This window comes from Aquirufa sp. ROCK2-A2, from assembly GCF_054558485.1.
The window spans coordinates 288,356-403,698 of record NZ_JBPXKA010000002.1 but is presented as its reverse complement, the minus strand read 5'-3'; the positions used below and the strand labels follow the sequence as shown (position 1 = coordinate 403,698).

Here is a 115,343-nt window from a genome sequence, read left to right as displayed (position 1 = left end):
GGGTGCTTCAGCAAAGGAATTGGGCTTATTTTGGGGTGGCGACTTTGTGGGTTTCCCGGATCCTGGACATATTCAAGCCTTCCCAAACAGCGCCTCCCTTGTAGCTAAATATCCAATTTTGGGTTTTGAATTTGAAAAATATGAAGGTCAATATGAGAATACTTTCCAGAAACAATCGGCTTTAGGGAAAGAATATTTGGTGGAAGACACCAAAGCCTTATTGACGCAATTGAACAATATTCGATTAAATCAGAATTGTGCTTGTTCCAAAGCCATAATGCCATCCAATGATGATGAAATAGTGAATTTGTTGAAGCAATTTTTATCCCAAAATCAAGCAGTCGTTTTTGCTAATTTGAAAGAAAACTGGGTGTATGTTCAAAAAGGACAATCGGGTTATGTTTATTCTTTGGGTAAATGGACTTTAGAATGAAAAAGAATATCCTCTGAGGAAATCTTCTATTTTTAAACGCTTTTTGCCCTCCATTTGCCACTCCAAAATATTGACATATCCATCTGCACAACCTACTCGTAGAAAGGATTTTTGGTCTGTATCCCAAATGCCTATTCCTAGACTAGGAATGCTTTGGGCATGAAATGTCACTTGAAATACTTTGCAATTTTTACCCTGAAAAACGGTGTGAGCAGCAGGAAATGGATTCATTCCTCGGATTAAATTGTAAATTTCTTTTCCTGTTTTGTTCCAATGAATTTGACCCGTTTCTCGATGTAACTTAGGCGCGATTCTTGCATTCGATAATTCTTCTTGTGGTGTTGGGTTTGTTTCCTTTTTTTCAATGGCCTTTACTGTTTTCACGACCAAATGAGCACCTTTTATCATTAATCGTTCATACAATTCGCCAGTAGTATCTGATTCTGAAATCGATTCTTTTTCCTGAAATAATAAATCTCCCGTATCGATTTCATGTTGCAAGAAAAAAGTAGTAACGCCTGTCTCTGTTTCACCATTGATGATAGCCCAATGAATAGGCGCCGCTCCACGGTAGTTGGGCAATAAAGATGCATGTAAATTAAAACTTCCCAACGGAGGCATATTCCAAACTTGTTCAGGTAACATTCGGAAGGCTACTATGATTTGTAAATCGGCTTGATAGGATTTTAATTCCTCCAAAAATGCTGGATTTTTCAGTTTTTCAGGTTGTAAAACAGGCAAGCCTTGACTCTCGGCATATATTTTAACGGGGGATGATTGCAATTGTTGGCCTCTACCCGCTGGTTTGTCAGGTGCTGTTACCACCGCAACTACCTGTAAATTGGCCTCAACCAAAGCTTGTAGACTAGCAACGGCAAATTCAGGAGTTCCGAAAAATATGATACGCATAATTCTTTTTTCTTAAAGTGAAATTCCTCCGAGTCAGATGTTTTATTTGGTAATATATTGGGTTTTTGATTACCTTTGCACTTGTAAAAAACAAAATAGTGCTAAAAACAAGATATTTACTATAGTCCCGGATCCGAAACAAAACTACAAATAAAATAAGTAGAACGGTCGGAAGCCGTTCTATTTTGTTTTTTATAACCCTATAAATTCATCGAGTAAACAAATCAATTATGGCAAATTTTCAATATTACACGGCAGAAGCGTTGGATAAGTTAAAGGCTGAACTTCATCATTTGAAAATTCAAGGTCGATCTGATATGGCCAAACAAATTGCCGAAGCTCGTGATAAAGGAGATTTAAGTGAAAATGCTGAATATGATGCTGCAAAAGATGCCCAGGGTTTATTGGAATTGAAAATTTCTAAAATGGAACAAATTGTAGCGAATGCTCGTGTTTTAGATGAATCAACCATCGATACATCCAAGGTTTCCATTTATTCCATTGTACAAATAAAGAACACCAAATCGGGGGCATCGGTCACTTATACGATTGTCTCTGAAGAAGAAGCGGATTTACGCGCGGGTAAAATTTCATCTTCTTCTCCATTCGGTAAAGGTTTATTAGGCAAAAAAGTAGGCGACCTAGCAGAAATTCAAGCACCAGCTGGAAAATTGGAATTTGAAATTATGTCGATCACCCGATAAAATTTTTAACTATTATTGATCAAAATCCCAATCGAAAGGTTGGGATTTTGTATTTTTAGGCATGATGAATTCATTGTTTGAAAATCCAGCCGCTTTATGGGCATTATTGGGAATTGCTGTTCCCATTTGGCTTCATTTCTATGAAAAAAAATCAAAAGTAAAGCGATATTTTTCTGATTTACGTGCCTTTGATGCGCTGCAAAGTCAAGACAAGGGTAAACGAAATTGGGAAAAACTATTATTGCTTCTTCTGCGAATACTTTTGTTGCTTTCTTTGATTTTGGCATTCGCAAAACCTAAGCATACTTTTTTCTATCCTTCCATTTCTTCATCCAAACAGTCTGTTCTTTTTCTGGACAATCATCCTGCCTTTGTTTTAGGAAATCGGAAATCCTTTCTTGATGTAGGCAAAGAAATACCCAATTCGGCCAATGATTTACGTTTTTTTACGAACAATTTTCAATCGACTGATTACCATACAATCCCTTTGGATCAATTGAAAAATGATTGGTCCCAACATATACCATCTCATCGGAATCAAAGCTCTGAATCCATTCTGTACCATTTTGATGAAGTTTCTGTTCGAAATTCGGTATCCACTCCGATGACATTACATTGGATGTCCGATTTTCCTAAAAATAAACCATTGCCGAAATTTGACGCCAATCATCCAATTCATTTATGGCCTATACTTTCAAAAAACCTTGATAATGTTGTGATTGACAGTGTTTGGCTCAGCGATGGATTTGTTAAACCCAAAGAAAAATTCACCATCAAAATCAGATTAAAACAAGCGTTTAATCAAATGTCTACTAAAAAACATCAAATTGGGTTTTACCTCAACGGTTTTTTGGTCAATAATCAATCATGGAACTTCGAGAATAAATGGGAAAAGGAATTAAGTTTTCAAGCCTCTCTTCCGACAATGGGTGAATTTAAGGCCCATTTTATGATAGATGACAAAGTGAATTTTGACAATAAATATCATTTCATTGTAAGGACTAGTGCTGCACAGAAAGTAGTTTTTGTGGGAGATCAAGCATCATCTGTTTTATTGAAAAAAGTCTTTCAATCTGAAACATCCTTTGATTTCAAAGCAATAAGTAAAGCCGAATTTTTGGCATCATCGTTCAAAGGAGAGGCATTTTTTATCTTCCAAGGTATTGAGAATTTCACTTCCACAGAATTTCAATCCATCCAAAATCAATTCAAATTAGGTAATTCTTGTGTGTTCATACCAGAGTCCAATTCAACTACCCAAGCTATTTCTTTTTTGAACCAAATGGGTGTGAAAGCACGATTAAATCCAACGGGTAAAGAATTTGCCATCGCTCAGCCTGATTTTACCAAGAAATTTTTTCAGAAAATTATGCTTTCAAGTGCTTTGAGGCATCGGGTGCAATTATGGAAATCCAATCTAGTTTGGGAAATGTATGGCCATCCAGATGCATTGCTTGAATTTGAGAATCGTGCTTCTTTTCTTTATCCATGGAGGGTTGAAAAAGCACAAGTATTTATTTTTTCTTCTAATATTTTAAGAAGGAATCATTCTTTTCAAAGTCATGGTTTATTTTTGCCCGTTTTACAGGAGCTTGTTTTGCAGCATTCGTCTCCTAGACGTTTGAGTATTGAAGTAAGTGATCCTAAATTTTCAATTCTAGCTCCCCCTAATTTTATCTTTACCAATGCTGAAAAGCAGCTTGTGAAATTGAAAAATTCTCAAATAGAACTTATTCCGATTCAGCGGTGGGTAGGAAATCATTGGGAATGTAACCTGCCAAGTTCAAATGAAACAGGAGGGGTTATTAATGGATTTTTTGATGTGTTTGTTGGTAAACAAAAAATCGGAATCGTTGCTTTTAATTATCCCAAATCTGAAAGTTGGCTTGAATCCTATACGGCGGCTGAGTTAAAAGATTTTTATGGAAAAAATCCCAATGTTCAAGTGAAAGATGTGTCGAATATTGGGAATGAATTCTCCCAAGGAGCTCATTTTTTTGATTCATCTATTACACTTTGGTTGTTAGCCTTTGTTTTCTTTTGCTTGGAATTTTTGTTTTTGGTCTATCACCGCTATGTACGGGATTAGCTTCTAGCCCCATAAATAGCCGATCCGACACGGACCAAGGTGGAGCCTAATTTGGCGGCAATAAGATAATCGGATGACATACCCATGGAAAGTTCCGTCCATTCAATTAAACCAGATTCTATTCCTATTTGCTGATGTTTGAATTCTTGGAACATGGATTGTAAATAGGAGAATTCTTTTTCAATTTGTTCCACAGATTCGGTAAAACTAGCCATTCCCATCAATCCTACAATTCGGATGTGTTGAAGTTCTAGAAATTGAGGATCTTGAATGATTTGCTTAAGTTCTTCCGAATCTAAACCAAACTTACTTTCTTCTTTGGCAATGTAAATTTGAAATAAGCACGGAATGATTCGATTATTTTTTTGCGCTTGTAGATTGATTTCTTTCAAAAGTTTGAATGAATCGACGGAGTGAATCAGATGCACAAAAGGGGCTATGTATTTGACTTTATTGGTTTGTAAATGTCCGATTTGATGCCAACGGATGTCATTGGGCAATAATGGCTGTTTTTCGACCATTTCTTGAACTCGATTTTCACCAAAATCCAAAATTCCAGCATCATAGGTTTGTTGCAATTCTGAAATGCTTCGTGTTTTGGTTACTGCAATTAACTTTGCCGAACTAGAACTTAGTTCATGGGTAATGAATTGGATGTTTTGGGAAATAGACATTTGTGAGTTTGACAAAAGATTAATTTGAAATCAAAATTAATTTATTATTTTTGAATCGATTAAATTAATCAAGCAATTATTTATTTGCACAAACTATGGAGAATGAATCAAACAACATTGAAAGCAAAAAGACCAACAGTCTGGTTCTTTTATTGTCAATATTGGTTATTTTATTTGCAGGAATGTGGGCGAATGAAAAGTGGGATTTAAATATTCCTTTTTTACCTAAATCGAAAGATGAGTTTGTCGACAATGCCAACAATCAATTGGATTCTATTGCCAATCAATTGAATATAAAATTAGTTGAAATCAAAAAATTAGGTGGGAGGGTAAACGAGTTGGAAATTGCTAAGCAAAAGATTTTAGGCGATCAGAAAGAACTTGCGGAAAATCCTTCCATGAATGAAGAAGATTTTAAGAAAAAACTTTCTTATTATTTGCGATTATTAGGTCAAAAAGATTTAGAAATCAAGCGATTAAAGAAAGAAAATGTTGATTTAATTGCTCGTAATGATTCTTTGAGTCGGGAAGCAAAAATGTTACAAGACGGGTTGACGAATGTTCAAAAAGCATTAAAGGATTCTAGTGTAACATTTGGAGAAAAGCAAAAAGAGTTGAGTGAACGTTCTCGAATTTTGGAGGTTAAAAATCAAGAGTTGGTTGAGAAGGTGAGCGTAGCAGCAGCGTTACGAGCAGAAGGAGTGAACGTTTATGCTATTTCTTCTAGAGGTAAAGAAGTAGGAGTTCAAAATCAAAAAGCGAGGAAGATTGAAAAAATTCGGGTAATGTTTCATTTGCAGGATAACAGTTTAGCTACCAAGGAAATAAAAACCATCTATTTAAGAATCATTGAGCCAACGGGTAATACTTTGTCGGATTATGCATTGGGTTCTGGTATTTTCACTTTCAAAGGAAAGGACATCGCCTACACCGCCAAACAAAGAATTTTTTACGAAAATAATCACCAATCGGTTGAATTTATTTACGCAAGGCCTAACGCCTATCGAGAAGGGAAACATGAAATTGAGCTCTATTCGGAAGGTTTTTTAATTGGCTTAGGAACCTTTGAGGTTCGTTAATTCAAAATTTTTAATAAGAATTTGATTTAGAAGTATTTATTTGTACTTTTGCAGTCCAATTTTTTATTTTTTACAAACAACAATTTTTATGGAATTAAAAAACTATGAGACGGTGTTCATTTTAACTCCCGTTTTGTCTGAACAACAGACGAAGGACGCCGTTGAAAAATTCAAAAAGCTGTTGGTAGATAACGGTGCACAAATTGTACATGAAGATGCATGGGGCTTACGTAAGTTAGCTTATCCAATTCAAAACAAGCACACGGGATACTATCAAATATTTGAATTTTTAGCGGAGCCTACTTTGATAGCAAAGTTAGAATTAGAATACAAACGTGATGAGCGTGTAATTCGTTTCTTATCGACTTCATTAGACAAGCACGCAGTTGCTTATAATGAGAAAAAAAGAAAAGGTTTAGTAGGTAGAAAACCAGAAAAAACAGAAGCATAATATGACACTTGTAAACGAACCTGTAGATAAAAATAGTAATCGTAAGAAGTATTGCCGATTTAAGAAATCTGGTATCAAATACATCGATTATAAGAATCCAGACTACTTATTAAAGTTAGTTAACGAACAAGGTAAAATTTTGCCTCGTCGTATCACTGGTACTTCTTTGAAATTTCAACGTAAAGTATCACAAGCAATCAAGAGAGCACGTCATTTGGCTTTAATGCCATATGTAGCTGATGGCTTAAAATAGATCTGGTTAATCCAATAAACATTTGATTATAACATAAAATGGAAATAATATTAAAAACGGATATTGCTGGATTAGGATATAAAAACGATGTTGTGGCTGTTAAGCCAGGATATGGTCGTAATTATTTGATTCCACAAGGATTTGCTATCATGGCAACTCAGTCCAATCGCAAAGTATTAGCTGAAAATATCAAACAAGCTGCTCACAAAGTTGAAAAGATTCGTCAAGATGCCTTAGACTTAGCTGCTTCTATTGGTGAATTAGCTTTAACTATCCCTGCTAAAACGGGTGATAGTGGTAAAATCTTTGGTCGTGTAACTAGCTTACAAATTTCAGATTTATTAAAAGAAAAAGGATTCGATGTAGATCGTAAGAAAATTTCAATTGATTCTGAAGTTAAAATGGTGGGCGATTACTCTGCTACTTTAGATTTGCATAAGGAAGTGAAACATAAAATTTCTTTTTCAGTAGTAGCTGAATAATTAGTTTATTTTTCGAAATTAAAAGGTCAAATCGTTTTTCGATTTGACCTTTTTTGCATTATGGTTTAATTATTAGAATAATAATGATAATTTTATATTCTGATAAATAATTTAGACATTTAAATGCGTAGATTTTTTCTTTTTTTACTCCTTTTTCTGCCCAATATTGTATTTTCGCAATTGTCGATTAATTATCCATATAATCGACAAATCTTTCAAAGAAATAACAACAATGAGGCCCAATTTTCGATATTAGGGTCTTGTCCAATTACCGCTAAAACCATCTTGTATAAATTAACACCCGTTCAAGAAGGTCAAGGTGTGGCAGTAGATTGGACGGATTTGCAAGCAAATCCTTTGGGCGGTATTTTCCAAGGCCAAATAACAGCTAAAGGGGGTTGGTATACCTTACATATTAAAGCATTAGCGGACGGAATGGCTTTGGATTCAAGTACCATTTCTCGTGTAGGAGTCGGTGAGAATTTTATCATTGCTGGGCAATCCAATGCCCAAGGTACTAGAAAGGTTGAGGATGATGTTGCTGCGTTAGATGACCGTGTCAATGTGGCAAGTTTCAGTAATATGATCAGTTCCGTAAATCCAGCCAAAGATGATTTTCAAGCGATAAGTCAAAATAGCCTTGAATACCCAGAAAATGCTTTTAAACAATTAAGTTCAGGTGCCATCATTGGACCCACTGGTGGAACTAGTTATTATTGGGCGAATTTAGGAGATTCACTCGCTCAGAAATTAAATGTCCCCATTTGTTTTTTCAATGTAGCATGGGGAGGTACTTCCATTCGTAATTGGACTGAGTCGGCGCGGGGTGGGCGATCTGAAAACCCTTGGGCTTCAGGTTTATATTATCCAACAGGTTTCCCTTACAACAATTTAAAAAAAGTAGCAGAAATTTACGGTAAAAAAAATGGCGTTCGTGCAGTATTATGGCACAATGGAGAAACAGATTCTTTCCAACGAATGTTACCAAGTGTTTATAAAGATTACCTTAAAGAACTCATTGCCATTTTTAGAAAAGACATAGGTGAAGATATTCCGTGGGTGATTGCTCAATCTGCTTTTTATGCCACAAGGTATGAAAATGGGACATGCGAGGTTAATTATACAAATAGCATTGCAGAAGCGCAGTTAGAATTTTTGACAGATTCCAATTTACCTCAATTGTTCGAAGGGCCTAATACAGACTCCATTGAAATCCCTCGAAATAGTGATGAAATAGCCTATTGCGTCCATTTTTCTCGAAATTATTTTAATCAGGTGGCCAATGTGTGGTTCAATAAATTAACAAATCAGTTTTTCTCTGATTCAAAACCTACTTACGCTAACCAACTTCCAATGTTAGAAAAACAATGTGGTACTGATAATTCGAACCATATTGTGATTAATTCCCCTTATAAAAAAATTAATTTATACGATGCAAATCAAAATCTAGTAGGTTCTACAAAGGAATACAAAAATTTAAGTGCTGGGAAATACAACTTGGAATTAGAAGATTCATTCGGATTAAAATTTAAAGTGCCCAGTTTTACTTTACAGAATTTCACCATTAATGAACCTTTGAAAATGAGTCTTAGCAAAGATTCTACTTATTGCGAAGGAAGCTTATCCAACTTATCTGTGTTAAGTAATCATTTGTCTTACCAATGGAATTCAGGAGATACGACCAGCTCCATCAAATTGACTAAATCGGGTACGTTTCAGGTTCTTGTGAAAGATGCCAATAATTGTACCGCTAGTTCTAATCCCATTGTTTTGACTCGAATTTCTAAACCTGCCAAACCCATCATTATCCCCAATTCATCTACCACTTTTTGTGAAGGCGATAAGGTAGATTTAACAGCTACCAATAGTTTGGGTAAATATGAATGGAATTCAGGAGAAAAAACTCAAAAGATAAGTGTCAAAAATTCCGGTTACATTAAAGTACTTGCTGTGGGTGAATTTAATTGTCAATCAGAATTTTCGGATTCACTCAAAATTACTGCCCTTCCATTACCTAATACTCCAGAAATTTCTGCCTTGAGTGATACATTATTTTGTGACGGTAAATCAGTTGATTTGCTAGCCTCTAACGGTGCGAAAAGTTACCTTTGGTCAAATGGAGAGAAATTAGATAAACTGACTATTGTGAAATCTGGTAATTTTCATGTTGCAACCATTGATTCGAATAATTGCCTTTCCAAACCATCCAGTAAAATATATGTGACCGTTTGGCCTAATCCTGTCAGTCCTTCTATCAAAGCCTTAAGTGATACGGTTTTCTGTGATGGTGGTTTAGTTAAATTGATGGGTGTCAATGGTGCTGGAAAATATGAATGGAGTTCAGGACAAAAATCCGATTCCATCACGATTAAGAAATCAGGTTCTTTTCAATTGAAAACCATTGATAAAAACCTATGCATTTCTCCATTTTCATCTACGGTTTATGTGAAGGTAAATCCAAATCCAAGTAAACCTATTATTAAAACAGTTGGAGATACATTGATTTGTAGTGGTAATTCGGTTGAACTGATTGCTACCTTTGGCTCCAATAAATTTGTTTGGAAATCAGGTGAGACAGGACCTTCTATTGTTGTTAACAAAGCCGGGATATTTAGCGTCGCCACAATCGATGGAAATAACTGCAAATCCGAGTATTCCAATGCCGTGCAAACCAAATTGTTTGCTACACCAGCACCTACCAGCATCAGTCAATCTTCCCCTTACTTTTTATATGGGGGATTAAAAGTCATTGATACCGAATACAATTGGTCGTTTAATAAAATGGCTTTAACGGAAAAAGGAGTTTATTTACGCGTGCAAGAACCTGGGAGTTATGGGATTTTCGTGTCTAAAAAATTCGCAAATGGTCCGACTTGTGTTTCGGCTCTCAATGAATTTACTTATAAAATTCCAGAAGATGGTGGTTTAACCATTTACCCGAATCCAGCTCGTCCCAATGAATTAGTGAATATCCAGTCGATTTCTAGTCTAAAAAATGCTACCTATTCATTGTATGCATTTGATGGTCGATTAATGGCAAGTGGTAAAATTAATGAAGATGGACTGTATGGATTCAATGTAAGTGAGCTTGGAGAAGGGAAATATTTTTTAATTGTAAATACCATTGATCATGTTTATGAAAAAGCTTTGATTGTTGCTAAGTAAGTTTTCAATTGTATGAAGTATAAAAAAAAGCCCAGGAAATTTAATTCCTGGGCTTTTTGATTGGTTGTCAGTTCTTATTTTGACAAAGCAGCTTGTAGATTTTCATCCAATGCAGCTAAGAATTCTTCAGTGTATAAATAATGTTCACCATGGGTAACTTTATTTCCATGGATACATACAGCTAAATCTTTTGTCATTTTGCCTGATTCAACCGTTTCGACACAAACCTTTTCTAGGGTTTGGCAGAAATGAATTAAGGCATTGTTGTTATCTAATTTACCTCTAAATTCCAAACCTCTTGTCCATGCAAAAATAGAAGCAATTGGATTGGTAGAAGTAGGTTTTCCAGCTTGGTGATCACGGTAGTGACGTGTTACTGTTCCATGAGCAGCCTCAGCTTCCATTACTTTTCCATCTGGTGTAATCAATACGGAAGTCATTAAACCCAAAGATCCAAATCCTTGTGCCACTGTATCCGATTGAACGTCACCATCGTAATTTTTACAAGCCCAAACGAAATTACCATTCCATTTTAACGCCGAAGCCACCATGTCATCAATTAAACGATGCTCATAAACGATACCTGCTGCATCAAATTTAGCTTTGTAATCACTTTGGAAGATTTCTTCGAAGATATCTTTGAAACGACCATCATATTTTTTCAAGATGGTGTTTTTAGTTGATAAATATAAAGGCCATCCTTTGCTTAATGCCATGTTGAAACATGAATGAGCAAAACCTTTGATGGATTCATCCGTATTGTACATGGTTAATGCTACACCATCTCCTTTAAAGTTGTAAACCTCAAAAGTTTGAGCTTCTCCACCTTCTTCTGGCGTAAATGTAACGGTTAACTTTCCTTTTCCTTTGGTAACAAAATCAGTTGCACGGTATTGATCACCAAATGCGTGACGACCAATCATGATAGGCGCCGTCCAGTTAGGTACTAATCTTGGTACATTTGAACAAACGATTGGCTCTCTGAAAACGGTACCGTCTAAGATGTTACGAATAGTTCCATTGGGAGATTTCCACATTTGTTTCAAATCAAATTCAACTACACGTGCTTCATCTGGAGTAATGGTAGCGCATTTAATGCCGACACCATATTTCTTGATTGCCTCTGCTGCTTCAATCGTTACTTGGTCATTGGTCTCATCACGATATTCTACCCCTAAATCATAATATTTGATATCTAGATCTAAATAAGGTAAGATTAATTTGTCCTTGATGAACTTCCAAATAATACGGGTCATTTCATCACCATCAAGTTCTACTACTGGATTGGCTACTTTAATTTTTTCCATTTTACGTTTCAGAAATTTAATTGTTAGTGAATATCAAAGGCTTCGGCTTTCGATAATCCTGCAAAGGTAGGTACTAAATCTTTTTTACTCCATTTTTTTGCGGTAAATTTGAAAAATTTATCAATATTTTTTAATGGAGACTGTCATAAAGATCACGTGTAAAGATGAAAAAGGTTTAGTTCATAACATAACAGGTGTGCTTTTTAATAAATTATTAAATGTAACTCGGACGGATGAATTCGTGGATGAGGTTAGTAATAGTTTCTTTATGCGGATTTCTTTCACAGGGACTTGCGATGTGGGAAGTTTGAAAAACGAAATATTGGAACTTTTGCCCACAGATGCCAAAGTGGAGGTCATTCCTCCTTCATTAAAAAAGGTAGTTGTGTTGGTGACCAAGGAGCATCATTGTTTAGGCGATTTATTGATTAAAAACCAATTCAAGGATTTGCCCTTTCAAATTCAAGCGGTTATTGGAAACCATCAAACACTTGAGCCCATTAGTCAACAATTTGGAATACCTTTTCATTTTATTTCGGCAGATGGGATAGACAGAGAGGTACATGAAGACTTGATTGGACAAGCAATTGATGCGTATCAACCAGATTTAATTATTTTGGCAAAATACATGCGGATTTTATCTACATCATTTTCTGTCAAATATTTGGGCAAAATGGTCAATATTCATCATTCATTTTTACCTGCTTTTATCGGCGCCAATCCTTATCAGCAAGCATTCCAAAGAGGAGTGAAGATCATTGGTGCGACCGCGCATTTTGTCACAGATGATTTAGATGAAGGTCCCATCATTTGTCAGGATGTAGTCTCCGTCAACCATACGCAATCAGCTAAAGATATGTCGAAAGCGGGAAAAGAAGTAGAAAAAATTGTTTTAGCCAAAGCTTTAAAAATGGTTTTGGAAGACCGAGTTTTTATTCACCAGAATAAGACCATTTTATTTGAATAATATTTGTTTTAAAAAGCGTAAATTGCAGTCCTTTTTCAATTAATTAAGTATTATGTTTGAAAGTTTAAGTTCCAAATTGACCACCGCGATGCGAACCCTTAAAGGGAATGGTCGTATTACTGATGTAAATGTTGCAGCTACCGTGAAGGAAATTCGTCGTGCTTTAATGGACGCCGATGTTAACTATAAGGTAGCTAAAGAGATTACAGATCGTATTAAAGAACAAGCTTTAGGGCAAAAAATTCTTATTTCAGTTGAACCAGGCCAGTTGCTTGTCAAGATTGTTCATGAAGAATTGACCAACCTAATGGGCGGTCAAAAACAAGAAATTAATTTAAAAGGAGATCCTTCAGTGGTCTTAATCGCTGGTTTACAAGGTTCAGGTAAAACAACCTTTTCCGGAAAGCTAGCGCAATACATCAAAAAATCAGGTCGACAAGTTTTGTTAGTTGCTTGTGATATTTATCGCCCTGCGGCTATTGACCAATTAAAGGTGTTAGGAGAACAAGTTGGCGTAGAGGTTTATGCAGAACCTGAAAATAAAAACGCTGTTTCAATTGCTGAAAACGCCCTTTCATATGCCCGTAAAATGGGTAAAAAGGTAGTCATTGTCGATACCGCCGGTCGTTTGGCTGTCGATGAGGCGATGATGAATGAAATTGCTGCTGTTAAGCAAGCGATTAAACCTACAGAAATTTTGTTTGTGGTGGATTCCATGACTGGACAAGATGCAGTTAATACCGCAAAAACATTTAATGAACGTTTGAATTTTGATGGGGTTGTCTTAACCAAATTGGATGGTGATTCCAGAGGGGGAGCTGCCTTGTCGATTCGTCAAGTAGTCGAAAAGCCTATTAAATTTATCTCCACCGGAGAAAAAATGGAAGCCCTGGATCAGTTTTATCCTGATCGTATGGCCAACCGTATTTTGGGCATGGGTGATGTGCTTTCGTTGGTAGAAAGAGCTCAACAAGCTTTTGATGAAGATGAAGCGGCTCGATTGAACAAGAAAATCCGTCAAAATAATTTCTCTTTTGAAGATTTCTATGCTCAGTTGCAACAAATCAAGAAAATGGGTAATATCAAAGATTTGATGGGAATGGTGCCTGGCATGGGACAAGCCATCAAAGATGTGGATGTATCCAATGATTCGTTTAAACCTATTGAGGCTATTATTCAATCCATGACGATTAAAGAGCGTCAAAACCCTGATATTTTAAACCCTTCCCGCAAAAATCGAATTGTGAAAGGCTCTGGGACATCTATACAGCAAGTCAATAATTTATTGAAGCAATTTGAAGATATGCGAAAAATGATGAAGATGATGAACAAGGTACAAGATGGTAAAATGAAAATGCCAAACCTTGGGAATATGTTTAAGAGATAGTTTACTTTAACTTCATCAAATGCATTCCATAAATAAGTTCTACATCTGTCTGATAGTAGCTTAATTGGTCTGTTTTTTGAACAAAATAAACATCGTAATGACCTTCTGGTATTTGAAGATTCCATATCGAAGTAGTTCCTTCATTTGAAAAATAGTCAAATTTTAAAACCAAATTTTTCTTTGACCCCCTTTTAAAAACGAGGGGAGTGAAAAATTCAAAATTTGTTTTTTTAGATTTGAAACAAACATACCATTCTGAAAAACGCTGGTAATTAGGTAAGGAAAGCTTGCCGAATTCTAAATAAATGTAATTGTTATTCTGACTTTTATTTATGACATCTTTGGATAAATCTAAATGATTAATTCGCAGGTTATTTTTTATTTTTATATCGCCCGAATAAATTTGTTTTCCTGGTTTGTTATTTCGTAGGTCTATTTCAGTTTCACAAATCCCATTTTGATAGCTATTTTTTAACTCGTCTTGAATATTTGCATACATTCTTGGAGAAATGGATATCGTGCTAAAGTTATGTTTCCAATTATCACTATCCGCAATTGTATTTTTCTTTCTGTTGAATAATAATTCCGTATTGAAATAAAATGAGCTAATACTTATGAAAACAGTTATAACTACAATCAGAAGGTAGATTGGTAATGATTTTAAATGAACAAAAACAGTTGATCGGATTAATTGAATATATAATCCTGTAAAAATCAATGGAGAATAAAAAAGATATCTGCTGCTTCTAAAAATGAATATTCCCGAACCACTTCTAGCCACAGCGATTAAAAAAAGACTTATTAGACAAAAGTAAAGAAGTAAATTAGTCGGGGTAAAGTGCTTTGAAAATTCCGAAAATACCCCTTTGTAAAAATACCATAAGGTGGATAAGAAAGCTATAAGTCCAGCCATGATAGTAATGGGAAATCCATACTCTTGACTTACATTTATAAATATCCCGCCCGTCAATGAAAGAAATATACCAACGAAACGATTGACATCAAATGAAGTTAATGTTTCCGCCCCTTTTTCGTAGAAAAATACATAATTTAAGATGAATGGGAGAAAAAATAATAGGATTACCCCTGTTTTTTTATATTCTTTTTGAATGAGTAAAACGAATATATTTAAACCAAAAGCTATAAAACCATTGCCAAAGGAATAAGCTGCCAATAAACTAAATATTCCTACTAGATATATAGCATATTTTTTAGTGGAATGGATGAATGTAAAAGATAAAAACGCAAATAATACCATTGCGAATTGTGTTATTCCAGTACAAGCCCAATTGAATAATTCGTGGTATTGGGGTTGAAATAAAAGAAAAACGACCGGAAGGATCGTCCAATTTGCCAGGTGTAATTTTTGAAATTCAAGATAAATGAAATAACAAAAGAGGAAAAAATAATATCCTAATAACAATTATATGTCGAAAATTGAGAATTCCGAAAATTCCATCATCCAATAGAATCAATAACTTAGGGACAACGGTTAAATGGTCATTTTCAAATTGTAAGAGATGAACTCTCCTGAAAAAAAAGAATACTTTTTTAACATAGAGGTCAACATAATGTAATTTACATCATCCTGAATTGGGAAATTAACGATAAATGAATAATTATAGAAAAAAAATAAGAAAGCCGAGAATAGTAAAAAGCAAGGGAAGATAAACTTCTTTTCTTTTATTTCAGCCATTCGAAAATTCCGGAGAATATTCATTATTTTCTTATCAGTGCACCCAATTCTTTCTCAAAACTTTTGATTAATCGTTCCATCGTGGAATCAATTACCTTGTCCGTTAAGGTTTGATTTTCATCTTGAAGGATAAAGGCAACTGAATAGGATTTTTTACCTTCTCCTAAGTTTTTGCCTTCATAGACATCAAAAATACTGATCGACTTTAAGATGGATTTTTCGGTTTGTTGTGCAACTTTTTTAATTTCTTGCAAGGTAACCGTTTGATCAATCACCAAAGATAAATCACGTCGCACTTCTGGGAACTTCGATATTTCTTGATAACTGAAATCTTTCTTCTCTTGTTTTAACCAATAATCCCAATCAAAATCTGCCATGAAAACATCTTGTTTGATGTCAAATTTCTGAGCTAAATTGGGATGGATCATTCCTAATTCGATACAGACTTTCTTCTGGATGGAAATTTTTAGTCCATAAGCAAAAACACTGGATTTTTCGATGACCTCCGTATCAAAAGCCTTTCCTCCCAAGCTACTCATCAATGCCTGGCAAACTTGAAATAAATGATGTAATTGAACTTTCTGAGCTTGTGTATCCCATGTTTCTCCATTCAATAAACCTGTCATGTACACCGCTAAATGTCTTTTTTCAATGTATTTAGGCGATTTTTTATGATACGTTTTTCCAAATTCGAAAAACTTCAAATCTTTTTGTCTTCTATTAATATTATGCGCCAAGGCTTCTAAGCCATTGAAAACCATGCTTTGTCTTAGGACTCCTAAGTCTTCCGATAACTTATTCAGTATTTCTACATCTTCAAATGCCAAATCATTTTTGATCAATTGATGATAGTTCGCCTTGGTCAATGAATTGGAAATGATTTCATTGAATCCTTTTGCGGCTAAGCTTAAAGAAGCATTTTGTTGTATTTTTTCTTTATCTAAAGCTGGAAATTCAGATACAAAAGCTGCACTTAAATGGTCTGATAAGGGGATATTATCCAAACCGTGAATTCGTAATATTTCTTCAATTAAATCTGCTTCTCGGGTTACATCTACTCGATATGCAGGTGCAATGGCAGTGAAACCTTCAGCTGTGACATTGATTAATTCAAAATCCAAAGCAACCAAAATAGATTGGATTTTCTCTTTGGGTAATTCGATGCCCATCCAATCGTTGATCCGCTGAAAGGTCGTATCAATGCTCGCTAATTCAGCTTTAATTGGATAATAATCGACCACTTCGGAGGATACTTTTCCACCCGCTAATTCTTGAATTAAGATGCTTGCGTATTGTAGGGCTAATAATTTTGCCTCTACATCTGTGCCTCTTTCAAATCGGAAAGATGCATCTGTTTTCAAACTATGTTGCTGAGAAGCTTTTCGGATTCTTTCCGGTTTAAAATGGGCTACTTCTAAATAGATTCTTGTGGTTTCTTCTTGAATTCCAGAATCTTCACCACCCATAACACCCGCTAAACCTATGGGGCCCTCGGCATCACAAATCATGATTTCTTCACCGGATAGTTTTCTTTCTACTCCATCCAAGGTTTTGAAAATGGTTCCTGCTGGTAATTGGTCCACCACTAATTTTCCTCCTCGAATTTTGTTCCAATCATAGGCATGCATGGGTTGTCCTAGGCCATGACAAATAAAATTGGTGATATCAACAACATTATTGATGGGTCTTAAACCAATGGCCTTTAATCTTTCTTGCAACCATTCTGGAGAAGGACCTACTTTTACTTGATCTATACTAAGACCACAAAAACGGGTACAGCCTTCATCCTTGATATCGATTTGAATCGGAAATTGTTGATTGTCTACTGAGAATTTATCCACATTGGGTAGTTGGATATTTATTCCACTGACTGCTTTAATATCTCTCGCTACTCCCCAATGGGATGCTGCATCTGCACGATTGGGCGTAAGTCCAATTTCCAACACTAAATCGGAACGTAATTGGAAAAAATCAGCAGCAGGAGTACCGTTCGCCACTTGCGTATCCAAAACCAAAATACCATCATGCGAATCACCTAAGCCAATTTCATCTTCCGCACAAATCATCCCCTCGGATGGTTGACCGTAAACCTTTCTTTTTTCGATTTTAAAAAGTTCTTTCCCTTCTTTGTCGTATAAGGTAGTGCCAGGAGTAGCCACAATCACTTTTTGTCCTTGTGCTACATTTGCTGCCCCACAAACAATGGTCAATATTTCTTCTAAGCCTGCATCAACCGTTGTTAAACTTAAGGTTTTTTCTTTTACTTGAAATTTTTCACAAGTTAGGACTTCACCTACCACAAATCCTTTTAACCCACCTGGGATGGTTTCATGTGGCTCAATGCCCTCTACCTCCAAACCTGTATTGGTCAAAAGGACATCTAATTCTTCTGAACTACCTTTTTGAGGCAGTTTTGAAACATCAATAAAATCTGTTAACCAGTTAAGGGAAATCTTCATCTTGCTAAATTATCGGGTAAATTTCATTTTATAATCGACGGAAACTTTACCTTTAGTAATGTCTGTTAATTTATTTTTTATCAATCTTTTTTTCACGACACTTAAATGATCCGTGAATAAAATCCCTTCTATGTGGTCATATTCGTGTTGGATAATTCTAGCAGCCAAACCCTCAAAAACCTCTTCTTTTTCTTCTCCTTTTTCCGTCCAATAATGAATTTTCACATATTCAGGTCTGAAAACTTCCCCTCTTATTCCTGGAATCGATAAACAGCCTTCTTCAAAGCCCCATTCTTCACCTGTCTCATCCAAGATGGTCGGATTTACAAAAACCTTTTTAAAGTCGATCAAGGATGGGTCAATGTCTTCGTCTTCTTCGCCTTCATTCATCGGTCTTCCATCCACCACAAACACTCGAATATCTTTTCCGATTTGAGGCGCAGCTAAACCTACACCACTTGCGGCGTACATTGTTTCAAACATGTCTTCAGAAAGTTTATTCAGATCAATACTTCCAAATTCAATATCTTGAGCAACTTTTCTTAGCACAGGGTCTCCGTAAGGAATGATAGGGTAAATCATATTTTTCAAATCAAACCGCAAATTTAATCATTTTAATGGAAAGCTTGCTAAACTTTATTTGCTCGATTTTTTGTAATTTGCCAAGATTTTAATCCTAAGTAGATAAAAAACATTTTATGAATAGAAATTTTTTCAAAGCTCATCCTTGGCACGGAATCCAAATTGGGGAGCAAATGCCCGATCAAGTAACGGCCTTTATTGAAATTGTACCTACAGATACTGTCAAATATGAAATTGATAAAGAAACGGGTTATTTGAAAATTGACCGCCCTCAAAAATTCTCCAACATTGTACCAGCTTTGTATGGTTTTTTGCCTCAAACCTATTGTGCCGAAGGAATTGCTGAATTAGCAAGGAAATATTCAGGAAAAGATATCACCCAGGGCGATGGAGATCCCTTGGATATTTTGGTTTTATCAGAGAGAGCCATTACTCATGGAGATATTTTGTGTCAAGCCATTCCTATTGGTGGAATTCGCATGATTGACAAAGGAGAGGCTGATGATAAAATTATTGCTGTATTAAAAGATGATCCAATTTATGGCAAATGGAGAGATATTTCAGATGCTCCCAAGGATATCGTTCAACGATTAAGGCATTATTTTTGGACCTATAAAATGTTACCTGGTGAAACCACTACCAATGCGGTGGATATTGATGATGTGTATGGTAGAGAAATTGCTCATGAAGTAATTCGCCAGTCGAGAGAGGATTACCGAAAAAATTTCGGATAGGTATTTGTCCATTGTTTGTAAGATTTTTCCATTCGACATTATTTTGTCTAAATTTTGTAAAATAATGTCGAAAATTGTAGCTCATTTTAAACCCTACTAATATGTGGCAATTTGTCAAATTTACTTTAGCAACGATCGTTGGATTTTTTCTATTTTCTCTTTTTGGTTTTTTTATCATTGTTGGCATTGGCTCAGCTATGAATAGCTCTGAAGCAGAGTTTGAGGTGAAAGAAAATTCGGTGTTAAAATTGGATTTGAACCGTGAAATAGTTGAAAACGCTTCCACCGAAGATAATCCTTTTGCAGATTTGGCAGGTCCTTTTTTATCTAATTCGGAGTCAGTGGGTTTAATTCAAATTATTTCAGCGTTGGAAAGAGCTCGTGTTGATAAAAATATCAAAGGAGTTTATATCGATGTAAGTTTTCCAATGGCCGGTTATGCTCAATTAACAGAGATTAGGGACGCATTGGAGAAATTCAAAAAATCAGGAAAATTTGTTTACACCTATTCAAATGCTTATTCTGAAAAAGCCTATTATTTAGCTTCTATTTCAGATAAGGTTTATTTGAATCCAGGAGGATTGCTAGATTTTAATGGAATTAGTGTGCAATACATGTTTTTCAAAAAAGCATTTGAAAAATTAGATATTGAACCATTGGTTTTTCGTGTTGGTCAATTCAAGTCGGCAGTGGAGCCATTTATCCGCGAGGATATGAGTCCAGAAAATAAAATGCAAACGCATTCATTTTTAAAATCGATCAATGATCAAGTATTTTCCAAAATTGCTGCTTCTACGAAAATCCCCGTGAATCAATTAAATCGAATAGCAGATAGTTTAAAAGCGTATAATCCCAAAGAGGCAGAAAAATTGGGTATGTTAAAATTGGGCTATTGGGATGAATTTGAAGCGATTTTGAAAAATAAATTAAAACTCAAAACATCTGATGATGTCACTTTTGTGAAACTAGGAAATTACTTAAAAGCGAAGAATCCAATTGAAAAGGTGGAAGGAACGGATAAAATAGGAATTTTGGTGGCAGAAGGGGAGATTGTTGGAACAAAAGGTGGCGATGGTAGCATTGGTTCAGATGATTTTGTCAAGGAATTAAAAAAGCTTCGTGATAATAAATCCATCAAAGCGATTGTTTTACGTATCGACTCACCGGGTGGATCATCTTTAGCTTCAGACATCATGTGGCGTGAAATTTTATTGGCTAAAAAAGTAAAGCCTGTCATTGCCTCCATGTCGAATTATGCCGCATCAGGTGGTTATTATATGGCTATGGGTACCGATGTAATTGTAGCTCAACCAACCACCGTGACAGGATCCATTGGTATTTTTGCTCAATGGTTAAACTTGGATAATTTTTTCAAAAATAAATTGGGTATTACGCATGATCAAGTCAACACGCATGCTAACTCCAACTTTATGACTTCTCTTGGCACCATGACAGAGTTCGAAAAGTCAGTTGTACAAAACATGGTGAATCAAGGATATGAGTCATTTACTTCCAAAGCGGCTGCAGGAAGAAAAATGCAGATTCAAAAATTGAAATCATTGGCCGGTGGACGAGTTTGGACGGGTATTCAAGCGAAGCAATTGGGCTTAGTAGATGAATTGGGTGGTTTAGACAAAGCCATTGAAATTGCAGCTCAAAAAGCAAAAATTAAGTCAGGAGCCTATAAAGTTGTTGTTTATCCAAAAGCTAAATCCTTTTTTGATGAAATTTTGGCTGAAGCAACTTCTGAATCATCTTTAGAGGAACGATTGACTAAATCAAAATTACCATGGGCGAAATCCATTTGGGAGCTTGATCGCATGAAAAAAAGAGAAGGCTTTTTAACAATGATGCCATTTATGATGGAATTTGAATAGTTTTTTCAGTAGAAATAAAGAATTCAGCTTTATCTTTGATGAAATTTTAAAAAATATGGTTAGAAATAATTGGACTAGAGAGGAAGTTGAGAAAATATATCATCAACCGTTTTTGGATTTAGTGTATCAAGCTGCTACGGTTCATCGCCAGCATCATGATCCTAATGAAGTTCAAATTAGTACCTTGTTGTCTATTAAAACGGGAGGCTGTCCAGAGGATTGTTCCTATTGTTCCCAAGCAGCTAGGTACCATACCAATGTAAAAGTTCAAAAATTACTACCTTATGAAGAGGTGATATCAGCTGCGGTTCGTGCCAAGGATAACGGAAGTTCTCGTTTTTGTATGGGTGCTGCGTGGAGAGAAGTTAGAGATAACAAGGATTTTGATCGGGTGTTGGAAATGGTGAAGGGTGTGAATTCTTTAGGGATGGAAGTTTGCTGTACCTTAGGTATGTTATCGGAAGAACAAGCTGAAAAATTAAAGGATGCAGGCTTGTACGCATATAATCACAATATTGACACGAGTGAAGATTATTATGAAGATGTTATTTCTACTCGTACTTATCAAGATCGCTTAGAGACTTTAGGAAATGTCCGAAAAGCAAAAATATCAGTTTGTTCAGGTGGAATTATCGGTATGGGGGAATCCTCTTCCGATCGAATTGGAATGCTTTTAACTTTGGCCAACTTGCCTGAGCATCCGGAATCTGTGCCAGTGAATAATTTGGTACCCGTGGAAGGAACGCCATTTGAAAATCAAGCAACCGCTTCTGTATGGGATTTAGTTCGTGTTATTGCTACCGCTAGAATCATGATGCCGAAATCTGCCGTTCGTTTGTCAGCAGGTCGTTTGGAGTTGAATTATGAAGGTCAAGCATTTTGTTTCATGGCAGGTGCAAATTCCATCTTCTCTGGAGATGTGTTATTAACAACTCCGAATCCAGATGCGAAATCGGATCAGGAATTATTTCAAATTTTGAGCATCAAACCAAAGGAAGCATTTAAAGATGCGAAGAAGCATGGTATTGAATTCAATCAAATTCCAAGTGCACAAGGTTTAGAACATTCACATTAATCCCGTAAAGGACTCTTTTCGTTCAAAAAGAAAAAATGGCTTTTTGATATTCCAATTCATCCTTATCAAATGGATGAATTGGATTAATTCTTGGCAGAAGAAAATTTATACGTATTTTTATCAGTTATTTATTTAGTCAAAGAATGGATCTGATAGTTTTTGGAAAAATTGCTCTTTCCATATTTTTCGTCTTATTCGAAGTTTTCATTTTTCATAAAAGAAATTTCATTCAAAGATTGGCAGAGAAATATTCTGCCTTGTTCTACTTTGGAGTTTTTTGCATCTTTCGGTTAATCCCATTTTTATTGATTTACATCGTTTTTCAGTTTGATACGACTTCCGATGTGCCTATTTTTTACGATTCAGCCAAAATGGCCATTGAGGGGAATTTTGTCTATCGAGATTTCCAAACGAGTTACTCTCCATTATTCCCTTATTTAATTGGCCTAATCGTCCCTTTTTGGCAAAGTTCCAAATCCATTGTGTTGATTTTAATTTTACTTGAAGCCATTTTCGTTTGGGCATGTACCAACTTATTTCATCTCAATAAGCCGCATTTTAAATCATTGGTGTATTATTCCTTACCGAGCACATTTATTTTTTCTATTCTTGGCGGACAAGAAGATATTTTGATGTGGGGGTTTTTATCCTTGTTGATTCTCATGTATTTGAAAAATAGAAATGTGATTTGGGTGGGAATAATTGGAGGTTTTGTGCTTTTATTGACGAAGTTTATCTTTATTTTAATTCTACCCGGAATTATCTTTTATTTCAAAGGTTTTAAAGAGCAATGTAAGGTTTTATTGGGATTAGCTATTATTGGAATTCCCACCTTTGTGATTTTATATCATTATTCGCATTGGGGATTTTTGTGGCCATTAACCGAGGCTAATGTACCTAGAAATCCCAATCTGTGGTCGTTTTTTCATACGGTTAGCGGCGGCTTAAGTCCTTATGGGCCTCGGTATTTGAATTGGTTAGGATTGGCTTTCATTGAAATTCTTTTAAGTTATATTATCCTGAAATACAGGAATACTATCTCGTTTGAGAGTTTTCTGCCCGCTGCATTTGTATTGGTGTATATCTGGTTAATGCTTGTTCAACAAAGTTCCTATGCGAATTATTCTTATGCTTATTTGCTTCCGCTGGTATTTATGTTGAATTGGGAAAGTACGAAAGAATTTTACTTTTTCTTGGCGATTAATTTCTTTTTTGCGGTTCAACCTGCCATTTGGTGGAGGAATGGTTTGGTGAATATTCAAGGCTTACATGAATTAACGGAGCCTTTAAAATTGGTATTGTTTGTAATGGAGGTATTTTTAATTGGTGGAATGATTTGGATGATGCAAAAGGTTTTTGGTCATCTGATAATGTTGAATCACTCCAAAAAGTAGATAGGATTCTTGAACTATTTGATAGCCTAAGTTTTGATAGAAAGGAACCGCATTTTCTCGAGCTTCCAAGATAATCTCGTTAACACCTATTTTCAATCCCTCGTTTTCTAAATAATCCATTAGTTTTTTCCCAAGTCCTTTGCCTTGTTGGTTGGTAGCCACTGCAACGCACCTAACTTGGCCAAGTCCGGGTTTTACCACATGTAAACGTGCAACAGCCAATACCTGATTGTCTTCAACGATCATGGCATGAATGGCCGATGCTTCGTCATTTAGTATCTCTGAACCTACGGGTTGTTTCCATGGTTCACGCAATACTTCATATCGAAGTGCATAATAATTATTCCAGTCGGTAGGGCTATTGGGTTGTCTAATTTCCATAAAAAAAGGCTGTCTCTAAGAAACAGCCTTAAATATCTAAATAGTATTTTTATTTAGCAAAATTTACCGCTCTCATTTCACGAATAACCGTTACTTTGATTTGGCCAGGGTATTGCATTTCTTTTTCTATTTTCTGAGAAATGTCAAATGATAAGTTGGATGCTTTTTCGTCGCTTACATTCTCTGAATCGACAAGTATTCTCAACTCTCTACCGGCTTGAATGGCGTAGCATTTTTGAACGCCATCAAAAGAGGTTGCTAAGTTTTCTAAATCTCTTAAACGTTTCATGTACGATTCCATCATTTCGCGTCGTGCACCAGGACGTGATCCAGAAATTGCATCACAAACTTGGATGATGGGCGATATCATAGATGTCATTTCAATTTCATCATGGTGAGCTCCGATCGCATTGCAAACTTCAGGATGCTCTTTGTATTTCTGAGCTAATTCCATCCCTAAAACTGCGTGTGGTAATTCAGGTTCTTCATGCCAAACTTTACCTATGTCATGCAATAGACCAGCACGTTTCGCTAATTTGACATTTAAGCCTAATTCTGCTGCCATAGTAGCACACAATTTGGCTACCTCTCGCGAGTGTTGTAATAAATTTTGGCCATAAGAAGAACGGAAGCGCATTCTGCCAACCATCTTGATTAACTCAGGATGAAGTCCGTGAATTCCTAAATCGATGACCGTTTTTTCTCCGATCTCAACGATTTCATCTTCAATGTTTTTCTTTGTTTTATTCACAACCTCCTCAATACGAGCTGGGTGAATACGACCATCTTGAACAAGACGATGCAATGATAATCGGGCTATTTCTCTTCTTACTGGATCGAATCCAGAAATGATGATGGCCTCCGGGGTATCATCTACAATAAACTCCACGCCTGTTGCAGCTTCTAATGCACGGATATTTCTACCTTCTCGACCAATGATTTTACCTTTTACATCATCCGATTCGATATTGAACACCGAAACACAATTTTCAATCGCATTTTCAGCGGCGGTTCTTTGAATGGTTTCAATCACTACTTTTTTAGCCTCCTTCGTTGCTGTTAATTTTGCTTCTTCGATAGCAGTTTTAACAATGGAACTAGCTTTGCTTTCCGCTTCTGCTTTCAAGGCATCCATTAATTGTTGTCTTGCTTCATCGGCGGAAAGATTAGAAATACGTTCTAATTGGCTAATTTGATTGGCCAACATCGCTTCTGCCTCTGCTTTTTTGCGTTCAACATCTTCCGATTTTTTACGATAGTTTTCTTCTTTGGATGCCAGACTTTGTTTTTGCGATTGCAAATCTTGATCAGCTTGTTTTTGAATCTCTTGTTGAGAAGCAAGTGTTCTTTCTTTTTCTCTTAATTTTTGTTCGTTTTCAATTAAGATGGCTTTTTTCGCTTGACTATCTTCTTCAAATTCAGCTCTTAGGCGTAGAAAATTTTCTTTAGCCTCCAGCATGCGATCTTTTTTGATGTTTTCTGCAGAGATTTCTGCATTTTTTAGAATATCATCTGCCTTTTTTTGAGCTTCTGATTCTAAATCTTTGTTCACTTTAGAAAAGATTACTTTTCCAGCAAATACCCCCGCAGCTAAAGCAAGAAGGGGGATTATAATAGTTATTAAGGACATAGTACATTGTTGTTTTATGTACATTAGTCACCAAAACTGACAAAGAAAAGGGTTGATTTAGATTTTATAGGAGCTAACTAATTCCAAAAGGTCATTATTTTGTTCGTTAACACTTGAACTTAATGAGTTCAACTCATTTTCAAATTTAACGCCACACATAGCTAAATCTAATGCTACTAATGCCATTACCTTGTTAGGGTCGGAACTATTTGTCTTTTTTTCATAGTATCGTACTAATTCATTAATCAAATTAGCAGCACTTCTTACACAATATTCTTCTTCTGGGCTAACTTTCAAAGCTACTGTTTGAATTCCTAATAGTAAATTACAAGGAAGTTTTTGGCTCATTTATTGCGTAATGTTTCAATACTCTGATCTATAATTGCTATATAATTATCTAACGTTTTCTTCAACTCAGCAGTTGGGACCGCTGTATTATTCGTATTAACTACAATTTTAGTAATTTTATCTGATATTTTTATGTTTTTCTCCAATTCTTTTATTTTCTCTTTGGAGCTAAAAAGATCAGCATTTTTACTTTTCAATTGTTCTTCTAAACCTTCAATTTTATTTTTAAGTTCATTTATTTCACCTGCATTTTCTTGTAGCAAATTGACCATCTGAGTGATTTTCAGTTGTAAGGTTAAATATTGCGTTCTTAATTCAGGTTTCATCATTATTTGATTTTAGCCAATACCAACTTTCCTTTTTCCCAATTAAATTCTCTCCAGATAATAATACCTACAAATAGTAATCCACCCAAATTTTCACTTATCATAGTTGGTAAATTATCTTTTGGTAAAAATTGATGCAATTCAATTGCCAAAAAACCAAGGAATAAATATCCAATGGCAGTTTTCCATCGGTAGGGTGCGGGGTCATATATTTGTCCCCCAATATAACACAAGGCTGTCATAACTACGCTAGATGCTAAAAATGACCAGGCACAAGCCATGTAACCATAGTTCGGGATAAATATCACATTCCCAATCAAGGTAATGATTAAACCAATGAGGGTGATGATGGTGCCCATATAGGTTTTATCCTTCACTTTGAACCAAACGGATTGTGTGTAATAAATTCCTAAAAATAAATTGGCTAATAACAATACTGGTACAATTCCGATGCCTTCCCAATAGATGGGTCTTCCAAGAAATAATTTTTTGATCCAAAATAAATTGTTCGAAACTCCTACCCAAAGCAAAGTACAAATAATCACAAACCAATGCGTCACCAAAGCTAGATTTTCTTTCGAATTTTCTTCTGTTTTTTTGCCCAAGAAGAATGGCTCTGCCGAGTATTTAAATGCTTGAATAGCTAAACTCATAAATACCGATAATTTGTAGCAATTGCCATAAATACCTAAAGCATCTTGACTACTTCGATTCGGGTAAAAATGGCTTGGTAGAAGTTCTTCTAAAAGTAATCGGTCGAACATCAGATTGAACATAGCTGCTAAACTCATCAGCATCAATGGATACGCATATATCCATAATTTTGAAAATTCTGGCCAATCCCATTCCCATCGATATTCTGAAAATTCCTTTCTCAGCCAATAAAACAAGGTACCATTGGAAATTAAATTGGCAAGAAAAATATATCCAACTCCGATACTTGGAGAATAAAGGTATTGGAAGAAAGTAGGTAAACTTTGTTCCCAATGTCCTTCATGAATAGGTTTGAAAACCAATAAAAAGATTAGGTTTAAACCGACATTGATAACAATAGAACTTATTTTCGCCTTCACAAAAAGTTTGGTTTTATGCTCTAGGCGCAATTTGGCAAATGGAATGGCGGTGATGGAATCAATGGCCAAAATCAATGCCATCCATTGAAGAAATATGCCTTTCCCCGGATAACCCAACTGTGCAATTAAAGGCTCTGAAAACAGGAATAATAATAATGTGAAGAGGCTTGTTGTGGCGATGATGGCACTCAGAATTAGCCGATAATACTTTAAGGGTGCCTCTTTGGCAAATCGGAAAAAGGCGGTTTCCATGCCATAGGTGTATATTATATTGGCAACAGCGATGTATCCGTATAATTTGACATTTATTCCCGATTCGGCCGGTGAAAAAGCTTTAGTATGCACGAAAACAAGCAAAAAATTAAGAGAACGCCCAAGTATGGTACTAAATCCATACGATAGTGTTTCTCCAGCTAATTTTTTTAAAATGGACATAAGCTTATTTTCTCAATTTCAAAGTTAAGCATTTTATTGAATAGTGATTGTATGGATAATTATCCATTTTTGCTCATTGACCTCTCGATATTTTATTAATAAAAACAGATTAACTATCTTGCGAGCTAAAATCAATAATCACATGCAAAAATACGTTTGGGGGATACTTTTTCTTTTATCGGTTACTTCGACAAGTCTGGCACAAAATATTAGTTATTATCCATTTAATTCTCAACTTGCGATTTCCTCCAATCCCACAAATGTTGTCTTTGTAGAGACTAGGGTTCAAATGAATTCTGCAACTTCGGCCATTACAACAGAATTTGGGCCAATGATCACCTTCCATAAAAGCTCCAATGCTTTGTATTATTTTGGTGGTGGAGTCAACATTGGCTGGGCGGCCAATATTTTAAATAACTCATCTATTTTAAAAGGATATTATGGTAGTGTGGGAGTTAGAGCTTTTCCATTTGAAAAAGCGCCCAAATTTGGTATTAATTTTGAAATTACCCCATACACCGATACCAAAGTTCAAACAGGCCTTTTGAGGGCTTGGTTAGGGGTTTCCTACCATTTTGGCAAAAATACATTCAAAGAGAAATAGTCTATTGTTTTTGGTAACCGATGGTTTGGTAAAATTGATCGGAATAATTATCGCTCAATGGAATATGGTTTTCCCCGATTTTGATTTTCTGATTTCGAATCGATTCTACCTTTTTTAAGGAAACGATATAGGATTTGTGAATTCGTAAAAATTCATTGTTGGGTAATTTTTCTTCAATTGACTTCATGGTCATCCGACAAACAACCGGGTATTTTTGGGTGCTTAAATGGATTTTGATGTAATCCTTTAAACCTTCGATGTATAATATATCTTCCAGCATGATTTTCATCAAAGAATAATCTGCATGGATGAAAATGTATTCAATTTTATTGGGATCAATGAAGTTTGCTTTGGGTTCTATTTTACTTTTGTAATAATCCAACGCTTTATTGGAAGCCTTTAAAAAACGTTCAAAAGAGATGGGTTTAAGTACATAATCAATCACATCCAAATTAAATCCTTCAATAGCATATTGCTGATAGGCGGTCACAAAGATGACCATGGGCTTCTGGGTTAATCCTTCGATAAACTGAACTCCAGTAATTCCGGGCATTTGAATATCTAGAAAAATCAAATCAACTTCATTGTTTTGCAAAAATTCCAATGCCTCAAACGCATTTCTGCATCTTGCCACTAATTTCAAAAATGGAACTTTTGCCACATTATCTTCCAATAAATCCAATGCTAAACTCTCATCATCTACAATGATGCAGGAAAGGGTATTGTTTGATTGGGGCACAAAATTCTCCCGATTTTCAGTTTCCATGTTAGCAATTTGTGATTTCTAAGCTGATAAAATAAGTGTCTTTTTCCTCTTGGATGGATAACACATAATTGTCGGGATGTAAAAGCTCCAATCTGCGTCTCACATTGGCTAAGCCAATCCCTGAACTTTCATCCTTTTTTTCCAATTTACTGGCAGGATTTGCTTTATTCTTAACCGTAAACAATAATTTTTTAGATGCATAAGACAGATGAATATCTATGCTGGGGTTTTGGACCATACCCACTCCATGTTTAAATGCATTTTCAACAAATGGAATCAATAACATGGGCTCAATGCTGCAATTGGACGAAATGTTTGCAACATCATAATTGATTTGAATATCGTTGCCAAAACGTATTTTTTGTAAATCAATGTAACTTTCTAAATAGACCGCTTCCTTTTCCAATGGCACTTTGGAATCAGTAGTTTCATAAATCATGTAACGCATCAATTCAGAAAGTTTGATAACAACAGGTTCCACCATTTCAGGTTTTCTTCTGGAAAGGGAAACAACACTGTTTAATACATTGAACATGAAATGTGGACTAATTTGTGATCTTAGAAAGGATAATTCTGATTTTAAACGTTCATTTTCGGCCTCTTTGACAATTTCTTTTTCCTTCAAATTATCAGCGAAAAAACGATAAGTAATTCCGATGGTTACCACAAAAAGTAATTGAAATGTAGTGCCCAAGGCAGGTCCTCTTCTAAATCCAGAACCTTTTCCCATTTTGGACATATTGTCATCAGAAAACACCCATTCTCTTATTTCTTCATTTAACCAAAGCATAAAAATGATGCTTACTAATAAAAGGACTAAATACAAGGCTGCACCTTTCTTTTTAAAGACCTTTTGAATCAGAATTTCGGTATTCAAATAGAAAAATGGAATGTTTGCTATGGCGTAAATGATAAAAAATAAGGTCCATTGGTTATGTCTTTGAATTTCTTCCAAAGTAGCGGAAGCATCACTTGGCCTCATCAAATAAGGTAGTGCAATAAAGCAAAGCCAAAAAATCAAATGAATCAGGAATGGCCTGAATTTTATAGAATTATTGTTCATGTTCTTTAGGGGAATAGAAGCAATTTAATTTTTGAATTTCGAAATATACGCTAAAATATACCTAGAGTTATTTTGTGCCGATGAAATTGGGAATTTTTTTTCTTCGAATTACTCAGTAAATTGGTCTAAAATTTATAAACCTTTTAATTATGTGTAGAAAAATTTTATTTTTCTTGTGTTTGCCTTTGTCTATTTGGGCACAACAAACCATTCCTTTAACCGATTTGAGTGCATTTGATCAACCCAGTAATAATTGGACAATTGAACAAATGGTGAAATCGAAATATTCAGATACTACTTTTCAAATTTCCATGGGCAAAGGTATTTTAGTAAATACCCTACGAAATGGTAAATACAAACGTACGGATGATTTGAAATTTAAATTGAATCATGGTGACATCCATTTGAAATTTGATTTTTTATTACCCAAAGGCGCTAATTCAGGTATCTATTTACAGGGCCGTTATGAAGTACAATTATTCGATTCATGGGGCAAGAAAAAGTTGAAATTTGGCGATTGCGGTGGCATATACGAACGTTGGGATGATGGAAGAGGAAAAGGGAATGAAGGTTATGAAGGTTTCGCTCCTAGGCATAACGCTAGCCGGGCACCCGGACTTTGGCAAACCATTGAAATCGATTTTCAAGCTCCTCGATTTGATGCTTCTGGGAAAAAGATTCAAAATGCTATCTTCAAAAAGGTTGTTCTTAACGATGTACTTATTCATGAAAATATCGAAGTGTCGGGCATGACCAGAGGTGCCATTTTCGATAAAGAAGCAGAAGCAGGGCCTATCATTATTCAAGGCGATCATGGACCCATCGCTTTCCGAAACTTATGGTATGAAACTTTTGATAAACCAAGTGTAAAGCTTGAAAATATTCAATATGCCTATTATGAGGGCAAATATCCGAATTTGGATATCGCTGGAAATAAGCCATTAAAGGTGGGTAGTGCACCCAAATTGACCAATAAATTAATCACGGCTAAGTCCGATTTTCTCATTCAATTTGATGGAGATTTGATCGTTCCTGAAAATGATACGTATGAATTTCAATCGTTTTGGACAGGATCTGGAAAGTTGATGATTGATGGTGAAGTCTTCAATCAGGGTGCCCATTGGTACAATCAACAAGTCAATGCTTCCAAAATATTAACAAGCGGTAAGCATCATTTAAGTTTAATTTTTGCCAAGGATTTTGGTTGGGGGAATAAGGCTTTGGGATTGTTCGTCAAACGAATTGGTGCCCATTTAGTTCCTTTACATGAAAGACTTTCCTTGCCAGAACAAGAGGCTGTTTCGTTAATTGAGGTAGAATCCAAAGCTGAACCTGTTATTCAACGTTCTTTTGCCTTTCACAAAGGTGTGAAGAAATCACATGTTGTTCATGTGGGAGATCCCTCCGGAATTCATTATTCCTATAATTTAAAGCAAGCTGGTTTACTGCAAGTTTGGAAAGGTAAATTTTTGGATGCAACCCAAATGTGGGACGGAAGAGGGGAGCCACAAACAGCTGATCCCATGGGAGTTAAAGTCGTTTTGGATGCTAAATTCCCTATTGTGAAATCTCATCAAGCTTTACCGGATTCAATGCAGACCTCTGGATTGGTGTACAAAGGTTATCGAATGGTAGAAGGACGTCCTGTGTTTTTATACGATTATTTGGACGGGAAAGTGAAATTGGAAGATTGGATTATCCCGAATGAAAAAGGAAACGGATTGAAACGAACAATTAAATTCATCGGCGCAAGTCCAGATCAGTCCTCGTTTGAAGCCCTTTTAGGAATAAGTCCAGAAGTGGTGAATTTGGACAAAGGATATTTAGCTCTTAATGGTATGTCTTATTATGTTGTTTGGAACGGCGCCAATGAAATTATTTTGACGGCAGCCCAAAATCAGAAAGAAATACGGGTGGCAGTAGAAGGAAATAGTTTTTCATATCAAATCATTTGGTAAACTTTAGAACAATGAAATTTAAATTAATTATACTTTTTGTATTCATTCAGCTTGTCGCGTTTGGTCAAAAAACGGCACAAAAATCCGAACAAGATTTCTACGAAATAAAAACCTTACCCATTCCATCTGAAATAAAATTGGAAGTAGGTGGAATTGCCACGATGCCAGACGGAAGAATTGCCGTTAGTACTCGGAGGGGTGAAATTTGGATCATTGAAAATCCTTATCAAAAGGGAAATCATCAAACCTATTATTCTCGTTTTGCTAGCGGAATGCACGAAATTCTTGGTTTAGCCTATCAAGATGGTGTGTTTTATTGTTCCCAAAGAGGCGAATTGACCAAAGTGAGTGATACCGACAGAGATGGTGTGGCGGATTTATATGAACCCGTTTATCAATTTGATTTGTCCGGCAATTACCATGAATATACCTATGGGCCTGTCATTGATAAAAATGGTGACATGCTAGTGACCTTGAATTTGGCTTGGGTAGGATTTGGGGAAGGCAAATTTTCGAAATGGAGAGGGTGGTTAGTGAAAATCACTAAAGATGGAAAATTAGAGCCTTTTGCAGCAGGTTTACGTTCGCCAGCAGGGTATAGCATCAATGAAGAGGGGGATATTTTTTATGGGGAAAATCAAGGGGATTGGGTAGGTTCTGGCCGAGTAACCCATTTAGCAAAAGGTGATTTTGCAGGAAATCCAGGTGGATTAAAATGGGCAAAAGAGCCGAACAGTCCTTTCAAATTAACACTGGAAGAAATACCAGATAATTCTGAGCCGATGTTTGAAGCCGCCAAAAAGGTGAAAAATTTAAAATTACCTGCCGTTTGGTTCCCTCATGCCATCATGGGAATTTCTACCTCGGATATTTTACAAGATACCACTCGTGGAAAATTTAGCCCATTTCCTGGGCAATATTTTGTGTCTGATCAAGGACAATCAAAAGTGATGCGCATGGGTTTAGAAAAAGTGAATGGGGTGTACCAAGGATTTTGCATCAATTACCGTGAAGGCTTTCAGTCGGGTATTTTGAGAGAACGTTTTGGCTTGGATGGAAGTATGTTTGTAGGTATGACTTCCAGGGGCTGGGGCTCGACGGGCAAGGATGATTTTGGGATTCAAAGATTGGTCTGGAATGGAGTAATGCCTTTTGAAATTAAAAATATAGAAGCTAAGTCGGATGGTTTTGAATTTAGTTTCACCCAAGCGGTAGATATTAATTCCGCGAAAAAAGCCCTTTCTTATGCTATTCGATCCTATATTTATGAATACCATCATCAGTATGGTAGTCCCATCGTAAAAGTACAAGATTTGAAAATTAAAGCGATTTCAGTTTCCTCCGATAAGAAAAAGGTTCGTTTAGTGATCGATGGAATTCGTCAATATTTTATTCATGAATTTAAGTTGACAGGCTTATTAAATGAAGCAGGCGAATCATTGTTGCATGAAACAGCCTATTACACACTTAATCAAATTCCGCAAGGGGAAAAATTAGCTGTATCTACTGAAAACCAACCGGTCATTGAAAAAGTAGAAAAAGTGATTGAAACGAAAGTGGCAAAATCTTCTGATACTAAAAAGTCGATTGTTACTGAAGAGGAGGCGATGGCGCTTTTGAAAAAACATACTTGTTTAGCTTGTCATTCGAAGGAGAAAAAAATTGTAGGTCCTTCTTACCGTGATATTGCCAAAAGAAAATATACTGATAAACAGATATTGGATTTAGTCTATCATCCAAAGCCTCAAAATTGGCCGGATTATGCCACTGAAATGGCACCCATGAGTCATGTACCTGCAAAAGATGTTTTGAAAATTGCTTCTTGGATTAATTCTTTGTCTCCGGATTTGAGAAATAGGGATTAGGGGGTGATAGGTAAAAGGTAATAGGTAATAGGTAAAAGGTGATAGGTAAAAGGTAATAGGTAAAAGGTAATAGGTAATAGGTAAAAGGTAATAGGTAAAAGGTAATAGGTAATAGGTAAAAGGTAATTGGTAATAGGTAATCATGCGAATTAAGGGTTGAAATCCTTTTGAGCAAATATTCTATCCCTAGGAGATGGATTTAATAATTTTTGTGTCCCTTGTGTTAAACCATTCATTTTTACACGGAGGGCACAAAATTTTACATATTTTCGCTCTTTATTTAACGCTTTTGGGTTAGATACTTCGGCAAGCTCAGTAAACGAGCTCTGCGAACGTTTTTTATTTTAGTTCTTATAAATGAATTTGTGGTTAATCCGACGAAAGAAACGAAATAAATAATTCATACCTCATAATTAAATTGATTCGTCTTGGATTAACTGGAAGAAAATACCTTTTTTTGTTTCCTTTTTTTCTAAAAAAAAAGAAATACCATGGATATTAAATTAACCAATAAAATGCATTGCTATATTGAATGTTGAAATAATAATGAATATTTCAACTCTTAATTCGCATTAATAGGTATTAGGTAAATTAATAACCAACAACTAATAACTAAACACTAATAACTAATCACTAAGAATGTGAAAATCTAAAATTTAGGCATAAAAAAAAGAAGAGCCAAGATGTAAAAATCTTCTCTCTTCTCTCTTCTTTTCTCTCTTCTCTTTTCTCTCTTCTCTCTTCTCTCTTATTTCTTGCCTTCTACTACTCCTTGAATAGCTAAAACAATTTGGGAAACAGCACCATTGTTAACTACAGTAATGGTTTTGTTGAAAGGTCCTGGTCTGCCTGTTGAATTATAAGAAGCGGTTACTTTACCTGATTTACCTGGCATAATTGGTTCACGTGTCCATTCTGGAGTTGTGCAACCACATGAAGGTTGAACATTTGAAATAACTACTGGAGTTGTACCTGTATTGGTAAATTCAAACGTATAAGCTGCTTGAGTTCCTTCGGATACTTTACCAAAATCGTGTTTTTCTTTTTTGAACTTAATCGTTCCGCCTTGTGCATTTGATTGAAACGCGAAACCTACAATTAGTGCCAATAAGGCTAATAATTTTTTCATGGTTATGATATAAATGGGGTTAAAAAGTTTGATTTAGAAGCAAAGCTAAAATAAAGTACAGATTAGACAAAGTAATTTCATTTATTTTTATCTTAGGTCAAGCCTGCATGTTATTTGGCACGCAAGGATTTTGTTGTATTTTTACGTTAAAATTTATTCAATACTCCTTTGTCCGATTTAAAACAAGTACAATTTTCTAAGCCCGATATTCATTTTGATCCTGAAAAGGTTCTTGAAGATTATCGTTTGGCAGCAATAAGTCGACAATGCAGCTTACTTGTTAGAAAGGAAGTATTTTCTGGGAGAGCCAAATTTGGCATATACGGAGACGGTAAAGAATTGTGCCAAATTGCTTTAGCCAATTCCATGCGAAAAGGGGATTATTTCTCTGGTTATTACCGTGATCAAACAGTCGCAGCAGCCAATGGTGACATGACTTGGCCGCAATATTTTGCCCAACTTTATGGACATCCTGATATTCAATTTGATCCCCATTCGGGTGGTCGTCAAATGAATAATCATCATGCAACGCGATTGTTGGATGCCTCAGGAGATTGGTTGGATCAAACAAATCAGTTTAATTCGATTGCCGGAGTTTCATCTACTGCCGGACAAATACCGAAAGCTTTAGGAATTGCTTATGCTTCCAAGTTGTATCAAAAAAATATTGATTTAACTCCTTACAAAGCAGGATTTTCAAAGGATGGGAAAGAAGTGTGTTTCACCACTATTGGGGATGCATCCACTTCGGAAGGAATGTTTTTAGAAGGAATTAATGCGGCAGGTGTTTTACAAATTCCTGTTGTTTTTTCAGTTTGGGATGATGGATATGGAATCTCTGTTCCAATCGAATACCAAACCACCAAGTCGTCCATTTCAGAGGCTTTGGCAGGTTATCAACGAACAGCTGAAAAGAAAGGACTCGAAATAATTCAAGTGAAGGCCTGGGATTATCCTGGTTTAATTGCAGCCTATCAACGGGCTTCCCAATTGGCTAGGGAGGAATATGTACCTTGTTTGGTGCATGTGATAGAATGTACACAACCTCAAGGTCATTCCGCCTCTGGGTCTCATGAGCGTTATAAATCTGCCGAAAGGTTAGCTTGGGAACAAGAGGTCGATTGTAATTTATTGTTCAAAACATGGATTATTGAACAAGGATTTGCTACAGAAGATGTTTTGTCGTCGATTGACGAGGAAGCTAAACTTCAAGCTCGTAAATATCAAAAAGAAGCATTTACGGCTTATATGGCTTCCGTCGATTTTGATCGTTTGGGATTTTTGCGAATCGCTCAAAATTTAATTGAATCCACGAATGAGCCGGGTATTTTGCAATCCATCATCGATGATTTAAAGCAATTGCCTTATCCTATTTTTAGCGATTTGGTTCGGGCAGGTAGAAAAACCTTGCGTGCCTTTCGTTTTTATCAAGGTCCTGCAGTTAAATTGTTGAGAAAATGGCTCAACGATTTAGAAAATAGAAATAGAAGACGATTTAGTTCTCATCAATTGAGTGAATCCGACTTTTCACCTTTGAAAATAACACCTGTTCAACCCACTTACGATAAGGAACCTGTTTTGGTGGATGGTCGTGAGATTTTGAATAAAAGTTTTTCCAAATTTTTAGAAGACCCACGCGTTTTTATTTTGGGTGAAGATGTGGGTAAAATTGGGGATGTGAACCAGACCTTAGCAGGTTTGCAAGAAAAATACGGGGAACTACAAATCACGGATACGGGTATTCGTGAAATGACCATTGTTGGACAAGGAATTGGGGCAGCGATGCGTGGATTGAAACCCATCATTGAAATTCAATATTTGGACTATATATTTTATCCTTTTCAATTGTTGTCAGATGATTTAGCTTGTTTGCATTATAGGACCGCTGGTGGCCAAAAAGCACCGATGATTCTTCGGACGAGAGGACATCGCTTAGAGGGGATTTGGCATTCGGGTAGCCCTATGGGAACCTTGATCAATGGATTGCGTGGCATGCATTTTTGTGTCCCTAGAAACATGACACAAGCGGCTGGGATGTATCGAACTTTATTGGAAGGGGATGATCCAGGAATTGTGATTGAATGTTTAAATGGTTATCGGTTGAAAGAACCGATGCCGAATAATATCGATGAAATTAAAGTTGGATTAGGAGTTCCAGAGATTCTAAGGGAGGGCAATGATATTACGGTGGTAACCTATGGTTCTATGTGTCGAATTGTGATGGAAGCTGCAGAACAATTAGCCGACATGGGTATTTCCGTGGAAGTGATTGATGTGCAAACTTTATTGCCTTTTGACCGTCCACATAGTATTTTACAATCGATTCAAAAAACACACCGAGTGCTTTTTGCGGATGAGGATATGCCTGGTGGGGCGAGCGCCTACATGATGCAAGAAGTTTTGGATAAACAAGGTGCTTTTTCTTGGTTGGATAGTCCAGCAGAATGTATAGCAGCAGCACCGCATCGTCCTGCCTATAGTTCAGATGGCGATTATTTTTCAAAACCCAATGTAGAAAATGTAGTTGATAAGGTATATGAAATTATGCGTGAATCTGATCCAACTACTTATCCTGCCATTTATTTTTAATTATGTCAACCTTCAAAGGCTATTTCCAATCCATTTTTGATGCTATTTCTAGCACTAAAAAAGGTATGGGCCTTACTTGGAAACATCTAATTGCGGCACGGAAAAGTCGTCAAATTCAACAGATTCAAGATCCTAATTATTTTACCCATTCCACAGGTATTTTTACAAGTCAATATCCGCATGTGGAGGTACCTACTCCAATCAATGGAAGGTATCAATTGCACAACGAAATGGACGATTGCATTGTCTGTGACAAATGTGTGAAAGTTTGTCCTGTGGATTGCATTGATATTGAGCCGATTAAAGCTACTGGATTAGTAGGGCATGCATCCGATGGATCTCCCATTCGTTTGTATGCAGCGAAATTTGATATTGACATGGCCAAGTGTTGTTTTTGTGGATTGTGCACAACTGTTTGTCCGACCGAATGTTTAACCATGACATCGGAATATGATTTTTCAACATTTGATATCACCTCTCATAATTTCTCTTTTGCTAATTTAAGTCCAGCGGAGGCGGAAGAAAAAAAGAAATTGTATGAACAGTTTGTTGCGGAAAAAGAAGCTTTAAAAGCGCAAACCAAGGCGGAAGTTGTTCCAGAGGCTGCTAATTCCACAGAATCTGAAGTAAAACCAAAACCTGCCTTTAAACCTAGTTTTAAAGCCAAAGAGCCAGAGGCCAAAGCGCCAGATTTAGTGCAAGAAAAAGTAGAAGAACCTATTGCGAAGCCAAAACCTGTATTTAAACCTAGTTTTAAAGCCAAAGCGCCAGAGGCAAAAGCATCAGAAGCACAAGCGCCAGAAGTAACGCAAGAAAAAGCTGAAGAACCTGTTGCGAAACCAAAACCTGTATTTAAACCTAGTTTTAAAGTCAAAAAGCCGAATACCGACTCAGAAAATATATGATGAATCCATTGACTTTATCGTTCATTTTCTTGTCCCTCTTAACAGGTGGAAGCGCCCTTTATATGCTTTTTTCCAAAAACTTACTTCATGCTGCTTTAGCCATGTTTTTAACAATGTTGGGATTGGCGGGCTTGTATGTATTGGCTTATGCCGATGTGATGGCCGTTTCCCATTTACTGATTTATGTGGGAGGGGTGATGATCTTATTGCTTTTTGGTATTATGTTAACTCAGCAGGGTAATGTTTCCAAAGGACAACAAAATGATTTATTGACCAAGCATTCTACCTTATTTTGGTCAATGACGATTGGTTTAAGCAGTTTTCTAGGATTGATTTGGATATTTTCAAAATTGAAATGGCAAGGGGGAAATGAACTATTACCTGGTTCAAAATTGAGAGCAGTAGGTATTGAGTTATTAACCACTTATTCATTTCCATTTGAATTGGTGGGGGTCTTTTTATTAATTGCCTTAGTAGGTGCCACATATATTGCCAAAAATCATGAATGACATACCATTGATTTGTTTTTTATGGGTAAGTGCTTTGTTGTTTTCGATTGGACTAGCGATCATTTTATTGAAACGCAATAGCATTTTTATTTTAATGGGAATCGAATTGATGTTAAATGCTGCCAATTTAAACTTAGTAGCCTTTTCAAGAAATGATTCAAGTCATCAAGGTTTGATGATGAGTATTTTTGTTTTGGTTGTCGGTGTTTGTGAAATGGCGATTGCCTTGGCCATGATTTTACAGATGTATCGGGTGTATAAGGGTGTTGATGTATAAGGTAATAGGTAAAAGGTAATAGGTAAAAGGTAAGAGGTAATAGGTAATAGGTAAAAGGTAATAGGTAATAGGTAATAGGTAATAGGTAGTAGTTATTAGGTAATAGTTGTTAATGCGAATTAAGAGTTAAAATATCCAATTTACACTGCTCTTCTTACCGCTTTTGGCTTCGACTCCGCTCAGCCAACGCTATTTATTCTTTTTTAGAACTTTTAAATGAACTTGCGGTTAATCCGACGAAAGATTTGAACGTAGCGGTAGGCGGAGCTTTGACAATGCGCATGGGGTATGTGCGTCAGGGTCAAAGAAAATAGCCGAGAGCGAAGTGAAAATCGGTCAGCTTGCTGATTCGTCTTGGATTAACTTGCGACTAATAAGTTTTTTTGTTTCTTTTTTTTCAAAAAAAAGAAATGCCATGGAAAATGAATTAGCCAATAAATGGCAATGCTATATGGAATGTTGAGATATTAATGAATATGTTAACCCTTAATTCGCATGATTAGGTAGAAGGTAAGAGTTAATAGGTAGGAGGTTTGTTCCACTTTATAAAACATTGGGATTTATTATTTTCAATCCAGGAATGTTATTGAAATCTGAAGTATTTTCAGAAATTAATATTAGATCATGAATTTTTGCAGTTGCTGCAATGATAGCATCAGGAAGTTTGATTTTTTTAATTTTTCGAATCCAAATGGTTTCCTCAACAATATCATTATTTAATGTCAGTATGGAGGACTGAGATATGAAGGTTTCAAACAATATTTGCTCTTCCTCTGAATCAAAATTGTAACCCAATGTTTCCATTTTTGTGATAACGGATAGCATTATTTCTTGATTTACAATTTCTTTCATTTGCTTCATTCCATGTTTACTTAATGAGGCATCTAAGAGATGTATAATAATATTAGTGTCTAGTAGGTATTCCAATTGCTAGTATATTAATCAGTTTTTTCCCATTCTTCTCTGCTTTTTGATACGTATTTAAGCATTTTATTCGCTGTTTTATGTGACAACTTGCCTGCTAATTCAAATAAATTTTTCTTTGGAGTATTTTCTGAATGCATTAATATCTTTAAGTCATTGTGTTTTTCGATTATTGTTTCCCAATCTTTCATTGGAATAAAAATGCCGGTCTTTCTTCCATACCTATCTTGAATAATTTGTAAATTCATGTTTTATTTTGATTAGGATTTTTGTGCAATTTATAAAAAGTTTATTTTTTAAAAAATTGGGTTCGTAGAATATCAAATCCTTGATATTTTTTAGTATTTCTAAATTACTCCACCCAATTTTCGAGTTGTTTTTTGAATTTCAGGGCTTTCATTTTTCCTAATATTTTTTCCAGATTTTCCACCGGAACGTCGTTCATATGTTTAATGCTTCCAAATTCCTTCATTAACTTTTGAGCAGTTAATTTGCCAATACCGTCCAATTGTTCTAGCTGACTAATCAAAAAGTTTTTACTCCGTTTATTCCTGTGAGCTGCAATGCCAAAACGGTGAGCTTCATCGCGAAGTTGTTGGATCAATTTGAGTGATTCGGATTTTTTATCAATGTATAATGGAAGGCTATCTTCTGGGTAATAGATTTCTTCCAATCTTTTTGCAATACCAATAATGGGAACTTGGCCATATAAATTGATGGCTTTTAAAGCATCACACGCGGCACTTAATTGGCCTTTTCCACCATCAACAATGATTAGGTCGGGTATTTCAGCTTCCTCTTCCAATAACCGAGTGTAACGGCGGGTGATGACTTCAAACATCGTCGCAAAGTCGTTAGGACCTTCCACGGTTTTGGGAGTAAATAGGCGGTATTCTTTTTTGGCGGGGACAGCATTCAGGAAGCAAACCATGGCAGAAACGGGATTGGTTCCTTGTAAATTTGAGTTGTCAAAACACTCGATGTGCTTGGGTAGTGTACTCAATCTCAAATCATTTTTCAGGGTCAACATAACACGCATTTTGCGGTCGCCACCACTTTCTTCTGCGGCTTTTTTATCGGCTTTTTCTTTTCTAAAATACAGCACATTTTTCAGCGACATATCCAAGAGTTTTTTCTTGTCGCCCACTTGAGGTATGGTATTTTTAATTCCTTGGAACTCAATTTCCATGGGAATATTGGTAATGATTTCACGAGCTTCGCTTTGGAATTGGTCTCTTTTTTCCCAAATGAGCATGGTTAAAAGGTCGGATTCTTCCTCGTTCAGCTTTTTTTTGACCTCCCAAGTTTGGGATTGAGTGATGGTTCCATTGATGACCTTCATGAAATTGATGTAGGCCAATTGTTCATCGGCGACCATCGTGAAAACATCCACATTGTGAATTGCGGGGTTTACGACGGTTGATTTTGATTGGTAATTTTCCAAAATTTCCCATTTTTCTTTCCATTCTTGCGCTGCTTCAAAGGCTAATTTTGAAGCAGATTGTTGCATTTGATCAAAAAAGAACTGTTTGGGTTTTTGGTAATTTCCTTTGAGTATTTGACTGACTTGTTCAATGTATTCAAGGTATTCGGATTCTTCTTGGAGACCTTCGCAGGGCCCTTTGCAATTACCGATGTGGTATTCCAGGCAAACCTTGAATTTGGCTTGTTCAATATTTTCCTTTCTAAGTGCAAGGGTGCAAGTGCGTAGGGGAAATAATTGATGCAACATTTCCAACAAGGCATTCATGGATTTTGGATTGGCAAAAGGTCCAAAAAAATAGCCGATTTTATGATCGATCCGACGCAGGGTAATTAATCTAGGGAAACGTTCTTTGGTGAGACAGATAAAAGGGTAGGTTTTATCGTCGCGTAGTAAAATATTGTACTTCGGTTGAAATTGTTTGATTAAGGTATTTTCAAGCAGCAAAGCATCAAATTCCGAATGCACCAAAGTAAATTCTACTCGGCGAATTTGTTGCACGAGTCTTCTAGTTTTGGAATCATGGTTCCGGCCATTAACGAAATAGCTGGATATTCTGTTTTTCAGATTTTTGGCTTTCCCGATGTACAGAAGCGCGTCATTTTCATCAAAATACCGGTACACCCCTGGTTCTTCAGGAAGGGAGGGTAACAGCGATTTTGGGTCAAATTGACTCATGAAAGATTCTTATTAGACAGAGGTACAAATTTGACTGATTAATAATAAAGTACAAGGGTAGGAGGGGAAAAATTTAGTAAAAAGGGTGTTAAATAAACAACATATATGAACATTATGAACACAAATATTTCAAAACCCATATTTCATACTCCTTGTTTTTTGTCGTTTTTGGTTAAACACATCCAATTGGTTCATGCTGCCATTCAACCAAATCCTTTGTCCATTTTGCGACATATATGTCGTTCCCAAAGGGAATTCTTCTTTTCTCTTCTTACCATTTTTCAAAGTGATGATGGCTGAGGTTTCAGTACGTTGGAGCGGGATATCCAAAGCTTTTTTATTCAGCACATAGGTTTTTATAGTTCCTAAATTTTGAGAATTCATTAACCATAATTTTCCCTGACTGGATTTCACTTTCACCAAAGCTTTACTGTCTCCATCTAAATTTAATCCACTTTGGCTAAGCGATGTTTCTCTGAATTTACCCTGCCCATTTCCTTTTAAAAATAATCCTTTGGAAGCATCCAACCGGCCTGTGCTGATTTCATTACCATAATCATTGCCGCTGATGACCATATCCAAATTGCCATCTTCATCAAAATCCTGAACTTGAATAGCCAATACAGGTGCCATTTGTGCCAATCTTGGTAAGGCAGCAATTTTGAATTTCCCTCCACCTAGATTTTCTATGTAACTGGAATTCATCCAATTCGCCTCTAAAACCAAAGCTTTGCTTAATTCCTCTGCTGTCAGTACATCCGAAATACCGGCCACCGCATATTTAGCAAAGGTGTCAAATCGTTTCCTTGTCTGAATAAATTGCTTCGTCAAATCATCCCGGGTATTAAAAGGGAACTCCTTTTTTGTTCCTTCCCGATCTTTGAAATAAATGGTCGGAATGGCATCATAGGTGCCATCTCCGTTGAAATCCGCGGAATAAATTTTCGCTGGAGTTTTATCGCTTGCCCGATGCAAGGTGTTTTGACCTAAATTTCCTGCCACATAATCCATGTCGCCATCATTGTCAAAGTCGCCCGCACTGATGCTATTCCACCAACCCGATTTGTGCTCAATTCCGGTGTTTTTCGTCACAGAACTTAATTTACCTCCTTTGTTTTGAAACATTTGAATGGGCATCCATTCTCCTGCCAAAATTAAATCTTGCCAACCATCGTTGTCAAAATCCGTCCAAAGTGCATCGCAAATGAGACCGATATTTTGTAGTTCTGGGGCTACTTTGGCGGTTACATCTGTAAATTTCAATTTCGGCGATTCGTTTCTTAGGATGTAACTGCTGACAGGTTTGGGATAAAATCCAGGTTCAACCCTATTGCCAATGAATAAATCCATATCACCATCCTGGTCATAGTCGGCTGCTTTTACGCAAGAACCACTTTTGGTGAAGGCTGGCAAGATGCTTTTATTTTCCGTGAAATTCCCTTTGCCATCATTCAAATAAATTCGGTCTTGATATCCAGGATCCATTAAAGGTAATTCGTTGCTTCCGCTCACTACATACAGGTCTAAGTCGCCATCGTTCTCCAAGTCAAATAACAATGCTCCCATATCTTCGTGGACTTTCGGTAAGCCATTTGTCGATTGCACCAAATCTTTGATTTGGAATTTTCCGGAAGCATTTTGAATCAAAAATTGTCCTGAATGCTTGGAAGATCCGCCAATAAACACATCTTCTAATTGGTCACCATTGACGTCCCCAACGGCTAAACATGGACCTTGTTGAGAAAATTTATGTGGAATTAATTTTTGGATATTGAAATCAATCATATCATCCTCAATGTGTTGGTAAGGAATGTTCAATTCATTCGATACATCGGTAAATAAGGTAGGAACTGCTTTTTCTGCTTTTACTTGCCATTGTGCATTTTTTTCATCCAAACGAATCACTTGATTGGCAGCGATGTTTTTGATGATTTGCGATTGACCACTGGGCCAAACCACTTTTAATTCATTGATTTTTTGGACATTTCCCAAGCCAAAATGTGCTACATTTTCAATGGTCGACAAATAGCCTCGGTATGGATTGTATTCGTAAAATTGGGTTTGATTTTTGCCGTATTTGATTTCAATACTAGCGCCAATCCCTCCAATATTTTGACCTGAACCCTTTAATTCAACCCTCAAGTAGTGGCTTTTTTCAGGCGCTAATTGAATGGCTTCGTTGCGGTAAATGGAGGCGGAATCATTGATATTGTTGACCACATAATCCAAATCACCATCATTATCCAAGTCGGCATAAGCCGCTCCGTTTGAAAAACTGGGTTTTTTGATACCCCATTTTTTAGATACATCCTCAAAGCCCAAGTTTCCATTGTTTTTAAAAGCAAAGTTGGGGATTTTGACCGATGAAATCATGTCTAAAAGGAATTGAGGTTCAGCAAAATTGCCTTTTTCAGCTCGGTAAACCATGAAATCTTGTTCTGTTATGTCTTTGGGGAAACCATTGGTAATGATGATATCTCTTAATCCATCATTGTCAAAGTCGGTCACCAGGGGTGTCCAGCTCCAATCGGTTTCTGCTACACCAGCGAATAAGCCAATTTCACTGAAAGCCGGAATTCCTGTTTTGGGATCCTTTCCGCGGTTCAGTTGCAGGGTATTTCTAGGGAATTGGAATGTGTACCCAAATTTATCATTGTTTTGGTAGGTTTGGTAATTATTGCCCATGGTCAACATCTTTTTGCGGTAATTATCTGCGGCCATCATGTCAACAGCGATGATATCTACCAATCCATCGTTATTGATGTCATTCACATCATTTCCCATGGCCGAGTGGGAGGTATGTTTGAAATAGGAGGAGGCTTGATCGATGAAGCCTGTATGTTTCCCGTTTTTATGTTGGTTGATGTAGAGCAAATCATTGCTCAAATAATCATTGGTTACATAAATATCTTTCCAGCCATCTTGATTGATGTCGGTAATGTTAATTCCCAAACCAAATCCTTCGATTAAAATGCCTTCTTCTTTGGACACATCGGTAAAATGGGCATGTTTCGTTTTCGGATCATAATCGTTTCGATATAATCGGTCGGTTAAGCGAGAAGAGCCATCTACGATTTTCGGGTGATACATGTTGGGGTAATGGATATCGGCCATTTCATCCACAATGACATACAAATCTAAATCGCCATCGTTGTCATAATCGAAAAAATTGGCATTGGTTGAATGGGTGGTATCGGCTACTCCATATTCTTCCGCTAAGTTTTTAAAGCTAGGTATTCCGTTTTTGTCTATTCCTTGGTTAATGTATAAAATATTGGCTCTTTCTTTGGCTACTTTTTTCACGGTTGAGCAAACATAAATGTCCAAAAGATGGTCATTGTTGATGTCGACCAAGGTCACTCCGGAATTCCATTGGCCTTCTCCGGTAGCGTTTGATGCTTTGGTTACATCTTTGAATTTCAGTTGTTTATTTTCTCCAACACCCTCATTGAGGTACAATTTATTTCCTACTTGGTTACCTGTAAAATAGATATCTACTTTTTGGTCATTGTTAAAATCTCCAAGTGCGACACCGCCACCATTGTAGACATATTCAAAGGTTAAGATATTCATGGTATCATTTTCCGTAATCCGATTGGAAAATTGGATACCAGTATCTGCAGGATCTAGTTCAGTGAAAAGGTTTTTTTCGTCTGATTGACATCCGGTAAAAAGCAAGATACATGAAAGGGTGAATATGCTTGATAGGGTAGATTTGAAATTCATATAGGCCGGTAAGAAATTTTATTAAAAATAACTAAAAAAAAGAACAGAGATGACATTTGCCATCTCTGTTCTTTTAAAAAATTAGAAATAATTTCCTTTCTACTATTTGTAAGAAGGATCTTGCTCTAACGTTGCTTTTCCATCTTTCTCAGAACGGTCAATTGCCTCTTGAGGTAATGGGAAGAATTCGTGCTTACCTTTTACGAAGTTAGCACCTTTCTTGTACACACGCTTAGTAGCTTCAGCTGCATTATATTTGTTCAATACCTCTGCAGAAACACCCCATCTTTGTAAGTCAAAGAAACGGTGACCTTCCATTCCAAACTCTAAACGAGTTTCGAAACGAACTGCTTTACGAGCAACATCTTTGTCAGTCCAAGCTCCAGTATAGTTATTGATCACATAATTAGCAGCAGGAACTGGTTTTCCGTTTCCGTCGAATACCAATGTATAAGCATCACGAGTTCCACCTTGAACAGCTTTTTGAACAAATCCGTCTGGATTAGCTGCACGAGTTCTGATTTGATTAACCAAAGCACGAGCTTTCTCTAAGCTTCCGATTTCTACTTCACACTCAGCTAACCATAATAAAATCATGCTGTAACGCAAGATTCTATAGTTGTTAGATGTTAAGTTTCCCCAACCGTTGATTCCAGTGAAAGCTTTCGATGGAATGTGTTTCTTAGGTGAGTACGGACCCGCATAAGTTTGATCACGGATGAAATCCACATTGTGAATTTTATAGTCGATAAATAAGATACCTCTACGACCAACGGTATGGTCTAAACGTGGATCTAATTCACCTTGATATGGAGTGTAAGCAGCATCTAATGTTTTACCTTGATCATTCGTTACATCACTGTTGTTGAATGTATCTAACATTGGTAAACCGTTTTCAGTTTTGAAAGCGTTAACCAAGTTTTGAGATGGTTGGTAAAAACCACAACATCCCCAAGGTGAAGCGTAAGGGTGAGCAAGACCCACACCCGCGTTCGCTGCATCAGCATTTGCTGAAGAAGAAGCATATTGGATTTCAAAGATTGATTCAGCATTGTTACGAGTGCTAGCATCATGGTTATCTCTGTAAAGGTCAACCAATCTGAATTTACCACTGTTAACGATTTCTTCTAAGATCGCTTTTGCTTCTGTTAATTTAGTTGCGTTAGCAGCACCAGTTGAGATATTCCAACCTTGGAACATTTTTGCTTTTGCTAATAAAGCTTTAGCAGCCCATTTCGTTGGACGACCTACTTGAGCTTGCTTATCTGGTAATACAGAAGCCGCAGCAGTCAAATCAGCTTCAATTTTAGCCCAAGCTTGTGGGTTAACTGGAACTTTCGTTGACTCAAGGTCATTCAAATTATAGATTGTCTCATCGATGTAAGGAATGTTTTTGAACATTTTCTTTGCCTCGAAGTGAAACAACGCTCTCAAGAATTGAGCTTCTGCTTTGATTTGAGTAGCTCTTTCTGGAGCAATATCCTTTACATTTTTTAATGTATTGATCGCATCATTTGTACGTGCAACACCTTTGAACAAACCTCTGTATTTGTTCTTGATGTGTCCATTTGTTGCTTGGAAATCCCACTTCTCTAAGAAAGACTCTTCCGGTTGGTCACCAGCATCCGTTCCTTTGTAAGCATCATCCGAAGTTAAACCACCGAATACCCAGTTTTGGATATCATTCTCCCATGGAGCTTGGTCATCTAAACCTTGACCATCAAGCATGGCATAAGCACCTAAAAGTACGCCTTCAACACCCTTAGCCGTTTGTAGGGCAGATGGGCTATATTGAGCTTGCGGCTGACGAGTTAAGAATTCATCGCTACATGCAGTAGCAATTCCTAAAACGAAACCAGCTGACAAGAACATTTTTAAAATATTATTGCGTTTCATATTTTTATTTTTATTAAAAATTTAACAATGTTCAAACTTTATAATTAAAGAATTTAGATTCAACAATTAAAATCCAAGGTTTAAGCCTAAGATGAAAGTTTTCGATACTGGCATATAACCACCATCAAAACCAATTGTATTATCAGCTCCAGTTTGGATTTCAGGGTTAAGGCCTGAATACTTCGTAAACGTTGCTAAATTTTGTGCTTGTACATAAATTTGAGCATTGTCTAAACCAAATTTCTTACCAATAGAACGAGGTAAATTATAAGTTAATTGAACATTTTTGATACGTAAGTATGAACCATCTTCTAAGAAATAGCTAGAAGGACGGCTAGATACTTGATCATTCGCATCCATGATAGGTACAGTACCACTAGGGTTACTTGGTTGCCAAGCTTCATATAAAGCACGCTTAGAACGGTTACCTTGGAAAGTATTGAAATCAGAGAAGTAACGAGTATAGTTAAAGATCGAGTTGCCTTGAGATCCGTTTGCAAATACTGTTAATTCAAATGCTTTGTAACCTAAGTTCAAGTTCAAACCATAAGTGAAATCTGGATGTGGAGAACCGATGATTGTACGGTCAGCATCTGTGATTTTTCCGTCACCATTGATGTCAGCATATTTGAATTTACCTGCTTTGTTGTAATCCTCATAAGGAGCCCAAGCCTTCGCTTCAGCATCTGATTGGAATATACCCAACACTTTGTATCCGTAGAAAGAAGATACTGGTAAACCAGCTTGCGTTACAGTAACCGCAGGAACACGAGATCCATATCCGAAATAACGTGTATTTGGAGAAGCATCTAATTTATCTACATTATTTGTGTAAGTAGATAAGTTACCTGAAATAGAGTAACGTAAATCACCAATTGCATTTTTGTAGCTAATTCCTAAGTCAATACCTTTGTTAGTCATTTGACCTACGTTGAAAGCTGGAGCTCTTGCATCACCTGCTGAGAATGTGATTGGAGTTGTGAACAACATATCTGATGTAACACGATTCCAAACATCCAATTCTAAAGTTAAATGGTTATCTAACAAAGCAGCATCTAAACCAAAGTTAGTTGAAGTTGTAGTTTCCCATTTCGCATTTGGATTACCGAATGCGTTTGCATCATAACCAATAGCTGGAGTAGTTTGAGATCCGTCGATTGGATAACCAGCGTGGAAAATGTCCGCACGGTAGGTAGTATACGCGTTGTAATTACCAATTTTTTGGTTACCTGTTTTACCCCAACCAAAACGTAATTTCAAGTCATTAACAAAAGAAAGTTGATCTTTCATGAAGCTTTCTTCTGATAAACGCCATCCTAAAGAGAATGCAGGGAAAAGTGCATTACGAGAAGCAGATAAGAATCTAGAAGAAGCATCATTTCTTACAATGGCTTGAACTAAATATTTATCTCCATAAGCGTAGTTGAATTTACCAAATTGAGAAGATAACGTATAGTCATTACCTACGCTACCGTAGTTAGAAACTTTTGTAGGATCTCCTAAATCTAAATAACCCATGATAGAAGGGATTTCAAATGCATAACCATTACGACCAGCTCCGAAATACTCTCCAAATGCTTTGATGGACTCAAGACCTACATACGCATCTACTTTATGAATATCATTGAAAGTTTTGCTGTATGAAATAGTATTTTGCCATACCCATTGGTAGTCATAGCTAGTAGTCGAAGTAGAACCATTGTTGAAAGAACCTTCAACGTACTCAGGGTTTGCACGACCTAAGAATTTACCGTTACCTGTTGTTACGTCAACACCAAAACTAGTTTTAGCAGTAACTCCTGGAATGATATCGAATTCAGCAAATACGTTACCGAATGCTCTCATGCTATAACGTCTGTTATCAGCCTCACGTGCTAAAGTAGCATAAGGGTTAGAGTTATTACCTAAGTTAGCACCACGGCTACCTGCGAAGTTACCAGCGATATCATAGATAGGCAATAAAGGATGGTGCTTATAAGAGCCAGAAACAGCATTTTGCTCTTCGTTGTTACCAAATCCACCTTTACGGTTATCGATTGCTACAGTAAAGTTTTCACCTACGCGTAATCTTTTGTTGATTGCCGAAAATTCAGTGTTCGAACGTAAGGTATAACGATCATAACCAATGAATTTAACTACACCATCTTGACTAAACATACCCAATGATAAAGCATATTTGCTGTTATCTGTTCCACCCGTTGCGCTCAATTGGTAGTTCATGATTGGAGCAGTTTGAGTCATAGCACCCCACCAGTATGTATCTGCCGATTTAGTAATAGCATAGATATTATCTGGAGTTAAAGAGTATAATTTAGGATCTACACCTGCAGAACCTGCTTTACCAGCACTTGGGAAAACATAGTCAGGAATAGAAACTTCTCCATTGGATCCAAAAGTATATTGTCCGTGAGAAGGAGTTTTTCCAGCATATTTATCAGCTAAATAAAGGTATTGACCCAATTCTTTAGCGTTTAATGATTGAACATCATTCGCTACATTTTGAGTACCATAGTATGCATTGAAAGAGATTTTCGGTGCACCTGTTTTTCCTTTTTTCGTTGTGATGATAACAACACCATTCGCTGCACGAGAACCATAGATAGAAGAAGCAGAAGCATCTTTCAAGATTTGGATAGTCTCGATATCGTTAGGGTTTAAGTTACCTTGGTTTTCAGTAGGAGTACCGTCAATGATGTAAAGAGGATCATTGTTACCGATTGTACCAAAACCACGGATACGTACTGTTGCGTTACCACCTGGAGTTGCATCATTTACGATAGTCACACCAGAAGCACGACCTTGTAATTGTTGAGCAAAAGTAGTTGCTGGAACAGCTTGTAAATCTTTCGCATTAACGGTTGTTACTGCACCAGTGATTTCTCTTTTTGATTGAGAACCATAACCTGTTACAACAACTTCGTTTAAAGTAGAAGTTTCTTCAGCTAAACGAACAGTAATAGAAGTTTGGCTTCCTACTTTCACGTCTTGAGAAGCGAAACCTACTGAAGATACTGTTAAAATGCTGTTATTGTCTGCAGCGATCGTAAAGTTACCGTTAGCATCTGATGCAACGCCTGATTTTGAACCTTTAACGATAACGGATGCTCCAGGGATGCCATCGCCATCTTTTGCGGCAACAACTTTACCTGTAATCTTTTTACTTTGAGCTACTGCAGCATGGCTCCATAGGAATAGGGCCATAATAGCAAATACACTCGTTAATTGAGTTAGTAATTTGTTTTTCATAAAATTTTGTTTTGATAAAAAATGTGAAAAAAATGGTAATTCTGTAAACAGATTGTTCTCCTGAGTGACCTCCTTTCTTTAATTGATTATTTAAATGTTAAACGTAGTATAGTGCTATTTTTTCATAGCAAGCTATAAAAGTCCGTCTTTTTAAGTTGACATCCTACATTTTAACCATTTATTTTTGTAATATTTTGAGAATTAGTAGTGCTATACTGTTCTATGTGTGTATGGTTTTAGGATCTAATGAGCATAACTTAAAATTTGATTATGCAGTACATTTCTAATAATTTTTATTCATGCTATCGATTTATATTTTTTAGATTTTATCAATATTTCAAGCGATGCTTGTGTTGATATTTTGATTGATTTTTCCCCAAAAAAAATAATGAACTAAAATTTGATTCATTGAAAATTTATTAAAATCGGTTATTTATTTCTGAAATACTATCACTAAATGAAATCAAAGGTATATTTTTCGTTTTTTCTTGACCATTATTTGCAAATTAATGTAGGTTTTTTCATATTTGACAGTATTGTAACAGTATAGTACAGAATAGTGATTGGATTAAACCAATTTTTAAAGTTGAGGATTTCTAAACTTTTAAATTGTATTTTTCTAATTTATTATTTTAACCGAATATTCATTGTAAAATTTAAAAGAAAGGAGGAATGTATAAGAATTAAAAGAGCCCAAATCAATAAACCCAAAGTAAATAATTTAGAAAACTAATTTAAATTTCATTATGAAAAACAATTTTTACCAAAGTCTTCGAAGCTTTCTATTGCTCGCGATTGTGATGCTAGGGAGTTTTTCGTCATTTGCACAGGATCGCAAAGTAACGGGAAAGGTTATGGACGCGAGTTCTCAGGGTGTACCTGGAGCAAGTGTGATCGTAATTGGCACTAACGTTGGTGCTTCAACTGATATTAATGGTAACTTCTCGCTGAATGTAAAATCAGGTTCGGCAGTATTGAGAATTTCTGCAGTAGGTTACAAAACACAACAAGTATCGGTAGGTAACCAATCAGTTGTTAATGTTAAATTAGAGGAAGATGTTAGTCAATTAACAGAAGTAGTTGTTACTGGTTATACGACAGATAATCGTCGTGAAACAACTGGTGCCGTTTCTATTGTTAAAGCAACTGAATTAACAGTTCGTCCTTCAGGTAACGTTGAACAACAATTACAAGGTCGTGTGGCTGGTTTGAGCGTTATTACGAACGGACAACCAGGTACTACTTCTCAAGTTCGTATTCGTGGTTTTGGTTCATTTGGTCCAGCTGGTTCCAATGATCCATTGTATATCGTAGACGGATTACCAGTACCTTCAACAGATTTTATTAATCCAGATGATATTGAGAATGTAACAGTATTGAAAGATGCTGCTGCTGCTTCTATCTATGGTGCTCGTGCTGCTAATGGTGTGGTTGTTTACACCACAAAAAAAGGTGCTAAAGGAGCTAAGAAGTTGAATGTTTCTTATGATGCCATGTATGGTGTTACTGATCCAGGAAATGGTCAAGCCATGATGAATCCAACGGATTTCGCTAATTGGACTTGGGCTGCTAAGAAAAATTCTGGTGAGGCTTATGGTCACCCTCAATTCGGTTCAGGTTCTACTCCTGTAATTCCTGATTATATCAATGTGGGTGGTGCTTCAGGTGTAACTGGATCTGTAGATTTAGCTGCTGCCAAATTAAAGTACAATGTTAATCCAAATGCTGGCCCTATTTATCAAGTAGTAAAAGCTGCTAAATCGGGAACAGATTGGTACAAAGCAATTACACGTTCAGCTCCATTACAACGTCACTCATTAGGTTTTAATGGTGGAGGTGAAAATAGCCGTTTTTATATCGGTTTAGGTGTTCAAAACCAAGACGGTATCTTATTGTCTAACAGCTTCAATCGTTACAGCTTCCGTGCTAACTCAGAATTTAATATTTTCAAAAATGTTCGTATTGGAGAAAATATTCAAATGACTTATCGTCAAACACTTGGTTTGACAGGTGGTAATGGTGGTCAAGGTATTGCTCAAGATGAAAATGATATCTTACAAGCATTCCGTATGCCATCAATTATTCCAGTTTATGATGAATTTGGTGGTTATGCAGGTACAGCGGCAAAAGGATTTAATAATCCACGTAACCCTGTAGCGAATCAAGATGGTCAATCGAAAAACAATAGCTTTAATACAAGTGCTGTTGGTAATGTTTATGCTGAATGGGATGTAATTCCTGGTTTAACAGCTAGAACATCTATTGGTGGACAATATAATAGTGGTTACTACTTCTACTACTCTCGTTTACAATATGAGAACTCGGAGAATAACTCAGCATTTGGATATGGAGAAGGTTCTAACTACGGTTTTGCTTGGACCTTTACCAATACGTTGAACTACAAGAAAAAATTAGGTTTACATAATTTTGATGTATTATTAGGTCAAGAAGCGCTTAATAATGGTGCGGGACGTTCTATCGGAGCATCTGGTTTAAATCCATTCTCAACTGATCCGAACTATATCACAATGTCTACAGTAGCTGGTGCTGGAAAAGTTGTTAACTCTAACTTATTCTTAGGAGTTAATTTCTTCTCATATTTCGGAAGATTGAATTATATCTATGATAACAAATATATTTTAACAGCGGTAGTTCGTCGCGACGGTTCATCTCGTTTCGGTTCTAATAGTCGTTATGGTATTTTCCCTGCATTCTCTGCAGCATGGAGAATTTCATCTGAAGAATTCATGAAAGATTTGACTTGGGTGAATGATTTGAAAATTCGTGGAGGTTGGGGAACAATGGGTAACTCAAACCCAGTTGATCCGAATAACCAATATTCATTATTTAGTACAAACGTAGGTCGTTCGGTATATGATATCAATGGTTCTAACTCTAGTGCTGCTGAAGGATATTACAGAACTCGTATTGGTAATCCAGACGCTAAATGGGAAACTGCAGTGACAAAAAATATCGGATTTGATGGTACTTTCTTAAACGGTAAATTGGATGTAATTGTGGATTTCTGGCAAAAAGATACCAAAGACTTATTGTTACAATTGCCTATCCCTGCAACCAATGGTTTTGATGCTGCTTCTCCTTCCGTTAACGTAGGTGGAATGGTTAATAAAGGTATTGATATCGCAGTTTCAACAAGAGGAAAAATCACAAATGATTTAACATTTGATGTTGGTGTAACAGCAGGTATTGTAAAAAATGAAATTACTGAAATCTCGAGTGGACAAACGTATATTTCTACCATTAACCCAGGATACCGTGGTTTACAGCCAATTAGAAACCAATTAGGATATTCAATTTCATCTTTCTATGGTTATAATGTAATTGGTTTATTCCAAAGTGCATCAGAAGTGGCTGCTGCACCTAAGCAAGATGGTGCTGGTCCTGGTCGTTTCCGTTACCAAGATATCAATGGCGACGGTACAATTGATGCAAATGATAGAACTTACTTAGGAAGCCCAGTTCCTCAATTTACTGCTGGTATGTCCTTAAGATTAGCTTACAAAAACTTTGATTTAGTGAGTCAGTTGAACGGATCTTTTGGAAACAAAATTTTCAATGCATCCAAATGGTTTACTGATTTCTATCCATCGTTTGCTGGAGCTGCGATTAGTGAGCGTGTGAAAGAATCTTGGTCTCCTAGCAATCCTAATGCTACAATTCCAATTTTCGAAACTGCTTCTAATTTCTCTACCAACACTCAGGCTAACTCATTCTACGTAGAAGATGGTACTTATGTTAGATTACAAACAGTAACATTAGGTTATACTTTACCAGCTTCGGTTCTTTCTAAATTGAAAATGAGTCGTGTTAGAGCATTTGCTTCTGCAAATAACTTGTTAACGATCACTGGATATAAAGGATTAGATCCAGGTGTAGGTGGAAACGCAGATACTTCTTTTGGTATTGATGTAGGTAACTATCCTATTACTAAAAGTTGGACTGTTGGTGTAAATATTGGTTTTTAATTTAAAATCATGAAAGAAATGAAAAAGAATAATTATTTTGTAAAAAGAAGCAAAATAGCATTAGCGACCGCTTTGGTTGCCTTGCTAGGTGTTGCTTGTAAGGATAACTTTTTAGAAATTAAACCTGCTGGTGCAATTTCTGAAGCTCAATTATCAACTAAGGCCGGAATTGAAGGTTCTTTGATTGCTGCTTATTCAATGATCTCAGGATCAGGAACTCGTATGGTTCACCCTTGGAACTGGGTTTGGGGTTCTGTACGTGGTGGAGATGCTAATAAAGGAACCGATCCAGGTGACTTTTCAGACATCAACCCCATTCAAACGTTCAAATATCAGTCAACTCAAGGTGTTATCAGTGATAACTACAGAGGTTTATATGAGATTATTGCTCGTTCAAACAACGTGTTAAGATTAGTGAAAGTAGCTACTTCGGAAGTTACGGCTGATGATAAGAAAAGAATTTCCGCTGAAGCTAAATTTTTAAGAGCTCACGCCTATTTTTCTTTAAAGCGTAACTATAATAACACTCCTTACGTTGATGAAACACAAGACTTGACAGTTGTAAAAAATGACAAAGACTTGTGGCCATTGATTGAGGCGGACATGCAATTCGCTTATGACAACTTGCCAGCTACTCAAGGTGCGGCAGGTCGTGCTAACAAATGGGCAGCAGCAGCATATTTAGGTAAAATTAAATTATATCAAAAGAAATATGGTGATGCAAAGGCTTTGTTTGATGCAGTTATTGCTAATGGTGTAACAGCTAATGGTAAAAAATATGCTTTGGTTCCTAAGTTTGGTGATTTATTCAAAGCATCAAATGATAATAACGAAGAGTCAATTTTTGCTGTTCAAGCTGCCGCTAACACAGGTAGTGTTAACAATGCGAATTCGGATGGGGACTTAAACTGGCCTTATAATACAGGTCCAAATGGTCCAGGTAACTGCTGTGGATTCTTCCAACCTAGCTTTGAATTAGTAAACTCATATAGAACAGACGGAAGTGGTTTACCATTGTTGGATGGATCTTATAATGTTGGAGCTAATCAAGTCGTATCGGATATGGGAAAATTATCTTCAGATGCATTTACTCCAGATGCAGGTTCTTTGGATCCTCGTTTAGACTGGACAGTTGGTCGTCGTGGTATTCCATTCTTAGATTGGCAAGATCATCCAGGTAATGACTGGATTCGTAACCAATCCAATGGTGGTCCATTCTCTCCAAAGAAATACTCTTACTACAAAACTGATAAGGGATCTTTACAAGATAATAGTTCTTGGACACCAGGTTATACTGCCTTAAATTACACAGTTATCCGTTTTGCTGATGTATTGTTGATGGCTGCTGAATGTGAAGTAGAAGTTGGAAGTTTAGCAAAAGCGCAAGAGTATGTGAATTTAATTCGTACTCGCGCAGCTAATTCTGCTGGTTTTGTTAAAAGAGGAGCTGCAGATGCTGCTAATTACAATATTTCTACTTACTCTTCTGCTTGGACAGATAAAGCTGCTGCACGTAAAGCAGTTCAATTTGAGCGTAAACTTGAATTAGCTATGGAAGGTCACCGTTTCTTCGATTTAGTTCGTTGGGGCACTGACATTGCTGAAATCAATGCTTACTTAAAATATGAAGCTGCTCCAGGTAGATTGCCAAATACATTGGGTGGATCTACGTATGAGGCTAAGCATGCAATATTGCCAATTCCTCAGGCTGAAATTGACTTAGTGAACGTTAAAGACAAAATTATTACTCAAAATTCAGGGTATTAATAGTCAATAATTAGAAAAAGGGTGGTAGTTTCTACCACCCTTTTTTTTTGATTAAATAGGATTAACACTTTCTTATACTTTTTTATCCAATTTTAATATCTTTACTAATTAATTCCCTATAATTTAAACCTTTCATTTTTATGTTGAGAAGTAATTTTCTTTATCTGATTTTACTTTTATTAGTCTTCACATCTTGTAAGAAAAATAGCACTTTTGAATTAATCCCTTCGGATAAATCAGGCATTACTTTTAATAATGAAATCAAAGATAACGATACCTTAAATATTCTTAAATACGAGTATTTATACAATGGAGGAGGCGTGGGAATGGGTGATTTTAATCAAGATGGACTTCAAGATCTATTTTTTGCCGGGAATATTGTTGATTCCAAATTGTATTTGAATAAAGGTGAACTCAAATTCGAGGATATTACTCAATCAGCTTTGATTGATACAAAAAAACGTTGGTGCTCTGGGGTAACTGTGGTGGATATCAATAATGATGGTTTATTGGATATATATGTGTCTGTTACCATGAAAAAAGCGGATACGGATCGAGAAAATTTATTATTTGTTAACCAAGGAATTAAAAATGGTATTCCTTCGTTCAAGGAATTGGCCAAAGAATATGGAGTGAATGACAATGGTTATTCTCAACATGCAGCATTTTTTGACTGTGATAAAGATGGGGATTTGGATTTGTATGTCTTAACGGACAAAATCGATGATTCTCCTGCTATTTATCGCCCCAAAGTGAATGATGGGACTTATCCGAATACAGATCGTCTCTATAAATGTGAATGGTCGGCAGAATTGAAACATCCTGTGTATAGAAATGCTTCCAAAGAATCAGGTATTACTTTAGAAGGATTTGGTTTAGGATTGGCCATTTGTGATATCAATCGAGATAATTGGCCAGATATTTATGTAACAAACGATTATGTATCGGACGATATTCTCTATATCAACAATCAAAACGGTACATTCACCGATCAAGCAAAAAAGTATTTCAAACATACGAGCCAAGCGGCCATGGGGAATGAAGTGAATGATATCAATAATGATGGATTGGCTGATTTTGTGGTGTTGGACATGCTTCCCAAAAACAATGAACGGAAAAAGCAATTTTTGCCTGTTAATAATTATCAAGTGTATGAAAATTCGGATAAATACGGATATACCTATCAGTACATGCGAAATACGCTTCAATTGAATTCGGGTGTTTATGATCAAAATCAAGTTAAACCTTTTCAGGAAGTAGGTTTATTGGCTGGTATTTCAGAAACTGAATGGAGTTGGTGTCCATCCGTGACAGATTTTGATAATGATGGTTATCGGGATTTATTAATTACCAATGGTTTTCCAAAAGATGTAACCGACCGTGATTTTATGATGTATCATGCTGAATCGCAATTTCTTGCCTCTCAGGACATGATGTTATCACAAATTCCTGTGATTAAAGTGGTTAATTACGCTTTTAGAAATAAAGGAAATTTAAAGTTTGAGGATGTGTCAGCAGAATGGGGATTTGAATTGCCTTCTTTTTCCAACGGTGCTGCGTATGGCGACTTGGATAATGATGGCGATTTGGATTATATAGTCAATAACATCAATGACGAAGCTTTTGTCTACAAGAACAATTCAATCGAAAATAATGCCGACGAAAGTCATTTTATACGTTTAAAGGTTAAAAATGAAAAGGGCAAATCAAGTCAGTCGGCTTTAATGTGCAAAATAGAAGGAATCTATGATAATGGTGAGAAATTTTATTATGAATATACTCCCTACCGTGGGTATTTATCTAGCGTTGATCCTGTTTGTCACATTGGCTTAGGCAAGAATCGAAAAATCAAGGAATTGCATATTCAGTGGCCCAATGATCAAATGGAAATTATTAAAAATCCTGGTGTTGATCGGGTGATTGAAGTGACGCAATCAAATGCACATTTGGCTTATTCTCCATTTTTCAAACCTGAAAAATCCTACTTTTTAGAGGATTCTACCGCTATTGTTAGCAATAAAATTCATCAAGAATTTGATTTTGTGGATTTCAATTTTCAAAATTTAATACCTTCCAAATTATCTGAATTAGGGCCATATTTGACATCTGGAGATGTAAACGGCGATGGTAAGGAAGATTTTTTCATGGGAGGAGCTAAATTTTATTCGGGCATTTTTTATATCCAAAATCCCAATGGAACCTTTGATTCTAAACCTTTGGAAAAAACCATCCAAAAGATGGATAAGCTCGGAGAAGATTTAGGCGTTTTATTAATTGATTTAGATAAGGACAAAGATTTGGATTTATATATTTGTCGAGGAGGCAATGAAAATAAACCCAACGACCCCAATCTTCAAGATGTAATTTATCAAAATGATGGTAAGGGAAATTTTACGCTTAGCGTCAATTCATTGCCTGTATTTTATGAGAGTAATTCTGCTGTCCGTGCCAATGATTTTGACCACGATGGAGACATAGATTTATTCGTTGTGGGCCGGAATGTTCCTTTGCAATATCCCAAAGCAGCTAGTTCTCGATTGTTAAGAAATGATTCCCATCATGGCCAAATTCGTTTCACCGATGTTACCGCTAGCCAAGTTCCAAAATTATTAAATAACGGTCTGGGCTGTGATGCCATTTGGACAGATGTAAATGGAGATCATTGGGATGATTTGGTCTTGGTGGGAGAATATGCACCTATTCAAATTTTTGTGAATCAAAAAGGGAAATTGAGTCAAGAAGACAGTGCTGATTTGAAAGACGTCAATGGTTTGTGGACTTCTATTCGCTCAGCGGATTTGGATAAAGATGGTGATTTGGATTTGGTAGTGGGAAATATGGGGAAAAACACCCTTTTGCGCGCCGATGAAAAACATCCTGTGGATATTATTCACGGAGATTTGGATGATAATGGCGTGTATGATTTATTTCCATTTGTTTATTTTCAGAATGAAAAAAAGAATTATGAATCTTATCCCTTGCACGGGAAAGACGATATTCATAAAATGTTAAACCAAACACGTAAGCGTTTTGTGTATTTTAAGGAATTGGGAAAAGTTAATCAAACGACCTTTTTTACGGAAGAAGAACGCCAGAAGGCCAGTAAAATCAGCATGAATACCAATGCTTCCGTATGGATTGAAAATAAAGGCAAAGGAAGTTATCAGGTACATGAATTGCCTGTAGAAGCGCAATTTTCGTGCATCAATTCCATGGAAATCATGGATGTTAATCATGACAAGCATTTAGATATTGTCTTCATCGGTAATAATTACGGGAATGAAGTATTTATTGGCCGTTACGATGCCTCTAATGGGGGAGTACTATTAGGTTCAGGCAGTGATAAATTTACCTTTGCGCATGATTCTGGATTCAATGTGTTTGGAGACGCTAAATCCTTGATTCGTTTGTCCAACTCTACATTGGTGGCTTCTCAGAATAGGGGGAAGTTGAAGGTGTTTAAATTGAGGTAAAAGGTAATAGGTAAAAGGTAATAGAATAGGTAAAAGGTAATAGTTAATGGGTAAAAGGTAATATTTATTTATTGATAATATTAATCAATTAATTGATAATCAATTAATTATGTTTTGTAAATAGTTTTACAATTATCAAATTTGATTTATGAAAAATCAAAATGTACAAAACAAGTCTCTTAATTTCGCCAGAGACATTTATCTATTATCAAAAAAACTAGATAATAAAAAAGAGTTTATTATTTCTAATCAAATCTTAAGAAGTGGAACGAGTATAGGGGCTAATTTACAAGAAGGATATTTCGCAGAGTCCCATAAAGATTATATTCATAAATTAAGCATTTCATTAAAAGAATTGAATGAAACAATATTTTGGTTAGATCTCTTACAATTGGAGGAAATTGTTGAAAAACAAGAAGTGCAAATTCTTAAAAATAATGGAATTGAAATAATGAAGATTTTAGTTACAATTATCAACAAATTAAAGTTGAAAATCTAACCTATTACCTTTTACCTAATACCTATTACCTATTACCTAATACCTAAAATCCCTATCTCCCCACCATCGCACTAGAATCCACCGGGATTTCACCACTACAGCTAAAGTCGAATTGGAAATTATCGGGTTTGGTGAAAGGCATCTTTTTATATCCTTCGGTGGCTAATTCAGAATCGGCATACACTTTGGTCATAAATTTAGCATAAACAGGCATCGCCATTTTCGCACCTTGTCCCAATGCCAAACTTCTAAAGTGAATGCTTCGGTCATCTCCGCCTACCCAAACGCCTGCAACCAATTTTTGCGTTACTCCCATGAACCAACCATCTGAGAAGTTGGAAGTGGTACCCGTTTTCGCACCCATTTCATTTCCTTCTACAATCGGGGTTCTTTTCAATCCTTCTGCTGTACCCAAAGGCTCTTGAATAGCACCTTGAAGCATATAGGTCATCAAATAGGCCGTTTCCGGTTTGATGGCTGCTTTGGCCGTTGGAGAAAATTCTTTCAATACATTTCCTACTTTGTCCGTAATTTTTAAAATCAAAATCGGATCAATTTTTTCACCACCATTGGCCAACGTACTATATGCGGAAACTTGTTCGTAAACGGATACCTCGGATGCTCCCAAACACAAGGATGGACCTTCGTACAAGGGACTCGTAATTCCAGCCTTGTGTGCAAATTCAGCAATTTTTTGAGGTCCTAATTCTTTCATTAATTTGGCCGAAATGGTATTGATGGACAAAGCCATTGCTCTTCGCAAACGTAGTTTTTCGTATGAATATTTTCCATCGGAATTTTGTGGAGTCCAAGTACCGCCTGTCAAGCCATCTTCTTCTCCAAAAGTAACCGGTTCATCGATTAATTCATCACATGGAGTGGCTACTTCATTTTCGATTGCTGCACCATAAACAAAAGGTTTGAAGGTCGAACCTGGTTGTCTTTTACTTTGTGAGATATGATCAAATTTGAAATATTTGTAATTAATTCCGCCAATATAGGCTTTCACATGGCCATTGGTAGGGTCCATTGCCATGAAACCGCAATTCAAAATACGTTTGTAATAGCGCAAAGAATCCATCGGACTCAAGGTAGTATCTACATCCCCTTGATAAGAAAAAATGGTCATTTTAATTGGACGATTTAATTCTTCCCAAACCTTGTATTCATCATTGTTATAGGCATTCATCAAATCTCGATACCGTTGCGTTCTTTTCATCGCGTCTTTGATAAATCCTTTGATTTCCTTCATTTCTTCATTCACCCATGGATTACGGCCTTTCCAATGCCCATTGAACAGAGATTGTTCCGTTTTCATGTGCTCTTGTACTGACTCTTCCGCATATTTTTGCATCCTTGAATCGATACTAGTATGAATTCTTAAGCCACTGGTGTACAAGTTGATTTGCTGATCCTCCGGACGATCTTGGTTGATTTCCTTGATGATGGCCAATACTTGTTTACGAATTGATTCTCTAAAATAGGGTGCAGCACCAGTATTTTGATTTTCCACTTTGAATTTCAAATTAAGTTCATCTCCCTGCAATTTTTGCGATTCTTCTTCTGTGATATAATCGTATTTTGCTAACTGACCCAAAACTACGTTTCTTCTTTCGAGCGTTTTGTCAGGTCTTAATCGAGGATCATACAAAGATGGATTTTGCAATAAGCCAATCAATGTGGCCGCCTCCCGAATGGTCAAATACTTTAGTTCTTTTTGAAAATACGTTTTACTCGCGACTTGAATTCCATAAGCATTATTTCCAAAACTCACTTCATTCAAATACATGGCCATTATTTCTTGTTTGGTGTATCGTCTCTCTAATTTGATGGCCAAAATCCATTCTTTGACTTTCGCGATAACTGTTTTTAAGCCTCCAATTTTCATTAGAATACCCATGTACACAGGATCTTCTTCTCCGAATTCAATGTTTCGGGTATTGAAGAGGTTTTTTGCCAATTGTTGAGAAATGGTACTTCCACCACCGGAGGTCCCCATCGTTGCAGCAACCCTTAGCATGGATCGAAAATCGATTCCTGAGTGTGAGGTGAATCTAGCATCTTCTGTTGCCATTAAGGTATTAACGACAGTAAGCGGCAATCCTTCAAAATCCACTGGATTTCTATTTTCTCTGAAATATTTTCCAATTTCTTGGCCATCTTCTGAAATGATCAAAGAAGCTTCTTGACTGGTCGGATTTTCCAATTCTTGTAAACTGGGCATTCCACCAAAAAGCCAAAGGAAGTTGAAATTAACAGCTACAATGAATAAAATGGCTGCAAGGGTTGAACCAATAAAAAATTTATAGGCAAAACGGATTACTTTTTGGTAGGGGCCTGATTCAAATTCAATCATAATTACCGTTTATTTTGATTATATGCTTTTAATAAATCTTGAGCGTCTGTTTTTAGTGGACTTTTGGGGAATGTTTGAATAAATATTTTCAAGATATTTTCATAAGCGTCAAGGTCTTTTTGTTCCCCTTTGTTGAGCGCTTTTAAAAATACCACTTTATCTTCTAAATTACTCCCTGGAAATTGTTGTTCAATTTCTAAACATTGAATGTAGGAGCTACCAAAATTTTTCGATTTATAATTTAAGTATGCTTTTTCGTATGCTTTTTGTGCCGCTATTTCATTTCCTTCGCTTAATGTACCATTTTCAATTTTTAAGATCAACGATTTAAAATGTGATTCAGGATATTTTTCAAACAAGGACTGTTTGTATTTTTTCTTTGCACTTAAGTCATTCGGATGCGCTAAGTACAATAAATACAAGGTTTCTGATTCAAAACTGGTATTGGGAAATTCCTTCATCAGTCTAAAAAATGACTTATTGGCCAAAGCATTGTCACCAATTTCTAATTTGCTAAATTTTCCTAGTTCAAAAAGTGCACTTTCTAGTTTTTTCTGTGATTTATTTTTCTCCAATTCCGTTTTAGGAATTTTGGATAACCAAATCGTTAATGAATCCGTTGCCTCATTGGATTTTGGGGTAGCAGATGTGCTCGGCTCATTGGATTTAATGGCGTTATTCGTAGCAACAACATCCTTGCTTACATTATCCAAATTATTAAGCGTTTGATTTTTGTTTTTTCTATTCCAAAAATCTTCCAAGGTTCTATTGGACCACTTATTGATAAATTCTTGTTTACCTAAAATTCGGACGGCATCATTGTAAAAATAGAAGCTTTGTTGTTCCGCGCTGCTGGGTCTGCGAGTGAAAATGATGTTGGATTCGGTCGTTGAAGTAAGTACTTTTTTGACGAGGACACTATCTTTTTGCTTCACCTTTTTTTTCTCAATTTGCTGATAGATTTCTTTCAATTCCAAATCTGATTTGCCAGAAAGGTGAATCAATGAATCTTCTAGCCTGATTTCTTGGTTTAATTTCCCGTATTCATGCCAAACTTTTTTGAGTCTTTGGGCTTTGCTATATTCCAAATTTCCACTTGTCATATGAGTCGCAGCACTATCATAATATTTTTCAGCTTGTTCATAATTGCCGATTTTTTTGGCAAATAGATCACCTAATTGCAAGTATAATATACCCTTGTCTGAATTGTTTTCTGCTCCTTTTTCCCAATATTCTTTTGCTTTTTCGAACTCATTATTTTCGTAATAAATCTGCCCAATCGCCACATATATAAGGGCTTTATTATCTTGATTTTTGGGTTCCTTTAGCATGGAAAATAAATCATTTAAGGAACTGCTTAATTGGTGATTACTTAATTTCGAGTGAAATTGTAAATCATATCCAGGTTTATTCGCATCGACTTTTTTGAAGTATTCGGAGGCCAATGTGTATTTTTTTTCCTCTTGAAATAACTGTCCTAAAATGTAGTATAATCGTGCTTTTTCATTTCCCGATTTCATGAGGGGAAGCGACTCTTCAATCAATGCAATGGTAATCAAATTTTCTCCTCTTTTTTGATGGAAAAAGGCTTTACTTAGGAAATAATCTTTCTTTTGTTTTTTGCTTAAGGTCTGTTCTTGGATGATTTCTGAAACCTTTTCAGCGGATGAAAATTCATTTTGGAAGGTATAAATTTGATAAAGAGAAATCAAAGAATTGATTTGAGATTCTTCATCATGATCAATGGAATTGACATATTTGAAGGTCTCAATGGCATTTTTGTAATCATGTTGTAAAATCCGGCCATTACCAATCAATACATAGGCATTATCAATGAATCTCGAATTCTGATGGCGGTCAATAACGATGGAAGCTTTTTTGATGATTTTTTCGATATCGCCAGCAAATTGTTTACCAGTAATGGAATCAATTTCTGAGATAATGGGAAGTGTATGAAGGTAATTGTCTGTTTTTTCCTCTGCAAGTTTCTTTTTGACGTCTTTTTCTAATCGTTCTGCTTGCCAAATGGCATTGTATTTGGCATTGATATTATGAAATGCAACAGACATGGGTTTGTTGCTAAATTGCGAACAAGACCATGTTAAACATATAATGCATATAAAGGCTAGGAATCGAATCATTAATTTTAATTTCAATAATTAACAAATTTACAATTTATCTTAACGAAAAAAGGATAAATTTAGCTTATGAGTTTAAAATTAATATAATTCAATGAATCCGTATCAAAGATTTGTCGGCGCCGCTTTTCAAATGCTTGTTACCATACTCTTGGGCGTTTGGCTTGGAACGTATTTGGATTCCTATTTTCATACTCCAAAACCATGGTTCACCATTGTTTTGTCTTTGGTATCCATTGCCCTCGCGATGTTTGCCTTGATTAAAAGTTTACCGAGGGAGTGAGGGAGAGGTGAGAGGTAATAGGTAAAAGGTAATAGGTATTAGTGTTTAGTTATTAGTATAATAATTTTTCTGCCTATTTCAGGACAAGACAACACTAATAACTAATAATTAATCACTTTTAATGCAAATTAAGGGTTAATATTTCCAATTGTTAATCTCTTAATTACCGCTTTTGGCTTCGATACTTCTAAAAGTTCAGAAACTGAGATCAGCGAACGTTATTTATTTTTAGATCTTATAAATAAATTTACGGTTAATCCGACGAAAGATTTGAACGAAGTGGTAGGCGGAGCTTTGACAATGCGCATGAGCGATGTGCGTCAGGGTCAAAGAAAATAGCCGAAAGCGTAGTGAAAATCGTGCCGCTTGCGGATTCGTCTTGGATTAACTGGCAGAAATTAAGTTTTTTTGTTTCTTTTTTTCTAAAAAAAAGAAATACCATGGAAAAAGAATTAGCCAATAATTGGCAATGCGATATCGGAAGTTGAGATAATAATGAAGGAGGTAATTGGCACCTTTGAGTTAAATAAGGGATTTGTTTTTAACACAAGGGACACAAAGATTTTTAAATCCATCTACTACGGATCGAATATTTGTTCAAAAGGATTTCAACCCTTAATTCGCATTAATAACTAATACCTAAACACTATTAACTAATCACTAATAACTAACCTTTAAACAATAAACATCAAGCATCGATCCTAGCCGTTAATTATTTTGGTTTGTATAAAAATAACTAACAACTAATAAGTAATTTAGTAGTTAAAATTTCATTTTCGTGTTTGAGGGGCGTAAGCACATTATTTTCTTGTTCTTTGTGATCATTGCAATCATATTCATTGCGAAACTCTTGTATTTGCAAGTGTTTGATGACACGTACATGAAAGCGGCCGATAACAATGCCATTCGTAAGATCATTCAAGTGCCTTTTCGAGGAGAGGTGTACGACCGACATAAAAAATTAATTGTTTACAATACGCCCATTTATGATCTATATGTGACGCCGCGAAAGGCCATTGTAAGAGATACCAATCGTTTTTGTCAATTATTCGGAATTACCAAAGGCTATTTCGATAGCACCATGAAGCAAGCAAAAGCCTATTCTCGGGTGAAGCCTTTCTTGTTTCTCAAGCATTTGTCCAAAGAGGATTTCGCTAGAGTGCAAGATTCCATGGTCGATTTTCCTGGTTTTTCTTTCAATACCAATGCTTTTCGAACTTACCAATACAAGGCCCTTTCCAATGCCTTGGGTTATGTAGCGGAAATTAATCCAGATGCTTTATTGGAACAAAAAGACGACTATTACCACCAAGGCGATTTTGTTGGAGTTTCTGGATTGGAATACTTTTATGAAGAACCTTTAAGAGGGCAACGTGGGATTAAATATCGGATGGTGAATAGTAATGGAGTGGAGAAAGGCGATTTTAAATCGGGTAAGTTAGATGTTCAACCCATCGCTGGAAATAATTTATACACCAGCATAGATATTGCGATTCAACAATATGCAGATAGTTTAATGCAACACAAGGTTGGAAGTGTTGTGGCCATTGAGCCTTCAACGGGAGAAGTGTTGGCCATGGTGTCTGCTCCTTCCTATGATCCTAGCCTATTAGCAGGTCGTAATTTTTCCAGGTATTACAGTAAATTGGCTTTGGATCCTATGAAGCCTTTGTTGAATCGTCCTCCCTCTGCGTATTATCGACCGGGTTCTACCTTCAAGTTAATTCAGGCTTTGGTAGGTCTGCAATTAGGCGCCTTAACACCTGGTTCCGTTTTTACCCATGCAGGCGCACCTGTGAAATGCCACTCGCACAATACCTCCCACAACGATTTGCACAATGCCATTCAATGGTCTTGTAATCCTTATTTTTACCATGCTTTTCGAAAAATTTTGTACGATAAAACGGATGGAAATACTTTTCAGCGTTCTGCACAGGGTTTACAGAGATGGTCGGAATTGGTGGCGAATTTTGGTATTGGACGAAAATTGGGCATCGATTTAAGTAATGAAAAGAAGGGAAATTTACCCAATGTGGAATATTACAACAAGATTTATAAAGGGGAAAATACGTGGAAATTTTCGAATATTTATTCCTTGAGCATCGGTGAAGGAGAGTTAGTCGTAAGTCCCTTAAAAATGGCTAATGTAGCAGCCATTATTGCCAACCGAGGTTGGTATATTCCCCCGCACATTGTTAGAGGTGTTGGAGATAAACGTCTGATTGACCCTTTTTATCAAACTAAAATTCCAGTAGGAGTGGATGCCAAGCATTTTGGTGTGGTCATTCAAGGGATGAAAGATGCTGTTTTGCATGGAACCGTTGGCGCCGATGGACGGATTCCTGATATTGAAATGTGTGGAAAAACAGGTACTTCGCAAAATCAAAAAGGGAAAGATCACTCCATTTTTATTGCCTTTGCTCCCAAAGATAATCCCAAAATTGCCATTGCTGTTTTTGTAGAAAATGCAGGCTTTGGTGGTTTTGCTGCCGCGCCGATCGCCTCTTTGATCATTGAAAAGTATTTGAAAGGAAAGGTCGATCGAAAAGATGTGGAAACGAAGTTTATGAACATGAGTTATATGGCCAATGTCATGTCGGTCATGGGCAACAAATCGTCCAAAATTAAACCAGATACCACTAAGAAATGAACGGAAATCAACAAATAGTAAGTAGGCTTGACTGGATAAGCGTTGGTTTATACCTCCTATTTGTGTTGGTGGGTTGGTCCAATATTTATTCTGCTGTTTATAATCCAGAAGCACCTCTGTGGATTTTCGATCCACAGTTTTATGATTCCAACGCTGGTAAACAATTGATTTGGTTGGGTACAAGTTTGATCCTGATTACATTCATCTTTGCCTTGGATTTTCGTTTCTTTGAATCTTTTGCCTTGTTTATTTATGCAGGGCTGATTGTATTATTGATTTTAGTGCCTTTTTTAGGAGTCACAGTGAATGGCTCTCATTCATGGTTTAAATTTGGGGGAGTCACCATTCAACCTGCCGAATTTGCCAAAACAGCCACGGCTTTGTTGTTGGCCAAATATTTGGATAATCCACAGGTCAATTTGACCAAATGGAAGGACCAAAAAAATGTGGCTATGATCATTGGTTTGCCAATGTTATTAATCATTGCTTCCAATGAAACGGGTTCTGCCTTAGTTTTTGGTTCATTTTTAATTTTATTGTATCGAGAAGGCTTGCAAGGCGAATATCCTGCATTGTTTATTTCTACAGTTACCATTTTTATTTTGGCATTGATCCTTCCCCCTTTGAGTATCTTGGTTATCCTTTTCATTTTGGCAGGACTTTTTATTGCGGTACTTCCCATTTACCTACAAAGAGCTTACCAAACCTATGTGAAAATCATTTTGGCCATTGGTTTGATCATGTCATTAGTTTTAGCCGTTGGTTTTTTTGTCAACAATGTGTTAAAAGAGCACCAGCGCAATAGAATCAAGGTTTTGTTAGATCCCAATTTTGATAAACGAGGTTTAGGATATCAGGTAACACAATCGAAAATTGCCATTGGTTCAGGTGGTTTTTGGGGAAAAGGATATCTGCAAGGAACCCAAACTAAATTTGATTTTGTGCCGGAACAAAGCACGGATTTTATATTTTGTACGATAGGGGAGGAACACGGATTTGTGGGCGTGACGGTGGTGATTATCCTTTTTATGCTCTTTCTTTGGCGCTTAATGTTTTTGGCCGATCAACAACGAACCCGATTTGCGCGGGCTTATGGCTATGGGGTGGTTGGAATTATTTTCTTTCACTTTTTGGTCAATATCGGAATGACCATTGGCTTAATGCCCATCATGGGAATTCCGCTGCCATTTTTTAGTTATGGGGGTTCATCCCTTTGGTCTTTTACAATTTTATTATTTATATTTTTGAAATTAGATTCGCATCGATCTGATACGCTTTCCCGGTAAATTCAATGGAACAAGAAAAAATTTCTCAAAAAGGTAAAATGCTGATTGCTGTAGCAGCTTTAGGGTATTTTGTGGATGTTTATGATTTAATTCTATTCTCTGTGGTTCGAAATCCAAGTCTGAAAAGTTTGGGATTAACAGGTGATGAACTATTAAGCAAGGGTTTGGATTTGATGAATGTTCAAATGGCCGGCATGTTAATTGGTGGAATTTTGTGGGGAGTTTTTGGCGATAAAAAAGGCCGTAAATCAGTTCTATTTGGTTCTATTTTGATGTATTCTGTGGCCAATGCTTTGAATGGTTTGGTACATGATTTGAATTTTTATTACATCCTGCGTTTTATTGCGGGGGTGGGTTTAGCAGGTGAATTAGGCGCTGGCGTAACCTTGGTCAATGAAAGTTTACCTGCCTCCAAAAGAGGAATTGGCACCTTGATTATTGCCGGTGTGGGTGCTGCAGGTGCGGTTTTTGCACCTATTGTGGCTGGTTTAAGTCCTGATCCAGAATGGTGGAGAACCTGTTATTTTATTGGTGGTGGTATGGGATTGGCCCTGTTACTTTTGCGTCTGGGTACCTTTGAATCAGATATGTATTCCGAATTGGATGAGAAGGTAGAAAAAGGCAATTTTTTCCAATTGTTTCAAGAGAAAAAAATCTTTTTGAAATACTTGTATTGCATTTTAATGGGCTTGCCGATTTGGTATGTCATTGGTATTCTCGTTTTTTCTTCGCCCGAAATCACCAAATTAATCGGAATTGAAGGCGATATAACAGGTGGCGATGCCATCATGTATTGTTATTTGGGTCTGAGCATTGGCGATTTTGCCAGTGGCTATTTGAGTCAATATTGGAAGAGTCGGAAAAAGGTGGTACTTACCTTTATATTGGTAGCGGTGGCGCTGATGGTCATTTATTTATTCTTGTTGCACGACATCACTTTATTTACGGGTAAATTATTAATTACCTTATTAGGCTTTTTTGCGGGTTATTGGGCAGTTTTTGTCACCAGTTCTTCCGAACAATTCGGAACCAATTTGCGTGCGACTGTCACCACTACGGTACCTAATTTTGTTCGTGGGGCTTTGATTCCGATTAGTTTATTATTTAAATTTTTGATTCCAAGTTTGGGATTGTTGAACGCCGCTTTTGTGGTGGGCGTATTGTGCTTTTCGCTTGCTATTTGGTCCATTACTCAATTATCCGAGTCATTTGGCAAATCGCTGAACTACACTGAATAAATGGCATTAATTTCCAAGAAAAAAATACTTTATCGGATCAACAATCAATTGCGCAAGTATTTGCATAAATACAACCGCGAACATGCCATGAACATCAGTTATGCTGATTTATTGCGCTATGATAATTCGATTATTCTATACGATAAAAATGGAGTAGATACGCTTTGGGAAACAGTTTTTTACAGTCCAGCTGATCAATTTGAAGTTCACGAGTCCTTAAAACAAATTTACGCGGATTTGAAAACCGATGGCGACGAAGAGGTGATAAAGCACTTGGTCATTGATCGGGTAGATTTTTGCACTTATGGCAATACGCATCCTTTTCGGGTGCGAATTGTGAATCGGGTGAATGATAATTTTGATTATTTCTATATCAAAATAGCGGATGCCTCAAGGGTTTATGGATTGGAATTGGAGCATATATTGTCTCCCAATCGGATCAATTACGTTACTTATGATAATACTTTGGTGGAAGAGCATATTTCAGGCGTACCGGGGGATGTGTTTTTGAAACAAGATTTAGAAACGGATATTGAAGCACCCATCCGATTGGCCAAGGAGTTTGTTAAGTTCAATGAGCGGTGTTTGGTGCAATTGTTAGGCGACATGCACAGTGCTAATTATGTGGTGATTACGACACCTGATTTTGAGGAAATTTACTATCGTATTCGGCCGATTGATTTTGATCAGCAATGTTATGAAGGCAAGAAATCTGTTTATCTACCCCAATATTTCAAACAAAATAATCCTTTGGTGGAATTGGGAATGAAATATATGACACCTGAATCGGTGTGGCAATACCAAATCGAAGAGCGGTCCATGATTGCTAGTCGTTTGAAGTCGGAAAGCCAGCGTGTTTACGATTTAATGGATGTTTTATCGAAAGATGAAATTGCTCCACCGGAGAACGTTGAATCATTGAAAAATGATTTAGCTAGGCATTACAATGACAATCGCTTTCTTGCCTGCAAAACCATGGGAGAATTGGTTTGGAATAGTTTGGATTTGGTGATGAAACATGGTGGGAAGCGGTGATAGAATGCTCGACTAGGCACTTGAAGCCAGAGAAGAGAGAAGAGAGAAGAGAGAAGAGAGAAGATAGAAGAGAGAAGATAGAAAAGGCTTGGTGTCTTAGTGTTGCAATGAATGCTTTAACACCAAGGTCACGGAGATATTCAATCCATGTTCACTCAGGAGGTCTTATTTTTCTAAAAGATTTTTTGGTAGCTGGAGGCTTTATTTCCGCTGTCCGAATCTCTCGAAGCCACTTGCTATGGCCAGCAACAAAAAGCCGATGATGAAGGCTAAACCACCGATGGGAGCGATGGCACCCCAAAATTTTTGTTGGGTCAGACAAATTAAATAAAGGGAGCCAGGGAAGATGATGCATCCAGTGATGAATAAATACCCTGCTATTTTCAATAATTGATGGGAATATTGATTTTGTAAAATACCTAATAATATCAAGGCTAATCCGCCATACATTTGATAACGGGAGGCTGTTTCAAAGGTGTCTAAGCGACTAATGGAAGTTAGGTAATCTTTCCAGGCATGTGCACCAAAAGCGCCTATGGCCACTGCAATGGCACAGATAAGGGAACCCCAAAAAATGTTTTTGTTTTTCATAAGATGAAGGATATAAAAAAAGCCTTGAATGTCAAGGCTTTTGATGTTATGAGGCTAATGATACTTTGAGATCATTCAATTTTCTTCGAATCGAGTCGTCAATTTGTTTGTCGCCAACGCGTAAAACAAATCCTCCAATAAGTGATTCATCAATGAACTCGGTTAATGCCACTTCTTTACCTGTATAATCCTGAATGATTTTTGTTACTTGTTTTTTCTGCTCTGCAGTTAGCGGAGAAGCACTTGTCACTTCAGCTTTTTGAATTCCTTTGAATTCTGTATAAAGGCTTATGAATTGTTTCGCAATTAAAGGAAGAAACTTTTCTCTGTTTTTCTTCGTGATGATCTCGAAAATAGCAAAAGATACTTGGTGAAATGTGCTTTTAAATAATTTAGTTAAAATGGCTAATTTGTCGTCATGTCTTACGATAGGACTTTTGAATGCCAAAACTAAATCATAACTACCTTCACAAGTTTCTTGGAAGGTACACATATCTTGATAAACAGCATCGACCACTTTTTTTTCAATCGCTAAGTCCAATAATGATTTAGCATAACGATGGGCAACAATTAACTCCGACATTATCTGAAATTTATGGTTTTACGCTTATTTTAAAGTTACTTCACTGATCCACTCAGAAACAAGTTTTTCTTGAGCGGCTTTATCTTTTAATTGAGATTTTAAGACTTTCTCAGCTAATTCTAAAGATAAAACGGCAGCTTCTTTACGTAAAGAGGCAACGGCCGCATTTTTTTCTTGTTCGAAAGAGGCTCTTGCTTTCTCAATTTCTGCATTGGCAGCTGTTTGAGCATCTGCTTTTGCTTGTTGGATCATTGCATCAGCTGCTTCTTTGGCTTGTTTCAAAACAGCGTCACGCTCATTACGAGCGGTAAGAATCAATTGCTCATTTCCAGCTTTTAATTCTGCCATTTCTTTGCGGGTAGTTTCTGATAACTTGATAGCCTCGTCGATAGATGCTTCACGTTCGTGCAATGATTGAACGATGGGTTTCCAAGCAAATTTGGATAGAAGGAAGAATAAAATTCCAAATACAACAACTTGCCAAAAAATTAGACCAAATTCAGGGGTGATTAACTCCATGATTATATAATTTGTTTGTGTTTTTCTTTGTTAAAAACGCAATTTAGGTCCTAATGACGCTAAATTGCGTTTCAAATGGGTGAGTTCATTTTAAAAGCTAATCTTTTAAATAACTCGCTTGTTGAATTACTTTAAAGTAACCAACAAACAAATAACTGCTGCGAAAAGAGCAACCGCCTCAACGAAAGCTGCAACGATCAACATCGCACCTTGGATTTTTCCAGAAGCTTCAGGTTGACGAGCGATACCTTCCATAGCTGAGCTACCGATGTTACCGATACCAGCACCAGCACCGATTGCTGCTAAACCTGCTCCAATACCTGCAAGACCAGTACCTACAGAAACTTCCAATAAAATTGATAAAAGTGACATACTATTTGGGTTTATAAATAAAAAAATAAAATACAATCTTAATGATGATGCTCTTCTACAGCGGCACCAATGTAGGTAGAAACCAACATGGTAAAGATAAATGCTTGGATAAAGGCAACAATCAATTCAATAACATTCATAAATAAAGAGAAAGGCACAACGGCTAATCCCAATGCAACGTTTTTGAATATAAATATCAAGGATAATAAGCTCAATAAAATAATGTGTCCAGCTGTGATGTTAGCAAACAAACGAACCATTAAAGAAAAAGGCTTCATGAAAATACCAACAATTTCAACAGGTGTTAAAATGATCAACATCCATTTCGGTACTCCCGGCATTGCAAAAATGTGTAACCAATAATTGGCTTTGCCATTTAAGTTGGTAATGAAAAACGCAATAATGGCTAAAACAGCTGTAATGGCAATGTTTCCTGTCAAGTTGGCTCCACCTGGAATTAATCCCAACATGTTATTGAACCAAATAAAGAAGAAGACTGTCAATAAATACGGCATGAACCTTCTGTAATGTTTTTCACCAATGTTATTGATCGCAATTTCATCACGAACAAAAATGATGATGGGCTCAAATAGGGATTGGATACCTTTTGGTGCTTTGTGAGGATTTGCTTTGTAAGAATTACCAATGCCAATGAAAATGCTCAACAATAAAATAGCTGAAAGGAACAAAGAGGCCACGTTTTTGGTAATGGAAATGTCAATCACTTTTTCTCCATTTTCAGCATGTATTTTACCATGCTCCAACATTAAACCTTCGTATGGAATCTCTTCGTGATGCTCGTTTTTGAAAGCGGAAGACATGAAAACCTGCAATCCAGTTGATTCTCTGTACACAATGCAAGGCAAAGGTAATGTCGCATGAAAATGTCCAATGGTGAAAAAATGCCATTCGTGCTCGTCAGCTACGTGATGAAGAATTAACTTACCTGCATCAAATTTTTCTTCTTCTGCCGGTGCAGCTGTGGCAGCATGTTCTGCAGCTGGAGCAGCTGCTTCTTCATTCGCAAAAGTGGTGAAACTGAATAGACTGAATAGTAATCCAAGGATTATATTTGAAAAATACATTTTTTGACTAGCGTTCTTTGCAGACATCTCTATTTACGTGCTTTAACTATTTGGTAATCTCTCTAACCGTTAATTCGTTGATTAACTGTTTATTAGTTGGAAATTTTGCAACAAAATGCTGTGGATTTCCCTAAAAACGTCGCAAGTTACGAAGCAAACTAATTATTTCAAAATTTGTGCTACATAAATAGAGTACAAAAAAATTACCGACGAACAAGTAAATTTCTGGGGTTTTGAAATAGGCAAAAACTCCAATGAAGATTAAGCTCGTAATAAATCGAACCGCTTGAGATGCCATGTGGAATTGTACAAAATTTTCTCGATCGTTGTTGGAGCCGATTTGGTGTAATAATTGACTTAAATAAGCTTGAAAAAAGAAAAATGCCCAAATGAATTTTACATCTGGATGCATCCACGTAACAAGTGAAGTGTAACTTAGTCCAAAAAGTACCCCCGCCAAAATGAAATAAAATGCAATTAATTTTAACATAGGGCAAATATCAGGATTTTTTCAATAGGAAGGAAAAGGTAGTAGGTAATAGGTAAAAGGTAATAGGTAATAGGTAATAGGTAAAAGGTAATAGGTAAAAGGTAATAGGAAATAGGTATCTGTTGTCTTTGTGTTAAAAATACTCATTTGTTTTTAGCACAAAGATTTTTCAACCCGACTACCTTTTTTTTTATTGGTTCAAATAGGTTTTTAACCCTTAATTCGGATTAATAGGTAAAAAAAGGTAATAGATAATAGGATAGATAAACTGTCACATATCACTAATCACTATTATACAAACAATAATTAGGTAAAAACAGAAATCATTTCTTCACAAAAATTAAATTAATCATCGGATAGACGATGAACACGGAAATTTCATCATCCTGAAACTTTTAGTGAAAAATCAGATAATTGGTGAAAAATATAAGTTGTCTTTTCGTTTTTATCCATGCTATTTTTTATGGGGAATGGGGCCCCTTACCCCCTGCAATTTAATGCTTTAAAAGTTCAAGTGTTTGATAAAATTATTGGATGGAAGGATTTTGCAAGTAAGGAACAGCAAAAACCAGAAGATAGAAAACGAGAAAAGAGTAAACGGGAAAAGAAAAGTCTACTACCTATTACCTATTACCTATTAATGCGAATTAAGAGTTGAAACTTCTAATTTTTACTTCTCTTTTTTACCGCTTTTGGCTTTGACTCAGCTGAGCCAACGCTGTTTATTCTTTTTTGGGACTTATAAATGAATTTGCGGTTAATCCGACGAAAGATTTGAACGAAGCGGTAGGCGGAGCTTTGACAATGCGCATTGGGTATGTGCGTTAGGGTCAAAGAAAATAGCCGAGAGCGTAGTGAAAATCGGTCAGTCAGCTGACTGATTCGTCTTGGATTAACTTGCGACTAATAAGTTTTTTTGTTTCTTTTTTTCTAAAAAAAAGAAATGCTTAAGAAAAAAAGAACCAACAAATTGCATTGATATAATGAATAAGGGAAATCAAAGGTAATGTCAATCTTATCCCAGTTTATTACAGATTTCAACCCTTAATTCGCATTATTACCTTTTACCTATTACCTATTACCTATTACCTTTACCTATCTTCTATCTTCTCTCTTCTACTTCCTTATCTTTTGAGATTTGAGAATTCTTTATTACTTTTGCAACCCAAGTCAATAACGCTTTGTCATTGATTTATAAAGAAGAAGGGAGAGACTAGGCTCTGTGAACTTCTGGCAACCCATCGAAAAGATCGACCCCGGTGCTAATTCCTACCCTTGGAGAATAATCTCTTTGGGAAATATAAACCAATTTGATAGCATGCAAGTAGCGTTTCATTCATTTCATTCTTCTCAACCTTTTGCCTTAGAATTAGGCGGTGAATTGCCATGTCTTGATTTAGCGTATCAAACCATTGGTAAATTAAATGCGAAGAAAGATAATGTCATATGGATTTGCCATGCGTTTACTGGATCACATGATGTCGCTGATTGGTGGCAAGGTTTGGTGGGATCAGGGAAATTATTCAACCCAGAAAATAATTTCATTATCTGTGTGAATATTTTAGGTTCTCATTACGGAACTTCTGGCCCTTTATCGATCAACCCAATTACTCAGAAGCCTTATTTTCATGATTTCCCGGAAATAACCATCCGAGATGTTGTCAATTCTTTTGAAGTACTTCGTAAAAGCCTGAAAATACACTCCATAAAAACCTGTATTGGAGGCTCTTTAGGCGGACAGCAAGCAGTAGAGTGGGCAATTATCCAACCCGAATTAATTGAAAATTTAATATTGGTTGCTACAAATGCCGTTCATTCTCCTTGGGGAATTGCTTTTAACGAGTCGCAACGAATGGCCATAGAAGTTGATCCTACTTGGAAGGAATCAAACGCACAGGCAGGCATAAAAGGGATGATGGCGGCACGGGCTACAGCACTATTGTCGTACCGGAATTATGAAACCTATCACATTACTCAATCTCGTGGGGAAAATACCTACGGTGATGCTTTAAGAGCCGTTACTTATCAACGATATCAAGGAGAAAAATTAGCAACACGTTTCAATGCTTATTCGTATTTTGTATTATCCAAAATGATGGATTCTCAAGATGTTGGAAGAAATAGGGGCGGAGTAGTACAAGCATTAAAAACAATTCAAGCAAAAACCTTGGTGATTGGGATTAAATCAGATGCTTTATTTCCCATCAATGAACAAGAGTTTTTAGCAAAACATATCCCAGGTTCTTCTTTTCAAGTCATAGACTCGCTCTACGGTCATGATGGATTTTTGATCGAAAGTGGCTTGATGACCAAAGCAGTCAGACTTTGGCAAAAACTCATTCGCCTAGAAGTAAATCCCATGGCTGAGTTTTTTAAGGAATTAGAAGCAGTTTGATGTATTTCCTATTATCTATTAATGCGAATTATGGTTTAAAACTTCTAATTAATTTTTTCTTGCTACTCTTTGTAACAATCATTATAAACTTGGCTTCGATACTTTGGTAAGCTCAGTAACCATACTTTGACAGGGTCAGCAACCGCTTACTACCACTGTTCGTAATCACAAAAACTTTTGTTCTTAAAGCTAATTAGATCTCGATACTAACGGTTAATCCGACGAAAGATTTGAACGAAGCAGTAGAAGGAGCTTTGACATTGCGCATGGGAGATGTGCGTCAGGGTCAAAGAAAATAGCCGATAGCGAAGTGAAAATCGGTCAGTCAGCTGACTGAATCGTTTTGGATTAACTGGCAGTAAATAAGTTTTTTTGTCTCTTTTTTTCAAAAAAAAAGAAATGCCATGGAAAATAAATTAACCAATAAATGGCAATGCTAAATGGAATGTTGAGTTAATATTGAATATTTCAACTCTTAATTCGCATGATTACCTAATACCTATTACCTAATACCTAATACCTATTACCTATTACCTAATACCTATTACCTTTTACCTAATACCTATTACCTTTTACCTATTTACGTGTTTTTTACCTTCCTAATCATATAAAACAATAAATTCGGGAAAAAGCGTTTGACGAAAAGTCCCAATGCTTCTAGATTACCTCCTACAAAATATTCCTTTTTCCCTTGATAAATGGCTGCAACTATTTTTTCGGCTGTCTGATTAGGGTCCAGTCCCTTGGCTTGATTCGGGTCCATTTTGGCATATTTTTCGCCCTTTTCATTCATCGCATTCAAGGAAATATCGGTTTTGATATAACCCGGCAAAATCGTTGTTACTTGAATTCCAAAATTATAAACTTCCGCTCGAACCGAATCAAAAAAACCAATTAACGCATGTTTGCTGGCTCCATAGGCAGCTCTTCTCGGCGTACTTATTCGACCTGCTACGGAAGCAATGGGTACAAAAATGCCTGATTTTTGCGATTGAAAAATAGGTAAAATGTGTTGAGTTAACGAAACGATGGAAAAGAAATTGATCTCAAATAATTTGCGATAAACATCAAATTGGGTGTCCAAAACAAATGATCTTTGACTCACACCCGCATTTAATACGATGACATCTATTTGATTTGTAAACTGTTTTGCCTGATAAACCATTTCGGCATGTTGGTCCAAATGCGTCATGTCAAAAGCTAATACCAAGGTTTTAGCTCCTAAATTTTGACACATTGTAGCCACACGGTTTAGTTCATTTTCTCTACGAGCCGACAAGATTAATTGCGCACCTTCTTTGGCAAATTGAATAGCTAAAGCCTCTCCAATTCCTGAAGAGGCTCCTGTGATCCAAACGGTTTTGTTTAAAAATTTCATGCTCGATGATTGATGCCTTTTAAGCTTCTTTCAAATCTGTTTTCTTATTTTCTTGAAAGAACAAAACAAACAATAATAATACTAAAATGGCTATGCCCGCTGGAACCATCCAAACCGATTTCCAATCATGAATGCCATTGGACGTGTACATATCCAAAACAACGCCTGATAATTTTGATCCTATTCCCATTCCCACACCATAAGTTGCTAAAGTGATTAGGCCTTGAGCCGCATTCTTGATTTTTACACCCGCTTTTTGATCGGTATAAATTTGACCAGTAACGAAGAAAAAGTCAAAGCAAACACCATGCAGAATGATTCCAATGTATAAAATCCATTCCGATGAAATTCCATCTCCGTAGCCAAAACAAATAAAACGGACAATCCAAGCCACTAATCCAACAATTAACATTTTCTTAACGCCTAATTTAATAAAGGCAATGGGAATCAAAAGCATAAAAATCACTTCCGATGCTTGACCTAAAGACATTTTATTTTCCACATTTGTCATATGTGAGTCCGTCAAGGATGGATTCGCCATGGCATAGTAAAACGATAAAGGAATACAGATCAAAATAGATGAAATGAAAAAGATCAAGAAAGAACGATCTTTGAATAATTGTAAGGCATCTAATCCAACAATTTGTGAGATGGATGAATTAGCATCTGCTTTTGGAGGGGTATCCGGCAAAAAGAAGGCATAAATTCCAAGTGCAAATGAGCTAACCATGGCAATTTGAAAAATCGTTACTTGATCTCCCAAAGCCATGAATCCAATGATGTTTGTTACAACAATCCAAGCCACAGTTCCTGTCACACGAATACTAGGAAATTCCTTTTCTGGATTTTGCATTTGATTCATGGCAATCGAACTGGAAAGTGCTAAGTTGGGTGCAAAACAAAGTGTATAGGCTAAAATATACCAGAAAAAATTATCAGCATCGGTATTTTGACAAAGGAAATACAAAATGACACCACCGAGTAAATTCAGAACACCCATTACTTTTTGGGCAGAAAAAAATCGGTCTGCAATCAAACCGACAAAAAACGGAGCTGCGATGGATGCGATAGAGAAAGTGGTATATGCCATGCCTACTTGATCGCCTGTTGCATGCAGAGTGGTTAATAAATATTTACTCATTTGTCCGTACCATGCTCCCCAAGAAAAGAACATCAGAAACATCATGGACATTAATTGAAATTTTGTCGTGTTTTTCATATAAAAGGTGTTGAATTCTGTCAAAAGTACGAAATACTAATAAAATTATAATTTTTATAAATATTTTATTTTGAGTGAATCGACAAGCTTTTTAAATAGGTTTTTGGAGAATTTTCAAAAAATTGATTTAAAAGCTTTCAATTTGAATCCTGTTTTTTTCAAAAATGACAATTTTTCCTTTTTTTTCTTTCAAAATTGAAGATGGTAATGAATTTTTCAAACAGCTTAAGTATTTGATTTTCAGATATTTTTATCATTCTTTTGAGGATAAATAACAGAGAAATTTATTTTTGAAATGAATATTGTTAGTATTTTCTTGATTTCAGGTCGTCCTTCAGGTAATTTCCAAGGATCCATGACATTGTTTTTATTGCTTTTTTTGGTGATAGCATTGGCATTGATTGGAGTAGGAGTCGTGTTATTCAAAAAAAGAAAAGAGTGGATTGCTCATTCCAAAATGACTTACGGGAAAATTGTAGAGATTTCCAGACGTTATGCTAGAGATGACCATTCAGGTCGTTTTCCGATTTATTTCCCAATTGTTTCCTACCAAGTGAATGGCCGTGAATTTCGTCGTGAAGCGGATAAGGGATTAGGACAAGATTGTTTTATTGGACAAGAAATTCAAGTTCGTTATTTGTCTCAAAATCCTATGGAAGTGTCTTTAAGTGAAAATTCAGTTCCTGTTTTAAATCCAACCATCTTTTTTATCCTCGGAATATTGATGCTGATTAGCGCCTTGGCCTTAAGTGTTATATAAAATAGGTAAAAGGTAATAGGTAATAGGTAGAACGTAATAGGTAATAGGATTTTTTACTTTTCATTAATTTGTCACAAGTTCCTTTGAATCCTTCCTGTCCTTCAGTGGTAAATCATGCATTTGAACACAATGGGCACTGTTATTTCATATTTTCAGTCTTTATTTAGCGTTTTTGACTTCCATACTTTTAATGGCTCTGTAACTGAGCTAACCCATTGAGTACCTATTACCTTTTACCTATTACCTATTACCTTTTACCTATTACCTCTCTCTCCCTACCAATAAATCGGACCTTTACCCAAGTATTTTTCTGCGATTGGCATATAATAGGATTTCAATTCTTCATAATTAGGTACAACGGGCGATTTTGTATATAAATCATATTGATTGAAATCATTGATCCAATGTAAATATTGTTCATCTTTTTCAGTCATGAATTGTTTATAGCTACCGCCTGTGTGCCAAGGATAGAATGAATGATAGCGTACCATCACCATTCCTTCTTCTGGGATTGTATTGTCTTTGTGGTTGGTTAGAACTTGGTATAAATACTCGTCATGTCCCCATGCTAATTGTAAATGATCAATTCCACAGCCTTCTGAATATACGCCTAAGTCCGTATTGTAACGTGGATCTTGCATGTCAGGATTCAAAGAATTGAATTCTGGATACACACAGGTATCAGGTAATTTAGCCCCTACCACGAAGATGTCGCCAACAAGTCCCCATTGTTCTGCTTGACTAGTTCCATCTTCATCAGATCCGAATAGATACATGGCTTTTCCTAAATCGTGGATTAAACCCACCAATTGCATCCAATCTGGTCTACCAGCAGCACGAATACCTTCTGCGGATTGCAACAAATGAATAATGTTTGGCAAATTTAGATCTGGATCACTCACATCAATCAATGCATTTAAACGTTCCATCATTTCCCATAAATCCATGGGATGACTGAAGGTTAAATATTTTTTCTTCATCGATTGTACATAATCATAAGTTTGGCGACTACGCATTTTACGATAATGATCTTTTACAGCAGCTGTAATATCACCTTGTTCGTAATTTCTAAATTCTTTTTTTTCTTTGGCTAATGTTGTTTCCATAGTTTTATTTTCTTGTACTCTAATTCTTTTTCGGTTTTATGTTACCTTATATCTATACTCCGGCATCGACTACACTCAACCATCGGATACCTATTAATATTACCTTTTACCTTTTACCTATTACCTATTACCTTTTACCTATTACCTATTACCTTTTACCTATTACCTATTACCTATTACCTATTACCTATTGCCTTTTACCTATTACCTATTACCTTTTACCTTTCACCGCTACCATCCATCGTCTTTTTTGGATTTTGGTGCTGGAGCAGCTTTTTTGGGTGCTGACCAAGAGGAATTGTTGGTTGATTTTGAATTGTTTGCGGTTGTGTTGCCCTTTAGGTTGGTGCTTAAATCCACTCGACTAAATACTCTACAAATAATTTTCCATTCATCATTGACTTTTAGAAGACTAATTAAATCTATGTACTTGAAATCATCAAAACTTAATTCGGCTGTAGCTTGAGCAGAAATTCCTGCATAGGAATAATTCAGGAGTTTGGTACTTGCCTTTGCGCCACCTACTGGAGTTTTGGCAATGAACGATTTAACGGGGAAATCTTGAATTTTACCTGTTGTCGTATTAACCGTTCTCAAAATAGCTCCTGGATGAAATGCTTTGTTTAACATGGAAGTATCGCCTTTGGTAATTCCATCTAAATAATTGTAAACGGCATTTTTGATGGCTTCATCATCGCTTTGTGCAGACGCAAAAAGGGGCAGACAAAACAAAAGAGAGAAGAACAGGAATTTTGAGGATGTTTTCATGGTTTTGTATTTAGTTTCCTCCGCCAGTAAACTCCAATGGAAGTGGTTCACCTTTCATAAAAAGGGATGCCTTTTCTGGATAGAGGATGGATTGTGCAATATTGATTTTCGCCAACGAATGATTGGCCATATTTCCTAAAATGATAATCGCCGAATTGTCTTTGGCATTGTGTAAATAGTAGTTTTTAAAACCATGCCACCAACCTGTGTGGTAAGTAAGCCATTCTCCGTTTTCTAATTGAGTCAAACGCCAACCAAATCCATAATTTTTTGGCAAGGTTTTAGGGACAACATGTTGTGGAGTAAATGCTTCGGCCAAAGTGCTTAATTTAACGAGTTTTTCTTCGTTCAGCGCCATGTCCCAATGATGCATGTCTTCAACTGTCGAATAAATTCCTTTATCACCCACCACACCGTCTAAATGGTCAAATCCAACCACCGCAGGTGCACCTCTTCTGGGTGAATATCCAGTTGCAGCGGTTTTTAACATTTCAGGATGCATGGGGTCATAGACGAAAGTTTCATGCATATCAGAAGGGTCAAAAATATTTTTTTTGAGATAAGCTCTGAAATTTTGACCACTTAATTTTTCGACAATATAGGCAAGCAATAAATAATTGGTATTGTTATAACTGAACTTTGCATTAGGTCTATAGTCAATCCTAGGTTTAAAACGAAGCATTAATTCGACCACCTTTGTATTGGTCAGTGGTACTTTTTTGTCGTAATATTTATCTAGGCAATAGGCATAATTGGGTAAACCTGATTTATGCGTTAATAAGCTTCGGATAGTGATCGAACTATCGTAGGGGAAGTTAGGGATGTGTTTAAAAACAGGATCATCGTAGTTCAGTAGGTTTTTTTCTTTCAATTGCATGATGGCAACTGCGGTGAATTGTTTTGAAACAGAAGCAAGTTGGAAATGCGTATGTGGCTTAATGGGGTCTTTGGTAAAGTAATTAGCAAAGCCAAATGATTTTTGATATATGACTTTACCGTATTGTGCAATGAGTACCGAGCCATTAAAGCCGTTTGTTTTATGCAGTTTTTGGAAGAAAGTGTCCAATTTTACCGCTTTTTGTTGAGCGACTGTTGGATTGTAAAGAGCCGCTAAACTATCATTTTTTCTTTCAGCTTGTGTCGAGAATTCAAATAAATGGCCAGGTTGATGTGAACAAGCAAGCAAGCCAATGAAAAGGCAACATGAAAAAAGAAAAATGGAATGGGTAAATGTTTTCACAATATTTTTAAAATACTTTATAGATGTAGCAAGATACTTGAAATGCCTTTTTTTACCAAGTTAATCGACAGGAAATTTTAATACTTACCTTTGCAGAAGATTTTAAACATCCGAAAATGAAATCGATAGGTGTGTACATACTATTATTCCTTTTGAAAATATACCAGGGAATGATTTCTCCTTTTTTGCCGAATGCTTGTCGGTATCAACCTACATGTTCGGAATATGCGAAACAAGCATTGATCAAATACGGGTTTTTAAAAGGAATTGGTTTGGCGGCCAAACGAATTTCTTCTTGTCATCCTTGGGGTGGAAGTGGGCATGATCCGGTGCCTTGATGAAATATGCCATTTTTTAGCAATCCATTTGATCATAACCTTCATATATATACGTTTTTAATTTTTTTCAACTAGCACAGCTAAGAAAATTTATAAATTGTATTATTTATATAATAAGATTTTTTAATTTCAATTATTTCGGTAATATATTGCCGAAAAATAATCAAAAAAAAATTAAAAATATTTTATATTGAAAAAATACAATAGAATTGAGGTTGTATTGGGTGTTTTGTTCTTATGCTCAGCTTGAAAAAGTCTATTTAAGTCAAATTGGTAATATTTTCACTATTCCAATAATCAGTTATACACTGTGCTACTAGTTGCGAAAATCTGATTTTCGTGCAATTTTTTTTCGCCTAAAGTCTATTTAATCTTTGTAGACCTATTTTTTTATCTGAATTTTAATGTTTTTTTTTGCAACGGTTTTGAAAACAGATGTACTTCTTTTTTGAAGACAGTCGAGTCTAAAACTTGAAACAAAAACTGAATTACTCTCAAAAACAAAACCATTAGTATTTATTCATTCATTTAAACCCTTAATTTTTCACTTATGATTCATTCTTACGAAAGAGTGGATCGCCTTGTGCGATCAGGTGCAAGTAAGCTGAGCTTTTCTAAAGTTTTCAGCCTTGCTATTGCGCTTTTAATTTCCTTGGGTGCTTTTGCTCAAGATGTGGTTACAGGAAAGGTTACTGACGCAGCTGATGGGTCAGGCATTCCTGGTGTTTCAATTGCGGTTAAAGGTACTACCAAAGGTACTCAAACTGACGTTAATGGAACTTACAAAGTAAACGCTTCGAAAGGTGCTACTTTGGTATTTAGTTTTGTTGGATACGTAAAAAAAGAAGTAGTAGTAGGTGCTTCTACTTTAAATGTAACTTTATCTGCTGATAACAAGGCTTTGGAAGAAGTAGTAGTTGTTGGTTACGGTACAGTTAAGAAAAAAGATTTAACTGGAGCTGTTACAACGATTGGTACAAAAGATTTCCAAAAAGGTATCGTTACTTCTCCTGAGCAATTATTACAAGGTCGTGTAGCTGGTGTTCAGATTACACAATCAAGTGGTGAGCCAGGTGGAGGAATCAACGTACGTATTCGTGGTACATCTTCTGTATACGGTGGTAACCAACCTTTATTCGTAATTGACGGAGTACCTCTTTCATCAGATGCAACTGCAGGTGGTGTATCAGGAACTTCTTTAGGTTCTCAACCTCCAAAGAACCCTTTAAACTTTTTGAATCCAAATGATATCCAAAGCATTGACATCTTAAAAGATGCTTCTGCAACAGCTATCTACGGTTCTCGTGGTGCTAACGGTGTTGTTATCGTTACTACTAAAAAAGGAACAGGAAAAGGTTCTTTAAACTATGATGTTTCTTTCGGTGTTTCAAACATTACAAAGAAATATGATTTATTAAGTACTGAAGAGTATAAAAAAGTAGCTTTGCCAGCACAAAATTTAGGTTCTAGCACCAACTGGCAAAACGAGTTATTCAGAACAGCTATTACTAAGCAACATAATTTATCTTATGGTGGTGGTGATGCTTCTGGTAACTACCGTGTATCTTATGGTATCTTAGATCAAGAAGGTATCATCAACCGTTCATCTGTTAAAAGAAATAACTTATCATTCTCTGGTGGTAAAAAATTCTTTGGAGATCGTTTGAATTTGAACTCTAACTTAACTGTTTCTAGTTCAGAAGATTCTGGCTTACCAAATGGTCAAGATTCAGGTTTTGAAGGTGATTTATTAGGTGGTGTTTTGAAATCAAACCCTACTATGCCAGTTAAAAATGCTGATGGAACTTACTATCAGTATTCTACTGCTGAATTAAACCCAATGGCTTTATTGAATTTATCAAAAGATAACACAAACACTTTGCGTGCTTTGGGTAACTTCAATGCTGAATTGCAATTGGCTAAAGGTTTGAAATTCAAAACTGTTGTTGGTTTTGATCAGTCTATGTCAACTCGTAAGGCTGCTTTCTCTAAGGACTTAGTTGTTTCAGGTATCAAAGATTTAGGGCGTGCTTCTATCTCTGATATCATCACAAACAATCAGTTATGGGAAAACTACTTTACTTATGATAAAGATTTCTCAGGTATTTCTTTGAATGCTATGGCTGGTTATTCATATCAATCATTTGCTTACGAAGGAAAAAATATTCAAGCAACTAACTTTAGAACAAACGATTTAGATATCATGTTGAACAACATGGCTTCTACTCAATTTGGTTCAGGTAAAGTAGGTGCTTTCGTTTCAAATACATTTGGAACTAAAGATGAATTACAATCTTATTTCGGACGTGCTAACGTTTCAGTGAATGACAAATATTTATTGACTGCTACTCTACGTGTCGATGGTTCTTCTAAATTTGGTGGTTCAAACAAGTATGGTTATTTCCCATCTTTCGCTGCTAAATGGAAGTTATTGAAAGAAGATTTCATGCCAAAAGATATCTTTGATGATTTAGCTTTACGTGTTGGTTATGGTGTTACGGGTAACCAAAACATTCCTCACAACTTATATGATCAACGTGATCGTTATTCTGATTGGGGAACAAACAATGATGCTCAAGAAATTTCAGGTGGTGGTTTAAACCCAGTTACTTTCTCAAATCCTAATTTGAAATGGGAAACTACTGCATCTACTAACATCGGTATTGATTTTGCTATCTTGAAAAACCGTTTAAGCGGTTCAGTTGAGTTCTACCAAAAGAATACAAAAGATTTGTTATTCCAAGTTATCTCTGCTCAACCTGCTCCAACTCCATTTGCTTGGAAAAACTTGGATACGGATATCGAGAACAGAGGGGTTGAGGTTAACTTAACTGGTGTAATCGTTGATAACGCTAACTTCACTTGGGAAGCATTATTAAACGTAGCTCAAAACTCTAACATGGTAAACAACTTAGGCGGGGTTTATGATACAGGTGCTATTTCTGGACAAGGTTTAACGGGTGCATTTGCTCAACGTATCGCTGCAGGCCAACCTTTATTCTCTTTCTTCTTACGTGAGTTTGGTGGATTTGATGCAACTGGTAACTCTATTTACCCATCAGGTGACTTCCAAAGTTTCGTTGGAATGTCTGCATTGCCAACTTTAACAGGAGGTTTGACTAACAACTTCAAATACAAAAACTTTGATTTAAGTTTATTCTTCAACGGAGTATTTGGAAACTATATTTACTCAAATACTGCTAATGCTTATTTCACTAAAGGTGCTTTGAACAACGGTCGTAACGTAACTCGTAATGTAGTTGGATTGAACGAAGGTGCATACAATGCTCCAGAAGTTTCAACTCGTTTCATTGAGAAAGGTGATTTCGTTCGTCTTCAAAACTTAACTTTAGGATACAAAGTTCCTACTAAAGGTAAAGTATTGTCAGGTCTTCGCTTATATGTGTCAGGTCAAAACGTATTGACTTTCACAAACTACTCAGGTCAAGATCCTGAGGTTAGCACAAACAAGTCTATCAACGGTATCTCTTCTGCAGGTATTGATTATCAGGCTTACCCTCGTGCAACTACTTGGACAGTTGGTGCTAATTTTTCATTCTAATTTATTAATCAAAAAAAAATGAAAAGATATATTTTATTAAGTGTTTTCGCGGGACTTTCTTTAGCTTCAGTTACTTCATGTACTGATTTAGAAGTAAAAGAAATTGATTCGATAAAGCGTGTTTCAACTGGATCAGGTTATACTCCAGGTAATGCTACTCAATTATTAGAGTCGGCTTATAAATCATTGTCTACTTTTAACGGACAAGATAACATCTATGCATTAGGTGAGCATACAACTGCTGAAATGATTCCTCCTACACGTGGTGTGGATTGGGGTGATAATGGAGTTTGGAGAACGTTGGATCAACATACTTGGGATGCAACGCACTCTTGGAACCAAAATGCTTGGAATGGTTTACACTCAAGCGTATTTAAGTGTAATGAAATTTTAGCTGCAAGTCCATCTCCTTTACAAGCTGCTGAAGCGAAATTCATTCGTGCATTATTTATGTACTATGCAATGGATTTCTGGGGACAAGTTCCTTTCAGATTAGTAACTGAAGGTGTGAATGATAATCCAAAAGTTTATACTCGTTCTGAGGCTTTTGATTTTATCGTTAAAGATTTGACAGAAGCGTTACCTGCTTTACCATCTTTTGGTCCTGCTGGCGCAACTGGAAAAGCATCGAAAGCGGCTGCTAATTTCTTATTAGCTAAATTGTATTTGAATAAAGCGGTTTACAAAGGTGCTCCTGCTTTAACTTATACTTTTGATAATGCTGATATGGCGAAAGTTGTTTCTTATGTAGATGCAATTTCTGCTGATGGATTTACGTTTGATTCAGATTATTTCAACATCTTCTCTAAAAATTCTCAATCTGAGATTATTATGAAAGTGGATGAAGGAGATGCTTCAACTCGTTATTACATGACTCTTCACTATGGTCAAGATCCTTCTGGTTGGAATGGTTTTGCTACTTTAGGAGATTTCTATAATACATTTGATGCTTCTGATGCTCGTCGTGGAAAAGCTCCAAAATTAGATGGATCTAAGTATGCAGGTATCGGTTGGGGTTTCTTAAAAGGACCACAATTCAATGCTAATGGTACTCCATTAATTGATGAGCGTTCTAAAAAACAATTGGATTTCTCTGCTGATGTTAAATTGGCAGGTGCTTTGACTCACGAAGGTATCCGTGTTATCAAATGGCATCCAACTGACGCTGGAAAAATGATCTTATTCCGTTATTCTGAAGCTGCTTTGATGAAAGCTGAAGCTTTAGTTCGTTCTGGAAAAGCTGCTGATGCATTAACTTTGGTTAATTCTATGCGTGCTGCTCACGGTGCAAACGCTTTAGGTTCTGTTACAGTAGACGGAGTTTACAAAGAGTGGGGTAATGAAATGTATTGGGAAGGTATGAAACGTACGGTTGAGATCCGTCATGGTAAATTTACTTCTGGAACTGGTGTTTTAGATAGCAAAAAATCTGACGTGAATACTTTATTGTACCCTATTCCTGCTTCTGCAGTTGTTTCAAATCCAAACTTGAAACAAAATCCTGGATACTAAGAATTATTCATTTAATGAATGTAGGAAATGCTCGATTAATCGAGCATTTCCTTTTTTTACCAAGTGTATTAATTGTAATTTTGTGTCATGTTTAATACCATATCAAAAGCCTTTATTCGTATTTTTTCTTTCGGTTTTCTTACCATCTCTATATTCGCATGTAATTCCGAGCAAATAGATATGTCCAAAGTTGATGCGGAACTTTCATCTTTGAAAGATCATGAAGCTAAAATTTTGGTTAAAATCGATGGAGAAAAATTTTATTCCGATTCTTCTACTTTCTCTGGGAGTGTCCAATTAAGGTCTTCTTCCATTCGTGCCAATCTGTATGACGCAAAAAGAAGTAATGTGATTTTTTCAGTCATGGCAAATGATTGGTTTAAAAAATCCAAAAAAGTTTTTCAAGTGAAAAATGGAGAAACAACCAGCGTCAATGTATTGGTTGGTAAAATTACCCATGCTGCCCAAAACAAAGGTTTAGGGTATTTATTCGTGAATGGAGAATGTGAAATCGTTTCCTTCACCCAAGATCAATTAGTGGCAAAATTTGAAGGACTTACTTCCGAGTATATGTCTATTTCAGATCCATCTAAATGGCAAAAAATTCAAGGCCTAATCATTATAAAAAAACCAGATTATCAGTTGATGGAACTTTCCGAAACTGATTATTTTTCAGCTAAATAATTTTAATTAAATGAAATTACGACAAGCATTTTTTGGTCTATTCATACTATTGACTTCTATATTATCTTGCAAAGGACCCAAGGGAGATACTTTGTTTGAATTGATGGACGGTGGTGATACAGGTATTGATTTCCAAAATCAAGTAAAAAACAGAGAAGATTTTAACATTTTCAATTACCGTAATTTTTACAATGGCGGAGGAGTAGGAGTAGGAGATTTAGATAATGATGGACTCGCAGATGTATTTTTTACATCCAATATGGGATCCAACAAATTGTATAAGAACAAAGGAAATTGGAAGTTTGAAGATATGACCGCCATTGCCGGTGTTTCTGGCAAAGGTAAATGGGGAACAGGGATTGTCATGGTGGATATTAATCTAGATGGATTATTGGATATTTATGTATGCAATGCTGGTTATCAAAAAGGTGTTCCGCAAGGAAATGACTTGTATATCAATAAAGGCAATTTCCAGTTTGTGGAATCTGCCAAAGAATATGGTTTAGACGATCAGGGCTACACCACCCATGCTGCCTTCTTGGATTATGATTTGGATGGTGATTTGGATTGCTATATTTTGAACAATAGCTTTATCCCCGTAAATACCTTGAATTATTCAAATAAAAGAGATTTGCGCGCGGAAGATTGGCCTGTGAAAGATTTCTTGAAAGGCGGTGGCGATAAATTATTGCGAAATGATCAAGGTAAATTTGTAGATGTTACCAAAACCAGTGGGATTTATTCCTCTCTTATCGGTTTTGGATTAGGCGTTTTAGTGGGTGATGTGAACAATGATACCTATCCGGATATTTATGTTTCAAATGACTTCTTTGAAAAAGATTATTTATACATCAATCAAAAAAATGGAACGTTCAAAGAAGAAATAGAACAACGAATGGACCATTTAAGTATTGCTTCCATGGGAGCAGATATGTCTGATATCAACAATGATGGTAAACAAGAAATATTTACCACAGAAATGTTGCCAAGAGGAGAGGAGAGATTAAAAACCACCACTTCCTTTGAGAATCACTATGTGGCTAAATTGAAAAATGATTTAGGATTTTATCACCAACTTCAACAAAATTGTCTGCAATACAACAATGGCGATGGTAGCTTCAGTGAAATTGCCAATTATGCGGGTGTAGGATCGTCCGATTGGTCCTGGGGAGCCTTGATGTTTGATGCTGACAATGATGGTTTTAATGATATTTATGTATCCAATGGTATCTACCACGATGTGATTAATCAGGATTTTATCGACTTTTTTGCCAATGATTTGGCGCAAAAAATGGTGATGTCAAAAAACAAAACCAAAATGGATGACATCATTAATAAAATGCCTTCAACTCCTATTCCGAATAATTTCTTTCACAATAATAAGAATTTGAAATTCACAGAATCTTCCATGGATTTTGGTTTTGATACGCCTTCTTTTTCCAACGGAGCCGCTTATGCGGATTTAGACAACGATGGTGATTTAGATTTACTTGTCAATAACGTAAACCAACCTTGTTTTGTCTATCAAAATCATACCGAAAAGAAGAAAAATGAAAATAACTATATTCAAATTTCTTTGAAAGGAGATAAAGCAAATCCTTTTGCCATTGGCGCAATGATCAAGGTTTATGCGAATCAACAACAATACACGAGATACATTGCACCTTCTCGCGGTTTTCAATCGAGCACCGAGTATAAACAGTCCATTGGCTTAGGAGCTACATCAAAAATCGATTCACTTCAAATTATATGGCCGAATGGTTTAACAAGTTCTCTTCCAGCACCCAAAGTCAATAGTTTGCTGAAATTGGATATTTCCACAGCAAAAAAGCAGGTAATTCCTCGGGCAGATTTGAATTCACCCCTTTATTTTCAAACAGCTGCCAATCCTTTTGAAAAGCATGTTGAAAACCCATACGAAGATTTCTACAACGAAAGGAATATTCCTTACATGATTTCAGCCGAAGGACCCAAGGCTTCTATAGGAGATGTGAACAAGGATGGACAAATGGACGTTTTTATTGGCGGTGCCAAAAACCAGCCAAGCCAGTTATATATGTCTACAGGTTCTTCTTTCGTACTCAAACCACAACAAGTATTCAAGAATTTAGCCTATTTCGAAAATACAACATCAACCTTTTTTGATGCCGATAAGGATGGCGATTTAGATCTTTATTATGGAGTCGGCGGAAATGAATCAGATGCCAATTCAAGGGATTTTATAGACCAATTACTATTGAATGATGGGAAAGGTAATTTCACTTTAGCAGCTGGTTATTTACCCTTCAAGAATACCAACTCCACCTTTGCCAAACCTCTTGATTTGGATGGGGATGGTCATTTAGATTTGATTGTAGGAAGTAGAAGTGTGCCGAAGCAATTTGGTATGCCTGCGGATTCCTATGTGTGGATCAATAATGGACAAGGTAAATTTACCGATCAAACGGCCCAATTAGCTCCTGATTTTAAAGGATTGGGTATGGTGAAAGATTTCGTGATGATCGATTTGAACAACGACAAAAAAGAAGAGATTGTTATTGTTGGTGAATTTATGGCTCCTACCACTTTTTATATCGAAAATGGAAAATTGCTTAAAAAAGAAAATGCACTGAGTAAACTGAACGGTTTGTGGTCTGCTATTTCAACAGCCGATTTTAATCAAGATGGGAAGCCAGATCTTGTAATAGGCAATATTGGACAAAATTCTTCTTGTTTCAGTTCTAGCATTTTGCCAATCAAAACATGGGTATTTGACTTTGATAATAATGGGACAACCGATAAAATATTGAGTAAAACAATCGGAGAAAAAGATGTTCCATTCTTCTTGAAAAGAGAAATGGCTGAACAATTTCCTGCGCTTAAAAAAGAAAATTTATCGCATGGCGATTATGCCAAACGTGTATTGTCGGATCTGTTTCCAGAAAGCTTGCTTTCTACTGCCAAATCAAGTCAAGTGTCTTTTAATGAATCCATTATCGCTCTTTCCCAGGGAAATGGAAAATTTGAGCTGATCAATTTGCCGGCTGAAGCGCAGTTCTCTAGTTTGCAATCCATACTTTGTCAAGATTTCAATAAAGATGGTAAAATAGATATTTTGGCAGCCGGTAATTCAATGCATTTTATACCCATGTTCGGTCGTTTAGATGCCAATAAAAGTGCCCTTTTCTTAAATAAAGGCAAAGGCCAATTTAACTTTGTACCCAATGCTAAAAGTGGGATGTATCTAAAAGGAGAGGTTAAACAATTGTTGAGTCTAAAAATGAAAAATAAGAATGCGATTTTGGCCTTGATTAACAACTCGAAACCTTCTTTTTATTCTGTTTTATAAAGGAAATTGTCAATGAAAAATCGTTTTTTTCTAGGATTTTTATGTTCAATCATTCTTTTTTCTTGTTCCCAAAACGAGCAAGAAAAACCCCTTTTTAGGTTATTGAATTCTGAAAAAACAGGATTAAATTTTTCCAATGATTTATCACCCACCAATCAAAAAAATATTTTCACCTACATGTATTTTTACAATGGAGGGGGAATGGGTGCAGCGGATTTGAACAATGATGGATTAATCGATTTATGTTACACGGCTAATTTAGGACAAAACAAGATTTTCCTGAATCAAGGCAAACTTCAATTCAAAGATGTAAGCGCAGAAACCGGATTTAATCAGGGTAAAGCTTGGTCAAATGGCGTTTCGATTGTAGATATCAATCAGGATGGTTTATTGGATATTTATGTTTCTCAAGCAGCTGGTTTTGACTTTTTGCATGGACATAATTTATTGTACATCTGTCAAAAAATAAGTTCTACCGGTGTTCCTATTTACGCTGAAAAATCGGAAGAGTATGGCTTAAATGTTATGGCATTAGGTACCCAAGCGGCATTTTTTGACCAAGATTTGGATGGCGATTTGGACTGTTTTTTATTGAATCATTCTGTTCATCAAAATGGAACATTTGGTTTTCGTTCCAATTTTCAGGGAAAGTTCCATCCTTTAGCGGGTGATCGTTTTTTGGAAAATGTGAATGGGAAATTTGTTGATAAAACAGAAAAATCGGCCATTATTAGCGATGTACTGGGGTATGGATTGGGTGTGGCAGTGTCTGATATTAATTTAGATGGTTACCCAGATATGTACATCGGCAATGATTTTCATGAAAATGATTATTTGTACATCAACAATCAAAAGGGTGGTTTTACGGAGAATTTGGAGAAATCCATGATGCATACTTCCCAGTTTTCCATGGGAATTGATATTGCCGACATTAACCAAGATGCCTATCCAGAAATTATTTCTTTGGATATGTTGCCAAGTGATCGCCAAATTTTGAAACGTTCAGAAGGAGAAGATTCATACAATATTTTTCAATACAAAATTCGTCAAGGCTACAATCATCAATTTGCCAGAAACAATTTGCAATTAAACAGAGGCGCCAATTGTCAATTTTCTGAAATCGGATTGTTGTCTGGGATTTACGCCACCGATTGGTCCTGGTCCCCGCTGTTTTTCGATTTCCAAAATGATGGTCTTCGCGATTTATTCATCAGTAATGGTATTCCCAAGCGAATGAATGATATCGATTATATTCAATTTGTTTCCAATGAAGAAGTTCAACGAAAAATTGAAGCGAAAAAAATAGATGAGAATGATGTTAGTTTATCCGACTTATTGCCCGAAATCAAATTGCCCAATCGGTTTTTTACCAATTCCGGCGATTTGAAATTCAATGATTCGGGTAATCAAATTGAAGGAAATGAAAATTCGTTTTCCAATGGTGCGATTTATGCTGACTTGGATAATGATGGTGACTTGGATGTTGTGACCAATAATATCAATCAAAATTCCTTTGTTTATGAGAATCTGACGGACTACCAAAAAGGTAAAACGGATTATCTAAAAGTACAGTTAAAAGGGGCAGCTGGAAACTTGAATGCCATAGGCGCGAAAATTTGGATTTACACCAAAAGTGGACTAAATGTTCAGCAAAAATTTCCGGTTCGTGGATTTCAATCTAGCATGGAAATTCCCATGCATATTGGATTGGGAAATGCCGCAAAAATTGATTCCATTCTATTGGTTTGGCCGGATAATACCTATCAAAAAATTGATCATCGAAAAGATTTAAGGAATCTGACAATTGCTTATCGTCCATCGCTTCCTCATTTTGATTATCCTCGTCATTTAAAACAATTGACCCAAAATTTTCCTTTCTTGGATGAAACGAAGTCGCATGGTTTGAATTTTGTTCATCAAGAAAATAATTACAATGAATTTGATCGAGAGGCCTTAATTCCACATTTGGCATCTGCAGAAGGTCCTGCCTTGGCAGTTGGGGATTTAAATGGAGATGGTTTGGAGGATATTTTCGTAGGAGCAGCGAGGGATGAAATCTCCAAAATATTTTTACAAAATTCATCGGCAAAATTTGCAGAGAAAAAGGAGGAAAGTTTAATCCTGGATAAAGCGCATGAGGACGTGGATGCTCTGATAGCTGATTTTAACGGGGATAAGAAAAATGATTTGTTTGTGTTGTCTGGTGGAAATGAATTTAGTGGTAACTCAGCCATGTTGGCACCACGTTTGTACCTTAATTCCTCGTCCAAATGGGTGAAAAATAACAATGCCTTTCAAGGAATTTTTGTAAATGGTTCTCGAGCCTTGGCTTTTGATTTCAATAAAGATGGTTTTATGGATATTGTCATCGGTGGTAGGGCAATTCCTTTTGAATATGGAAATCCGCCAAGATCGTATTTCTTGAAAAACGATGGAAAAGGGAATTTTATAGATGTGACTTTTCAAACCGCTCCTGAGTTTAAAAATATCGGGATGATCCGAAATTTGGAATTAGTAGATATCGATCAGGATCATGATTTGGATATCATCGCTTCCGTGGAATGGGAAAAGTTGATGTACTTCGAAAATAAGTCTGGGAAATTTAAGAAAAAGGAAATTAGCAAAGAAAATGGTTGGTGGACTTCAAGCAAAACCATTGATGTGGATTTAGATGGTGATTTAGATATAATTGCTGGAAATTTGGGCCAAAATTCTCGGCTAAAACCTACACTTGATTTTCCAGTTCGAATGTACATTGGTGATTTTGATTCTAACCAAAAAGTAGATCAAGTATTATCGTATTATTTGGAAGGCGAGGAAATTCCATTTGCTAATAAAATGGAAATGGAAAAACAATTTCCAATCATCAAAAAGCAATTTATTTATGCCAAAGATTTTGCAAAAGCACGGATCAAAGATTTTATGGATGGAAAGTTCAAGTCAGGGAAAGTGTTGGAAGCAAGTGATTTTTCAAGTAAAATCTTTATCAATGATGGGCATGGACAATTTTCTGAAAAAGTACTTCCTTCGCTCGCACAAGTAAGTCCAATTTTTGCCATTCAGCAAGTGGATATTAATCATGATAAGTTGCCGGATTTTGTTTTAGGTGGTAATTTTTACCCTTGTAATATCCAAATGGGTCGATATGATGCCGATTATGGAACGATTTTAATTAATCGTGGCAAAGGCAATTTTGAAACAAGCACACAAAATAATTTAACCATTAGTGGACAGATTAGGCATATCTTGCCCATTCAAATCAAAGGTAAAATTTCTTATATTTTTGCGAGAAACAATGAAAGTCTTCTTTTGTTGAGCCAACAAAATTAGCTGCAGAAAAATAGTCAAAAAGGTATGCTTGCATAACACTTTTTTTTTATGCAAATTTGTCGAGATAAATTTTTTAACTATGGCAAAAGAATACGACCGCAGAAATCTTGACTTTATTTTAAAAGAAGTTTTTGATTACGGACAACTTTGTAAACATCCTTATTATGCTGATTACGCTCCTGATATGTTTGATATGGTGCTTGATTCAGCGGAATCCATCGCAGAAAAACATCTTCGTCCACATTTTGTAGAGGCTGATCGTAAGCAGGCTGAATTGGTCAATGGAACAGTACAGGTTCATTCTTCTGTAGAAGCCTATGTGAAAGAAATGGGTGAATCAGGAATGATTGGTGCGACTTTTAGTTATGAAGAAGGCGGCCAACAATTACCATCCATTGTAGGAGGTGCGCATGAATTTATTCGTGGTGCTGCCAATAATTCGATTGTGATGTTTACAGGGTTAAGTAATGGGGCGGCTCATTTGATTGCTAGTTTTGGATCGAAAGAATTGCAACAACAATTTGTGCCAAATATGATGTCGGGTAAGTGGACCGGAACCATGTGTCTAACAGAGCCACAGGCGGGAAGTTCCTTGAACGATGTTGCTACACAAGCCAAAGATCTGGGAAATGGCACTTTTTCCATCAAAGGCCAAAAAATATTTATCTCAGGTGGTGATAATCATTTTTCAGAAAATATCATTCACTTGGTTTTAGCAAGATTAGAGGGTGCACCGAAAGGAACCAAAGGTATATCGCTTTTCGTCGTTCCAAAAAATATTCAAAAAGAGGGTCAATGGGTGAACAATCAAGTTCTTTCCATGGGATTGTATCATAAAATGGGACAAAAAGCTACTCCAGCTTTGCATTTGTCCTTCGGAGATAAAGGGGATTCCATCGGTTATTTGGTAGGAGAACCGAATAAAGGATTGTCCTACATGTTCCAAATGATGAACGAAGCACGTTTAGGAGTAGGTATGGGCGGTGCCTATATTGCTTCAGCGGCGTATCATTTTTCAAAACAATACGCCAATGAAAGATCTCAAGGTCGTTCTTTGAAAAATAAAGATCCTGAAACTCCCCCCACTTTAATTAAAAATCACCCAGATGTTCAACGTTTGTTGTATTCCCAAAAGGCTATTTTTGAAGGTGCTATGGGACTTTTATTTCAATGCTTTTTGTGGGACGATTTAGCTAAGTGTTTGGATGGAGAGGAAAAAGAAAATTATCATCTTTTGTTAAATCTGATGACTCCTGTGGCGAAAACCTATCCAGCTGAAATGGGCCAAGTAGCGGTTAATCAGGGACTTCAAGTTTTAGGAGGTTATGGTTATACCGAAGATTTTCCATTGGAGCAAATGGCCAGAGATTGTCGGATTATGTCTATTTATGAAGGTACCACCGGTATTCATGGTTTAACATTGCTAGGTCGTGAAATTCCTAGTCACCAAGGAAAGGCTTTGAAGGTTTTATCTAAAATGATGTTGGATGATGTGGCAAAGGCTTCATCGGATGAAAAATTAGCGCCATATGCTTCTTTACTCCAAAAGGAAATTGAAAATTTGGGCAAAATTACCATGCATAAATTAGGAATAGCGGCTCAAGGAAAAACGGTTGAATTTTTAGCCGATTCAAGTTTATACATGGAATTATTTGGTTTGGTCATCGTTGCATGGCAGTGGTTGAAACAAGGCGCTGTTGCATCAAATAAATTAAATGCAGGTGGATTGTCTGCCAGTGATTTATCTTTTTATGCTGATAAAATTCATACCATGAAATTCTTTTATCATTATGAACTACCTAAATCCTTGGGATTGAGTCAAAGATTGCTAGATTCCGAGAATTTGACCATATTTGAAGATTAATTCATCAAAAAATAACATGAAAAAACTATTCTGCTTAAATTTCCTTTTATTCCTAGGTTTCACTAGTTGGGCGCAAACTAAATCCAATTACAATGCCTACGAATTGTTCCATCCTTTGTGGAATTATCAGTCCAACTCTCCATATCGTTCTGGTTCTGGAATTCCAGGCCCAGCTTATTGGCAAAATTCTGCTGATTATAAAATCAATGTTTCTTTGGATGAGAAAGCAAATAAAGTTAGCGGAGATGTAGAAATTACCTATAAAAACAATTCACCTGATAAATTATCTTTTTTGTGGCTACAATTGGATCAAAACCAATTTAATACGCAATCTAGAGGTAGTAAAACTACTCCTCCCGCAGGCGGTCGGTTTGGTAACATTGGCTTCGATGGGGGATATCAAATTGAGAGTGTTAGTTTAGATGGGAAACCGGCTAATTTCATCGTGGAAGATACCCGCTTACAAATTCGTTTGGCTTCTGCTTTGGCCGAGAAATTGGGTGTAGCAAAAATTAAAATCAGCTATTCATATACTCCGCCTAAAAATGGTTCGGACCGAACAGGATTACAGGAAACAAAAAATGGTACCATTTTCCAAATGGCACAGTGGTTCCCACGGATGTGTGTATATGATGACATAGAAGGTTGGAATGTTTTACCTTATTTAGGTGCTGGCGAGTTTTATTTGGAGTATGGGAATTTTGAGTATTCGATAAATGCTCCAGCAAGTCATATCGTAGTCGGTTCTGGTGAATTGTTGAATCCAAGTGAAGTATATACTTCTGAACAAGTCAAACGTTGGAACGCGGCTGCTCAATCGGATCAAACGGTGGTAATTAGAAGTGCGGAAGAAGTAACTAATCCATCTTCACGTCCTGCTAAGGAACGTTTAACGTGGAAATTTAAATGTCAAAATGCCAGGGATGTTGCTTTTGCTAGTTCAACCGCCTTCATCTTAGATGCTGCTCGTATCAATTTGCCAAGTGGAAAAAAAGCGATGGCTGTTTCAGCATATCCAGTGGAATCCAACGGTACAAATGCTTGGGCAAGATCTACAGAATACGTAAAGGCATCTATCGAGTATTATTCCAATTGGTTATACGAATATACTTATCCGGTAGCTACTAATGTGGCAGGAATTGTGTCGGGTATGGAATATCCAGGAATTATTTTCTGTGGATTTGAGGACAAAACTGCTAGTTTGTGGGGAGTAACGGATCATGAATTTGGGCACAATTGGTTTCCGATGATTGTTGGAAATAACGAACGAAAATTTGCTTGGATGGATGAAGGTTTCAATACATTTATTAACTTTTATTCAACAGATGCCTTCAATAAAGGAGAATATAAAAATCGCAAATTTGATATGCATCAAATTGCCAAATCGATTTTTAGAGAAACAGCTGATCCTATTATGTCAATTCCTGATGTCATTCAAGCTAGAAATTTGGGTTGGGAAGCATATAATAAACCAGGAATGGGATTAAAGATTTTGCGTGAGCAAATTATTGGAGCTGATCGTTTTGATTATGCCTTCAAAAATTATATTCAAAAGTGGGCATTTAAGCATCCAACTCCAATGGATTTCTTTAAAGCTATGGAAGATGGTGCGGGTGAAGATTTAGGATGGTTTTGGAAAGCATGGTTTTACGAATTATGGAAATTGGATCAATCGGTAAAGGATGTAGAGTATATAGAACAGGATCCTACGAAAGGAGCTATCATTACCATTGAAAATTTAGAGAAAATGGCGATGCCTGCCATTGTTGAAATTGAATTAGCTGGTGGAACCAAACAACGTGTTGAATTGCCTGTAGAAATTTGGCAACGCGGTGCAACTTGGGAAATGCGAGTAAATACAAATTTGCCTATTAAATCGGTTGTGATAGATCCTGATCATGTTTTCCCAGATATCAATTCGAAAAACAATACCTGGAAACCGATGTCCTTTAAAGCACCAAGAGGGAATTAATTTATAATTATGAGTTATGAAGTATGAGTTATGAAATGTTGGTTAAAACAATTCAAAATTCATACTTCATAATTTACATTACTGTGCTAATCTGTTTCTTGGAAATGTACAATTGCCTTGAAGGCCATATCAGTGTTTAAACAAACTAATTTTTCTCCTTAACTTATTAGTTATTCATTGTTTTTTTTAAAATTATATACCAAATAATCAATTTTGTAATTAAATCATTAAAAATTTGCACTATCCTTATTAGTTAAGTATAGGTTTTATCAAATTATTTTTTATTATAGCCATTGAACGTCGACGAACGCGGTTGTTTGTGCGACGAAATCTAAATAAAATTTAATTATGAAAACAAAATTGTACCAATGCAAATTGTACTTGCTGGCCTTTTTGCTATCCGTTTCATGGATATCATATGGCCAAAACCAGGTTGTTTCTGGTAAGGTTACAGACGAAAAAGGCGAGGCCTTGATTGGAGTAACTGTCATGGTGAAAGAAACCACGAAAGGAACCAACACCAACATTGATGGGAAGTATAGTATTCCTGTTTCTGGAAGTGCCACCAAATTAGTTTACTCATTTGTGGGTTATCAGAAAAAGGAAGTTACTGTAGGAAACCAAAGTGTTGTTAATATTTCGCTTGTTCCGGATGCCCAAAACTTAAACGAGGTTATCGTTGTTGGTTATGGTGTTCAGAAAAAAGCGACCGTTTCCGGTTCAGTTGTTTCTGTGAAAGGTGCTGACTTACAAAAGTCGCCTACTGTTAACTTAAGTAACTCGATTGCTGGTCGTATGGCAGGGGTTGTAGCGGTTAACCGTTCGGGTGAACCAGGGTACGATGGATCTTCCATTCGTATTCGTGGAGCAAATACCTTGAACAATAACGACGCTTTGATTGTAATTGATGGTATTCCTAACAGAGCCGGTGGTTTGGATCGTATCAATCCACAAGACATTGAAACTATTTCAGTTTTGAAGGATGCATCTGCTGCTATTTATGGAGCTCGTGCTGCGAATGGTGTAATTTTGATTACGACGAAAAAAGGAAAATCAGGAAAACCTGAATTATCTTATTCATTCAATCAAGGTTATTCTCAACCAACTGTTGTTCCTCAATTGGCTAATGCTGCCCAATATACTGGAATGTTGAATGACTTGGATATTTATCAACTACCATCGAATCAATGGGCAGAAGCAACTGCTGCATACAAATCTACAGGTGTTTATAATGGCCGTAAAGCTCCATATTCACCTAACGATATTAAGTTATACCAAGATGGAACTGATCCATGGTTACACCCTAACACGGATTGGTATGGTGCAACTTTAAAAAACTGGTCTCCGCAAACAAAGCACAATGTGCAAATGAGTGGAGGTAGCGAGAATATCAAGTATTTAGCTTCTTTGGGTTATCAAAATCAAGATGCATACTATAAAAATTCAGCAACGGGTTATGAGCAATATGATTTGCGTTTAAATTTAGATGCTAAAATCAATGAGAATGTAAATTTGAGTATTGGTGTTTTAGGACGTGAAGAATTCCGTCGTTACCCAACTAAGCCAGCTAGTGCTATCTTCCGTATGCAAATGCGTGGTAAACCGAATCAGCCAGCATTTTGGCCAGATGGTCGCCCAGGTCCGGATATTGAGAATGGTGAAAACCCAGTGGTTATCACAACTAATCAAACTGGATATGACAATGATAAGCAAAGTTATTTCCAAACGAATGGACAATTGGATATCAAAATCCCATACATTCCAGGTTTGAAATTCACGGCTACGGCTGCGATCGATAAGCGTTTTAGAGCAACTAAGAGATGGGAGACACCTTGGACTTTATATGAAAGAGGAGTTGGTTTTGAAGCGAATGGTACTACACCAATTCTTAGTCCATCCAAGCGTGGACCTGCTGAGCCTCGTTTAACCTTAGGAGATGAAAATCAATTGAACGTATTACTAGGAGGAGTTGTGACATATGAGAAGAAATTCAACAATCATAATTTATTGGTTTTAGCAGGTTCTAACCGTGAAACTATTTCTGGAGATAACTTCAATGCATTCCGTAGATACTTTATTTCACCAGCCTTGGATCAAATGTTTGCAGGGGGTGATTTAGAGAAAAATAACGGTGGTGGAGCATATGAAAGAGCTCGTTTGAATTATTTCGGTCGTGTGGCATACAACTTCAAAGAAAAATATTTGGCGGAGTTCTTATGGCGCTATGATGGATCCGATATTTTCCCTACTGCAACTCGTTATGGATTTTTCCCAGGCGGTATGTTGGGATGGGTTATGTCGGAAGAAAGTTTCATCAAAGATCAACTTCCAGCCATCAATTATTTGAAATTGAGAGGTTCTTGGGGACAAATGGGTAATGACCAAATTGCTACTTATCAATATTTGTCAACCTATGGATTTAGATCTTATATCATTGGAAACGTAGAAACAAAAACCTTGTTTGAAACCAAAATTCCAAACAATGATATTAAATGGGAGGTTGCTACAAACTCAGATATCGGTTTAGAAGGAACTTTGTTCAACAATAAATTATCGTTTGAATTAGATTATTTCTATAACAAGCGTACAGATATCTTATGGAACAAAAATGCTTCTGTACCACAATCGACAGGTTTAACTTTACCAGCACAAAATATTGGTATTGTTGAAAATAGTGGTTTTGATATGTCTATTAACTACAGAAGTGAAATTGGTGAATTGAAGTACAACTTTGGTATCAATGGAGGTTATGCGAAGAATAAAATCTTATTCTGGGATGAGGCACCAGGTGCTCCAGAATGGCAACGTACAACAGGAAAACCAATGTACACTTACCAGGCATATATCTATGATGGAGTATTCAAAGACCAAGCTGAAATTGATGCTAATACAATCAATTATAAATCGATCGTAAATACTTTACGTCCAGGTGATATGAAGTACAAAGATTACAATGGTGATGGTAAAATTACACCAGATGATCAAGTTCGTAATGATTTTACTCAACTTCCTTTATTCCAAGGTGGTATCACAATGGGAGCGCAATACAAGAATTTTGATTTATCTGTATTGTTCCAAGGTGCTGCTGGTGCTCAACAATATGTTAGTGCAGGAGAATCTGGAAACATCGGTAACTATTTATTAGACATTTACCAAAATCGTTGGACAGTAGAAAATCCAAGCAGCGTACATCCTCGTATTGCTAACAGAAGTGATCAGTATTTTTCTTCTAATAATACCTATTGGTTGAGAAGCTCTGATTATCTTAGATTGAAAAACTTGGAAGTTGGGTACAATGTACCTTCTACGGTTTTATCTAAAATTGGTTTGAAAAATTGTCGTTTATATGTAAACGGCTTGAACTTAATTACTTGGGATGCTTTGAAAGTATATGATCCAGAGTCAACTAACTCAACAGGTCAATACTATCCTCAATCAAGGATTGTCAATGTAGGATTAACAGCAACATTTTAAACATTAAAAGAAAAAACAATGAAAAAAATATATTTAATCATTGCGTTATCAGGTGTTGGCTCTGTTTTGACAAGTTGTAATGATAATTTTGTCAACACAGTACCATTGGATCAATTATCGGAATCGGTAGTTTGGTCTGATCCAAACTTAGCAGAAGCCTTTGTCACTGAATTGTACGGTGGCTTAGGAAACGGTGGATTTGATGAACAAATGTTAGCATCTTTAACGGATGAATCTTCATTTACCCACCCAGGTCGTGGAATTACGACCATCACGGAATCAAGATCTAATCCTGCCGATATCGGTTGGGTGAATGGAACCTTGAGCTGGCAGAATATGTATACGCGTATTCGTGCTTGTAATTTAGCTTTAGAAAAATTAAAAGCTGCTACCACTTTTAGTGCTGCCTTGGTTGAAAGACTGAATGGTGAGGCTAAATTTATGCGTGCTTATTACTATCACCAATTGGTTCGCTATTATGGTGGTGTGCCTATTATTGATAAATCATTTTCTTTAACGGATACTGATTTTCTTTCTAAAAGAAATTCAATGAAAGAAAGTATAGCATTCATCGTGAAAGATTGTGATGAAGCAGCTACTTTGTTAAATGGTAAGTCATTGGCCGCTGGACGTGCTTCAAAAGCAGCAGCATTAGCTTTAAAATCTAGAATTTTATTGTATGCAGCGAGTGATTTGTACGATGCAACAACTGCCAAAGCAAAATCTACAGCGATGGGTGCAATGTCAACTCCAGAAATTCTTGCTTATACTGATGGAGATCGTATGTCTCGCTGGAAAGCAGCTAAAGATGCAGCAAAAGCAGTTTTGGATTTAAGTGGATACGGTAATAAATTAAATCTATCAGAGCCTGCTTCAAAAGATGATGGAATGGCCAATTACATGAACAATTCATTGGCAAGAAATGGTGGTGAAAAGGAATTGATTTTCGCACGTTATTTCATCAATGCTAAGCAAGAGGGTGGTGGTAGAATTGGTTTGTTCAATGGTCCAAATGGATACCATAACTGGGCTGGTAATGCACCTATTCAAAATTTAGTAGATGATTATGAAATGATGGATGGCTCTAAATTCTCTTGGACAAATCCTGATCATTCGGCTGCACCTTATAATAATCGTGATCCACGTTTTTATGCTACTTTGTTGTATGATGGTGCTGGTTGGAAACCACGTACAGCTGACGTAGCTTCTAAAGATCCTGCTAACCAAATTCAAACAGGTCAATATGAAATAACTTCTGGTGGTTCAAAAGTTTCTTATTTTGGTTTGGATACTAGAAAAAGTACGGTAGAAGATTGGAACGGTAGCTATACAGGATATTATTTCCGCAAATTTACCGATCCTAATCCTTCTATTATTGATCAAAATACTTGGCAACAAATTCCTTGGCCTTTCTTTAGATACACTGAAGCCGTATTAAATTACGTTGAGGCTTGTATCGAATTAGGTGAAGAAGCGGAAGCTAAGGCTTGGTTAAATAAAATTCGTTTCCGTTCAGGTATGCCTGAAATCACTGAGAGTGGTGCCGCTTTAAGAGACAAATACCGCAACGAAAGAAGAGTTGAAATGGCTTTTGAAGAACAAAGATACCATGATGCAAGACGTTGGATGATTGCTCCTACTACCTTGGGTAATAAAGTGAAAATCATTAACGTATTTGGTAGCTTAAAATCTGGTAAATCAGTTTCGCTTTATAAGTATGATCCTACTAGTTATGATTATTCTTACAAGGTCGTAGATATGGATCCAGGAAAAGAAAATCGCTCATGGGCAGATAAGATGTATTTCTTACCAATCCACCGCGATGAAATGAACAGAAATAAAAATCTAGTTCAGAATCCAGGATATTAATCCTTTGATTATCTTTAAGGAAATAGTGAAGTTTTCGAACTTCGCTATTTCCTTTTTTTTATTTTAGTACAAATTTATTTGTGAAAAATCTATCCATTCTTTTTGCCCTTTGTCTTCTAAGTAGTTGCCAACTATTTACTTCCTCAGATCCTATTTCCAAAGAAGATCAAATTTTCTCCTTGTTGGATTCATCTAAAACCCAGGTTTTATTTCAAAACAATATCCAAGAAGGATTAAATACCAATGTCTTGATGTACGAATATTTCTACAATGGTGGTGGTGTTTCTGCCGGAGATTTAAACGGGGACGGGAAAGAAGATTTGTATTTCACTAGTAACATGGAAAATAACCACTTGTATATCAATCAAGGTGGTATGAAATTCAAAGAAGTGGCTGGGATAGCTGGCGTAACCGGCAGACCCGGACCTTGGAAAACAGGTGTCAGTCTAGTAGACATCAATGGCGACCAAAAATTGGACATCTATGTTTGTTATTCTGGCAATTTACCGCCCGATAAAAAGCGTAATCAACTTTTTATTAATCAAGGAAATGATTCTCAAGGTATTCCTATTTTCAAAGATCAAGCTGCGGAATTAGGTTTGGATAGTCCAGGAAATAGTACACACGCCGTGTTTTTTGATTACGACAAGGACCAAGATTTGGATATGATTTTAGTGAATCATAATCCAAAATCTTTACCCGTATTGGATGAATCGAGTACGGCCAATCTAATCGCCAAAGAAGATTTAAACAGTGGAATTCAGTTCTTTCAAAATGAAGGTTTAGGTAAAAAATTTACCAATCAAACTAAAAGTTTAGGCATTCAATCATCCGCTCTATCGTATGGACTCGCGGTTGGTATTTCGGATGTGAATCAAGACGGATGGTTGGATTTTTATGTGTCCAACGATTATACCATTCCCGATTTTCTTTATATCAATCAAAAAGGGAAAGCATTTGTCAACAGCATTTCCTCTAGTTTAGGCCATTTTTCTCATTTTTCCATGGGAAATGATATCGCCGACATCAATAATGACTTTTTACCCGATATTCTAACTTTGGATATGTTGCCTGAAGATAATTTGCGTCAAAAATTATTAATGGCTCCTGATAATTTTGAGAAATTTGATTTTAATCTGAAAGTGGGTTGGGGACACCAATATATGCGTAATATGTTGCAAGTGAATGAAGGCGTGGATGCTCAAAATGGAAAGGTGCATTTTTCGGAGGCTGGACAATTAGCCGGAATTTCCAATACAGATTGGAGTTGGAGTGCCTTGTTAGCCGATTATGACAACGATGGCTGGAAAGATTTATTCGTCACCAACGGTTATTTAAGGGATTATACCAATCAGGATTTTTTAAAATACATGAGTGATTATGTACAAAATAATCAAACTGCTATCCAAAGAGAAAATGTGTTGGAATTGGTTCAAAAAATGCCAGCATCTAATTTGACCAATTATGCATTTAAAAACCAACAAAATTCGCAATTCACCAATGTGAGCAAGGAGTGGGGTGTCGATTTTAACTCCAATAGCAATGGTGCAACTTATGCTGATTTGGACAATGATGGCGATTTAGATTTAGTCGTTAACAACATAAATCGAGCGGCTTTTATCTTTGAAAATCAAAGTCAAAAAATCAAGAAAAATACCTTTTTGCAAATTCAATTGGAAGGCGAAAAGTTGAATACGGTTGGTTTAGGGGCAAAAATAAAGGTGTTTCAACAATCAGGGAACCAGTATTTGGAACAAAATATATATCGAGGTTTCCAATCCAGTGTGTCTCCGAAATTACACATTGGGCTTGGTCAATCCTCTTTAATTGATTCTGTTCAAATCACATGGAATTCTGGCAAATCACAAACTTTGAAAAAAATCAAAGTCAATTCCTTATTGAAGTTGAAAGAATCGGATGCAAAATTGATTTCGGAGCAACAAAGCGAGTCTTCTGTATATTTCACGGCCAAGGCGGATTTAATACAAATCAATAATCCCGTCAACATCAATGATTTTAAACGACAAACCCAGTTGATTCACCCTCTTTCCTACTTTGGCCCTCATTTGTCAAAAGCTGATGTCAATCAGGATGGATTAGAGGATGTATTTGTAGGAGGTACAGCTTATTCGAGTTCTCGTTTATTTTTACAAAACAAACAACATCAATTTATTTCTTCGAAGTTTCCAGAAACCAACAGAGAAACGGCCTCATCATTGTTTATTGATATTGATAATGACCATGATTTGGATCTGTATTTGGCTGCAGGAGGTTATGATTTGTTGGAACCCAATGATCCTAAATTATTGGATCAACTCTATTTGAATGATGGAAAAGGGAATTTCACCTTGAATTTATCCTTGCCGTCCGTTGCAGGAAGTAAATCTTGTGTGAAGCAAATCGATTTGAATCGTGATCAAAAGCCTGATTTATTCGTCGGCAGTAGATTTGTCCCAGGAAATTATCCTTCTAGTCCGAAAAATTACCTGCTTCAAAATATGGGTGGAGGCAAATTCAAGGATGTTTCGGCGCAATATCCAGAGATTTCAAACATTGGAATGGTCAGTGATGCAGCTTTTCAAGATTTAGATGGTGATCAAATTTCAGAATTGATTTTGGTCGGAGATTTTTTAGCTGCTCAAGTATTTAATTTCAAAGCAGGAAAAACGGAAAATGTTACCAATCAATATTTTGATCAATCGCTGAAAGGCTTTTGGAATAAAATTTTGGTTCAAGATTTGAACAAAGATGGCAAACCTGAATTAATCATGGGTAATCTAGGTAAAAATGTGCCTTGGAAGGTTTCCAAAGAAGAACCAATGGAAATGTATGTGAAGGATTTTGACGGGAATGGAATCATTGATCCGATTTTGACTTCCTATGTCAAGCATGAAAAGGTGCCATTTTTAACCAGAGATGAATTGTTGGATCAAATCAGCATGATGCGTACGCGTTTTACGGATTATCAGAGTTTTGCGGAGGCAAAATTAAACGATGTTTTCACGGAGGACGAATTAAAGGATGCACAAATTTTGGAGATAAACGAATTAGAAACGGTTATTTTAAGTCCCGATCAATCTGGTAAATACCACAAACTTAGTCTACCTGTAAAAGTTCAGAATTCCGCCATTTTTACCATCAATACCTTGGATGTTAACCAGGATGGTCATTTAGACATTTTACTTTGCGGAAACATCAATCATGCCAAATTAAGGGTAGGGAAGATGGATGCCAATTATGGTTTAGTTTTGCTTGGAGATGGTAAATTGAATTTTAAAACGGTAACTCAAGCAACTTCTGGACTTTGGTTAAGTGGCGATGTTCGTTCGGTGATTCAAATCGGCAAGAATTGGTTTATCGGACGCAATAATTCAGAAGTACTGCAATTTGAATTGAAATAAAATGAAAAAAATTCTGTCTTTATTGGTTTTGCTTTCTTCCCTCATTTCTTGCAATCAGAAGAAGGGGAAGGATCAGGAAATTCTAGGATCGGAAATAGATAAGGTTGTTTTGCAAATGACGGAAATGATGATTCATGATGTCTCCAATCCGCCTTTAGCCATGCGTTTTTTTTCTTATGCAAGCTTGGCCGCCTATGATCTTCAATCGACTTACGATGCATCTTTGCCAGCCATTCAAGATAAATTGACGGATTTTCCTGTCATTGAAAAGAAGGACCCTCTGGATGCCAATATTTCCTTGGCTTCCTTGATAGCCATGATGGATGTTTCGGCGGCGATGCAACCTTCTGGAGGGAAAATGAAAGAGTGGAAAAAGAATTATTTGGACTCTTGTAACAAAGCTGGATTTAGTACCCATGTCTTAGAAGCTTCTCAAGAATTAGCCACGCATTTTTCTTCAGCTGTTTTAAAATACTCCAAGGCTGATAAATACAATCAAATTAGTCGATATGTGCGTTATTCGCCAGAAAAAAAACCAGGGTTTTGGTATCCAACTCCGCCTGGTTATTTTCCTGCTGTGGAACCTTATTTTTCTAAAATCAGAAGTTTTAATTTACGCGACTCTACGTTGATTCAATCGCTTTGCCAAATTGAACCGGTGAAATACAGCGAGGATAAATCTTCTGAATTTTATCAATTGTCGAAAGAAGTTTTTACCATAGGTCAATCAGAAGCGAATCAAAAAATAGCCGCCTTTTGGGACTGTAATCCATTTGCTTTGTCGGAAAATGGACATTTATTAATTGCCATGAAGAAAATTTCACCCGGCGCTCATTGGATGGGGATTGCTGGAATCGCCTGTGAAAAGAAAAAACTGCCTTTTGGGAAAAGTCTTTTAGTTAGAACAGCTTTGTCAGTGGGTTTAATGGATGCTTTCTGGGTTTGCTGGAAACGTAAATATGAAACGAATCGAATTAGACCAGAAACAGCTATACGTCAATTGATTGATCCGACTTGGAAACCATTTTTACAAACACCACCATTTCCTGAATTCCCTAGTGGTCATTCAACCGTTTCTACCACTGCAGCCATAATTCTGACCCATTTTTTTGGGGATAACTTTGCCTATGTAGATACCGTTGAAATGCGTTATGGGATAGATGCAAGACCCTTCAAATCCTTTAAATTGGCCGCTGAAGAAGCGGCCATTTCTAGATTATACGGCGGAATTCACTTCATGGATGGCATCACCGCAGGGCAACAACAAGGAAAATTGTTGGGGGAATATTTGGTTAAAAATTGGTTGAAGTAAAATCATTTGGGATTCAGAACTCGCTTGATCTCATTTGCCTTCACCAATTCTTCTTTTAATTTATCGTAACTCCCGGCTAAAAGTAGGCCTTTGTATTTCAAAAGCGTATTGATGTACTCATCCAACACATCCAATAAATTTTCCTGGTTTTGATGAAAAATCTGAATCCAGGTTTCTGGCGAGGATTTTGCCAAACGGACGGTGGATTCAAAACCGGTGGAGGCTAATTCAAAGATGCGTTTTTCGTCTTTTTCTTTTTCCAAAACGGTGCTCGCAAGGGCAAAAGAACAAATGTGGGAAATGTGGGAAATGTATGCTGTATGTACATCATGGGCTATGGAATCCATGTAAATCAGATTCATTCCCAATCCATTTTGGTACATATCTTCCACCAATTGAACAGCTTTTGGATGGCTTAATTCTTGGTCGCAAATGACAGCGCGTTTGTTTTGAAATAGTTTTTCAATAGCTGCTTCAGGACCTGAAAATTCGGTACCAGCCATGGGGTGCGTGCTGACGAACAATCCTCTTTTTGGGTGATGTTGGATCGACTCAAAAACAGGGGTTTTGGTAGAACCTACTTCAATCACGACTTGGTTTTCATTTAATTGATCCAAAATAGCAGGTAATTCAGCAACTAAATTGTCAACAGGAACGGCAAGAATTAATAAAGTTATTTCCTTTAATGCTTCTTCCAAAGGCAACAATTCGTCGATAAGACCTAATTCTAAAGCTCTTTTTTGGTTTTTTCTGCCTGTATCAATTCCGATACATTTTTTGGCCCATTGGGAATTTTTCAAATCCAATGCCATGGATCCACCAATTAATCCAATGCCTAAAATTCCTACTACTTGATTAGATTCCATTTGTTTTCTGCTTAATTCGGTCAATTGCTTCTTGAAAGATTTCTTCTTTGGCACATAAAGATACACGGATGTAGCCGTTACCTTGACTACCAAAAATGCCACCTGGGGTGATAAAAACCGCATTTTCGTTCAATACTTTGTCGGATAATTCATATCCATTGGCATAATTTGTTGGTATTTTTGCCCAAACAAACATGCCACTTTGTGCAGGGTCATACATACAATCCAATAAATCCAATAATTCAAAAACCTTTTTTTGTCTGGATAGATAAATCTGATTTTGCTTTTCGAACCAAGCTGAATCTGCTTTCAATGCCTCCATGGCTGCTTCTTGCAAAGGCAAAAACATGCCAGAATCCATGTTCGATTTGAATTTCAAAACTGGAGCTAAAAAATCGGCTTTGCCAAACAAAGCTCCAATTCTCCAGCCCGCCATGTTGTGCGATTTGGAAAGTGAATTCAATTCTATGGCTACGTCTTTTATTCCTTCAGTCGCCAACATACTCATCGGTTCTTTGTTGAGAATGAAGCTGTAAGGATTGTCATTAACAATCAAAATATCGTGTTTTTGGGCAAAATCTCTTAGTTGAATAAATAGCTCTTGATTGGCTTTGGCCCCAGTAGGCATGTGTGGATAATTGACCCACATGATTTTCACTTTGGATAAATCTCTTTTTTCGATTTCTTCAAAATTCGGTAACCAATGATTTGCTTCATCCAACAGATATTCCACCACGGTGGCACCTGCTAATTTGCAAGCAGCAGAGTAGGTGGGGTATCCTGGATTGGGAATCAAGGTTTCATCTCCCGCTTCCAAATAGGCCATCGCAATGTGCATGATGCCTTCTTTGGAGCCAATCAAAGGAAGCACCTCTGAATTAGGATCGATCAATACGCCGTATTCTCTTTGGTAGAAATCAGCAAAAGCTTTTCTGAATGCTGGAATCCCTTGATAACCTTGATAGGCGTGATTATTTGGGCTGGTGGCACTTTGTGCCAAAGCCAAAATAGTCGAATCGGAGGGAGCCAAGTCGGGACTTCCGATACCTAAATTAATCACAGGAATGCCTTCATTTTTCATTTGGGCGATTTGCTTCAGTTTGGTAGAAAAATAATATTCTTCTACTGTGTTCATTCTGGAAGCTGCTTTGATCGATATGCTCATAAAACAAAAAAACCGACATAAGGCCGGTTAAAAATAAGTTATTGATACAAAACCTATACTAACCGATTAAATCCCTGGATAATATCCAGCGTAATAATAAGTTGCGTAATAGGTGTTTGTGTTTACATTCATGGCCCAAATATAGGGAAATATTTTTAATAAATTGGTTCATGCGGAATAAAGAGGAGATAGGAGAGAGGAGATAGAAAAGAGAAAATGTAAGTTATTAGCGTCTATAGTTAAAATTACAAGTTCAATTCATAGTACACACTCGGCACAGCCGATTCGCATTATTACATAATACCTATTACCTAATACCTAATTATGCGAATTAAGGGTTGAAATAAGCACTTAAATTCAGTACTAATCGATTGAGGATAAGTCCAATCCTGGATTATAATGCAATTTACCGGCTAATTCTTATTCTGTGGCATTTCTTTTTTTGAAAAAAAAGAAACAAAAAAACTTTTTTCTTTTGCTTAATCCAAGACGAATCCGCAAGCGGAACGATTTTCACTCTCGCTCTCGGCTATTTTCTTTGACCCTGTCGCACATCGCCCTTGCGCATTGTCAAAGCTCCGCCTACCGCTTCGTTCAAATCTTTCGTTGGGATTAAGCGTTGGCCAAAAATAAATTTTTATAGCGAATGATTTTTATGTTTTTTAACCCTTAATTGGCATTTATACCTATTACCTAATACCTATTACCTATTACCTAATACCTATTACCTATATGCTACCCCTTCAAAACCTCCCCAATCAAATCGCTTTCAAAACCTTTGCTTAAGGCATATTGATAGCACTTTTGTTGGTTGATCCAAGGGTCTTTGGATGTAAGCTTTTTTGCTTTTTGGTTGATTACTTCCTTTAATGCAAATAAATAAGCTTCATCATCTATTTGTTCCAAAGCTTTTTGAATGAAAACAGGATTGATTTTTCTTTGCTTTAATTCAAATCGGATTTTATTTCGGCCCCATTTTTTTTGGTTGAACTTGGAACGAGCGTAAATTTCGGCAAATCGTTCTTCATTCAAGTAGTTGTTTTCCTCTAACCAAATAAGGTAATCAGAAAATTGATCCTCCTCAATCCCTAGACTTTTCATTTTTTGATGCAATTCTTGAACACAACGTTCCTGATAGGCACAATACCGAGCCAAGATGTGTAAGAATTCACTGTTCATCGAATGTTAAGCTTTACCCGGATTTTCAATTTCAGCATATTGCTCCAAATTGAATAAATCATTTAAGGCATCCACCATAGATTCCGATTCCCCACGCTTGCAAGCGGCTTTGAGGTGAATGATGGGTTGTTTGATGATTTTTTGGACCAAACTAGCCGTGATTTTTTCTAGCTTGTCAATTTCTTCTTGCGATAATCCTTTAAGATGACGGTTAATTTCCTCTTTTCGGATTTGTTCCAAAGCATTTTTTAATTTATGAATCGTTGGAGAAACTTCCATTTCTTTGGACCAGTCATTGAAACCATAAATGCTTTCTTCAATAATTTGGTGAACCTGAGGGACAGACGCTAATCGTGTTTGTAAAGCTTGGTCGGCTCTTTCTTTTAAGGTATCAATGTTGTATAACAGAACGCCATTGATTTTTTCTATTCCTTCATCAATGCTTCTCGGAACAGAAAGGTCGATGAAATATTTGAAAGACAATAATTGAATTTTCTTTAATTCTTCCTGTGTAATAATGGGGTCATTGGTACGAACCGAAGAAATAATGATATCTGCTTTGGCAATTTCTTCCCAAAGATTTTCATATTTAGCTACTCGGAAAGATTTCCCTTGGGCCACTTTTTCAGCTTTTTCCAAGGTGCGGTTCATGATGGTAATTTCCGCAAAATCCTTATCCTCTTCCATGTTTTTGCAAACATCTAATCCAATTTCACCTAGGCCCAAAATTAAAATTTTCGGT

81 protein-coding genes and 1 riboswitch (2 of these 82 running past the window's edge) are annotated in these 115,343 nt (G+C 36.4%); of the genes, 44 read left to right on the top strand and 37 right to left on the bottom strand.

Annotated elements, in window-relative coordinates:
- Positions 1–433, top strand: the final stretch of a protein-coding gene (locus V7S76_RS04830; RefSeq protein WP_459508924.1) for a M15 family metallopeptidase. It extends 590 nt beyond the left edge of the window; only the last 433 of its 1,023 coding nucleotides appear in the window; its start codon lies beyond the left edge, outside the window; its stop codon occupies positions 431–433.
- On the opposite strand, the gene fmt is transcribed toward V7S76_RS04830, so the two are convergent.
- On the bottom strand, positions 425–1,342 hold the full coding sequence (gene fmt / locus V7S76_RS04825; RefSeq protein ID WP_459508923.1) for a methionyl-tRNA formyltransferase: 918 nt from the start codon (positions 1,340–1,342) through the stop codon (positions 425–427). The two genes, V7S76_RS04830 and fmt, sit on opposite strands and share 9 nt — an antisense overlap.
- A 230-nt stretch (positions 1,343–1,572) precedes the next feature.
- Between fmt and greA the strand changes: the two genes are divergently transcribed.
- Both greA and V7S76_RS04815 read left to right on the top strand, forming a co-directional pair.
- Positions 1,573–2,046 carry a transcription elongation factor GreA gene (gene greA, locus V7S76_RS04820; RefSeq protein WP_459508922.1) on the top strand — a complete coding sequence of 158 codons (474 nt, stop codon included), beginning with the start codon at positions 1,573–1,575 and terminating at the stop codon, positions 2,044–2,046.
- Positions 2,047–2,107: 61 nt separating this feature from the next.
- Entirely contained in the window at positions 2,108–4,135 is a 2,028-nt protein-coding gene (locus V7S76_RS04815) for a BatA domain-containing protein (protein ID WP_459508921.1), read from the top strand.
- Here the strand turns inward: V7S76_RS04815 and V7S76_RS04810 are convergent.
- Positions 4,132–4,824, bottom strand: coding sequence for a YggS family pyridoxal phosphate-dependent enzyme (locus V7S76_RS04810; RefSeq protein WP_459508920.1), 693 nt, complete (start codon positions 4,822–4,824; stop codon positions 4,132–4,134). The genes V7S76_RS04815 and V7S76_RS04810 overlap by 4 nt on opposite strands.
- 80 nt (positions 4,825–4,904) lie before the next feature.
- Here V7S76_RS04810 and V7S76_RS04805 point away from each other — a divergent pair, with 80 nt between their 5' ends.
- The 5 genes from V7S76_RS04805 (at position 4,905) to V7S76_RS04785 (ending at position 10,239) form a co-directional block, all read left to right on the top strand.
- Positions 4,905–5,888: a coiled-coil domain-containing protein gene (locus tag V7S76_RS04805; protein ID WP_459508919.1), complete on the top strand. Its 984-nt coding sequence runs from the start codon at positions 4,905–4,907 to the stop codon at positions 5,886–5,888.
- A gap of 88 nt (positions 5,889–5,976) precedes the next feature.
- A complete protein-coding gene (rpsF, locus tag V7S76_RS04800) occupies positions 5,977–6,339 on the top strand; it encodes a 30S ribosomal protein S6 (protein WP_459508918.1) in 363 nt (120 codons plus the stop codon).
- A 1-nt stretch (position 6,340) separates the two neighbouring features.
- Positions 6,341–6,592, top strand: a complete 252-nt coding sequence (rpsR, locus tag V7S76_RS04795) for a 30S ribosomal protein S18 (RefSeq protein ID WP_459508917.1) — start codon at positions 6,341–6,343, stop codon at positions 6,590–6,592.
- A gap of 38 nt (positions 6,593–6,630) precedes the next feature.
- Positions 6,631–7,074 carry a 50S ribosomal protein L9 gene (rplI, locus tag V7S76_RS04790; RefSeq protein ID WP_459508916.1) on the top strand — a complete coding sequence of 148 codons (444 nt, stop codon included), beginning with the start codon at positions 6,631–6,633 and terminating at the stop codon, positions 7,072–7,074.
- Positions 7,075–7,197: 123 nt separating this feature from the next.
- The gene (locus V7S76_RS04785) at positions 7,198–10,239 is read left to right on the top strand and encodes a sialate O-acetylesterase (protein WP_459508915.1); all 3,042 of its coding nucleotides are present in this window, start codon (positions 7,198–7,200) and stop codon (positions 10,237–10,239) included.
- Positions 10,240–10,313: 74 nt separating this feature from the next.
- Here V7S76_RS04785 and V7S76_RS04780 read toward each other — a convergent pair whose 3' ends face one another.
- Positions 10,314–11,546 carry an isocitrate dehydrogenase (NADP(+)) gene (locus V7S76_RS04780; protein WP_459508914.1) on the bottom strand — a complete coding sequence of 411 codons (1,233 nt, stop codon included), beginning with the start codon at positions 11,544–11,546 and terminating at the stop codon, positions 10,314–10,316.
- Between the two features lie 133 nt (positions 11,547–11,679).
- Here V7S76_RS04780 and purU point away from each other — a divergent pair, with 133 nt between their 5' ends.
- Together purU and ffh are read left to right on the top strand one after the other, a co-directional pair.
- On the top strand, positions 11,680–12,513 hold the full coding sequence (purU, locus tag V7S76_RS04775; RefSeq protein ID WP_459508913.1) for a formyltetrahydrofolate deformylase: 834 nt from the start codon (positions 11,680–11,682) through the stop codon (positions 12,511–12,513).
- Positions 12,514–12,565: 52 nt separating this feature from the next.
- Entirely contained in the window at positions 12,566–13,900 is a 1,335-nt protein-coding gene (gene ffh / locus V7S76_RS04770) for a signal recognition particle protein (protein ID WP_459508912.1), read from the top strand.
- Between the two features lies 1 nt (position 13,901).
- Here ffh and V7S76_RS04765 read toward each other — a convergent pair whose 3' ends face one another.
- From V7S76_RS04765 to def, 3 genes are all read right to left on the bottom strand, one after another.
- Complete coding sequence (locus tag V7S76_RS04765) at positions 13,902–15,158, bottom strand: hypothetical protein (RefSeq protein WP_459508911.1); 1,257 nt, start codon at positions 15,156–15,158, stop codon at positions 13,902–13,904.
- A gap of 461 nt (positions 15,159–15,619) precedes the next feature.
- A complete protein-coding gene (gene pheT, locus V7S76_RS04760) occupies positions 15,620–18,055 on the bottom strand; it encodes a phenylalanine--tRNA ligase subunit beta (protein WP_459508910.1) in 2,436 nt (811 codons plus the stop codon).
- Between the two features lie 9 nt (positions 18,056–18,064).
- Complete coding sequence (gene def / locus V7S76_RS04755) at positions 18,065–18,637, bottom strand: peptide deformylase (RefSeq protein ID WP_459508908.1); 573 nt, start codon at positions 18,635–18,637, stop codon at positions 18,065–18,067.
- Positions 18,638–18,753: 116 nt separating this feature from the next.
- On the opposite strand from def, the gene V7S76_RS04750 reads away from it, so the two are divergent.
- From V7S76_RS04750 to V7S76_RS04735, 4 genes are all read left to right on the top strand, one after another.
- Positions 18,754–19,371 (top strand): inorganic pyrophosphatase, encoded by a 618-nt coding sequence (locus V7S76_RS04750; RefSeq protein WP_459508907.1) that lies wholly within the window; start codon positions 18,754–18,756, stop codon positions 19,369–19,371.
- Between the two features lie 101 nt (positions 19,372–19,472).
- Positions 19,473–21,248, top strand: a complete 1,776-nt coding sequence (gene sppA, locus V7S76_RS04745; protein WP_459508906.1) for a signal peptide peptidase SppA — start codon at positions 19,473–19,475, stop codon at positions 21,246–21,248.
- Positions 21,249–21,303: 55 nt separating this feature from the next.
- Positions 21,304–22,323 (top strand): biotin synthase BioB, encoded by a 1,020-nt coding sequence (bioB, locus tag V7S76_RS04740; RefSeq protein WP_459508905.1) that lies wholly within the window; start codon positions 21,304–21,306, stop codon positions 22,321–22,323.
- Positions 22,324–22,466: 143 nt separating this feature from the next.
- Positions 22,467–23,717: a hypothetical protein gene (locus V7S76_RS04735; RefSeq protein ID WP_459508904.1), complete on the top strand. Its 1,251-nt coding sequence runs from the start codon at positions 22,467–22,469 to the stop codon at positions 23,715–23,717.
- Here the strand turns inward: V7S76_RS04735 and V7S76_RS04730 are convergent.
- The 5 genes from V7S76_RS04730 to V7S76_RS04710 are packed head-to-tail and all read right to left on the bottom strand — an operon-like array spanning position 23,643 to position 27,910.
- A complete protein-coding gene (locus V7S76_RS04730; protein ID WP_459508903.1) occupies positions 23,643–24,098 on the bottom strand; it encodes a GNAT family N-acetyltransferase in 456 nt (151 codons plus the stop codon). The two genes, V7S76_RS04735 and V7S76_RS04730, sit on opposite strands and share 75 nt — an antisense overlap.
- A 49-nt stretch (positions 24,099–24,147) precedes the next feature.
- Positions 24,148–25,728 carry a ribonuclease Y gene (gene rny, locus V7S76_RS04725; RefSeq protein ID WP_459508902.1) on the bottom strand — a complete coding sequence of 527 codons (1,581 nt, stop codon included), beginning with the start codon at positions 25,726–25,728 and terminating at the stop codon, positions 24,148–24,150.
- Between the two features lie 57 nt (positions 25,729–25,785).
- Complete coding sequence (locus tag V7S76_RS04720; protein ID WP_459508901.1) at positions 25,786–26,076, bottom strand: cell division protein ZapA; 291 nt, start codon at positions 26,074–26,076, stop codon at positions 25,786–25,788.
- A complete protein-coding gene (locus tag V7S76_RS04715; RefSeq protein ID WP_459508900.1) occupies positions 26,073–26,405 on the bottom strand; it encodes a hypothetical protein in 333 nt (110 codons plus the stop codon). The genes V7S76_RS04720 and V7S76_RS04715 overlap by 4 nt, the downstream gene beginning before the upstream one ends.
- Positions 26,405–27,910 carry a lipopolysaccharide biosynthesis protein gene (locus tag V7S76_RS04710; RefSeq protein WP_459508898.1) on the bottom strand — a complete coding sequence of 502 codons (1,506 nt, stop codon included), beginning with the start codon at positions 27,908–27,910 and terminating at the stop codon, positions 26,405–26,407. Before V7S76_RS04710 ends, V7S76_RS04715 begins: the two co-directional genes overlap by 1 nt.
- A gap of 142 nt (positions 27,911–28,052) precedes the next feature.
- On the opposite strand from V7S76_RS04710, the gene V7S76_RS04705 reads away from it, so the two are divergent.
- Positions 28,053–28,514: a hypothetical protein gene (locus V7S76_RS04705; protein ID WP_459508897.1), complete on the top strand. Its 462-nt coding sequence runs from the start codon at positions 28,053–28,055 to the stop codon at positions 28,512–28,514.
- 1 nt (position 28,515) lies between these two features.
- On the opposite strand, the gene V7S76_RS04700 is transcribed toward V7S76_RS04705, so the two are convergent.
- Both V7S76_RS04700 and V7S76_RS04695 read right to left on the bottom strand, forming a co-directional pair.
- The gene (locus V7S76_RS04700; protein ID WP_459508896.1) at positions 28,516–29,280 is read right to left on the bottom strand and encodes a LytR/AlgR family response regulator transcription factor; all 765 of its coding nucleotides are present in this window, start codon (positions 29,278–29,280) and stop codon (positions 28,516–28,518) included.
- 1 nt (position 29,281) lies between these two features.
- A complete protein-coding gene (locus tag V7S76_RS04695; protein WP_459508895.1) occupies positions 29,282–30,343 on the bottom strand; it encodes a sensor histidine kinase in 1,062 nt (353 codons plus the stop codon).
- Positions 30,344–30,492: 149 nt separating this feature from the next.
- Between V7S76_RS04695 and V7S76_RS04690 the strand changes: the two genes are divergently transcribed.
- Together V7S76_RS04690 and V7S76_RS04685 are read left to right on the top strand one after the other, a co-directional pair.
- Positions 30,493–32,301 (top strand): family 16 glycoside hydrolase, encoded by a 1,809-nt coding sequence (locus tag V7S76_RS04690; RefSeq protein WP_459508894.1) that lies wholly within the window; start codon positions 30,493–30,495, stop codon positions 32,299–32,301.
- Positions 32,302–32,312: 11 nt separating this feature from the next.
- On the top strand, positions 32,313–34,166 hold the full coding sequence (locus V7S76_RS04685; protein ID WP_459508893.1) for a hypothetical protein: 1,854 nt from the start codon (positions 32,313–32,315) through the stop codon (positions 34,164–34,166).
- Between the two features lie 748 nt (positions 34,167–34,914).
- Here V7S76_RS04685 and V7S76_RS04680 read toward each other — a convergent pair.
- A complete protein-coding gene (locus V7S76_RS04680) occupies positions 34,915–35,295 on the bottom strand; it encodes a DUF1573 domain-containing protein (RefSeq protein WP_459508892.1) in 381 nt (126 codons plus the stop codon).
- Positions 35,296–35,463: 168 nt separating this feature from the next.
- On the opposite strand from V7S76_RS04680, the gene V7S76_RS04675 reads away from it, so the two are divergent.
- From V7S76_RS04675 to nuoK, 4 genes are read left to right on the top strand one after another with little or no spacing between them, the layout of a single operon-like run.
- On the top strand, positions 35,464–37,884 hold the full coding sequence (locus tag V7S76_RS04675) for an alpha-ketoacid dehydrogenase subunit alpha/beta (RefSeq protein WP_459508891.1): 2,421 nt from the start codon (positions 35,464–35,466) through the stop codon (positions 37,882–37,884).
- Positions 37,885–37,886: 2 nt separating this feature from the next.
- A complete protein-coding gene (locus V7S76_RS04670; protein WP_459508890.1) occupies positions 37,887–38,789 on the top strand; it encodes a 4Fe-4S binding protein in 903 nt (300 codons plus the stop codon).
- Entirely contained in the window at positions 38,786–39,298 is a 513-nt protein-coding gene (locus V7S76_RS04665; protein ID WP_459508889.1) for an NADH-quinone oxidoreductase subunit J family protein, read from the top strand. Before V7S76_RS04670 ends, V7S76_RS04665 begins: the two co-directional genes overlap by 4 nt.
- Positions 39,291–39,575 carry an NADH-quinone oxidoreductase subunit NuoK gene (gene nuoK, locus V7S76_RS04660; RefSeq protein WP_459508888.1) on the top strand — a complete coding sequence of 95 codons (285 nt, stop codon included), beginning with the start codon at positions 39,291–39,293 and terminating at the stop codon, positions 39,573–39,575. Before V7S76_RS04665 ends, nuoK begins: the two co-directional genes overlap by 8 nt.
- A gap of 543 nt (positions 39,576–40,118) precedes the next feature.
- Here nuoK and V7S76_RS04655 read toward each other — a convergent pair.
- The 6 genes from V7S76_RS04655 to V7S76_RS04630 all read right to left on the bottom strand — a co-directional run bounded on the left by V7S76_RS04655 (position 40,119) and on the right by V7S76_RS04630 (position 51,528).
- Positions 40,119–40,502, bottom strand: coding sequence for a type II toxin-antitoxin system VapC family toxin (locus V7S76_RS04655; protein WP_459508887.1), 384 nt, complete (start codon positions 40,500–40,502; stop codon positions 40,119–40,121).
- Positions 40,503–40,513: 11 nt separating this feature from the next.
- Entirely contained in the window at positions 40,514–40,747 is a 234-nt protein-coding gene (locus V7S76_RS04650; protein ID WP_459508886.1) for a hypothetical protein, read from the bottom strand.
- 104 nt (positions 40,748–40,851) lie between these two features.
- Positions 40,852–42,660 (bottom strand): excinuclease ABC subunit UvrC, encoded by a 1,809-nt coding sequence (gene uvrC, locus V7S76_RS04645; RefSeq protein ID WP_459508885.1) that lies wholly within the window; start codon positions 42,658–42,660, stop codon positions 40,852–40,854.
- Between the two features lie 129 nt (positions 42,661–42,789).
- A complete protein-coding gene (locus V7S76_RS04640; RefSeq protein ID WP_459508884.1) occupies positions 42,790–46,386 on the bottom strand; it encodes a VCBS repeat-containing protein in 3,597 nt (1,198 codons plus the stop codon).
- 102 nt (positions 46,387–46,488) lie between these two features.
- On the bottom strand, positions 46,489–48,282 hold the full coding sequence (locus tag V7S76_RS04635) for a RagB/SusD family nutrient uptake outer membrane protein (protein WP_459508883.1): 1,794 nt from the start codon (positions 48,280–48,282) through the stop codon (positions 46,489–46,491).
- 66 nt (positions 48,283–48,348) lie between these two features.
- Positions 48,349–51,528, bottom strand: a complete 3,180-nt coding sequence (locus V7S76_RS04630; RefSeq protein WP_459508882.1) for a SusC/RagA family TonB-linked outer membrane protein — start codon at positions 51,526–51,528, stop codon at positions 48,349–48,351.
- Between the two features lie 746 nt (positions 51,529–52,274).
- Between V7S76_RS04630 and V7S76_RS04625 the strand changes: the two genes are divergently transcribed.
- The 4 genes from V7S76_RS04625 (at position 52,275) to V7S76_RS04610 (ending at position 61,253) form a co-directional block, all read left to right on the top strand.
- Positions 52,275–55,514 (top strand): SusC/RagA family TonB-linked outer membrane protein, encoded by a 3,240-nt coding sequence (locus V7S76_RS04625; protein WP_459508881.1) that lies wholly within the window; start codon positions 52,275–52,277, stop codon positions 55,512–55,514.
- Between the two features lie 18 nt (positions 55,515–55,532).
- Complete coding sequence (locus tag V7S76_RS04620; protein ID WP_459508880.1) at positions 55,533–57,281, top strand: RagB/SusD family nutrient uptake outer membrane protein; 1,749 nt, start codon at positions 55,533–55,535, stop codon at positions 57,279–57,281.
- 140 nt (positions 57,282–57,421) lie between these two features.
- Positions 57,422–60,754: a VCBS repeat-containing protein gene (locus V7S76_RS04615; protein ID WP_459508879.1), complete on the top strand. Its 3,333-nt coding sequence runs from the start codon at positions 57,422–57,424 to the stop codon at positions 60,752–60,754.
- A 148-nt stretch (positions 60,755–60,902) separates the two neighbouring features.
- The gene (locus V7S76_RS04610) at positions 60,903–61,253 is read left to right on the top strand and encodes a four helix bundle protein (RefSeq protein WP_459508878.1); all 351 of its coding nucleotides are present in this window, start codon (positions 60,903–60,905) and stop codon (positions 61,251–61,253) included.
- Between the two features lie 52 nt (positions 61,254–61,305).
- Here the strand turns inward: V7S76_RS04610 and V7S76_RS04605 are convergent, their stop codons facing one another.
- Together V7S76_RS04605 and porW are read right to left on the bottom strand one after the other, a co-directional pair.
- The gene (locus tag V7S76_RS04605) at positions 61,306–63,609 is read right to left on the bottom strand and encodes a penicillin-binding protein 1A (protein ID WP_459508877.1); all 2,304 of its coding nucleotides are present in this window, start codon (positions 63,607–63,609) and stop codon (positions 61,306–61,308) included.
- Positions 63,610–63,611: 2 nt separating this feature from the next.
- Positions 63,612–65,750 carry a type IX secretion system periplasmic lipoprotein PorW/SprE gene (porW, locus tag V7S76_RS04600; RefSeq protein ID WP_459508876.1) on the bottom strand — a complete coding sequence of 713 codons (2,139 nt, stop codon included), beginning with the start codon at positions 65,748–65,750 and terminating at the stop codon, positions 63,612–63,614.
- Between the two features lie 91 nt (positions 65,751–65,841).
- Between porW and V7S76_RS04595 the strand changes: the two genes are divergently transcribed.
- The 5 genes from V7S76_RS04595 (at position 65,842) to V7S76_RS04575 (ending at position 72,239) form a co-directional block, all read left to right on the top strand.
- On the top strand, positions 65,842–66,030 hold the full coding sequence (locus tag V7S76_RS04595) for an AtpZ/AtpI family protein (RefSeq protein ID WP_459508875.1): 189 nt from the start codon (positions 65,842–65,844) through the stop codon (positions 66,028–66,030).
- A gap of 778 nt (positions 66,031–66,808) precedes the next feature.
- The gene (locus V7S76_RS04590; RefSeq protein WP_459508874.1) at positions 66,809–68,680 is read left to right on the top strand and encodes a penicillin-binding transpeptidase domain-containing protein; all 1,872 of its coding nucleotides are present in this window, start codon (positions 66,809–66,811) and stop codon (positions 68,678–68,680) included.
- The gene (rodA, locus tag V7S76_RS04585; RefSeq protein WP_459508873.1) at positions 68,677–69,966 is read left to right on the top strand and encodes a rod shape-determining protein RodA; all 1,290 of its coding nucleotides are present in this window, start codon (positions 68,677–68,679) and stop codon (positions 69,964–69,966) included. The genes V7S76_RS04590 and rodA overlap by 4 nt, the downstream gene beginning before the upstream one ends.
- Positions 69,967–69,971: 5 nt before the next feature.
- Positions 69,972–71,204 carry an MFS transporter gene (locus V7S76_RS04580; protein WP_459508872.1) on the top strand — a complete coding sequence of 411 codons (1,233 nt, stop codon included), beginning with the start codon at positions 69,972–69,974 and terminating at the stop codon, positions 71,202–71,204.
- Complete coding sequence (locus V7S76_RS04575; RefSeq protein ID WP_459508871.1) at positions 71,205–72,239, top strand: hypothetical protein; 1,035 nt, start codon at positions 71,205–71,207, stop codon at positions 72,237–72,239. It abuts the gene before it with no gap.
- Between the two features lie 201 nt (positions 72,240–72,440).
- Here V7S76_RS04575 and V7S76_RS04570 read toward each other — a convergent pair whose 3' ends face one another.
- The 6 genes from V7S76_RS04570 to V7S76_RS04545 form a co-directional block, all read right to left on the bottom strand.
- Positions 72,441–72,830: a DUF423 domain-containing protein gene (locus V7S76_RS04570; protein ID WP_459508870.1), complete on the bottom strand. Its 390-nt coding sequence runs from the start codon at positions 72,828–72,830 to the stop codon at positions 72,441–72,443.
- 46 nt (positions 72,831–72,876) lie between these two features.
- Positions 72,877–73,413, bottom strand: a complete 537-nt coding sequence (gene atpH, locus V7S76_RS04565) for an ATP synthase F1 subunit delta (protein WP_459508869.1) — start codon at positions 73,411–73,413, stop codon at positions 72,877–72,879.
- A gap of 24 nt (positions 73,414–73,437) precedes the next feature.
- A complete protein-coding gene (gene atpF, locus V7S76_RS04560) occupies positions 73,438–73,932 on the bottom strand; it encodes a F0F1 ATP synthase subunit B (RefSeq protein WP_459508868.1) in 495 nt (164 codons plus the stop codon).
- Between the two features lie 126 nt (positions 73,933–74,058).
- On the bottom strand, positions 74,059–74,304 hold the full coding sequence (gene atpE, locus V7S76_RS04555) for an ATP synthase F0 subunit C (protein WP_459490455.1): 246 nt from the start codon (positions 74,302–74,304) through the stop codon (positions 74,059–74,061).
- Between the two features lie 38 nt (positions 74,305–74,342).
- A complete protein-coding gene (atpB, locus tag V7S76_RS04550; protein ID WP_459508867.1) occupies positions 74,343–75,416 on the bottom strand; it encodes a F0F1 ATP synthase subunit A in 1,074 nt (357 codons plus the stop codon).
- A 103-nt stretch (positions 75,417–75,519) separates the two neighbouring features.
- Positions 75,520–75,879, bottom strand: coding sequence for a hypothetical protein (locus V7S76_RS04545; RefSeq protein WP_459508866.1), 360 nt, complete (start codon positions 75,877–75,879; stop codon positions 75,520–75,522).
- Between the two features lie 1,189 nt (positions 75,880–77,068).
- Positions 77,069–77,186: riboswitch (SAM riboswitch) on the top strand.
- 11 nt (positions 77,187–77,197) lie between these two features.
- Between V7S76_RS04545 and V7S76_RS04540 the strand changes: the two genes are divergently transcribed.
- Positions 77,198–78,274 (top strand): homoserine O-acetyltransferase family protein, encoded by a 1,077-nt coding sequence (locus V7S76_RS04540; RefSeq protein WP_459508865.1) that lies wholly within the window; start codon positions 77,198–77,200, stop codon positions 78,272–78,274.
- A gap of 580 nt (positions 78,275–78,854) precedes the next feature.
- Here V7S76_RS04540 and V7S76_RS04535 read toward each other — a convergent pair.
- Both V7S76_RS04535 and V7S76_RS04530 read right to left on the bottom strand, forming a co-directional pair.
- A complete protein-coding gene (locus V7S76_RS04535; RefSeq protein WP_459508864.1) occupies positions 78,855–79,652 on the bottom strand; it encodes an SDR family oxidoreductase in 798 nt (265 codons plus the stop codon).
- A 19-nt stretch (positions 79,653–79,671) separates the two neighbouring features.
- Positions 79,672–80,871 carry a nucleoside permease gene (locus V7S76_RS04530; RefSeq protein ID WP_459508863.1) on the bottom strand — a complete coding sequence of 400 codons (1,200 nt, stop codon included), beginning with the start codon at positions 80,869–80,871 and terminating at the stop codon, positions 79,672–79,674.
- Positions 80,872–81,166: 295 nt separating this feature from the next.
- Here V7S76_RS04530 and V7S76_RS04525 point away from each other — a divergent pair, with 295 nt between their 5' ends.
- Positions 81,167–81,631, top strand: a complete 465-nt coding sequence (locus V7S76_RS04525) for a DUF3592 domain-containing protein (protein WP_459508862.1) — start codon at positions 81,167–81,169, stop codon at positions 81,629–81,631.
- Between the two features lie 275 nt (positions 81,632–81,906).
- Here V7S76_RS04525 and V7S76_RS04520 read toward each other — a convergent pair whose 3' ends face one another.
- From V7S76_RS04520 to V7S76_RS04510, 3 genes are all read right to left on the bottom strand, one after another.
- Complete coding sequence (locus V7S76_RS04520; RefSeq protein ID WP_459508861.1) at positions 81,907–82,737, bottom strand: inositol oxygenase family protein; 831 nt, start codon at positions 82,735–82,737, stop codon at positions 81,907–81,909.
- A gap of 231 nt (positions 82,738–82,968) precedes the next feature.
- Positions 82,969–83,505, bottom strand: a complete 537-nt coding sequence (locus V7S76_RS04515; RefSeq protein WP_459508860.1) for a nuclear transport factor 2 family protein — start codon at positions 83,503–83,505, stop codon at positions 82,969–82,971.
- A gap of 10 nt (positions 83,506–83,515) precedes the next feature.
- Positions 83,516–84,745 (bottom strand): serine hydrolase domain-containing protein, encoded by a 1,230-nt coding sequence (locus V7S76_RS04510; protein ID WP_459508859.1) that lies wholly within the window; start codon positions 84,743–84,745, stop codon positions 83,516–83,518.
- A gap of 116 nt (positions 84,746–84,861) precedes the next feature.
- On the opposite strand from V7S76_RS04510, the gene yidD reads away from it, so the two are divergent.
- The 12 genes from yidD to V7S76_RS04450 all read left to right on the top strand — a co-directional run bounded on the left by yidD (position 84,862) and on the right by V7S76_RS04450 (position 111,391).
- Positions 84,862–85,083, top strand: a complete 222-nt coding sequence (gene yidD / locus V7S76_RS04505) for a membrane protein insertion efficiency factor YidD (protein ID WP_459508858.1) — start codon at positions 84,862–84,864, stop codon at positions 85,081–85,083.
- A gap of 550 nt (positions 85,084–85,633) precedes the next feature.
- Positions 85,634–88,645, top strand: a complete 3,012-nt coding sequence (locus tag V7S76_RS04500) for a SusC/RagA family TonB-linked outer membrane protein (RefSeq protein ID WP_459508857.1) — start codon at positions 85,634–85,636, stop codon at positions 88,643–88,645.
- Between the two features lie 18 nt (positions 88,646–88,663).
- Complete coding sequence (locus V7S76_RS04495) at positions 88,664–90,157, top strand: RagB/SusD family nutrient uptake outer membrane protein (protein ID WP_459508855.1); 1,494 nt, start codon at positions 88,664–88,666, stop codon at positions 90,155–90,157.
- Positions 90,158–90,244: 87 nt separating this feature from the next.
- Positions 90,245–90,841 (top strand): hypothetical protein, encoded by a 597-nt coding sequence (locus V7S76_RS04490; RefSeq protein ID WP_459508854.1) that lies wholly within the window; start codon positions 90,245–90,247, stop codon positions 90,839–90,841.
- A gap of 10 nt (positions 90,842–90,851) precedes the next feature.
- Positions 90,852–94,169, top strand: coding sequence for a VCBS repeat-containing protein (locus V7S76_RS04485; protein WP_459508853.1), 3,318 nt, complete (start codon positions 90,852–90,854; stop codon positions 94,167–94,169).
- Between the two features lie 12 nt (positions 94,170–94,181).
- Positions 94,182–97,499, top strand: coding sequence for a VCBS repeat-containing protein (locus tag V7S76_RS04480; RefSeq protein ID WP_459508852.1), 3,318 nt, complete (start codon positions 94,182–94,184; stop codon positions 97,497–97,499).
- Between the two features lie 79 nt (positions 97,500–97,578).
- Entirely contained in the window at positions 97,579–99,363 is a 1,785-nt protein-coding gene (locus V7S76_RS04475) for an acyl-CoA dehydrogenase (RefSeq protein ID WP_459508851.1), read from the top strand.
- Between the two features lie 16 nt (positions 99,364–99,379).
- Entirely contained in the window at positions 99,380–101,335 is a 1,956-nt protein-coding gene (locus tag V7S76_RS04470; protein ID WP_459508850.1) for a M1 family metallopeptidase, read from the top strand.
- A gap of 348 nt (positions 101,336–101,683) precedes the next feature.
- Positions 101,684–104,809 (top strand): SusC/RagA family TonB-linked outer membrane protein, encoded by a 3,126-nt coding sequence (locus tag V7S76_RS04465; protein WP_459508849.1) that lies wholly within the window; start codon positions 101,684–101,686, stop codon positions 104,807–104,809.
- An 18-nt stretch (positions 104,810–104,827) separates the two neighbouring features.
- Positions 104,828–106,678: a RagB/SusD family nutrient uptake outer membrane protein gene (locus V7S76_RS04460; protein WP_459508848.1), complete on the top strand. Its 1,851-nt coding sequence runs from the start codon at positions 104,828–104,830 to the stop codon at positions 106,676–106,678.
- 80 nt (positions 106,679–106,758) lie between these two features.
- A complete protein-coding gene (locus V7S76_RS04455) occupies positions 106,759–110,079 on the top strand; it encodes a VCBS repeat-containing protein (RefSeq protein WP_459508847.1) in 3,321 nt (1,106 codons plus the stop codon).
- A gap of 1 nt (position 110,080) precedes the next feature.
- A complete protein-coding gene (locus V7S76_RS04450; protein ID WP_459508846.1) occupies positions 110,081–111,391 on the top strand; it encodes a vanadium-dependent haloperoxidase in 1,311 nt (436 codons plus the stop codon).
- 2 nt (positions 111,392–111,393) lie between these two features.
- On the opposite strand, the gene V7S76_RS04445 is transcribed toward V7S76_RS04450, so the two are convergent.
- The 4 genes from V7S76_RS04445 to hemA form a co-directional block, all read right to left on the bottom strand.
- A complete protein-coding gene (locus tag V7S76_RS04445; RefSeq protein ID WP_459508845.1) occupies positions 111,394–112,257 on the bottom strand; it encodes a prephenate dehydrogenase in 864 nt (287 codons plus the stop codon).
- On the bottom strand, positions 112,247–113,392 hold the full coding sequence (locus V7S76_RS04440) for a pyridoxal phosphate-dependent aminotransferase (RefSeq protein WP_459508844.1): 1,146 nt from the start codon (positions 113,390–113,392) through the stop codon (positions 112,247–112,249). The genes V7S76_RS04445 and V7S76_RS04440 overlap by 11 nt, the downstream gene beginning before the upstream one ends.
- A 765-nt stretch (positions 113,393–114,157) precedes the next feature.
- Positions 114,158–114,601: a regulatory protein RecX gene (locus V7S76_RS04435; protein ID WP_459508843.1), complete on the bottom strand. Its 444-nt coding sequence runs from the start codon at positions 114,599–114,601 to the stop codon at positions 114,158–114,160.
- Positions 114,602–114,607: 6 nt separating this feature from the next.
- Positions 114,608–115,343, bottom strand: partial view of a glutamyl-tRNA reductase gene (hemA, locus tag V7S76_RS04430; protein WP_459508842.1) — the 3' portion only. It continues 551 nt past the right edge of the window; only the last 736 of its 1,287 coding nucleotides appear in the window; its start codon lies beyond the right edge, outside the window; its stop codon occupies positions 114,608–114,610.

Excerpts from the sequence above, each read along its gene's own strand:
- V7S76_RS04495 (WP_459508855.1), top strand. The coding sequence starts at position 88,664 with ATGAAAAGATATATTTTATTAAGTGTTTTCGCGGGACTTTCTTTAGCT.
- V7S76_RS04720 (WP_459508901.1), bottom strand. The coding sequence starts at position 26,076 with ATGAGCCAAAAACTTCCTTGTAATTTACTATTAGGAATTCAAACAGTA.
- V7S76_RS04750 (WP_459508907.1), top strand. The coding sequence starts at position 18,754 with ATGAATAGAAATTTTTTCAAAGCTCATCCTTGGCACGGAATCCAAATT.
- V7S76_RS04530 (WP_459508863.1), bottom strand. The coding sequence starts at position 80,871 with ATGAAAAACACGACAAAATTTCAATTAATGTCCATGATGTTTCTGATG.
- V7S76_RS04710 (WP_459508898.1), bottom strand. The coding sequence starts at position 27,910 with ATGTCCATTTTAAAAAAATTAGCTGGAGAAACACTATCGTATGGATTT.
- greA (WP_459508922.1), top strand. The coding sequence starts at position 1,573 with ATGGCAAATTTTCAATATTACACGGCAGAAGCGTTGGATAAGTTAAAG.
- yidD (WP_459508858.1), top strand. The coding sequence starts at position 84,862 with ATGAAATCGATAGGTGTGTACATACTATTATTCCTTTTGAAAATATAC.
- V7S76_RS04615 (WP_459508879.1), top strand. The coding sequence starts at position 57,422 with ATGTTGAGAAGTAATTTTCTTTATCTGATTTTACTTTTATTAGTCTTC.
- pheT (WP_459508910.1), bottom strand. The coding sequence starts at position 18,055 with ATGAAGATTTCCCTTAACTGGTTAACAGATTTTATTGATGTTTCAAAA.
- V7S76_RS04490 (WP_459508854.1), top strand. The coding sequence starts at position 90,245 with ATGTTTAATACCATATCAAAAGCCTTTATTCGTATTTTTTCTTTCGGT.
- V7S76_RS04460 (WP_459508848.1), top strand. The coding sequence starts at position 104,828 with ATGAAAAAAATATATTTAATCATTGCGTTATCAGGTGTTGGCTCTGTT.
- V7S76_RS04640 (WP_459508884.1), bottom strand. The coding sequence starts at position 46,386 with ATGAATTTCAAATCTACCCTATCAAGCATATTCACCCTTTCATGTATC.
- V7S76_RS04620 (WP_459508880.1), top strand. The coding sequence starts at position 55,533 with ATGAAAAAGAATAATTATTTTGTAAAAAGAAGCAAAATAGCATTAGCG.
- atpB (WP_459508867.1), bottom strand. The coding sequence starts at position 75,416 with ATGTCTGCAAAGAACGCTAGTCAAAAAATGTATTTTTCAAATATAATC.
- V7S76_RS04465 (WP_459508849.1), top strand. The coding sequence starts at position 101,684 with ATGAAAACAAAATTGTACCAATGCAAATTGTACTTGCTGGCCTTTTTG.
- atpE (WP_459490455.1), bottom strand. The coding sequence starts at position 74,304 with ATGTCACTTTTATCAATTTTATTGGAAGTTTCTGTAGGTACTGGTCTT.
- uvrC (WP_459508885.1), bottom strand. The coding sequence starts at position 42,660 with ATGAGTCAATTTGACCCAAAATCGCTGTTACCCTCCCTTCCTGAAGAA.
- V7S76_RS04540 (WP_459508865.1), top strand. The coding sequence starts at position 77,198 with ATGCAAGTAGCGTTTCATTCATTTCATTCTTCTCAACCTTTTGCCTTA.
- V7S76_RS04520 (WP_459508861.1), bottom strand. The coding sequence starts at position 82,737 with ATGGAAACAACATTAGCCAAAGAAAAAAAAGAATTTAGAAATTACGAA.
- rodA (WP_459508873.1), top strand. The coding sequence starts at position 68,677 with ATGAACGGAAATCAACAAATAGTAAGTAGGCTTGACTGGATAAGCGTT.
- V7S76_RS04485 (WP_459508853.1), top strand. The coding sequence starts at position 90,852 with ATGAAATTACGACAAGCATTTTTTGGTCTATTCATACTATTGACTTCT.
- fmt (WP_459508923.1), bottom strand. The coding sequence starts at position 1,342 with ATGCGTATCATATTTTTCGGAACTCCTGAATTTGCCGTTGCTAGTCTA.
- V7S76_RS04580 (WP_459508872.1), top strand. The coding sequence starts at position 69,972 with ATGGAACAAGAAAAAATTTCTCAAAAAGGTAAAATGCTGATTGCTGTA.
- V7S76_RS04650 (WP_459508886.1), bottom strand. The coding sequence starts at position 40,747 with ATGAATTTACAAATTATTCAAGATAGGTATGGAAGAAAGACCGGCATT.
- atpH (WP_459508869.1), bottom strand. The coding sequence starts at position 73,413 with ATGTCGGAGTTAATTGTTGCCCATCGTTATGCTAAATCATTATTGGAC.
- V7S76_RS04435 (WP_459508843.1), bottom strand. The coding sequence starts at position 114,601 with ATGAACAGTGAATTCTTACACATCTTGGCTCGGTATTGTGCCTATCAG.
- V7S76_RS04805 (WP_459508919.1), top strand. The coding sequence starts at position 4,905 with ATGGAGAATGAATCAAACAACATTGAAAGCAAAAAGACCAACAGTCTG.
- bioB (WP_459508905.1), top strand. The coding sequence starts at position 21,304 with ATGGTTAGAAATAATTGGACTAGAGAGGAAGTTGAGAAAATATATCAT.
- V7S76_RS04695 (WP_459508895.1), bottom strand. The coding sequence starts at position 30,343 with ATGAACAATAATTCTATAAAATTCAGGCCATTCCTGATTCATTTGATT.
- V7S76_RS04625 (WP_459508881.1), top strand. The coding sequence starts at position 52,275 with ATGAAAAACAATTTTTACCAAAGTCTTCGAAGCTTTCTATTGCTCGCG.
- V7S76_RS04595 (WP_459508875.1), top strand. The coding sequence starts at position 65,842 with ATGAATCCGTATCAAAGATTTGTCGGCGCCGCTTTTCAAATGCTTGTT.
- V7S76_RS04705 (WP_459508897.1), top strand. The coding sequence starts at position 28,053 with ATGCAAAAATACGTTTGGGGGATACTTTTTCTTTTATCGGTTACTTCG.
- V7S76_RS04735 (WP_459508904.1), top strand. The coding sequence starts at position 22,467 with ATGGATCTGATAGTTTTTGGAAAAATTGCTCTTTCCATATTTTTCGTC.
- V7S76_RS04605 (WP_459508877.1), bottom strand. The coding sequence starts at position 63,609 with ATGATTGAATTTGAATCAGGCCCCTACCAAAAAGTAATCCGTTTTGCC.
- V7S76_RS04630 (WP_459508882.1), bottom strand. The coding sequence starts at position 51,528 with ATGAAAAACAAATTACTAACTCAATTAACGAGTGTATTTGCTATTATG.
- def (WP_459508908.1), bottom strand. The coding sequence starts at position 18,637 with ATGATTTACCCTATCATTCCTTACGGAGACCCTGTGCTAAGAAAAGTT.
- V7S76_RS04475 (WP_459508851.1), top strand. The coding sequence starts at position 97,579 with ATGGCAAAAGAATACGACCGCAGAAATCTTGACTTTATTTTAAAAGAA.
- V7S76_RS04525 (WP_459508862.1), top strand. The coding sequence starts at position 81,167 with ATGAATATTGTTAGTATTTTCTTGATTTCAGGTCGTCCTTCAGGTAAT.
- V7S76_RS04515 (WP_459508860.1), bottom strand. The coding sequence starts at position 83,505 with ATGAAAACATCCTCAAAATTCCTGTTCTTCTCTCTTTTGTTTTGTCTG.
- V7S76_RS04545 (WP_459508866.1), bottom strand. The coding sequence starts at position 75,879 with ATGTTAAAATTAATTGCATTTTATTTCATTTTGGCGGGGGTACTTTTT.
- purU (WP_459508913.1), top strand. The coding sequence starts at position 11,680 with ATGGAGACTGTCATAAAGATCACGTGTAAAGATGAAAAAGGTTTAGTT.
- V7S76_RS04440 (WP_459508844.1), bottom strand. The coding sequence starts at position 113,392 with ATGAACACAGTAGAAGAATATTATTTTTCTACCAAACTGAAGCAAATC.
- rpsR (WP_459508917.1), top strand. The coding sequence starts at position 6,341 with ATGACACTTGTAAACGAACCTGTAGATAAAAATAGTAATCGTAAGAAG.
- porW (WP_459508876.1), bottom strand. The coding sequence starts at position 65,750 with ATGATTCGATTCCTAGCCTTTATATGCATTATATGTTTAACATGGTCT.
- V7S76_RS04575 (WP_459508871.1), top strand. The coding sequence starts at position 71,205 with ATGGCATTAATTTCCAAGAAAAAAATACTTTATCGGATCAACAATCAA.
- V7S76_RS04780 (WP_459508914.1), bottom strand. The coding sequence starts at position 11,546 with ATGGAAAAAATTAAAGTAGCCAATCCAGTAGTAGAACTTGATGGTGAT.
- V7S76_RS04815 (WP_459508921.1), top strand. The coding sequence starts at position 2,108 with ATGATGAATTCATTGTTTGAAAATCCAGCCGCTTTATGGGCATTATTG.
- V7S76_RS04670 (WP_459508890.1), top strand. The coding sequence starts at position 37,887 with ATGTCAACCTTCAAAGGCTATTTCCAATCCATTTTTGATGCTATTTCT.
- V7S76_RS04450 (WP_459508846.1), top strand. The coding sequence starts at position 110,081 with ATGAAAAAAATTCTGTCTTTATTGGTTTTGCTTTCTTCCCTCATTTCT.
- V7S76_RS04785 (WP_459508915.1), top strand. The coding sequence starts at position 7,198 with ATGCGTAGATTTTTTCTTTTTTTACTCCTTTTTCTGCCCAATATTGTA.
- V7S76_RS04700 (WP_459508896.1), bottom strand. The coding sequence starts at position 29,280 with ATGGAAACTGAAAATCGGGAGAATTTTGTGCCCCAATCAAACAATACC.
- V7S76_RS04570 (WP_459508870.1), bottom strand. The coding sequence starts at position 72,830 with ATGAAAAACAAAAACATTTTTTGGGGTTCCCTTATCTGTGCCATTGCA.
- V7S76_RS04635 (WP_459508883.1), bottom strand. The coding sequence starts at position 48,282 with ATGAAACGCAATAATATTTTAAAAATGTTCTTGTCAGCTGGTTTCGTT.
- atpF (WP_459508868.1), bottom strand. The coding sequence starts at position 73,932 with ATGGAGTTAATCACCCCTGAATTTGGTCTAATTTTTTGGCAAGTTGTT.
- sppA (WP_459508906.1), top strand. The coding sequence starts at position 19,473 with ATGTGGCAATTTGTCAAATTTACTTTAGCAACGATCGTTGGATTTTTT.
- V7S76_RS04665 (WP_459508889.1), top strand. The coding sequence starts at position 38,786 with ATGATGAATCCATTGACTTTATCGTTCATTTTCTTGTCCCTCTTAACA.
- rpsF (WP_459508918.1), top strand. The coding sequence starts at position 5,977 with ATGGAATTAAAAAACTATGAGACGGTGTTCATTTTAACTCCCGTTTTG.
- V7S76_RS04500 (WP_459508857.1), top strand. The coding sequence starts at position 85,634 with ATGATTCATTCTTACGAAAGAGTGGATCGCCTTGTGCGATCAGGTGCA.
- V7S76_RS04480 (WP_459508852.1), top strand. The coding sequence starts at position 94,182 with ATGAAAAATCGTTTTTTTCTAGGATTTTTATGTTCAATCATTCTTTTT.
- rny (WP_459508902.1), bottom strand. The coding sequence starts at position 25,728 with ATGTCCTTAATAACTATTATAATCCCCCTTCTTGCTTTAGCTGCGGGG.
- V7S76_RS04680 (WP_459508892.1), bottom strand. The coding sequence starts at position 35,295 with ATGAAAAAATTATTAGCCTTATTGGCACTAATTGTAGGTTTCGCGTTT.
- V7S76_RS04610 (WP_459508878.1), top strand. The coding sequence starts at position 60,903 with ATGAAAAATCAAAATGTACAAAACAAGTCTCTTAATTTCGCCAGAGAC.
- V7S76_RS04715 (WP_459508900.1), bottom strand. The coding sequence starts at position 26,405 with ATGATGAAACCTGAATTAAGAACGCAATATTTAACCTTACAACTGAAA.
- V7S76_RS04685 (WP_459508893.1), top strand. The coding sequence starts at position 32,313 with ATGAAATTTAAATTAATTATACTTTTTGTATTCATTCAGCTTGTCGCG.
- nuoK (WP_459508888.1), top strand. The coding sequence starts at position 39,291 with ATGAATGACATACCATTGATTTGTTTTTTATGGGTAAGTGCTTTGTTG.
- V7S76_RS04690 (WP_459508894.1), top strand. The coding sequence starts at position 30,493 with ATGTGTAGAAAAATTTTATTTTTCTTGTGTTTGCCTTTGTCTATTTGG.
- V7S76_RS04765 (WP_459508911.1), bottom strand. The coding sequence starts at position 15,158 with ATGGTATTATTTGCGTTTTTATCTTTTACATTCATCCATTCCACTAAA.
- rplI (WP_459508916.1), top strand. The coding sequence starts at position 6,631 with ATGGAAATAATATTAAAAACGGATATTGCTGGATTAGGATATAAAAAC.
- V7S76_RS04470 (WP_459508850.1), top strand. The coding sequence starts at position 99,380 with ATGAAAAAACTATTCTGCTTAAATTTCCTTTTATTCCTAGGTTTCACT.
- V7S76_RS04445 (WP_459508845.1), bottom strand. The coding sequence starts at position 112,257 with ATGGAATCTAATCAAGTAGTAGGAATTTTAGGCATTGGATTAATTGGT.
- ffh (WP_459508912.1), top strand. The coding sequence starts at position 12,566 with ATGTTTGAAAGTTTAAGTTCCAAATTGACCACCGCGATGCGAACCCTT.
- V7S76_RS04535 (WP_459508864.1), bottom strand. The coding sequence starts at position 79,652 with ATGAAATTTTTAAACAAAACCGTTTGGATCACAGGAGCCTCTTCAGGA.
- V7S76_RS04730 (WP_459508903.1), bottom strand. The coding sequence starts at position 24,098 with ATGGAAATTAGACAACCCAATAGCCCTACCGACTGGAATAATTATTAT.